98 protein-coding genes (2 of these 98 running past the window's edge) are annotated in these 114,219 nt (G+C 72.1%); 47 read left to right on the top strand and 51 right to left on the bottom strand.

Translation table 11 applies throughout. The features are described 5' to 3' along the window. Window positions 1–990 carry the 5' portion of a hypothetical protein gene (locus E2C05_RS00720; protein ID WP_133217673.1) on the bottom strand. 30 nt of this gene lie to the left of the window's left edge, so 990 of the gene's 1,020 nt are visible here — the first part of the coding sequence; its start codon is at window positions 988–990; its stop codon lies off the left edge, out of view. After that, entirely contained in the window at window positions 987–1,805 is an 819-nt protein-coding gene (locus E2C05_RS00715) for a DUF6502 family protein (RefSeq protein WP_133217672.1), read from the bottom strand. Before E2C05_RS00715 ends, E2C05_RS00720 begins: the two co-directional genes overlap by 4 nt. A gap of 240 nt (window positions 1,806–2,045) precedes the next feature. Between E2C05_RS00715 and E2C05_RS00710 the strand changes: the two genes are divergently transcribed. Continuing rightward, entirely contained in the window at window positions 2,046–4,172 is a 2,127-nt protein-coding gene (locus tag E2C05_RS00710) for a fasciclin domain-containing protein (protein ID WP_158291854.1), read from the top strand. A 50-nt stretch (window positions 4,173–4,222) separates the two neighbouring features. On the opposite strand, the gene E2C05_RS00705 is transcribed toward E2C05_RS00710, so the two are convergent. Further along, window positions 4,223–5,221 carry a Bug family tripartite tricarboxylate transporter substrate binding protein gene (locus E2C05_RS00705; protein ID WP_133217670.1) on the bottom strand — a complete coding sequence of 333 codons (999 nt, stop codon included), beginning with the start codon at window positions 5,219–5,221 and terminating at the stop codon, window positions 4,223–4,225. Window positions 5,222–5,332: 111 nt separating this feature from the next. On the opposite strand from E2C05_RS00705, the gene E2C05_RS00700 reads away from it, so the two are divergent. Continuing rightward, window positions 5,333–6,259, top strand: coding sequence for an NAD(P)-dependent oxidoreductase (locus E2C05_RS00700; protein ID WP_158291853.1), 927 nt, complete (start codon window positions 5,333–5,335; stop codon window positions 6,257–6,259). Between the two features lie 10 nt (window positions 6,260–6,269). Here E2C05_RS00700 and E2C05_RS00695 read toward each other — a convergent pair whose 3' ends face one another. From E2C05_RS00695 to E2C05_RS00625, 15 genes are read right to left on the bottom strand one after another with little or no spacing between them, the layout of a single operon-like run. Then, window positions 6,270–7,265 carry a DUF2891 domain-containing protein gene (locus tag E2C05_RS00695; protein ID WP_133217668.1) on the bottom strand — a complete coding sequence of 332 codons (996 nt, stop codon included), beginning with the start codon at window positions 7,263–7,265 and terminating at the stop codon, window positions 6,270–6,272. Between the two features lie 25 nt (window positions 7,266–7,290). Continuing rightward, a complete protein-coding gene (locus tag E2C05_RS00690; RefSeq protein ID WP_133217667.1) occupies window positions 7,291–8,139 on the bottom strand; it encodes a substrate-binding domain-containing protein in 849 nt (282 codons plus the stop codon). Beyond that, the gene (locus tag E2C05_RS00685; protein WP_133217666.1) at window positions 8,136–9,161 is read right to left on the bottom strand and encodes an amidohydrolase family protein; all 1,026 of its coding nucleotides are present in this window, start codon (window positions 9,159–9,161) and stop codon (window positions 8,136–8,138) included. Before E2C05_RS00685 ends, E2C05_RS00690 begins: the two co-directional genes overlap by 4 nt. Before the next feature lie 12 nt (window positions 9,162–9,173). After that, complete coding sequence (locus E2C05_RS00680; RefSeq protein WP_133217665.1) at window positions 9,174–10,136, bottom strand: catechol 2,3-dioxygenase; 963 nt, start codon at window positions 10,134–10,136, stop codon at window positions 9,174–9,176. A gap of 3 nt (window positions 10,137–10,139) precedes the next feature. Then, window positions 10,140–11,495 carry an LLM class flavin-dependent oxidoreductase gene (locus E2C05_RS00675; protein WP_133217664.1) on the bottom strand — a complete coding sequence of 452 codons (1,356 nt, stop codon included), beginning with the start codon at window positions 11,493–11,495 and terminating at the stop codon, window positions 10,140–10,142. Between the two features lie 20 nt (window positions 11,496–11,515). Continuing rightward, on the bottom strand, window positions 11,516–13,243 hold the full coding sequence (locus tag E2C05_RS00670) for an ABC transporter substrate-binding protein (RefSeq protein ID WP_158291852.1): 1,728 nt from the start codon (window positions 13,241–13,243) through the stop codon (window positions 11,516–11,518). A 26-nt stretch (window positions 13,244–13,269) separates the two neighbouring features. Next, window positions 13,270–14,196, bottom strand: a complete 927-nt coding sequence (locus E2C05_RS00665) for an NAD(P)/FAD-dependent oxidoreductase (RefSeq protein WP_133217662.1) — start codon at window positions 14,194–14,196, stop codon at window positions 13,270–13,272. Window positions 14,197–14,210: 14 nt separating this feature from the next. Beyond that, window positions 14,211–15,200, bottom strand: coding sequence for an ABC transporter ATP-binding protein (locus tag E2C05_RS00660; RefSeq protein ID WP_133217661.1), 990 nt, complete (start codon window positions 15,198–15,200; stop codon window positions 14,211–14,213). After that, a complete protein-coding gene (locus E2C05_RS00655) occupies window positions 15,197–16,219 on the bottom strand; it encodes an ABC transporter ATP-binding protein (RefSeq protein WP_133217660.1) in 1,023 nt (340 codons plus the stop codon). Before E2C05_RS00655 ends, E2C05_RS00660 begins: the two co-directional genes overlap by 4 nt. After that, the gene (locus tag E2C05_RS00650) at window positions 16,191–17,084 is read right to left on the bottom strand and encodes an ABC transporter permease (protein WP_158291851.1); all 894 of its coding nucleotides are present in this window, start codon (window positions 17,082–17,084) and stop codon (window positions 16,191–16,193) included. The genes E2C05_RS00655 and E2C05_RS00650 overlap by 29 nt, the downstream gene beginning before the upstream one ends. A gap of 38 nt (window positions 17,085–17,122) precedes the next feature. Next, window positions 17,123–18,103, bottom strand: a complete 981-nt coding sequence (locus E2C05_RS00645; RefSeq protein ID WP_205082664.1) for an ABC transporter permease — start codon at window positions 18,101–18,103, stop codon at window positions 17,123–17,125. After that, complete coding sequence (locus E2C05_RS00640; protein ID WP_133217657.1) at window positions 18,091–19,149, bottom strand: NAD/NADP-dependent octopine/nopaline dehydrogenase family protein; 1,059 nt, start codon at window positions 19,147–19,149, stop codon at window positions 18,091–18,093. The genes E2C05_RS00645 and E2C05_RS00640 overlap by 13 nt, the downstream gene beginning before the upstream one ends. Window positions 19,150–19,158: 9 nt before the next feature. Next, entirely contained in the window at window positions 19,159–20,307 is a 1,149-nt protein-coding gene (locus E2C05_RS00635) for an NAD(P)/FAD-dependent oxidoreductase (protein WP_133217656.1), read from the bottom strand. After that, window positions 20,307–20,930 carry a hypothetical protein gene (locus tag E2C05_RS00630; protein ID WP_133217655.1) on the bottom strand — a complete coding sequence of 208 codons (624 nt, stop codon included), beginning with the start codon at window positions 20,928–20,930 and terminating at the stop codon, window positions 20,307–20,309. Before E2C05_RS00630 ends, E2C05_RS00635 begins: the two co-directional genes overlap by 1 nt. Further along, on the bottom strand, window positions 20,927–22,267 hold the full coding sequence (locus tag E2C05_RS00625) for an LLM class flavin-dependent oxidoreductase (RefSeq protein ID WP_133217654.1): 1,341 nt from the start codon (window positions 22,265–22,267) through the stop codon (window positions 20,927–20,929). Before E2C05_RS00625 ends, E2C05_RS00630 begins: the two co-directional genes overlap by 4 nt. Window positions 22,268–22,494: 227 nt before the next feature. Here E2C05_RS00625 and E2C05_RS00620 point away from each other — a divergent pair, with 227 nt between their 5' ends. The 14 genes from E2C05_RS00620 (at window position 22,495) to E2C05_RS00555 (ending at window position 39,588) form a co-directional block, all read left to right on the top strand. Beyond that, window positions 22,495–23,478 (top strand): ABC transporter ATP-binding protein, encoded by a 984-nt coding sequence (locus E2C05_RS00620; RefSeq protein ID WP_133217653.1) that lies wholly within the window; start codon window positions 22,495–22,497, stop codon window positions 23,476–23,478. Beyond that, the gene (locus E2C05_RS00615; protein ID WP_133217652.1) at window positions 23,471–24,613 is read left to right on the top strand and encodes an NAD(P)/FAD-dependent oxidoreductase; all 1,143 of its coding nucleotides are present in this window, start codon (window positions 23,471–23,473) and stop codon (window positions 24,611–24,613) included. The genes E2C05_RS00620 and E2C05_RS00615 overlap by 8 nt, the downstream gene beginning before the upstream one ends. A 16-nt stretch (window positions 24,614–24,629) precedes the next feature. Further along, entirely contained in the window at window positions 24,630–26,171 is a 1,542-nt protein-coding gene (locus tag E2C05_RS00610) for an ABC transporter substrate-binding protein (RefSeq protein ID WP_192912399.1), read from the top strand. Beyond that, complete coding sequence (locus tag E2C05_RS00605; protein ID WP_133217650.1) at window positions 26,172–27,113, top strand: ABC transporter permease; 942 nt, start codon at window positions 26,172–26,174, stop codon at window positions 27,111–27,113. Continuing rightward, window positions 27,110–27,931: an ABC transporter permease gene (locus E2C05_RS00600; protein WP_133217649.1), complete on the top strand. Its 822-nt coding sequence runs from the start codon at window positions 27,110–27,112 to the stop codon at window positions 27,929–27,931. Before E2C05_RS00605 ends, E2C05_RS00600 begins: the two co-directional genes overlap by 4 nt. Further along, window positions 27,924–28,895, top strand: coding sequence for an ABC transporter ATP-binding protein (locus E2C05_RS00595; RefSeq protein ID WP_133217648.1), 972 nt, complete (start codon window positions 27,924–27,926; stop codon window positions 28,893–28,895). Before E2C05_RS00600 ends, E2C05_RS00595 begins: the two co-directional genes overlap by 8 nt. A gap of 66 nt (window positions 28,896–28,961) precedes the next feature. Further along, window positions 28,962–31,016, top strand: coding sequence for a hydantoinase/oxoprolinase family protein (locus E2C05_RS00590; protein ID WP_133217647.1), 2,055 nt, complete (start codon window positions 28,962–28,964; stop codon window positions 31,014–31,016). After that, window positions 31,013–32,662: a hydantoinase B/oxoprolinase family protein gene (locus E2C05_RS00585; RefSeq protein ID WP_133217646.1), complete on the top strand. Its 1,650-nt coding sequence runs from the start codon at window positions 31,013–31,015 to the stop codon at window positions 32,660–32,662. The genes E2C05_RS00590 and E2C05_RS00585 overlap by 4 nt, the downstream gene beginning before the upstream one ends. 14 nt (window positions 32,663–32,676) lie before the next feature. Then, window positions 32,677–34,191, top strand: coding sequence for an ABC transporter substrate-binding protein (locus tag E2C05_RS00580; RefSeq protein WP_133217644.1), 1,515 nt, complete (start codon window positions 32,677–32,679; stop codon window positions 34,189–34,191). Further along, window positions 34,188–35,138, top strand: coding sequence for an ABC transporter permease (locus E2C05_RS00575; RefSeq protein ID WP_133217642.1), 951 nt, complete (start codon window positions 34,188–34,190; stop codon window positions 35,136–35,138). The genes E2C05_RS00580 and E2C05_RS00575 overlap by 4 nt, the downstream gene beginning before the upstream one ends. Next, complete coding sequence (locus E2C05_RS00570) at window positions 35,135–36,955, top strand: dipeptide/oligopeptide/nickel ABC transporter permease/ATP-binding protein (RefSeq protein ID WP_133217640.1); 1,821 nt, start codon at window positions 35,135–35,137, stop codon at window positions 36,953–36,955. Before E2C05_RS00575 ends, E2C05_RS00570 begins: the two co-directional genes overlap by 4 nt. Then, window positions 36,952–37,914: an ABC transporter ATP-binding protein gene (locus E2C05_RS00565; protein ID WP_133217638.1), complete on the top strand. Its 963-nt coding sequence runs from the start codon at window positions 36,952–36,954 to the stop codon at window positions 37,912–37,914. The genes E2C05_RS00570 and E2C05_RS00565 overlap by 4 nt, the downstream gene beginning before the upstream one ends. A gap of 16 nt (window positions 37,915–37,930) precedes the next feature. Further along, on the top strand, window positions 37,931–38,206 hold the full coding sequence (locus tag E2C05_RS00560; RefSeq protein ID WP_133217636.1) for a (2Fe-2S)-binding protein: 276 nt from the start codon (window positions 37,931–37,933) through the stop codon (window positions 38,204–38,206). After that, window positions 38,203–39,588, top strand: coding sequence for an FAD/NAD(P)-dependent oxidoreductase (locus tag E2C05_RS00555; RefSeq protein ID WP_133217635.1), 1,386 nt, complete (start codon window positions 38,203–38,205; stop codon window positions 39,586–39,588). The genes E2C05_RS00560 and E2C05_RS00555 overlap by 4 nt, the downstream gene beginning before the upstream one ends. A gap of 45 nt (window positions 39,589–39,633) precedes the next feature. On the opposite strand, the gene E2C05_RS00550 is transcribed toward E2C05_RS00555, so the two are convergent. Continuing rightward, window positions 39,634–40,482, bottom strand: coding sequence for a prephenate dehydratase (locus E2C05_RS00550; RefSeq protein ID WP_133217633.1), 849 nt, complete (start codon window positions 40,480–40,482; stop codon window positions 39,634–39,636). Window positions 40,483–40,611: 129 nt separating this feature from the next. On the opposite strand from E2C05_RS00550, the gene E2C05_RS00545 reads away from it, so the two are divergent. From E2C05_RS00545 to E2C05_RS00515, 7 genes are all read left to right on the top strand, one after another. After that, window positions 40,612–41,397 (top strand): inositol monophosphatase family protein, encoded by a 786-nt coding sequence (locus E2C05_RS00545; RefSeq protein WP_133217631.1) that lies wholly within the window; start codon window positions 40,612–40,614, stop codon window positions 41,395–41,397. A 133-nt stretch (window positions 41,398–41,530) separates the two neighbouring features. Then, the gene (locus tag E2C05_RS00540; RefSeq protein ID WP_133217630.1) at window positions 41,531–43,429 is read left to right on the top strand and encodes an extracellular solute-binding protein; all 1,899 of its coding nucleotides are present in this window, start codon (window positions 41,531–41,533) and stop codon (window positions 43,427–43,429) included. A gap of 75 nt (window positions 43,430–43,504) precedes the next feature. Then, window positions 43,505–44,596 (top strand): microcin C ABC transporter permease YejB, encoded by a 1,092-nt coding sequence (locus tag E2C05_RS00535; protein ID WP_133217629.1) that lies wholly within the window; start codon window positions 43,505–43,507, stop codon window positions 44,594–44,596. A gap of 130 nt (window positions 44,597–44,726) precedes the next feature. Then, complete coding sequence (locus tag E2C05_RS00530) at window positions 44,727–45,764, top strand: ABC transporter permease (RefSeq protein ID WP_133217628.1); 1,038 nt, start codon at window positions 44,727–44,729, stop codon at window positions 45,762–45,764. Window positions 45,765–45,822: 58 nt separating this feature from the next. Then, a complete protein-coding gene (locus E2C05_RS00525; protein ID WP_133217627.1) occupies window positions 45,823–47,433 on the top strand; it encodes an ABC transporter ATP-binding protein in 1,611 nt (536 codons plus the stop codon). Beyond that, window positions 47,430–47,885, top strand: a complete 456-nt coding sequence (locus E2C05_RS00520) for a hypothetical protein (RefSeq protein ID WP_133217626.1) — start codon at window positions 47,430–47,432, stop codon at window positions 47,883–47,885. The genes E2C05_RS00525 and E2C05_RS00520 overlap by 4 nt, the downstream gene beginning before the upstream one ends. Next, window positions 47,885–48,817 carry a 2-hydroxyacid dehydrogenase gene (locus E2C05_RS00515; protein WP_133217624.1) on the top strand — a complete coding sequence of 311 codons (933 nt, stop codon included), beginning with the start codon at window positions 47,885–47,887 and terminating at the stop codon, window positions 48,815–48,817. The genes E2C05_RS00520 and E2C05_RS00515 overlap by 1 nt, the downstream gene beginning before the upstream one ends. Before the next feature lie 159 nt (window positions 48,818–48,976). Here E2C05_RS00515 and E2C05_RS00510 read toward each other — a convergent pair whose 3' ends face one another. From E2C05_RS00510 to E2C05_RS00500, 3 genes are all read right to left on the bottom strand, one after another. Continuing rightward, complete coding sequence (locus tag E2C05_RS00510; protein ID WP_133217623.1) at window positions 48,977–49,387, bottom strand: MarR family transcriptional regulator; 411 nt, start codon at window positions 49,385–49,387, stop codon at window positions 48,977–48,979. A 162-nt stretch (window positions 49,388–49,549) separates the two neighbouring features. Beyond that, complete coding sequence (locus E2C05_RS00505) at window positions 49,550–50,932, bottom strand: leucyl aminopeptidase family protein (RefSeq protein ID WP_133217622.1); 1,383 nt, start codon at window positions 50,930–50,932, stop codon at window positions 49,550–49,552. Between the two features lie 407 nt (window positions 50,933–51,339). After that, complete coding sequence (locus E2C05_RS00500; protein ID WP_133217621.1) at window positions 51,340–52,443, bottom strand: hypothetical protein; 1,104 nt, start codon at window positions 52,441–52,443, stop codon at window positions 51,340–51,342. 261 nt (window positions 52,444–52,704) lie between these two features. Between E2C05_RS00500 and E2C05_RS00495 the strand changes: the two genes are divergently transcribed. Beyond that, window positions 52,705–54,690 carry a glycosyltransferase family 2 protein gene (locus E2C05_RS00495; protein WP_133217620.1) on the top strand — a complete coding sequence of 662 codons (1,986 nt, stop codon included), beginning with the start codon at window positions 52,705–52,707 and terminating at the stop codon, window positions 54,688–54,690. Here E2C05_RS00495 and E2C05_RS00490 read toward each other — a convergent pair. The 7 genes from E2C05_RS00490 to E2C05_RS00460 all read right to left on the bottom strand — a co-directional run bounded on the left by E2C05_RS00490 (window position 54,599) and on the right by E2C05_RS00460 (window position 61,449). Further along, window positions 54,599–55,147, bottom strand: coding sequence for a D-glycero-alpha-D-manno-heptose-1,7-bisphosphate 7-phosphatase (locus E2C05_RS00490; RefSeq protein WP_133217619.1), 549 nt, complete (start codon window positions 55,145–55,147; stop codon window positions 54,599–54,601). The genes E2C05_RS00495 and E2C05_RS00490 overlap by 92 nt on opposite strands. Before the next feature lie 16 nt (window positions 55,148–55,163). Next, complete coding sequence (locus E2C05_RS00485; RefSeq protein WP_133217618.1) at window positions 55,164–55,748, bottom strand: D-sedoheptulose 7-phosphate isomerase; 585 nt, start codon at window positions 55,746–55,748, stop codon at window positions 55,164–55,166. A gap of 425 nt (window positions 55,749–56,173) precedes the next feature. Next, complete coding sequence (locus E2C05_RS00480) at window positions 56,174–56,908, bottom strand: Crp/Fnr family transcriptional regulator (RefSeq protein WP_133217616.1); 735 nt, start codon at window positions 56,906–56,908, stop codon at window positions 56,174–56,176. A 179-nt stretch (window positions 56,909–57,087) separates the two neighbouring features. Beyond that, the gene (locus E2C05_RS00475; protein WP_133217615.1) at window positions 57,088–57,462 is read right to left on the bottom strand and encodes a phage tail fiber protein; all 375 of its coding nucleotides are present in this window, start codon (window positions 57,460–57,462) and stop codon (window positions 57,088–57,090) included. Between the two features lie 141 nt (window positions 57,463–57,603). Further along, window positions 57,604–57,906, bottom strand: coding sequence for a hypothetical protein (locus E2C05_RS00470; protein ID WP_133217614.1), 303 nt, complete (start codon window positions 57,904–57,906; stop codon window positions 57,604–57,606). Window positions 57,907–57,942: 36 nt separating this feature from the next. Beyond that, window positions 57,943–60,699 (bottom strand): glycosyl hydrolase family 28-related protein, encoded by a 2,757-nt coding sequence (locus E2C05_RS00465; RefSeq protein ID WP_133217613.1) that lies wholly within the window; start codon window positions 60,697–60,699, stop codon window positions 57,943–57,945. A 96-nt stretch (window positions 60,700–60,795) separates the two neighbouring features. Beyond that, window positions 60,796–61,449, bottom strand: a complete 654-nt coding sequence (locus tag E2C05_RS00460) for a hypothetical protein (protein WP_133217611.1) — start codon at window positions 61,447–61,449, stop codon at window positions 60,796–60,798. Between the two features lie 267 nt (window positions 61,450–61,716). Between E2C05_RS00460 and E2C05_RS00455 the strand changes: the two genes are divergently transcribed. The 8 genes from E2C05_RS00455 (at window position 61,717) to E2C05_RS00420 (ending at window position 70,041) form a co-directional block, all read left to right on the top strand. Next, window positions 61,717–62,814, top strand: coding sequence for an extracellular solute-binding protein (locus E2C05_RS00455; RefSeq protein ID WP_240046498.1), 1,098 nt, complete (start codon window positions 61,717–61,719; stop codon window positions 62,812–62,814). Between the two features lie 5 nt (window positions 62,815–62,819). Beyond that, window positions 62,820–63,860: an ABC transporter ATP-binding protein gene (locus tag E2C05_RS00450; protein WP_133217608.1), complete on the top strand. Its 1,041-nt coding sequence runs from the start codon at window positions 62,820–62,822 to the stop codon at window positions 63,858–63,860. Continuing rightward, window positions 63,860–64,771, top strand: coding sequence for an ABC transporter permease (locus tag E2C05_RS00445; protein WP_133217607.1), 912 nt, complete (start codon window positions 63,860–63,862; stop codon window positions 64,769–64,771). Before E2C05_RS00450 ends, E2C05_RS00445 begins: the two co-directional genes overlap by 1 nt. Continuing rightward, window positions 64,768–65,568 carry an ABC transporter permease subunit gene (locus E2C05_RS00440; RefSeq protein ID WP_133217606.1) on the top strand — a complete coding sequence of 267 codons (801 nt, stop codon included), beginning with the start codon at window positions 64,768–64,770 and terminating at the stop codon, window positions 65,566–65,568. Before E2C05_RS00445 ends, E2C05_RS00440 begins: the two co-directional genes overlap by 4 nt. Before the next feature lie 428 nt (window positions 65,569–65,996). Next, a complete protein-coding gene (locus E2C05_RS00435; protein WP_133217605.1) occupies window positions 65,997–67,199 on the top strand; it encodes a pyridoxal phosphate-dependent aminotransferase in 1,203 nt (400 codons plus the stop codon). A 4-nt stretch (window positions 67,200–67,203) separates the two neighbouring features. Then, window positions 67,204–68,406, top strand: a complete 1,203-nt coding sequence (locus E2C05_RS00430) for a pyridoxal phosphate-dependent aminotransferase (protein WP_133217604.1) — start codon at window positions 67,204–67,206, stop codon at window positions 68,404–68,406. Window positions 68,407–68,512: 106 nt separating this feature from the next. Continuing rightward, complete coding sequence (locus tag E2C05_RS00425; RefSeq protein WP_133217603.1) at window positions 68,513–69,499, top strand: GNAT family N-acetyltransferase; 987 nt, start codon at window positions 68,513–68,515, stop codon at window positions 69,497–69,499. Between the two features lie 20 nt (window positions 69,500–69,519). Beyond that, the gene (locus E2C05_RS00420; protein WP_133217601.1) at window positions 69,520–70,041 is read left to right on the top strand and encodes a DinB family protein; all 522 of its coding nucleotides are present in this window, start codon (window positions 69,520–69,522) and stop codon (window positions 70,039–70,041) included. Between the two features lie 186 nt (window positions 70,042–70,227). Here the strand turns inward: E2C05_RS00420 and mnmA are convergent, their stop codons facing one another. The 6 genes from mnmA to E2C05_RS00390 all read right to left on the bottom strand — a co-directional run bounded on the left by mnmA (window position 70,228) and on the right by E2C05_RS00390 (window position 75,358). Continuing rightward, entirely contained in the window at window positions 70,228–71,349 is a 1,122-nt protein-coding gene (gene mnmA, locus E2C05_RS00415) for a tRNA 2-thiouridine(34) synthase MnmA (protein WP_133217600.1), read from the bottom strand. A 35-nt stretch (window positions 71,350–71,384) separates the two neighbouring features. Further along, on the bottom strand, window positions 71,385–72,116 hold the full coding sequence (tenA, locus tag E2C05_RS00410) for a thiaminase II (protein ID WP_133217599.1): 732 nt from the start codon (window positions 72,114–72,116) through the stop codon (window positions 71,385–71,387). A gap of 34 nt (window positions 72,117–72,150) precedes the next feature. Further along, entirely contained in the window at window positions 72,151–72,480 is a 330-nt protein-coding gene (locus E2C05_RS00405) for a ferredoxin family 2Fe-2S iron-sulfur cluster binding protein (protein WP_133217598.1), read from the bottom strand. 6 nt (window positions 72,481–72,486) lie between these two features. Continuing rightward, window positions 72,487–73,659 (bottom strand): cysteine desulfurase family protein, encoded by a 1,173-nt coding sequence (locus E2C05_RS00400; RefSeq protein WP_133217597.1) that lies wholly within the window; start codon window positions 73,657–73,659, stop codon window positions 72,487–72,489. 125 nt (window positions 73,660–73,784) lie between these two features. Beyond that, window positions 73,785–74,870: a cysteine desulfurase family protein gene (locus E2C05_RS00395; RefSeq protein WP_133217596.1), complete on the bottom strand. Its 1,086-nt coding sequence runs from the start codon at window positions 74,868–74,870 to the stop codon at window positions 73,785–73,787. Between the two features lie 5 nt (window positions 74,871–74,875). After that, complete coding sequence (locus E2C05_RS00390; protein ID WP_133217595.1) at window positions 74,876–75,358, bottom strand: Rrf2 family transcriptional regulator; 483 nt, start codon at window positions 75,356–75,358, stop codon at window positions 74,876–74,878. Window positions 75,359–75,830: 472 nt separating this feature from the next. Between E2C05_RS00390 and E2C05_RS00385 the strand changes: the two genes are divergently transcribed. Both E2C05_RS00385 and E2C05_RS00380 read left to right on the top strand, forming a co-directional pair. Continuing rightward, window positions 75,831–76,499 (top strand): alpha/beta hydrolase, encoded by a 669-nt coding sequence (locus tag E2C05_RS00385; RefSeq protein ID WP_133217594.1) that lies wholly within the window; start codon window positions 75,831–75,833, stop codon window positions 76,497–76,499. A 619-nt stretch (window positions 76,500–77,118) separates the two neighbouring features. Continuing rightward, window positions 77,119–78,087 (top strand): tripartite tricarboxylate transporter substrate binding protein, encoded by a 969-nt coding sequence (locus E2C05_RS00380; protein ID WP_205082662.1) that lies wholly within the window; start codon window positions 77,119–77,121, stop codon window positions 78,085–78,087. Window positions 78,088–78,424: 337 nt separating this feature from the next. Here E2C05_RS00380 and E2C05_RS00375 read toward each other — a convergent pair whose 3' ends face one another. Continuing rightward, window positions 78,425–79,402 (bottom strand): Bug family tripartite tricarboxylate transporter substrate binding protein, encoded by a 978-nt coding sequence (locus tag E2C05_RS00375; RefSeq protein ID WP_158291850.1) that lies wholly within the window; start codon window positions 79,400–79,402, stop codon window positions 78,425–78,427. A gap of 183 nt (window positions 79,403–79,585) precedes the next feature. Here E2C05_RS00375 and corA point away from each other — a divergent pair, with 183 nt between their 5' ends. Beyond that, a complete protein-coding gene (gene corA / locus E2C05_RS00370) occupies window positions 79,586–80,572 on the top strand; it encodes a magnesium/cobalt transporter CorA (RefSeq protein ID WP_133217591.1) in 987 nt (328 codons plus the stop codon). Between the two features lie 83 nt (window positions 80,573–80,655). Then, window positions 80,656–81,621 carry an acetamidase/formamidase family protein gene (locus E2C05_RS00365; RefSeq protein ID WP_133217590.1) on the top strand — a complete coding sequence of 322 codons (966 nt, stop codon included), beginning with the start codon at window positions 80,656–80,658 and terminating at the stop codon, window positions 81,619–81,621. Window positions 81,622–81,663: 42 nt separating this feature from the next. Here the strand turns inward: E2C05_RS00365 and E2C05_RS00360 are convergent, their stop codons facing one another. The 5 genes from E2C05_RS00360 to E2C05_RS00340 all read right to left on the bottom strand — a co-directional run bounded on the left by E2C05_RS00360 (window position 81,664) and on the right by E2C05_RS00340 (window position 86,607). Next, entirely contained in the window at window positions 81,664–83,187 is a 1,524-nt protein-coding gene (locus E2C05_RS00360) for a replicative DNA helicase (protein WP_133217589.1), read from the bottom strand. A 537-nt stretch (window positions 83,188–83,724) separates the two neighbouring features. Further along, on the bottom strand, window positions 83,725–84,285 hold the full coding sequence (locus tag E2C05_RS00355; protein ID WP_133217588.1) for a NifU family protein: 561 nt from the start codon (window positions 84,283–84,285) through the stop codon (window positions 83,725–83,727). Window positions 84,286–84,458: 173 nt separating this feature from the next. Further along, a complete protein-coding gene (locus tag E2C05_RS00350) occupies window positions 84,459–84,959 on the bottom strand; it encodes a universal stress protein (RefSeq protein WP_133217587.1) in 501 nt (166 codons plus the stop codon). After that, window positions 84,959–85,702 (bottom strand): TIGR02186 family protein, encoded by a 744-nt coding sequence (locus tag E2C05_RS00345; RefSeq protein ID WP_133217586.1) that lies wholly within the window; start codon window positions 85,700–85,702, stop codon window positions 84,959–84,961. The genes E2C05_RS00350 and E2C05_RS00345 overlap by 1 nt, the downstream gene beginning before the upstream one ends. After that, window positions 85,699–86,607, bottom strand: a complete 909-nt coding sequence (locus tag E2C05_RS00340; RefSeq protein ID WP_133217585.1) for a sulfite exporter TauE/SafE family protein — start codon at window positions 86,605–86,607, stop codon at window positions 85,699–85,701. The genes E2C05_RS00345 and E2C05_RS00340 overlap by 4 nt, the downstream gene beginning before the upstream one ends. Before the next feature lie 208 nt (window positions 86,608–86,815). On the opposite strand from E2C05_RS00340, the gene E2C05_RS00335 reads away from it, so the two are divergent. Further along, complete coding sequence (locus E2C05_RS00335; protein ID WP_240046497.1) at window positions 86,816–87,748, top strand: DNA-binding protein; 933 nt, start codon at window positions 86,816–86,818, stop codon at window positions 87,746–87,748. A 334-nt stretch (window positions 87,749–88,082) separates the two neighbouring features. Beyond that, window positions 88,083–88,286 (top strand): hypothetical protein, encoded by a 204-nt coding sequence (locus tag E2C05_RS00330; protein WP_240046496.1) that lies wholly within the window; start codon window positions 88,083–88,085, stop codon window positions 88,284–88,286. A gap of 194 nt (window positions 88,287–88,480) precedes the next feature. Here E2C05_RS00330 and E2C05_RS00325 read toward each other — a convergent pair whose 3' ends face one another. Next, the gene (locus tag E2C05_RS00325; protein ID WP_158291849.1) at window positions 88,481–89,404 is read right to left on the bottom strand and encodes an MlaA family lipoprotein; all 924 of its coding nucleotides are present in this window, start codon (window positions 89,402–89,404) and stop codon (window positions 88,481–88,483) included. 87 nt (window positions 89,405–89,491) lie between these two features. Here E2C05_RS00325 and hpnI point away from each other — a divergent pair, with 87 nt between their 5' ends. The 4 genes from hpnI to E2C05_RS00305 all read left to right on the top strand — a co-directional run bounded on the left by hpnI (window position 89,492) and on the right by E2C05_RS00305 (window position 94,881). Next, window positions 89,492–90,646: a bacteriohopanetetrol glucosamine biosynthesis glycosyltransferase HpnI gene (gene hpnI / locus E2C05_RS00320; protein WP_133217582.1), complete on the top strand. Its 1,155-nt coding sequence runs from the start codon at window positions 89,492–89,494 to the stop codon at window positions 90,644–90,646. Between the two features lie 122 nt (window positions 90,647–90,768). Continuing rightward, window positions 90,769–92,214 carry a hopanoid biosynthesis associated radical SAM protein HpnJ gene (hpnJ, locus tag E2C05_RS00315; RefSeq protein ID WP_133217581.1) on the top strand — a complete coding sequence of 482 codons (1,446 nt, stop codon included), beginning with the start codon at window positions 90,769–90,771 and terminating at the stop codon, window positions 92,212–92,214. A 634-nt stretch (window positions 92,215–92,848) separates the two neighbouring features. Further along, the gene (hpnK, locus tag E2C05_RS00310) at window positions 92,849–93,676 is read left to right on the top strand and encodes a hopanoid biosynthesis-associated protein HpnK (RefSeq protein WP_133217580.1); all 828 of its coding nucleotides are present in this window, start codon (window positions 92,849–92,851) and stop codon (window positions 93,674–93,676) included. A gap of 242 nt (window positions 93,677–93,918) precedes the next feature. Further along, window positions 93,919–94,881 (top strand): lysylphosphatidylglycerol synthase domain-containing protein, encoded by a 963-nt coding sequence (locus E2C05_RS00305; RefSeq protein WP_133217579.1) that lies wholly within the window; start codon window positions 93,919–93,921, stop codon window positions 94,879–94,881. A gap of 75 nt (window positions 94,882–94,956) precedes the next feature. Here E2C05_RS00305 and E2C05_RS00300 read toward each other — a convergent pair whose 3' ends face one another. Next, window positions 94,957–95,712, bottom strand: coding sequence for an SDR family oxidoreductase (locus E2C05_RS00300; RefSeq protein WP_200305223.1), 756 nt, complete (start codon window positions 95,710–95,712; stop codon window positions 94,957–94,959). 266 nt (window positions 95,713–95,978) lie between these two features. On the opposite strand from E2C05_RS00300, the gene E2C05_RS00295 reads away from it, so the two are divergent. Genes E2C05_RS00295 through E2C05_RS00285 form a run of 3 tightly spaced genes read left to right on the top strand, consistent with a single transcriptional unit; the run spans window position 95,979 to window position 101,657 of the window. Further along, window positions 95,979–97,073, top strand: a complete 1,095-nt coding sequence (locus E2C05_RS00295; protein ID WP_205082659.1) for an efflux RND transporter periplasmic adaptor subunit — start codon at window positions 95,979–95,981, stop codon at window positions 97,071–97,073. Window positions 97,074–97,080: 7 nt separating this feature from the next. Further along, window positions 97,081–100,218: an efflux RND transporter permease subunit gene (locus E2C05_RS00290; protein WP_133217577.1), complete on the top strand. Its 3,138-nt coding sequence runs from the start codon at window positions 97,081–97,083 to the stop codon at window positions 100,216–100,218. A gap of 5 nt (window positions 100,219–100,223) precedes the next feature. Then, on the top strand, window positions 100,224–101,657 hold the full coding sequence (locus tag E2C05_RS00285; protein ID WP_133217576.1) for a TolC family protein: 1,434 nt from the start codon (window positions 100,224–100,226) through the stop codon (window positions 101,655–101,657). 71 nt (window positions 101,658–101,728) lie between these two features. On the opposite strand, the gene E2C05_RS00280 is transcribed toward E2C05_RS00285, so the two are convergent. From E2C05_RS00280 to E2C05_RS00270, 3 genes are read right to left on the bottom strand one after another with little or no spacing between them, the layout of a single operon-like run. Next, on the bottom strand, window positions 101,729–102,904 hold the full coding sequence (locus tag E2C05_RS00280) for an MFS transporter (RefSeq protein WP_133217575.1): 1,176 nt from the start codon (window positions 102,902–102,904) through the stop codon (window positions 101,729–101,731). 43 nt (window positions 102,905–102,947) lie between these two features. Next, complete coding sequence (locus tag E2C05_RS00275) at window positions 102,948–103,931, bottom strand: Bug family tripartite tricarboxylate transporter substrate binding protein (protein ID WP_158291848.1); 984 nt, start codon at window positions 103,929–103,931, stop codon at window positions 102,948–102,950. Window positions 103,932–103,936: 5 nt separating this feature from the next. Continuing rightward, entirely contained in the window at window positions 103,937–104,917 is a 981-nt protein-coding gene (locus E2C05_RS00270; protein ID WP_133217573.1) for a Bug family tripartite tricarboxylate transporter substrate binding protein, read from the bottom strand. Window positions 104,918–105,046: 129 nt separating this feature from the next. Here E2C05_RS00270 and E2C05_RS00265 point away from each other — a divergent pair, with 129 nt between their 5' ends. Continuing rightward, entirely contained in the window at window positions 105,047–106,408 is a 1,362-nt protein-coding gene (locus tag E2C05_RS00265; protein ID WP_200305334.1) for an LLM class flavin-dependent oxidoreductase, read from the top strand. A 159-nt stretch (window positions 106,409–106,567) separates the two neighbouring features. On the opposite strand, the gene E2C05_RS00260 is transcribed toward E2C05_RS00265, so the two are convergent. The 5 genes from E2C05_RS00260 to E2C05_RS00240 form a co-directional block, all read right to left on the bottom strand. Beyond that, a complete protein-coding gene (locus tag E2C05_RS00260; RefSeq protein WP_133217572.1) occupies window positions 106,568–108,061 on the bottom strand; it encodes a tripartite tricarboxylate transporter permease in 1,494 nt (497 codons plus the stop codon). Window position 108,062: 1 nt separating this feature from the next. After that, window positions 108,063–108,575 (bottom strand): tripartite tricarboxylate transporter TctB family protein, encoded by a 513-nt coding sequence (locus E2C05_RS00255; protein ID WP_133217571.1) that lies wholly within the window; start codon window positions 108,573–108,575, stop codon window positions 108,063–108,065. Between the two features lie 179 nt (window positions 108,576–108,754). Next, window positions 108,755–109,720, bottom strand: coding sequence for a tripartite tricarboxylate transporter substrate-binding protein (locus tag E2C05_RS00250; protein WP_158291847.1), 966 nt, complete (start codon window positions 109,718–109,720; stop codon window positions 108,755–108,757). A gap of 34 nt (window positions 109,721–109,754) precedes the next feature. Further along, on the bottom strand, window positions 109,755–110,765 hold the full coding sequence (locus E2C05_RS00245) for a Gfo/Idh/MocA family protein (protein WP_158291846.1): 1,011 nt from the start codon (window positions 110,763–110,765) through the stop codon (window positions 109,755–109,757). A 246-nt stretch (window positions 110,766–111,011) separates the two neighbouring features. Further along, entirely contained in the window at window positions 111,012–111,917 is a 906-nt protein-coding gene (locus E2C05_RS00240; RefSeq protein WP_133217568.1) for a LysR substrate-binding domain-containing protein, read from the bottom strand. A gap of 204 nt (window positions 111,918–112,121) precedes the next feature. Here E2C05_RS00240 and katG point away from each other — a divergent pair, with 204 nt between their 5' ends. Beyond that, window positions 112,122–114,219: the 5' portion of a catalase/peroxidase HPI gene (gene katG, locus E2C05_RS00235; protein ID WP_133217567.1), read on the top strand. 104 nt of this gene lie beyond the right edge of the window; the window shows 2,098 of its 2,202 coding nt (coding positions 1–2,098); its start codon is at window positions 112,122–112,124; the stop codon falls past the right edge of the window.

Raw genomic sequence — 114,219 nt, 5'->3', positions numbered from 1 at the left:
CGCCTCGGCCGCCGGCGCCGCCAGGGCGCGGTCGCGGGCCTCGGCCGCCTCCGGCAGGTCCACCGCCTCCGCCACCCGGAAGGCGCCGCCATAGCGGCCGAGCAGCAGGCGCCGCTGACCCGGCCGCGGCGCCACCGGGCTGCCGGATTCGACCGGCAGGCCGAAGCCGGAGAGATGGTAGCCCGGCGCGCCCGGGTTCGGCGCCAGCACGCCCTCCACCGCCAGGGCGGAGACGCGGTTGGAGAAGACCGCCCGCGCCGGCACCTCCGCCGCCCAGGCGGCGAGGCCGCCGCGCCAGGGCTCGCCGCGCAGCACCACGAAGCTGCCGGGCGGCGGCGTTTCCGGCCCCGCCGCGACCACGCGCGTGCCGCCCACCCGCACCACGCCATTCGGATCGGTGCGGACCTGGCCGCGAAGCTCCGCCAAGCCACCCGGTGGCAGCAGGCGGACGGCGCTGGCCAGCAGGGTGGCGCCGTTCCAGATGCCGCTGGCCGCCACGCGCTGGCCCGGCTGCAGCGCCGCGACCGGCGTCGGCCGGCCCTCGGCGTCGCGCAGCGGCGCGTCCTCCCAGCCCTCCAGCCGGGTGCCGAGGATGCCGAACCCGCCCCCCGGCAGGGCCTCCAGCGGACCGACCAGCGGCAGGAAGGCGGCGATGCGGCGCGCCCGCAGGCCCTCGCGGCCCCGCACCGCCTCCGCCACCACGGTCTCGCCGGGCAGCGGCGGCAGCCCGGCACGGACCGGCCGCAGGGCGCCCGGCGCAAGGCCGAGCGGCACGCCGGCGACCGCCAGACGTCCGTCCGCCATCGCCAGGGTGCCGAACAGCCCGGCGGCGAAGAGGCCGGTGCCGCCGATCCCGCCTTCCTTCTCCTCCCCCTCCTTGCCGTCGCCACCGGCGATCCCGCCGGTACCGCCGATCCCGCCCTCGTCGCCGGGCAGCCGGGCGCAGCCCGCCAACAGGCCGGCGAGCAGGAGGCCGCGCCGCGACGTCATGGCGCATCCCGCCGCTTCGCCGCGGCCTCGCGCCAGAAGAAGACGCCGAAGCGGAACCGTTCGCGCGGCGCATCCGGCGGCTTCGCCGCGTCCTGCCGTTCCATCGCCAGGCCGTTCAGGTGGCGCAGCGTGGCGAGCGAGAGGGTGCGCGCCTCCGCCTCCAGCGCATCCACATCGGCCTCGGCCAAGCCGTTGTAGTAGACCGCGCGCTCGAGGTGGCGGCGGCCGCCGGGCTCCGCCAGCAGGTTGGTCACCGCGGCCGAGAGGTGGTCGCCGCAGTTGTGGCCGAGGAAGCCCAGCGCCTCCCCCCCCGCGCCTGCGGGCACATAGCCATCGGCCAGCAGCCGCACGCGATCCTCCTCGTCCAGCTCGGCGAGGCCGAGTCGCAGCAATTCGTCGAGCACGGTCCGGGGCCGCAAGTCGGTGCTGACCGAGCCGACCAGCGCATCGAAGCCCGTCTGGCCGGCGCGCGGCAGCGGCAGGGGCCGGCCGGCGGCATCGGTGGTGTCCCGCCCGGCCAGCCAGCGGCCGACCACCGTCGCCGCCAGGTTCCGCGGCGTGGGGGTGGAAATCGGGCCGCCCGAGGCCCGGATCGCCTTCACGTCCTTCCGGTGCACGCCGGTGAGCATGCTGACGCGGCTGTCCGATGGGGCCCGGCCGTCGAGCCGGAAGTCACGCTCAGCCACCTCGACCATCACTTCCTTCAAGGCGGCGACAGCCGCGGGCAGGCCGACGCCGCGGGCGATCAGCAGCCGGGCGACCGGGCGCAGCACCGCCTTCAGCGCGGCCAGCAGGGCCTCGTCCGGCGGTGTCACGGCGACACCACGGGGGTGGAGGGGCGCCGCAAACCGTCGGAAAGGCCAATGGTTGACGGATAATTTATCACACGAAAGACAATGCCGCAGCGGCTCGCGAAAGGCAAGACCCTTGATTCCGCAGGGTCTTGGCTGCGGATGGCCTGGGCCAGAAGGCGAATTCTGTCATGCGCTTTTCTCTCGCCAAAACGGATTTGTGGGATTAATTCCCACATATTGCCAACCCTTCAGGAAACGCCCATGACCCTGGCTGCCCACCCCCCCAGCCTCGACGGCCTCCTCGCCGCTTCGGGCACCGGCTTCGATGCCAATGGCAACGATTTCGACATCCTGAACCAGGCGCTCAGCGCGACCGGGCTCACCGCGGCCCTGGCCGACCCCGACGCCCACCTCACCCTGCTCGCGCCCACCGACGCCGCCTTCATCCGGCTGGCCCAGGGCTTCGGCTTCACCGGCACCGATGAAGCCGGTGCCTTCGGGGCGATCGCCACCACCCTGGCCGGCCTGGCCCCCGATGGCGACCCGCTGCCGCTGCTGGCCAATGTCCTGCGCTACCACGTGCTGGGGGAGAGCCTGAGCCGCACCGAGCTGCTGGGCCGCCAGTCCGTCCAGACCCTGCTGGAGGGCAGCACGATCAGCCCCTTCGGCAGCCGGCTGGAGGATGCCGATCCCTCCTTCGCCGACCCGGTCGTCCAGCCGGGCGGCACCGCGGCGTCCAACGGCACGCTGCTCACCCTCAACGGCGTGCTGCTGCCCGCGGACCTGCCGGGCAACGGCCCGGCGCCGGCGCCGCTGCCGACCCTGGCCGAGCGCCTCGCGGCGTCCGGCACCGGCCTCGATGCCAATGGCCGCGACTTCGACATCCTGAACCTGGCGATCTCGGCCGCCGGCCTGACCGAGGCGCTGGACCCCGCCACCGGGGCGAAGACCCTGCTGGCGCCGACCGACGCGGCCTTCATCCGGCTCGCCCAGACCCTGGGCTTCGACGGCACGGACGAGCAGGGCGCGGTGGATGCCATCCTCGGCGCGCTGGGATCGCTTGCGCCGGATGGCGACCCGCTGCCGCTGCTGCGGCAGGTGCTGAGCTACCACCTGATCGACGGCAAGTTCAGCGTCGAGCAGCTGCGCGCGGAAGGCAGCTTCGAACCCGGCGGCCTCGGCGTGCCGCTCACCATCCGCGGCAACCTGCTGCAGGACGCCGACCCGGCGCAGCCCGATGCGCGCTTCGCGCCCGGCCAGACCAATATCGAGGCGGCGGACGGCGCGCTGCAGGCCATCGACCGCGTGCTGCTGCCCATCGCGCTCGACCTTCCGCCGCCCAGCATCGCCGACGTCATCGCCGGCAGCGGCAACGGCTTCGACTTCAACCGGGAGGATTTCGACATCCTCAAGGCGGCGCTCGGGGTCGCCGGCCTGACCGCGGCGCTGGACGATCCGGAAGCCAGCCTGACGCTCTTCGCGCCGACCGACGCCGCCTTCCTCCGACTCGCCCACGACCTCGGCTATACGGGCCGGGACGAGGCCGAGGCGCTGGACACGATCGTGCAGGGCCTGGCGGCGCTGGACCCGAACGGCGACCCGCTGCCGCTGCTGACCACGGTGCTGACCTACCACGTGGCGCCTGAGGCGCTGACCGCGAAGGAGATCCGGGAGGCGCCGGAGATCACCACCCTGTCCGGCCTGACCATCGAGCCCTTCGGCAGCCGGCTCGTCGACCTCGACCCCACCCTGCCGGATGCGCAGCTGCTGCGCGGCCGGGCCGACCTGGCCGCCGGCAACGGCTTCATCCAGGCGATCGACCGCGTGCTGCTGCCGGCGAACATCCCGGAAGCGGCCGGCACCGCCGCGCCGGCGCCGACCATCAGTGGCCTGCTCGCCGCCTCCGGCACCGGCTTCGACAGCAACGGCAACGACTTCGACCTGCTGAACGCCGCCCTGCAGGCGACCGGGCTGGACACGGTGCTGGCGGACCCGGCGGCGGAGCTGACGCTGCTGGCGCCGACCGACGCCGCCTTCGGCCGGCTGGCCAAGGCGCTGGGCGACACCAGCGGGACGGAGGAAGGGGCGCTGTCCACCATCCTCGGCGCGCTCGGCACCCTCGGCGGCGGCGACCCGCTGCCGCTGCTGGGCGACATCCTCCGCTTCCACGTGATCGATGGCCGCTCTTCCCGCGAGCAGCTCTTCGCCGAGGGCAGCGCGCAGCCCCTGTTCGGGCCGGAACTGGAGTTCCGCGGCGTGCAGATCATCGATGCGGAGCCGCGGGCGACCTCCCGCTTCATCGCCGAGGGGTCGGACCAGTTCGCCGCCAACGGCGCGCTACACGCCATCACCGGCGTGCTGCTGCCGATCGACGTGCCGCTGATCTGACGGCCGCCGGGGCCGGCGGCGGGGCGGGCAAGGCCCCGCCGCCGGCCTCCCTATTCCAGCCGGATCCCGGTGGCCTGCGCCAGCTCGGCATAGCGCGCGACCTCCGCGCCGATGAAGCGGCCGAGCGCCGCCGGCGAGGAGGGCGCGACGAGCGTGCCCAGCACCCGCAGCCGCGCCGCGATCTCCGGCTGCGCCAGCACCGCATGGACCGCGGCGGCGAGCCGCTCCACGCGCTCGGCCGGCAGGCCGGGCGGGCCGGCCAGGGCGTACCAGTCCATGGCCTGGAAGCCGGGCAAGGGCACCGCCTCCGCCACCGTCGGCAGGTCCGGCCATTCCGGGGAGCGGTCCGGCCCGGTCACCGCCAGCCCGCGCAGCGACCCCGCCTGCAGCAGGGCGTGCACGGAGGGCGGCGTGGCGAAGCTGAACCCGACCTCCCCGGCCAGCAGCGCCTGCACGGAGGGACCGCCGCCCCGATACGGCACATGCACCAGGCCGAGGCCGAGCCGCCGGCCGAATTCCACGACGCCGAATTGCTGCCAGCCGCCGGGGCCCGAGGTGGAATAGCTGAGGCCGCCATGCGTCTCCCGCGCCAGGGCGATGAGCCCCGGCAGCGACCGCGCCGGGGAGGCGGCGGGCACCGCCACCACGGCGGGCAGCTGCGCGACCATGGTGATGGGCGTGATGTCCCGCACCGCGTCATAGGGCATGGCGCGACCCTGGATGGCGGCGATGCCGGCATGTGCGCTGACCAGCCAGCCGAGCGTATGGCCATCCGGCGCGGCGCGGATCATCTCCTGCGTCGCGATCATGCCGCTGGCGCCCGCCCGGTTCTCCACCAGCACGGGCTGGCCGAGCTGCTCGGACAGGGATTGCTGCATCGTGCGCGCGATGATGTCGGTGGCGCCGCCCGGGGCGAAGCCGACCAGCATGCGGATGGGGCGGCTGGGGAAGCCGCCCGCCCCCTGCGCCAGGGCCGGCGCCGAAAGGCCGGCCAGCCCAACCGCCAGGATCCCTCGCCGGCCGGTCCGGCGCGCCTCGCCTGCGGGCATCCTCGGTTCCCTTCCCTGTGCCGGCCGGTCTCCGCCGGCCGCGCCGCGGATGATCGCCAGCGCCGGGCCGCCATGGCAACAAGGGGATGTCCAAGGATGGGAAATCACCCCATGACCGACAGCATCGGCTTCATCGGCCTCGGCTCCATGGGCGGGCCCATCGTGGCCCGCCTGGCCGCCTGGGCGCGCGGCGCCGGCCGCCGCATCCTGGTGCATGACGTGCGGGCCGACGCCATGGCGCAGGCCGCGGCGGCCGGGGCGGAACCGGTCGCCAGCGGCCCGCGCGAGCTCGGGGCGCGCTGCCCGCTCGTGCTCGCCTGCCTGCCGGCGCCGGCGATCTCCGAGGCGGTGGCGCTGGGCGAGGACGGCGTCGCCGCGGCGCCCGGCGCCGCGCTGCGCAGCTATGTCGAGCTGTCCACCATCGGCGGCGAGGCGATGCGGCGGATCGCGGCGGGCCTCGCCAGCCGCGGCGTGGACCTGGTGGACAGCCCGATCAGCGGCGGCGCCATCGGGGCGCAGACCGGCGTGCTGGCGGTGATGGCGGCCGGCCCGCCGCAGGCCGTGGCCATGGCCCGCCCGGTGCTGGAGGTGGTGGGCAACCGTGTCTTCGTGCTGGGCGAGGCGCCGGGGCTTGGCCAGGCGATGAAGCTGGCCAACAACCTGCTGTCCCTGGCCGGGATGGTGCTGACGGCGGAGGCGCTGTCGCTGGGCGCCAAGGCCGGGCTGGACCCCGCCCTGATGTGCGAGGTGATCAATGCCGGCACCGGCCGCAACAGCTCGACCGATTCGAAATACCCGCGGGCGGTGCTGACCGGCCGCTTCGATGTCGGCTCCACCAACCGCATCGCGCACAAGGACATGGCGCTGGCCATGGCGGAATTCGCCGCGCAGGGCGTGCCGGCGCCGCTGACCGGCCTGGCGCGCGAGATCTGGGCGATGACCGAGGCGGCGCAGGGCCCGCAATCCGACATGACCACGGTGGCGCGGCTGTACGAGGGCTGGACCGGCGTGCCGCTGCGCGCCCGCGGCGCCGGATGAGCGACGCGCGTCAGGCGTCGAGGGCGAGGACGGCGAAGCTCGCCAGCCAGTGTTCCCCCATGTAGTCGCCGGCGACATGCGGCAGGCTGGCCGCGAGGTGGCGTGCCGCCGCATCCTCCGCCAGGGCGCGCCGCGCATCGCCGGCCGGCCAGGCCGCGGCCAGCGCGCGCCAGCACCAGGCCCGGCTGAGGTTGAGCCCGTCGAGATGCACGATGCGGCCATCGCTGCGGTCGCTGACGACGGCCGGGCGGAACAGCGTCGCCGGATCGCCGGCGCCGAGCCGCGGCAGGAAGCGGCCGAACCAGGGGCCGAACTCCGCGGCCGGCAGCAGCCGCCGCATGCACTCCGCCTGCATCAGCGCGGGGGAGAGGAAATCCTCCCCGCCCGGTTCCCAGGCCTGGCAATCCGCATCCGCGGCGTACCAGGCGCGGGCTTTCTCCCGCAGCAGGTCCAGCAGCGGCGCGTCCCGCGCCGCCGCATAGTCCGCGGCGAGCGCCAGGGCGAAGGCGGTGCAGGCATGGGTGCCGCTGCGGATCGGGTAGGTCGCCTTCGGCAGCCAGGCGCGGAACCGGTCGGCGAAGGCTTGCGCCAGCGGATCGAGCGCGGCGGCCCAGCCGGCCTCGTGCCGCCCCAGTTCCTCCGCCAGCAGTAGCAGCCAGGCCCAGCCATAGGGCCGTTCGAACCCGCCGGCCTGCGGCCGGGCGAGATAGGCGCATTCCGCCGCCACCGCCGCCGTGGTGTAGCGCGCATCGAACAGCGCCCGCACATCCGCCGCCGCCGGCATGGCGGGATGCCGCCGCAGCAGCCGCGCCAGCAGCCAATGGCCATGGACGCAGGAATGCCAATCGAAGCTGCCGAAGAAGACCGGGTGCAGCGCCCGCGGGCCGAGCAGGTCCTCCGGCCCGGCGAGCACATGGTCGAGCTTGTTCGGGTATTCGCGCGAAACATGCCCGAGGGCGATTCGCGCCAGGCGGTCGGCCATGGCCCCGGTCAGCCTGCTGCGCATCCTTCCCCCTTGCCGGTGCGACGCGTCAGGCGATGGCCGGCGGCGTCCCCGCCCAGACCGCATCGAGACCGAGAGGCCGCGGCAGCAGCCCCTGCTCCGCAGCGTAGCGGCTGGCGAGGCCGATCGCCGGTGCCAGCGCGTCGCGGCCCGGCACCGGCACGCCGGCCACCGCCAGCAGCCGCAGCAATTCCTGCAAGGCACCCGGCCTTTCCCGCGCCACGTCGCCGCGCGCCACCAGCAGGTGGTTCACCGGGACGAAGCCATGCGCCGCCTGGAACTCCGCCCCGGCCGCCGCCGGGTCGGCGAAGACGGGCCGCAGCGCCGGATCATCCGGCACCTCGCTGCCGAAGATGGCAGCGTCCAGCGCGCCGTCCCGCAGCATGGCCGCCATGTCGGCGCCGGCCGGGGCGCGCTCCGCCCAGGGCGGATCGCGGTACTCGGCGAGATGCGCGTCCTCGAAGGTCACCCAACGCATGGCCTCCGGCCGCAGCCCCAAGCGGTCCTGCAGGGTGCCGCGCAGCCACAGGCCGGTGGTCTGGCTGTAGGCGCGCACGCCGATGCGTCGTCCCGCGAGGTCCGCCGCCCCCCGCACCGCGCCACCCGCACGGCAGAGCAGCGCGGCTTCCTGGAAGCGGGAGGAGAGGACCGCCGGCAGCATCACCAGGTCTTTCCCCGCCGCCTTCGCCATCAGGAAGGTGGCGATCGCCAACTCGCTGGCCTCATAGCGCCCTTCGCGCACCATGGGGGCGAAGGCGCGGGTGATGACGGGAACCGGCGCCAGGTCCAGTCGCAGATCCGCCGCGGCGACGGCGCCGGCGAACAGCGCCTCGGTCCGCGGCGTCCGGCCGATGGCCAGGGACAGCGTCCCGGTCACTGTTCCCGTGCCTTGAGGGCGCGGTCCAGCCGCGGATAGACCCGCCGCGCATTGGTCTCGTAGACCTTCCGCCGGTCCTCCTCCGACAGGTTGGCGGTGGCGTCGATGTAGCGCCTGGTGTCGTCGTAATGATGCCCCGTCTCCGGGTCCACGCCGCGCACGGCGCCGATCATCTCGGACGCGAAGAGGATGTTGTCCACCGGGATCACCCGCGTCAGCAGGTCGATGCCCGGCTGGTGGTAGACGCAGGTGTCGAAGAAGACGTTGCGCAGCAGGTGGTCGCGCAGCAGCGGCTTCTTCATTTCCTGCGCCAAGCCGCGATAGCGTCCCCAGTGATAGGGCGCGGCGCCCCCGCCATGCGGGATGACGACGCGCAGCGTCGGGAAGTCGCGGAACAGGTCGCCCTGGATCAGCTGCATCACCGCGGTCGTGTCGGCATTGATGTAATGCGCGCCGGTGGTGTGGAAGCAGGCATTGCAGCTGGTCGAGACATGGACCATCGCCGGGATGTCGTACTCGACCAGCGCTTCGTACAGCGGATACCAGTGCCGGTCGGTCAGCGGCGGGCTGGTCCAGTGCCCGCCGGCGGGATCGGGGTTCAGGTTGATCCCGACGAAGCCGTAGTCCTCGACGCAGCGGCGCAGCTCGGGCAGGCAGGTGGCGGGGTCCACGCCCGGGCTTTGCGGCAGCATGGCGACGCCGGCGAACTGCCCGGGGAACAGGGTGGCGACGCGGTGGCACATCTCGTTGCAGATCGACGCCCAGGCGCTGCTGACGGCGAAGTCGCCGATATGGTGCGCCATGAAGCTGGCGCGTGGCGAGAAGATGGTCAGGTCGATGCCGCGTTCCCGCATGAAGCGGAGCTGGTTCGCCTCGATGCTCTCGCGGATCTCGTCGTCCGAGATGTGGAGTTCCGCCCGCGTCGGCATGGTCCCGCTGCCGATGGCGGCCACCTGGCGGTTGCGCCAGTCCTCCAGCGCCTTCGGCGCGGTGGTGTAGTGGCCATGGATGTCGATGATCATGCCCTGCCCCCGTCAGCCCCGGCCCGGCAGCGGCGGCGTGCCGCGGGTATGGAAGCTCTCGATCGTCTTCAGGCCCCAGGCCTGGCCCTTCCGCCGCTCCGCCTCGGTCCAGGTGATGGTCTTCCAGTCGGGCGCCAGGATCAGGCGGGCGCCGGCATGCGCCACCTCCACCCGGTTGCCGCCGGGCTCGAAGACATAGAGGAAGAAGGTCTGCTGCACGGCATGCTTGTGCGGCCCGGTCTCGATCGGCACCCCAGCCTCGAGGAAGGTATCGGCCGCCTGCAGGACCGCCTCCCGGCTGTCCAGGGCGAAGGTGACGTGGTGGAAGCGGCCGGCAACGCCATGCGCCTCCTTCGTGAAGGCGAAGTCGTAGCTCTTGTTGTTGGAGGTGAGCCACATGCCCGCCTCCTCGCCGCTGTCCAGCTCGATCCGCTCGCTGCATCGCAGGCCGAGGGTCCGTTCGAAGAATTCCCGGCAGCCGCGCACATCCACGGCGAGGCAGTTGAAATGATCGATGCGCCGGACATTGACGCCGCGCGCCGGGTAGCGTTCCGCCTGGTTCTTGAGGGAGGGGCGGCGGTCCGCCGGCGCCTCGTACCACTCGGTCTCCCAGTACAGCTCGAAGACATGCCCATCCGGGTCGCGGAAGCGCCAGGCGGGGCCGGGGCCGAGCTCGCCGTCATGCCGCCAGACCTCGACGCCTGCCGCGCGCAGTGCGGCCAGCCGCCGTTCCAGCGCCGGGGCGCTGCGAGTGCGCAAGGCGGCATGCCCCAGGCCGGAGGTGTCCGATGCCGTGAGCTGGAGCGAGTAGCGCTCATAGTCGTCCCAGCCGCGGAGATAGACGCTGCCGCCGCGCTCGCCGCTCACGCTCATGCCCATCACGTGGCGGAAGAACCGCAGCGATTCCTCCGGCTTCGGCGTCAGCAGCTCGACATGTCCGAGATGGGCGATGTCGAGGATCGGTTCCTCCTCCATGGCCTACTCCGCCGCCCGCTGCGCCCGGCGCGCCGCGGCATGGCGGTTCACATGCGGGGCCAGGCCGAGATTCTCCCGCAGCGTCGTGCCCTCATAGGCCGTGCGGAACAGGCCGCGGCGCTGCAATTCGGGCGTGACATGCTCGACGAAATCCTCGCAGGCCACGGGCAGGTGGGTGGGCAGGATGTTGAAGCCGTCGCAGGCCCCGACCTCGAACCATTCCTGCATGCCGTCCACGATGTCCGCTGGCGTGCCGATCAGCAGGAAGCCGCCGGCGACGATGTGGTTGTAGAGTTCGCGGATGGTCATGTTGTCGCGCCGGGCGCGGGCCAGGATGCGGTCGGCGATGCTCTTCACCCGCGGGGCGTAGTCGAGGTCCGGCATCGGACCGTCCACGTCATACCCGCTGAGGTCGCCGAAGGTGTTGTACACGCGCGCGAGGCCGACCAGCGGGTCGAGCAGCGCCTGAAGCTCATCCCACTTCGCCTGCGCCTCGGCCCGGGTGCGGCCGACCACGGTGCGAAGGCCGGGCATGATCTTCATCTGCTCCGGGTCGCGGCCGTATTTCGCCATGCGCGACTTCAGGTCGTCGTAATAGGCCTTCGCAGACTCGATGCTGTCGGTGGCGGCATAGACCACCTCGGCCGACTCCGCCGCGATCTCCCGCCCCTGGTCGGAGGCGCCGGCCTGCACCAGCACCGGCCGCCCCTGTGGCATGCCGGCGACATTCAGCGGGCCGCGCACCCGGAAATGCTTGCCGCGGTGGTCGAGGACATGCAGCCGGCTCTCGTCGAAGAAGATGCCGCCGGCCTTGTCGTAAGGAAAGGCGTCGGGCTCCCACCCGTCCCACAGGCCCTTCACCACCTCGACGAACTCGGCCGCGCGCGCGTAGCGCGTGTCGTAGTCCAGGTGCTCTTCGCGGTTGAAGTTCTGGGCCTCGGCCTCGGACCAGCTGGTGACGATGTTCCAGCCGGCGCGACCACCGCTGATGAGGTCCAGCGTCGCGAACTTCCGCGCGACGTGGTAGGGCTCGTTGTAGGTGGTGGACGCCGTCGTCACCAGGCCGATATGCCTGGTGACGGCGGCCAGTGCCGGCAACAGGGTCATCGGCTCCATCTCGACGATCTCGTAGCCCGAGCGGGCGAGCGACCCGCGCGGCTCGTCCTTCTCCCGGATCCCGATGCCGTCGGCGAAGAAGATCATGTCGAACAGGCCGCGCTCGGCGGCCTGGGCGTTGCGGACATAATGTTCGAAGCGCAAGGTGCCGTCGGCCGGCACCTGGGGGTGCCGCCAGGCGGCCGGGTGGTAGCCGAGGCCCCGCATGGACATGCCGAGCCGCATCTTCGCCTTGCGTGCCATGGCGGCGCCCCCTTCCCCGTTCAGTACTTGTACCCGGCCTTCTCCATGTATTGCCGGGCGAGGTCGAGATCATAGGCGATGGGCTTCAGCGCGTCCCGGTCATATTCCGGCGCCGAGAAGGGCATGGGCACGGTGCCCGGGCGGCCATAGCCGTCCGCGATCTCCTTCACGATCTGCTCCCGCGGCATCGCGTGGCTGATGGCCTTGCGGATATAGGCCGCGGCCTCGGCCGCACGCGACGGGTCCTGCTTGCCGAGCGGCGTGTCCACGCCGGTGCCGAAGACCGGATGCTTCAGGTTGTAGCAGATATGCTGCCACTTGAAGCTGTCGAAGGTCTGCACCCGACCCCAGGATGGATCGATGGTCTTGGCCAAGGGGCCGATGTCGTACATCGGGTCATGCGCGTCGATCGAGCCGTCCTTCAAGGCGCTGAGCACGCTGTCCGTGCCCTGGATGTTGACGATGAGGAAGGTGGTGACGTTGCCGCGATGCGGCTTCCAGTAATTGGGGTTGCGGGCGAAGCGGTAGGCCTTGCGGGACGGGTCGTAGCCCTGCGGGATCCAGGGCCCGGTGCCGATACCGCCGCGTGCCGCGACGCTGCGCCCGTCCGACGTGCGGACGGTGTAGGTGCCCAGCCAGGTGCTGGCAGTGTGGCCGCGCAGCGCTTCCGGCCTGATGTCCTTGTAGGCATGCTCCGGCATGATCGCCATGCAGCCCAGCACCCAGTCGAGGAAGAGCATGTTGTAGTCGGGCAGCGTCACCGTGATCTCATGCTTCCCGGTGACGCGGTAGGCTTCCTCCCCGCCCAGCACGCTGCGCAGCCCGGCCTGCAGCGCAGAGCCATAGGCGCGGTTCAGGATCACGTCCCAGGTGAACTTGACATCCGCCGCGGTGAACTCCTCCCCGCTGTGCCACTTCACGCCCTGCCGCAGCGTGATGACCCAGGTCTTCCCGTCGGCGGAGACGGTGTGGCCGGTGGCAAGGCCAGGGACGAGCTTCTTCGTGGCCCAGTCCTCGTACTCGTAGAGCGTGTCGTAGGCCGGGCCGAAGATGTTCGATTCGTGGTAGCCCGTGGTGTACATGGGAATGAGGCTGGACGGCGGCGCCCAGGATGCGAAGGCGGCCGTGGCGTTGTTCCCCGCGCCCTCGATCGTCCAGCGTTCCGGCCGCGGGAAGAAGACCGGATTGAAGGTGGTGGCGTCGAAGCCCTTCAGCTTCGGGTTCACGGCGATGACATCCTCCGGGTAGAAAAGGATGGTCATCGGCTCCGTCTCGATCCAGCGGCGCTGGAAGTCCTTGTAGGCCTGCAGCCGCTTCGCATCGTCCAGGGTGTTGCTGACCACATCCAGCGCCGCATCGAATTGCGGGTCGTTGACATAGTAGAAATTCTGCCCGCCTGGCGGCATGAGCCGGCTGTGGAACAGCGTGTTCGGCGTCGGCTTGATGGCGTTGTAGTAGTAGCGTTCCAGGTAGCAGTCCCAGCCGCCCTCGACATGCGGCTTGCCGTCGCCGCGGCTGCGACGCGGGGAGATGACGCTGAAGGGCACGAAGCTGCTGGTGACGTCGATGCCGATGCGCGTCATCTGCTGCGCCGCGAGCGTGCCCCAGATCATCCGCGACGGCTGGTTGTTCGGGATCATCATGTAGAGCTTGAAGAAGGGCGCCGCCGCGCGGGCGGGACCGGCCGCGGCGGTGACGGCGGCGGCGGCCGCGGCCTGGATGGCGGCCCGGCGGGTGACCTGGGTCATGCTCTCCCTCCTCTCTCTCATGGTGGTCAGTTGAAGAAGCGCGCGGGCCGGAAGGGCTCCAGCGCCGCGCTGATGCGATCCAAGGCCACCTCCTCCGCCACCAGGCGGCCGAGGATGGCGGAGAGCGTGACGCCGCTATGGGTCACGGCAAGGTAGTAGCCCTCCATCCGCGGCATGGGCCCGACGGCGGAAAGCCCGTCCTTCGGCATGGGCCGCGCGCCGATGCGCACCGCCTCCGCCTCCACACCGCGCAGCGCCAGGAACAGCCGCGCCGCGCCCGCCATCATGTCCCGTACCGGCTGCATGCGTGGGTCGGGATCCTCGGCGATGGCGTCCGCCCAGCGCCCTGCGCAGTTCACCACGCGGTCGGCCGGGATGCGCGTGCCGTCGGCCAGGCGCACGCCGCCAACCCGGCCGCCGGACGCCTCGATGGCCAGGACCCGGGCATCTTCCCGCAGGACCGCGCCCAGCGCGCGCGCGGCACGCAGCATGGCGCCGGCGCAGGGCACCGGGTCCAGCCAGCCTTCGTCCGGAAACCAGGCGACAGGCGCGTCACCGATGGCGGCGGGGTCGAGGTCCGGCTCCCGCGCCAGCGCCGCCTCGCGCGTGATCCACTCCACCGCATAGCCGCGCGCCAGCAGCCGGGCGATATTGCCTGCCTGCGCCGCACGCTTCTCCGGCGCGACCCATTCCAGGCTGCCGCTGGGGTGGAACCAGGCGGGGCGGCCGAAGGCTTCCCAGGTCTCGCGGTGCGCCACCATGCTGGCGATCCGCAGCGCATGATAAGCCTCGGGCACATGGCCGCTGGCGGAATTCAGCCAGGCGAAGCTGACGGAGGAGGTGCCGCCGCCGATCCGCCCCGCGTCGAGCACCGTCACCTCGGCGCCGGCCTGCGCCAGCCGGAAGGCGATGGACGCTCCCACCACACCGGCCCCGATGACGACGACCCGCATGGCGCGCTCCCTCCTCAGGCAGGGTTGTGACAGGCGAGGCGATGTCCGAACTCATCCTCCTCAAGCCGCGGTTCCACCTCCCGGCAGACGGTCCGGGCGGCGGGGCAGCGCGGATGGAAGGGGCAGCCGGCGGGGCGGCGCAGCGCGCTCGGCACCTCCCCCTGCAGGGCGATGCGCGGCTGCGTCGAATCGGGGTCCGGCACCGGGATGGCCGAGAGCAGGGCGCGCGTGTAGTGGTGCCGCGGCCGGGCGAAGATCGCGTCCACCTCCGCCATCTCCACCAGCTTGCCGAGATACATCACCGCGACATGGCTGCTGACGAAGCGCACCGAGGCAAGGTCGTGCGAGATGTAGAGATAGCCGAGCCCCAGCCGCTGCTGCAGCGACACGAGCAGGTTGAGGATCTGGGCCCGGACGGAGATGTCGAGCGAGGAGACCGGCTCGTCCAGGATCAGCAGCCTCGGTTCCACCGCCAGGGCGCGCGCGATGCCCACGCGCTGACGCTGGCCGCCGCTGAACTCATGCGGGTAGCGCCAGGCATGCTGCGGCTCCAGCCCCACCAGCCCCAGCAACTCGGCGATGCGCGCCTCCCACTGGTCCCGCCGCCCTGGCCAGTGGATTCGCAGCGGTTCGCGCAGCGTCTCGCCGATGGTCCAGCGCGGGTTCAGCGCCAGGGTCGGGTCCTGGAAGACGTATTGCAGCCGGCTGCGGATGCGCAGCACGTCGGGCCGCGCGCCGGCGGCGAAGACGGGCAGGATGTCCTCGCCCTCGAACCGCACCGTCCCGCCGGTGGGCTGCACCAGGTGCAAGATGCTGCGGGCCGTGGTGGTCTTGCCGCAGCCGCTCTCCCCGACCAGCCCCAGCGTCTCCCCCACCCGCAGGTGGAAGGAGACGTCGTCCACGGCACGGATGGTGCCGCCGCTGCGACGGAACAGGCCGCGCGACCCGACGGAGTAGTGCTTGGAAAGCTTCTCCACCTGCAGCAGCGGGCCGGCGGTGCTCATGCCGCCATCCCCTGGCTCCCGCGGCGGAGGCAGGCGACCATGTGGTCCGGCCCGACCGCGACCTGCACCGGCAGCACGCGGCGGCACTCCGCGGTGGCTTCGGGGCAGCGTGCCGCGAAGCGGCAACCCGCCGGGGGGTTCAGCAGGCCGGGCGGGCGGCCGGCGATGGCAGGCAGCAATTGCCGGCCGCCGCTGCGATAGCTGCGATCCAGCCGCGGCATGCTGTCCAGCAGCGCGCGGGTATAGGGATGCTGCGGGCTGTGGAAGATCGTGCGGGCGCTGCCGCTCTCGCAGACGCGGCCCGCATACATGACGGTGATGCGGTCGGCCATGCGCGCGACCACGCCCATGTCATGCGTGACCAGCACCATGGACATGCCCAGGCGTGCGCGTAGTTCCGCCAGAAGGTCGAGGATCTGCGCCTGGATCGTGACGTCCAGCGCCGTGGTCGGCTCGTCCGCCAGCACCAGCGACGGGTCGCAGAGCAGGGCGCGGGCGATGCCGACGCGCTGGCGCATGCCGCCGGACAGTTCATGCGGATATTGCCGCAGCCGCGCGGCCGGGTCGGTCAGCCCAACCAGGCGCAGCAATTCGGCAATGCGTTCCGGCGCCTCCCGCTTCGTCGCCATCCCGTGCCAGACCAGGATCTCGGACAGTTGCGCGCCGACGGACAGGATGGGGTTCAGCGAGGTCGCCGGGTTCTGGAAGATCATGGAAATGCGCCGACCGCGGACACGCGTCATGGCCGTCTCGGGCAGCGCCAGCAGATCCTCACCCTCGAACAGGACCCGCCCAGCCTCGATCCGCGCCGGCGGCGGCACCAGGCGCAGCAGGGCAAGCGAGGAGATGGTCTTGCCGCTGCCGCTTTCCCCCACGATGCCCAGCGTCTCGCCGCGCCCGACCTCGAAATCCACCCCGTCCACCGCCCGCACCACGCCGTCCCGCGTGTGGAAATGCACCACCAGCCCTTCGGCGCGGAGCAGCGGCGGGCTACTGGCGGAGACGGGGATTGAAGGCATCGGTCAGGCCATCCGCCAGCAGGTTGAAGCCGAGCACGGTGAGGAAGATTGCAACGCCGGGCGCAAGCGAGCCCCAGGGCGCGACCTTCAGCGCCTCGTAGTTGAAGTACAGCATCTGCCCCCAGGAGATCGCCTTGGGGTCGCCGAAGCCGAGGAAGCTGACCATCGCCTCCGCCAGCACCGCCCCGCCGATGCCGAGCGCGACCAGCACGATGAGGGAGGGCAGCGCATTGGGCAGGATGTGCCGCAGCAGGATGTCCCGCTTCGTCGCGCCGATGCAGATCGCCGCTTCGACGAATTCCGCCTGCTTCAGGCGCAGGAATTCCGCCCGCGCCATGCGGGCGATGGGAGGCCAGCCGAACAGGCCCAGCAGGGCAATGATGGTCAGCAGGTTCAGGTGCGGCACCTTCTCCAGCGGGGTGCCGACCACGATGATGCCGAACAGCCGCACCACCGCCAGGATCACCACGAAGACCGGGATCACCAGGAAGAACTCGGCGAAGCGCATCAGCACCTCGTCCAGCAGCCCCCCGACATAGCCGGCGATGCCGCCGATGACGATGCCGACGAGGGAGGCGATGGCCATGGCGCCGAGGCCGACCGCCAGCGCCGTGGGCGCGCCGTAGAGCACGCGGCTGAGCACGTCATAGCCCATGCGGTCGGTGCCCAGCGGGTGCAGCCAGCTTGGCGCGGCGCGGGCGCCGCCGCGCAGCATGGCGGACTGGTCCCCGGGATCATGCGGCGCGAGGAACGGGCAGGCCAGCGCGACCAGTACCACCAGCAGCACGAGGCCCAGGCCCACCATGCCGCCGCGGTTGCGCCGGAAGCGGTACCAGCCCTGCCGCCAGATGCCGGGCGGCTTCACGGGGGGCGCCGGGAGCGGCGCGGGAATGGCGGCATCCATCAGCCGAGCCGGATCCGCGGGTCGATCAGGACGTAGGCGATGTCGGTCAGCAGCGTCGCGGCCACCAGCATCACCGTGATGACCATGGTCGTGCCCATGATCAGCGGGTAGTCCAGTTGCTGGATGGCCATGATGTAGAGCGCGCCGAGACCCGGCCAAGTGAACACCGTCTCGGTCACCGGCGCGGTGCCGAGCATGAGGCCGAACAGGATGCCGAGATAGGTCAGCACCGGGATGAAGGCATTGCGTAGCGCATGGCCCAGTACCACGCGGCGTTCCGGCAGGCCGGCGGCGCGGGCGGCCGTGATGTAGTCCTGCCGCAGCGTGTCCACCAGCGAGGCGCGCAGCAGCAGGGTCAGCGTCGCCGTGTTGAAGAAGGCCAGCATGGAGACCGGCAGCACCATGTGCCAGAGGCCGTCGATGATCTCGCTGTCCATCAGCATGCTGCGGGTGGAATACGCGCCGTAGGAAGGCAGGATGCCGAGCCAGTAGGCGAAGACCAGGATCAGCAGGATGCCGACGAAGAAGCCCGGCAGGGAATGGCCCAGCATGGCGGCGGAAATCACCCCGAAATCCACCCGGCTGTATTGCCGCGTCGCCGCCAGGACGGACGCGCCGACCGAGGCCAGGAGCGCGATAAGGATCCCGGGCACCTGGATCTTCAGAGTCTCCAGCCCGAAGGTCACCAGCATCCCGCCGACCGGCTGGTTGTAGATGATGCTGGTGCCGAAATCGCCCTGGAGCATGGCGCCCGCCCAGGTCAGGTAGCGGTCGGTCACGCTGCCATCCAGCCCGTAGTAGCGGCTGATCTCGGCGACGATCTCGTCCGTCATGCCCGGGCGCTCGGCCAGCAGGATCTCGATCGGGTTGCCGATGGCGTTGATCAGCGCGAAAAGGATGAGGCTGACGCCCACGACCAGGCAGGCGCAGAAGAACAGCCGCCGCAGGATGTAGCGCAGCGTGCCCATCAGGCGGCGCACCAGCCGTCGCGGCACAGCGCCTGCAGTCGCGGCAGGGACAGGTCGTCGAAACCGATGCCGGGCAGCAGGTCGTTCGCCGCCGCCAGGTCGCGGCCATACAGCGCCGAGAGCAGCGCGATCCCCGCCTCATGCAGCGGGGCAGGCCGGCCCACCAGGCGGCCGAGTCGTGCAGTCGGCATCAGGCCGAAGGGCACGTCCTCCAGCACGTAGCGCGTGTCGAGCGTCGCCGGCGCCTGCGGGTTGTCGCCGCGCGCGGCCATGGCGCGCGCCATCTCGCCCAAAGGTGCCTCCGGCACATGGAAGGAGAGGGCGAAATGCTGCCGCAGCGTGCGGACCCCCAGCCCGAGCGCTCCGGCGATGGCCAGGCGTTCCGCGTCGAGCGCTTCCAGCAGGCGCCCGACCGCATCGGTGATATTGTCGTTCTGCCGCCAGTCCTCGCTGCGCTCCATGCGCGTGAGGTTGCACAACGCGATGCCCATGTGGTTCTGCGGGTTCACGTTGGACAGCGCGATGGCCAGCAGCCCGTCCCGCAGCCGGAACCGGTCGCCGCAGAGCGCGCGGCAGAGGGCAAGGCCGGCCTCGGCCTGCGCCACCGGCAGCGTTGCCAGGTCCACCTGCGCGCGGATGCTGCCGATGCGCACCGCGCCCGGCCCGGTGCGGCGCCCCGTCACCACGGTGGTGCCCAAGGCGATGATCGGCAGCATCACGCCCCGCGCCGCAAGCAGCCGCGCCAGGTAGAGCGCGCCGAAGGAGAGATGGCCGCTGAGGATCACCGCCTGCCCGGCGCCCAGATGCGGCGCGACGGCGTCCAGCACGGCGCGGTGGTGGTTCGCCGGCAGCGCCAGCACCACCGCCTCGGCCTGCGTCACCGCGGCCGCCGGGCCGGGCGCTACCTCCAGCGGCACATGGCCGGTCAGCGCGCCCGCGACCTCGAGAACCGCAGGTGCGCCGGAGCGAGACCAGACCACGGGGCGGTGGCCATTCTCCGCTAGGAAGGCCGCCATGCCCAGGCCGATCGCGCCGCCGCCCAGCACCGCCACGCGCATCGCCGCCCCCTACCCGGCCGGTTGCAGCAGCGCGCCGCCCGGCGCCGCAGCCGTGGCGAAGCGGTCCGGCGCGAAGGCGGCGATCGGCCAGTTGGTCGCGCCGTCCAGCGCAAGCTGCGCGACGATGCCGCCCATGATCGGGCCCAGTTCGAAGCCATGGCCGCAGAAGCCGAAGGCATGCACCAGGCCAGGCTGCGTGCGGGAGAGGCCGATGACCGGAATCTCGTCCGGCAAAACGCCCTCGATCCCCGCCCAGGCATGGACCAGGCGGGCCTCGCGCAGGATGGGAAAGACATCCAGCGCGGTCCGGGCGGAGAAGGCCAGCCGTTCCACATCCAGCTGCACCCGCCCGCTGTCGAGATCGGCGACGCCCTTGTGCCCGCCGCCAATCATCACATGGCCGGTCGGCGCCTGCTTGAAGGACATCGGTCGTCCCGTCAGCCCCACCACCGGCGTGACGAATGCCGGCAGGGCGGAGGTGTAGATCATCATGAAGGCGTTGAAGCCGAGCGGAATCTCCTCCCCTACGCTGCGCGCCAGCCGCGCGCCCCAGGCGCCAGCGGTGTTCACCAGCACCGGCGCGCGATGCGTGCTGCCATCGGCGCAGCGCACCTCCCACAGCGCGTCGCGGCGGTCCAGCCCCAGCACAGCAGCGCCCTCGCGGATCTCGGCGCCCGCGGCTTCGGCGGCGCGGCGGAAGGCCTGCGCGGTCTGGTAGGGCCGGGCGAAGCCGTTGTCGCGCGCCACCAGGCCGCCCACCGCATGATCCGCCACCGCCGGCAGCAGGCGGCGCAACCCGGCGCGGTCCACCACCTCCTCATGCGTCCAGCCGGCGGCGCGCATGGCGGTGGCGCGGGCTTCCAGCTCCGCCAGTTCCGCGGCGCTCTCCGCCACCTTCACATGGCCGGTGGCGTGGAAGTCGCAGTCGTCGCCGACCAAGTCCCCGATGCGGTGCCAGAGCGCCAAGGATTCCACCGCCAGCGGCACCTCCGCCATGTGGCGGCCCAGCGTCCGCACACCGCCCGCGGAGTAGGAGGAGGCATGCGCCGCCACCCGGTCCTTCTCCAGCACCAGCACACGCTTGCCGCGGCGGGCGATGTGCAGCGCGGCCGACAGCCCGTGCAGCCCACCGCCGACGACGATGACCTCCGGGGTCATCACAGGCGCTCCGCATCCGGCTGCGCGCCGCGCGGCGTCAGCACGGCGGGCGCCAGCGCCGCCAGCGCGGCGAAGCCGGCATTGCGCGCGGGCGCGACCACGCTGGTCAGGCGGCCGCCGCGCAGCCCGGCCTGGGCCAGCGCCGCCGCGCTGCGTTCCGTGCCGGGCGGCGATTCCAGCAATTGCGCAACGGCCAGCGGGTCCAGCCGCGCCACCTCCGGCAGCGGGCGCGGCGGCGGGGTTGCGATCGCGCCCTCCGGCGGCAGCCCTGCCAAGACGCGGGCGGCAATGGCGCCCTGGCGCGCCGCCTCCTCTGCCGTGGTCGCGCCCAGCACCACGCCCGCGGCGAAGATGCCGGCCTGGGAGGTCTCGCCCGAGGGCCCGACCACCGGACGCCCGTCGGCGAAGGCGCAGTCCAGCGCCAGCAAAAGCAGGGGTTCGTCGGCCGCCAGCAGCAGCCGCGCGAAGGGCACGGCGCGGATGCCCGCGGCATCCTCCACCCAGACCAGACCCGGCTCCGCATGCCAGGCGGTGGCGTCGGGCCGCGCGATCACCACCGCCTGCGGCAGCACCGAAGCCGCCGCGCGCCCGGCCGGGCCGGTGCCGATGATGACGATGCTCATGCGCCGCGCGCCGTGGTGTGGCGGTTGGGCGGCATCGGCACGCCCAGGTTCTCCCGCAAGGTCGCGCCTTCGTACTCGGTACGGAACATGCCGCGGCGGCGCAGTTCCGGCATCACCAGCTCGACGAACTCGTCGAGGCCGAGCGGCAGCACGGGCGGGCAGATATTGAATCCGTCCGCCGCGCCGGCCTCCACCCAGGCTTCCATGTCGTCCACGATCTGCTCGGGCGTGCCGACCAGAATACGCCCGCCGAAGCCCGCGGCGATGGTGGTGTAGAGCTGGCGGATGGTCAGGTTGTCCTTGCGCGCCAGCGCCAGCAGGTTCTTGGCGATGCTCTTCACCGGCCCACCCGGCGGGTCCGGCACCGGGCCATCCAGGTCATGGCCGCGCAGGTCGCCCAACTGGCCATAGAGGTAGGACAGCCCGATCTCCGGCGCGACCAGCGCATTCAGCAGGTCGTACTTCTCCCGCGCCTCGGCTTCCGTCCGACCGATGAACAGCGTGATGCCGGGCATGATCTTCATGTGGTCCCAGTCCCGGCCATGCTTCGCCAGGCGGGACTTGAGGTTCTGGTAGTAGTCGCGGGCGCTGTCGACGTCGTGGGAGGCGGAATAGACCACCTCCGCGCTTCGGGCGGCGATCTCCAGCCCCTGCTCCGAGGCGCCGGCCTGCACCAGGATCGGCCGCCCCTGCGGCGTGCGCTTCACGGACAGCGGGCCACGGACCTTGAAATGCGTCCCCTTGTGGTTCAGCACATGCAGCCTGTCGGGATTGAAGAAGAGGCCGCTCTCCTTGTCATGGAGCATGGCGTCCGCTTCCCAGGAATCCCACAGGCCCTTCACCACCTCCACGAACTCGGCGGCGCGGTCGTAGCGCGTCTCGTAGTCCAGGTGCTCGTCGCGGTTGAAGTTCCAGGCCTCGGCCTGCGACCAGCTGGTCACGATGTTCCAGCCGGCGCGGCCGCCGCTGATATGGTCCAGCGAGGCCCATTTCCGCGCGATGTGGAAGGGCTCGTTGTAGGTGGTCGATGCCGTGGAGACGAGACCGATGCGCGAGGTCATCGGCGCCAGCGCCGAGAGCAGGGTCAGCGGCTCCAGCTCCGCGGTCTGGTGGCTGCGGCACAGCGCGCCCGGCGGCTCGTCCTTGGTGCGGATGCCGATGCCGTCGGCCAGGAACACCATGTCGAATTTCGCCGCCTCGGCGGCCTGCGCGATGTACAGGAAATGCCGGTAGTTGGACGCGGCGCCGGGATCGGCCAGCGGATGGCGCCAGGCCGCGGCATGGTAGCCGAGGTAGCGCATGGAAAGGCCAAGCCTGATCTGCCTGCGGGCGGCCATGCACGGGTCCCTGCCAGCGGGGCGGCCGGATCCCCGGCGCGCCGTCCCGCACACCGCACCATGATCGCGCGCCGCCTGCAAGGCGCCTCCGCCCGTTGACCGCGCCCGCGGGGGCATCCGGCCGCCGCATTTTTCGGCAGCCGGGGCTGCGGCATGCCCCGCATCGCCTCGCCGAGCCGTCCCACCGCCTTGCCTGTGCCCGAGGGCTTGGGCAGGCTGCACCCGACATGATCCCGCCGGCCCTGGACATCATCGGGCTTCGCACGGAGTTCCGCGTCGGCGGCGCCTGGCACCCGGCCGTGCGCGACGTCTCGCTGCGCCTGCAGCCGGATGAGGTGCTGGCGCTGGTGGGTGAGAGCGGCTGCGGGAAGAGCGTGACCGCGCTGTCCGTCATGGGCCTGGTGCGGCCGCCGGCCGGCCGCGTGGCTGCCGGCCGCATCCTGCTGGACGGGCAGGATCTGGCGGCGCTGCCGGAGCGCGACCTGGAACGCCTGCGCGGCGATCGCCTGGCCATGATCTTTCAGGAACCGATGACCAGCCTGAACCCGCTGATGACCGTGGGCGACCAGGTCGCGGAGGCGCTGCGCATCCATCGCGGCCTGTCGCGTCGCGCCGCTCTGGACCGCACGCGGGCGCTGTTCGAGGAGGTGAAGATCCCCTCCGCCGCGCAGCGGCTGCGGGACCATCCGCATCAGTTCAGCGGCGGGATGCGCCAGCGGGTGATGATCGCCATGGCGCTGGCCTGTGACCCGGCGGTGCTCCTGGCGGACGAGCCGACGACGGCGCTGGACGTCACCATCCAGGCGCAGGTGCTGGGACTGCTGGCCGATCTTCGGGCGCGGCATGGCATGGCGGTGCTCTTCATCACCCACAACCTGGGCGTGGTGGCGCAGATCGCCGACCGCGTGGCGGTGATGTATGCCGGGGAAATCGTGGAGCAGGGGCCCGTCGCGGAGATCTTCGCCCGGCCGCTGCACCCCTACACGCGGGCGCTGCTGGCGGCGCTGCCGCGGCTCGACACGCCGGACCAGGCGCTGGCCGCCATCCCCGGGCGGGTGCCGCCGCTGGATGCCATGCCGCCGGGTTGCCGCTTCGCCCCCCGCTGTCCCCTGACGCGCCAGGGCTGCGAGGGGGAGCAGAGCCTCACCGAAGCGGCGCCGGATCATGCGGCGCGCTGCCATGTCGTGACCGGGGGCTTCGCCCATGCATGACGCCGATGTCCTGATCATCGGCGGCGGCGGCGCCGGCTGTTCCGCCGCGCTGCATCTGGCGAAGCGCGGCGCGCGGGTGGTGGTGCTGGAGCGTGGCTTGGTCGGGGGGCAGGCCTCGGGCGTCAACCATGGCGGCGTGCGGCAGCAGGGACGGCATCCGGCCGAACTGCCGCTCGCGCGCCGGTCCCGTGCCATCTGGGCGCGGATGAAGGAGTTGATCGGGACCGATGCCGAGTTCGATCCCTCCGGCCACCTGAAGCTGGCGCGCAGCGAGGCTGAGGAGGCCGACCTGCTGCGCTGGAACGCCATGGCCGCCGAGCATGGCCTGGCGCCGCGTATGCTGGGCCGCAACGCCATCCGCGCCCAGCACCCCTATTTCGGCGAGCAGGTGATCGCCGGCAGCCTGCTGGAGGAGGATGGCTCGGCCAATCCTCGCCTGCTGGTGCCGGCCCTGGCCCGCACCGCCCGGGCGGCCGGCGCCACGCTGCTGGAACAGCATGCGGTGACCGACCTGGCGCATGACGGCGCGCGGTTCCGCATCACCGCGAACGGCACGGAATTCCGCGCGCCCGTCCTGCTGAACTGCGCCGGCTTCTGGGGCGCCGACGTGGCGAAGGCCTTCGGCGAAACCGTGCCGATCGAGCCGCTGCATCCCAACATGCTGGTGACGGAGCCGCTGCAATTCTTCTGCCCGCTGAACATCGGCGTGGTCGGCGGCGATGTCTATCTGCGGCAGATTGCCCGCGGCAATGTCATCCTGGGCGGCGGCCGGGGGGAAGGCGATGCCAGCCTGCCGATGTCCCGCCCCCGGCCGGAATCGGCGCTGACGGCCATGAACCGCGCGATCCGCCTGATTCCCCGGCTGGAAGGCGCGCTGATCATCCGCAGCTGGACGGGCATCGACGGGCTGACCCCGGACGTCATCCCGGTGCTGGGCCCCAGCCGCACCACGCCCGGCCTGATCCACGCCTTCGGCTTCTCCGGCCACGGCTTCATGCTCGGGCCGGCGGTGGGGGAAGTGCTGTCGGAATTGGTGCTGGATGGCCGGACGGATGTCCCGCTGGCGCCCTTCGATATCGGCCGCTTCGCGCGGCCCGACGGTGTGGGCGAGGATCTCTGGAAGTCACGCTTGTAGCCGGGGGAGAAGGGCGATGGCGGGTTGGCGGGCGGCGCTGCTGGGCGCGGCATGGTTGGTCGGGCTGGCCTGGGACGCGACGGCGCAGCCGGTGCTGCGCGTCGGCATGGCGGCGCAGGACGTGGGACGGCTGGACCCGCATTTCGCCACCTCCACCATCGACCGCGTCGTGGTCGGCTGGATGTTCAACGGGCTGGTGCGCTTCGCCCCCGGGTCTGCCGACCCCGCGACCATCGAGCCCGACCTGGCAGAGCGCTGGGACAGCAGCGCGGACGGCAAGACCTGGACATTCCACCTGCGCCGCGGCGTGCGCTTCCACGGCAATTACGGGGAGCTGACCGCCGAGGACGTGGCGTTCAGCCTGAAGAAGGCCGGCACCGCTGCCAGCTCCGCCTTCTCCGCCGATTTCCGTTCCATCGGCAGCGTTGAGGCGGTGGATCCCTACACCGTCCGCATTGTGTTGCGGGAGAATGTGCCCAGCCTGCTCGGCATCCTCACCAACTATTCCGGCGGCTACATCGTCTCGAAGCGCGCGGCGGAGGAGCGCGGCGACGGCTTCACCCGTGCGCCCATCGGCACAGGCCCCTTCGCGCTGGACCGCGTCACGCCGAGCCAGAGTGCCGAGCTGGTCGCGCACGCCGAATACTTCCGGGAGGCGCCGCAGATCGGCCGGATCAGCTACCGCTTCATCCCCTCCGACGCGTCGCGCGACCTGGCCTTCCAGAACCGGGAGCTGGACCTGAATTACGGCCGGTCCGACCAGACCTGGGTGAACCGGATGCGGCAGCAGCCGGGCGTGACGGTGGACATCTTCGAACCGGCCGAGCTGGCAATCCTGAACCTCAACATCACCCAGCCCCCCTTCAACGACCTCCGCGTGCGGCAGGCGCTGGCCCATGCGGTGAACCGGGCGGAGCTGGTCCGCTGGCGCGGCACGGATGTGAGCCGCGAGGGACAGAGCCTGGTGCCGCGCGGCTATCTCGGCTTCATCGAGGCGGGGGTGCTGCCGCACGACCCGGTCCGGGCGCGGGCGTTGCTGGCGGAAGCGGGGCATGGCAGCGGCCTGACCGTGAAGGTCATCCATACCCAGCTGCCAGAGATGCTGAACATGATGCAGGTGGTGCAGCAGCAGCTGCGCCGCGCCGGCATCACGCTGGACCTGCAGGTGGTGGAGCATGCCACCTTCCACCAGCAGATCCGCCAGGATCTTTCGCCGCTGGTCTACTACTCGGCGGCGCGCTTTCCGGTGGCCGACATCTACCTGACGCAGTTCTGGCATGGCCGTTCCATCGTGAAGACGCCGACGGCGGTGACCAATTTCTCGCATTGCAGCCAGGCGGATGCGCAGATCGACGCGGCACGGGTGAGCACTGACCGGGAGGAGCAGTTGAAGCTGTGGGGTGAGGCGCAGCGCATCCTGGTGCAGCAGGTCTGCGGCGTGCCGCTGGTGGAGACGCTGCTGGTCTTCGCCCGGCGCGATGCGCTCGACTACGGTTATCCGCTGCGCGGCTCGATGAGCCTGGGCCCGCCGATCACCGAGCGGACACGGCTGCGCTGAATGCTGTTCTTCCTGGCCCGCCGCCTGCTGGCGGCCGTGCCGACCCTGCTGGCGGTGCTGACGCTGGTTTTCGTCATCGTCCGCATCGTCCCGGGCGACCCGGCTCTGGTCATCCTGGGCGATCAGGCGACGCCGGATGCGGCGGCGGCGCTGCGCGCCAAGCTGGGCACGGATCGGCCGCTCTGGGACCAGTATGCCGGCTTCATGGGCCGCGCCCTGACCGGCGACATCGGCACCTCCATGGTCACCGGCCGGCCGATCGCCGCGGAGATCGCCGCGGTGCTGCCGCATACGCTGGACCTGACGCTGGCGGCGATGGTGTTCGGCATCCTGCTCGGCCTGCCCGCCGGCATCTGGGCGGCGCTGCACCGCAACCGCGCGATCGATGTCGCCGCAAGGCTGCTCTCGCTGCTCGGCCTGTCCTTTCCCGTCTTCGTCTCCGGCATCTTCCTGCTGCTGGCTTTTGCGCTGCACTGGCGCATCTTCCCGGTGATCGGCAGTGCCGACCTGGCGGATCCCCTCGACCGGCTGCACAAGCTGCTGCTGCCGGCCATGACCCTCGGCCTGGTCATGGCGGCCTACATCACGCGCGTCACGCGCAGCGCCATGCTGCAGAGCCTGGGGGAGGATTTCATCCGCACAGCGCGCGCCAAGGGCGTGCCGCACCGGCGGATCGTCTGGGTGCATGGGCTGCGGAATGCATCCCTGCCGATCGTCACCGTCGTCGGCCTCTATGTCGGCATCCTGCTCGGCAACTCGGTCCTGACCGAGATCGTCTTCAACCGCCCGGGCCTCGGCAAGCTCATCGTCGGGGCGCTGAACCAGCGCGACTACACCATGCTGCAGGGTCTGATGGTGATCTACTGCGTCCTGATCGTGGCGGTGAACACGGCGACGGACCTGCTCTATGGCGTGCTGGACCCGCGGGTGCGGGCGGCATGAGGGCGGATGGCGCCGCGTCGCTCACCTGGATCGGCGGCCTGCTGTGCCTCGCGGTCCTGCTTGCCGCCCTGCTTGCCCCCTGGATCGCGCCCTTCGACCCGGCGGAGCAGAGCATCCTCGACCGGCTGCAGCCGCCCGGCGGCGACCACTGGCTGGGCACCGACCAGTTCGGGCGGGACATCCTCTCCCGCCTGCTCTGGGGCGCGCGCATCTCGTTGACGGTCTCGCTCGGCGCCATCGGGCTGGCGATGGTGGTGGGCGGCACCATCGGCCTCGTCTCCGGCTATATCGGCGGGCGGCTGGACCTGTTCACTATGCAGGTGATGGACGTGCTGCTGTCCTTCCCCTCGCTCATCCTCGGCCTGATCGTGGTGGCGCTGCTCGGGCCGGACTTGGTCAACCTGGTCATCGCCATCGCGCTGACCGCGATCGCGCCCTTCGCCCGCATCGCCCGCGCGCCGACGCTGTCCCTGAAGGAACGCGCCTTCGTCGAGGCAGGGCGCGCTCTGGGGTACTCGCATGCCCGCATCCTGTTCGGCCACATCCTGCCGAACATCCTGCCGGAGGTGCTGGTGATGGCCACGCTCTGGCTGGCGACGGCCGTGCGGGTGGAGGCCTCGCTGGCCTTCGTCGGCCTGGGCCCCAAGCCGCCCACGCCGACCTGGGGCGGCATGACCCGCGACGGGTTCGAGACCATCCTCGATGCGCCCTGGCTGGCGGTCTTCCCCGGCCTCGCCATCCTGTTGCTGGTGCTCGGCCTCAACATGGTCGGTGACGGGCTGCGCGACGCCACCGACCCGAAGCTGCGGCATGAGTGAGCCGCTGCTGGAGGTCGAGGGCCTCCGCAAGCATTTCGTGACCACGAAGGGGCTGCTGCGCCGCCGGCGCGTCACGGTGCGGGCGGTGGAGGATGTGTCCTTCGCCATCGGCGCCGGCGAGGCCTTCGGCCTGGTGGGCGAGAGCGGCTGCGGCAAGTCCACCGCCGCCCGCGCCCTGCTGCGGCTGATCGAGCCCGATGCCGGGGGCGTGCGTTGGCGCGGTGAAGATGTGCTGGCCGCGCGCGGTGCACGCCTGAAGGCATTGCGCCGGCGCATGCAGATCATCTTCCAGGACCCCTATTCTGCCCTGGACCCGCGGCAGCGCATCGGGGCGGCGCTGACGGAACCCATGCGCGTCCACGCCATTGCCAGCGGCGCGGAGGCACGCCGCCGCGCCGCCGCCCTGCTTGACGAGGTGGGCCTGCCACCCGCCGTGCTGGACCGCTATCCGCATGAGTTCAGCGGCGGCCAGCGCCAGCGCATCGGCATCGCCCGCGCCCTGACGCTGGAGCCCGAGCTGATCGTGGCGGATGAGCCGGTCTCGGCCCTCGATGTCTCGGTCCAGGCGCAGGTTCTGCTGCTGCTGCGGGAGTTGCGCCGGCGGCGCGGCCTCGCCTTCCTCTTCGTCTCGCACGATCTGTCGGTGGTGCGCTGGTTCTGCGACCGTGTCGCCGTCATGTATCTCGGCCGCATCGTGGAGGAAGGGCCCGCGGCACGCGTGCTGGCGCAGCCGCTGCACCCCTATGCGCAGATGCTGCGGGATGCGTCCCCTGTTCCGGATCCGGCCCGGCGGGGCACGCTGCCGCGCATCCGGGGAGAGATCCCTTCCGCCGCCGCGCCGCCGCCCGGCTGTCCCTTTCATCCCCGGTGCCCGCAGGCGATCGCCCGCTGCACGGGCAGCCTGCCGCGCTGGACGGCACTGCCCGCCGGCCAGGGGGGCGTCGCCTGTCACCTGCACGGCTGAAGCCGGTTGCGCCACCAGTGTGTGCATGGAACACTTTTGCGGCTGCGGTGCAGGAGATGGCGGCGGATGGCCTGGCGCGTGGGCGTGGATTCCGGCGGCACCTTCACCGATGTCTGCCTGTTCGAGGACACGACCGGCCGCGTCGAGGTCTGGAAGGTGTCCTCAACGCCCGACGACCCGTCCCGCGCCATCGCCCAGGGCGTGGAGGAAGGCCTGGGCCGGCTCGGCCGCCTGCCCTCGGACGTCGCCTATTTCGGCCACGGCACGACGGTCGCCACCAATGCGCTGATCCAGCACCGCGGCGTGCGCACGGGGCTGATCACGACCGACGGCTTCCGCGACCTGCTGGAGATCGGAAGGCAGAAGCGACCCGACCTCTATGACCTGCAGGTGGAGAAGCCGGAGATCCTCGTCTCCCGCGATCTGCGGCTGGAAGTGCCGGAACGCGTGCGGCATGACGGCAGCATCGAGACGGCACTCGACGAGCAGGCGGTGCGGGAGGCGGCGCGCGCCCTGAAGGCAGCCGGCGTGCAGGCGGTGGCGGTATGCTTCCTCTATGCCTTCGTCCGGCCGGAGCATGAGGCGACGGCGCGCCGCATCCTGACGGAGGAGTTCCCCGAGGCCTTCCTGACCACCAGCCACGAGATCGCGCCGGAATTCCGCGAATACGAACGGCTCTCGACCGCCGTCGTGAACAGCTATCTCGGCCCGGTGATGCAGGGCTATATCCGCCGACTGGCGGAACGGCTGGCGCAGCTTGGCGTGGCGGCGACGCCGCATCTCACGCAGTCCAATGGCGGCGTGATCGGGTTCGAGGCGGCGGCGTCCATGCCGGTGCGCATGGTGCTGTCGGGGCCCTCCACCGGCGTGGTCGGCGCGCAGGCGATCGGGCGCCTCGCCGGCTTCCCCGACCTGGTCACCTTCGACATGGGCGGCACCAGCACCGATGTGGCGCTGCTGCAGGATGGCGAGCCGCGGCTGGCGGGCGAGGCCGTCGTGCATGGCTACCCCATCAAGGCGCCGATGCTGGACATCCATACGGTGGGCGCCGGCGGCGGCTCCATCGCCTATGTGGACAGCGGCGGGCTGCTGAAGGTTGGGCCGCGCAGCGCCGGCGCCGCGCCCGGGCCGGTCTGCTACGCCAAGGGCAACCAGGAGCCGACCGTCACCGACGCCAATGTCGTGCTCGGCAATCTGCATCCCACGCATCTGCTGGGCGGCCGCATGCCGATCCGACGGGACCTCGCCCTGGCCGCCATCGAGGGGCTGGCGCAGCGCCTCGGCATGGAAACCATGGCGACGGCACAGGGCATCCTGTCCGTCGTCACCGCCAACATGGCGAAGGCCATCCGCGTCATCAGCGTGCAGCGCGGCCATGATCCGCGCGACTACACGCTCATGGCCTTCGGCGGCGCCGGCCCGCTGCATGCGGCGCGGCTGGCCAAGGAACTCGACATGCCGCGCGTGCTGGTCCCGCGCAGCCCGGGCATCCTCTGCGCCATGGGATTGCTGCTGACCGATCTGCGGGCGGATTTCGCCAGCACGCGGCTGACCGCCCTGGGGGAGGCGGCGATCGCGCCCATGCAGGCGGCCTTCGCGGCGCTGCAGGACCAGGCGGCACGCTGGTTCGAGGCGGAGGGCATTGCCGCCGGGGCGCGCCGGGTCAACCGCACCGCCGACATGCGCTATGCCGGCCAGAACTACGAATTGCCGATTGCCGTGCCGGAGGGGCCCGTCACGCCTTCCACGCTGGCGGCAATGGGCGAGGCCTTCGCCGCCGCGCATCGCCGCGCCTATGGCTTCGTGGCGGAGGAGGAGCCGGTGCAGCTCGTCACCTTCCGGATCGAGGCGATCGGCCAGGTGCGGAAGGCGGAGTTCCGGCCGAAGCCGCTCGCCGGCCCGGACCCCGCCGCGGCGCTGGAGGGCAAGCGCGATGTCTGGCTGCCGGAGGCCGGCGGCTGGGTGAGCGTGCCGGTCTATGCGCGGGACCGGCTGCTGCCCGGCAACCGCATCCCCGGCCCCGCGATCGCCGAGCAGATGGACAGCACCACCGTGGTGCTGCCGGGCATGGCGGCGCGCGTGGACCCCTATGACAACCTGATCCTGGAGGCCGCCGCGTGAGCGCTGCCCTGGACCTCTCCCGCCCGCAGGTGGACCCGATCACGGTCGAGGTGATCGGCTCCGCCCTCTCCTCCATCGCCGAGGAGATGGGGGAGGCGCTCGTCCGCGCCTCCTACTCCACCAACATCAAGGAGCGGCGGGACTGCTCAACCGCGCTGTTCGACCTTCAGGGCCGCACGCTTTGCCAGGCGGAGCACATCCCGATCCATCTCGGCAGCTTCATCGGCATCGTCGAGCACATCCTGAAGCGCCATCCCATGTCCGGCATGCGGCCGGGCGACGTGTTCTGCGGCAACGATGCCTATGAGGGCGGCGGCACCCATCTGCCCGACATCGTGCTGGCCGAGCCGATCTTCGTCGGGGAGAGGATGATCGGCTGGGCGGTGAACCTCGCGCACCACTCCGACTTCGCCGATCGCGGCCATGCGCATATCTTCCAGGAAGGCCTGCGCATCCCGCCCATCCGGCTCTACCGCGCCGGCGAGTTGCAGACCGATGTGCAGGAGCTGATCCTGCTGAACTGCCAGGTGCCGCGCGAGCGCCTCTCGGACCTCCGTGCCCAGATGGCGGCCAACCGGCTGGGCGTGCAGCGGATGCAGGCGCTCTGCGCGAAATACGGCACCGACACCGTGCTGGCGGCCGGCGAGGCGCTGCTGGACTATGCCGAGCGGAAGATGCGCGCCGGCATCGCCGCCATCCCGGACGGCACCTACCGCTTCGCGGACCGCCACGACAGCCCGGAGATCGAGGGCGAGTTGCCGCTCTCGGTCGAGATCACGGTGCAAGGCGATGCCATGCGCCTGCATTTCGACGGCCCGCCGCAGGTCCGCGCCGGGATCAACATGGTGATGACGGCGCTGCTGGCGACCGTCTACTACGCGGTGAAGACCGTGGTGGACCCGACGCTGCTGCCCAATGCCGGCCTGGCACGGCCGCTGACCGTGACGGCGACCGAGGGCAGCGTGGTGAACTGCACGCATCCGGCGGCGGTCAATGCGCGGCTGTCCACCTGCCAGCGCGTGGTGGATTTGATCCATGGAGCGCTGGCCCAGGCGGTGCCGGACCGCGTGACGGCCGCGCATAACGGCGCCTGCGTGGTCGCCAGCTTCGTCGGCCGGCAGCCGGGCAGCGGCGAGCCCTGGGTGTATCTGGAAACCATCGGCGGCGGCTTCGGCGCGCGCGCGACGAAGGATGGCCTCGACGGCGTGCATGTCCACACCACCAACACCTCCAACCTGCCGGTGGAGGCGCTGGAGATCGAGTATCCGCTGACCCTCATGCGCTACGAGCTGGTGGATGGCTCCGGCGGCGCCGGCACCCGGCGCGGCGGCATGGGGCTGCGGCGTGTCTACCGGGCGGAAGCGGATTGCCGCCTCCGCCTGGATGGCTCGCGGCTGAAATCGGCGCCCTGGGGCCTGCAGGGCGGCTTGCCCGGCGGGATGGGCCGCTTCGTCTTCGGCCCCGGCGTCGCGCCCTTCGCGCTGGGCAATGGCGACCTGAAGGCCGGGCAATGGGTGGAGATCGTCACGCCCGGCGCCGGCGGCTTTGGCCCGCCCGCCGGTCGCGCGAAGGATGCCGTGGCGCGCGACATCGCCGAAGGCCGCATGACCGCCGAGGACGCAGCCCGCCTCTACGGCGAGACCTGAGGAGGATTCCGCCCATGCGCGCGACCCGCCGCAGCCTGATCGCCGGCCTGCCCTTCCTGACGCTGGCGGATGCGCGGGCGCAGCGCGCGCCGGGACAATTCCGCTTCGGCCTCTCGGCCTTCCCGCCCAGCGTGCAGGCCTGGGCCAATACCGGCACCGCCGCGGCGACGGTGAAGCTGCTGATCCATCGCGGCCTGCTGTCCTACGACACCGCCGGCAAGTTGCGCGGCGAATTGGCGGAGGCCTGGTCGAACGAGGGTGCCGCGACATGGGTCTTCCGCCTGCGGCCGAACGCGGTGTTCCAGAACGGCGATCCCGTCACCGCGGCCGATATCCGCTGGAACCTCGAGCAGATGGCGGCGGAACGCTCCACCGCCTTCTACCGGAACGAGATGCAGGGGATCGAGCGGATCGAGACGCCCGACGAGCGCACGGTGCGGATCACGATGAAAACGCCGGTGGCGACCTTGCCCTACTGGATGGCCAGCTACCACATGGGCATGGTCTCCCGCCGCTCCACCCCGCAGCAGCAGATCGGTGCGGGGCCCTTCATCCTGCGCGGGCAGGAACGCGGCACCTTCATGGATCTCGCAGCCTTCGACCGGTACTACAAGCCGGGCCTGCCGCGGCTGAAGGACATCCGCATCATCGCCTATGCCGACGAGACGCTGCGGGTTGCGGCGCTGCAGGCCGGCGATGTCGACCTCATCGAATACGTCCCATGGCAGTCCATGGCGGGGATCGAGGCGGATTCGCGCCTGACGCTGGACGCGGTCTTCGGTCCCTTCATGTATCTGGTCTTCAACGCCACGCGCGGGCCGCTGGCGGATGCGCGGGTGCGGCGCGCCATCGCCCACGCCATTCGGCGCGACGACATCGTGAAGGCCGCCTTCTTCGGTCGCGGCGCCCCCCTCGAAGGTCTGCCGATCGCGCCGCAATCGGAGTTCTTCGACGCCGAACTGGCGCGCGGCTGGCATTTCGACCCCGCACTGGCGCGTCGCCTGCTGGCTGAGGCAGGCGTCGCCGGCGGCTTCACCACCTCCATCCTCGCCACCGCGCAATACGGCATGCACAAGGACACCGCCGAGGTGGTGCAGCAGAGCCTCGCCGCCATCGGCATCCAGGCGGAGTTGCGCCTGCCGGACTGGGCGACGCGGGTGAACCTCGGCAACCGGGGCCAGTACGAGATCGCGGTGCAGGGCACCGCCACCGACAACAACGACCCCGACGGCATCTCCAACCTGGTGGATGGCTCGCTCTCGCCCAGCTACGTCCGCAGCCTCGGGCTGCGCGTGCCGGCGCTGGAGGAGGCGATGGCCGCGGCGCGGGCCGAGTTCGACCCGGCGAGGCGCAAGGTGCTGTACCGCGACGCGCAGCGGATCGCCCTGCAGGAGGTGCCGATCTGCGGCCTCGCCTGGCGCAGCCAGGGCTATGCCATGCCGAAGACGGTGACGGGCTTCAGGAACATGCCCGGCGCGCTCTCCTTCTTCTCGGGCATCACGCTCGAGGAGACGGCGATCGCCGGATGATCTGGGCGGCGCAGCGCCTCGCGGTCAGCCTGCTGCTGGTCTGGTGCGTCGCCAGCATCGTCTTCCTCGCCATCCATCTCGTCCCGGGTGATCCGGCGGAGTTGCTGCTGTCCTCCGGCGGGGTGGCGCCCGACCCGGCGGCGGTGGCGGAGCTGCGGGAGAGGCTGGGCCTCGACCGCCCGCTGCTCGACCAGTATGTCGCCTTCCTCGCGGGCCTGCCGCGCGGCGATCTCGGCGCCTCCCTGGTGGACGACTACCCCGTGCTGGACGAGATCCTGCTGCGCCTGCCCCGCACGCTGGAACTGATCGGCGCCGGCGCGCTGCTGGCGGTGCTGATCGGCATCCCTGCCGGCACCCGCGCCGCGCTGCATCGCGGCGGGGCCTTCGACCGCTTTGCCTCGGCGCTCGCGGCGCTGCTGCTGGCGGTGCCGGTCTTCGTCGTCGGGACGCTGCTGGTGCTGGTCTTCGCGCAAATGCTGCGGTGGATGCCGGCGGGCGGCTATGTCCCGCTGGCGCAGGACCCCGGGCGGCACCTGCTGCTGCTGTCCCTGCCCGCGCTCGCCATCGGCAAGGGGCTGGTGGCGGTGGTGTTCCGCATGACGCGCACGGCGGTGCTGGACATGCTGGCGCGCGACCATGTCCGCACCGCCCGCGCCAAGGGCCTCCCGCCCGGCCGCATCCTGCGCCGCCATGTGGTGCGCAACGCGCTGACGCCGGTGCTGACCGTGCTGGCGTTGCAGATGGGCTCGCTGCTCGGCGGCACGGTGCTCGTGGAATACGTGTTCAACTGGCCGGGCCTCTCCACGCCCTTGCTGCGGGCGGTGGAGGCGCGCGACTACCCCATGGTGGTCGGCATCGTGCTGGTCATCTCGGCGCTGTTCGTGCTGCTGAACCTGGTGATGGACCTGATCTATGCGCTGCTCGATCCACGGGTGCGCAGGGCATGAGGCGGCTCTGGCTGCCGGGCGGGCTTGTCCTGCTGGTGGTGCTGGTCGCGCTGGCGGCGCCGCTGCTCGGCCTGCCCGACCCGATCCGGCAGGATGTCGCGCGGCGACTGGCGGGGCCGATGCCGGGGAGCCCGCTGGGACGGGACGAATTCGGCCGCGACGTCCTCTCGCGCCTCGTCTGGGGCGCACGGGCCAGCCTGACCGTCGCCTTCGCCTCGGCGGCCATCGCCTGCGTGGTCGGCACGCTGCTGGGGCTGCTCGGCGGCTGGTTCCGCGGCCTTGGCGAGTTCTTCGCCGTGCGGAGCATGGATGTGCTGCTCTGCTTCCCGCCGGTGCTGCTGGCGCTGCTGGTGGTGACGCTGCTCGGGCCCGGCTCCGGCACGCTCATCCTGGTGCTCGCCGCGCTCTACCTGCCGGGCTTCGTGCGCGTGACCTGGGCCGAGGTGCTGTCGGCCCGCAGCCATGACTATGTGGAAGCGGTGCGGGCGCTGGGCGCCCCCACCCACCGCATCCTGCTGCGCACCGTGCTGCCGAACATCGCCGGGCCGGTGCTGGTGCAGCTTTCGCTGGCGGTGGCCTCGGCGGTGGTGCTGGAAAGCGGGCTGTCCTTCCTCGGCCTCGGCGTGGTGCCGCCGGAACCTTCCTGGGGGCTGATGATCCGCGGCGCGCGCGGCACCATGGCGCAGGCGCCGCTGTTGCTGCTCTGGCCCTGCCTCGCGCTGTCGCTGACCATCCTGGCGATGAACCTGCTCTGCGATGCGCTGCGCGATGCGGCGGACCCGCGCACGGCGCCCGCCGCACCGCCGCGCTGGGTGGACCGGCTGCTGCCCGGCCTGCTGCCACCGCCACGGGCCGATGCCGTGCTTTCGATGCAGGGCCTCACCATCGAGATCGTCACGCCGCGCGGCACCATCCGGCCGGTGGAGGATGTCTCGCTGTCCGTCCGCGCCGGGGAGACCCTGGCGGTGGTGGGGGAAAGCGGGTCCGGCAAGTCGCTCACGGCACTCGCCGCCATGGGGCTGCTGCCGCCGGCGGCGCGGCCGGTGGCGGGCGCCGCCTGGTTCCAGGGGCGCGACCTGCTGCGACTGGAGGAGGCGGAGCATCGCCGGCTGCGCGGCAGCGCCATCGCCATGGTCTTCCAGGACCCGATGAGCAGCCTGAACCCGGTGCACCGCATCGGCGACCAGGTGGCGGAGGCGATCCGCGCGCATCAGCCCCTCTCCGCCCGGGCGGCCAGGGCGCGCGCCGTCGACCTGCTGCGCCGCACCGGCATCGCCGACCCGGACCGCCGGGCGCGCGCCTTCCCGCATGAACTCTCCGGCGGCATGCGCCAGCGGGTGATGATCGCCATGGCCATCGCCAACCGCCCCGCCCTGCTGATCGCCGACGAACCGACCACGGCGCTGGACGTGACGGTGCAGGCGCAGATCCTGGACCTGCTCGCCGGCCTGCAGCGGGAGACCGGCATGGCGCTGGTCTTCATCACCCACAATCTCGGCGTGGTGGCGGAGATCGCCGATCGCGTCACGGTCCTCTATGCCGGCCAGGTGGTGGAGGAGGGGACGGTCGCCGAGGTCTTCGGGGCGCCGCTGCATCCCTATACCGCCGCGCTGCTGGCGGCCGTGCCGGAAGGCGACGGCATGGCGGCCGGCATCCCCGGCACCGTGCCGCCACCGCAGGACCTGCCGCCGGGCTGCCGCTTCGCGCCGCGCTGCCCGCATGCCGCGCCCGCCTGCGACGCGCCGCAGTTGCTGGCGGAACGCGCTGGCCGTGCCGTGCGCTGCACCCGCGCGGATGAACTGGCGCTGGCCGCATGACCGCGCTCGTGCAGGCCCAAGGGCTCGCGAGGAGCTTCGGTGGCGGCTGGCTGCACCGCCCGCCGGTTCAGGCGCTGCGCGGCGTGGACCTGACCGTGGCGCGTGGCGAGGCGCTGGGCGTGGTGGGCGAGTCCGGATCGGGCAAGAGCACGCTCGGGCGGCTGCTGCTCGGGCTGCTGCCGCCCTCCGCCGGCACGGTGCGCTTCGACGGGCAGGATGTCGGCGCGGCCTCGCGCGCGGAATGGCGGCGGCTGCGGCAACGCATGCAGATCGTCTTCCAGGACCCCTTCGGCAGCCTCGATCCGCGCCGGCGCGTCGGGCCGCAGATCTTGGATGGCATCGCCATCCATGGCCTGATGCCGCCGGCCGAGCGGGGCGACAGGCTGGCGGCGCTGCTGGCCCAGGTCGGGCTGGACCCGGCGCATGCCGTCCGCTTTCCGCATGAATTCTCTGGCGGCCAGCGGCAGCGCATCGGCATTGCCCGGGCGCTCGCCACCGGCCCGGAATTCCTGGTGGCGGATGAGCCGGTCAGCGCCCTCGACGTCTCGATCCAGGCGCAGGTCATGGCCCTTCTGGCCGATCTGCGGCGGCAGCTCGGCCTCGCCCTGCTGTTCATCAGCCATGACCTGCCGGTGGTGCGGCAGCTCTGCGACCGGGTGGTGGTGCTGTATCTGGGCCGGGTGATGGAGGAAGGCCCGGCCGAAGCGGTGTTCCGCGCGCCGGCGCATCCCTACACCCGGGCGCTGCTGTCGGCCACGCCGCGGCTGGACCCGCGCCGGCGCCTGCCGCGCATCCCGCTGCCGGGGGAGCCGCCCAGCCCCGCCAACCCGCCCTCCGGCTGCGTCTTCCGCACGCGCTGCCCACAGGCAGCGGCGGATTGTGCGGCGGCGGTGCCGGCGCTGCAGCCCGTCGGTGCGGCGCATCGCGTCGCCTGCCTGCGTGCCGCGGAGGCCGCATGATGCGAAAGGAAGGACCGTGAGGCTGCACCGCCTGCTGGACCAGGACCGGCCGGAGATCCGCTTCCGCCTGGATGGGGCGGAGATGACGGCGCGCCAGGGCGACACGCTGCTGACCGCCATCCTCGCCGCCGGCGGCGGCTGGCTGCGGCGCAGCGAGTTCGGCGACGGCAACCGCGCCGGCTTCTGCCTCATGGGCGCCTGCCAGGACTGCTGGGTGACTGTGGAAGGCCTGGGCCGCCGCCGCGCCTGCGGCACGCTGCTGGCGCCCGGCATGGAGGTGCGGCGCGGATGAAGGTCGTGGTGGTCGGCGCCGGCCCGGCCGGCGTGCGGGCGGTGGAGCAGCTGGTGCGCTCCGGGTTGTCGCCCACCTGGCTGGACGAAGCGGCGGATGGCGGCGGCCGCATCTACCAGCGCCCGCCCGCCGGCTTCCGCCGCGACGCCCGCGCGCTGTACGGGTTCGAGGCGACTCGCGCCGCGGCGCTGCATGCGACATTCGATGCCCTGGCGCCCCGCACGGATTGGCGGCCGGGAACGCTGGCCTGGCACATCCGGCCGCAGGCACGGCGGCTCTACGCCATGCAGGACGGGGCGCAGCAGGAAATCGGCTACGACGCGCTGCTGCTCTGCACCGGCGCGATGGACCGCGTCATCCCGCTGCCGGGCTGGACGCGGCCGGGGGCGGCGACCTTGGGCGCGGCGCAGATCGCGCTGAAGGCGCAGGGCTGCGCCATCGGCCGGCGCGTCGCCTTCCTCGGCACCGGGCCGCTGCTCTGGCTGGCGGCCTACCAGTATGCCAGGGCGGGGGTGGAGGTTGCGGCGGTGCTGGACACCACGCGCTTCGCCGGCAAGCTCGCCGCCGCGCCGGGCCTGTGGCATGCGCCCGCCACGCTGGCCACGGGGCTGTACTACACCGCGTGGCTGCGCGCCCGCCGGCTGCCGGTCACGGAAGGGATCGTGCCGCTGGCGATCGAGGGCGATGCGGATGGCGTGACCGGGCTGCGCTGGCGTGACTCGGCCGGGCGGGATCGGGCCACGCAATGCGACGCGGTGGCGATGGGCTGGGGCCTGAAGCCGGAAGCGCAGCTGGCCGACCTGGCCGGGCTGCCCTTCGACTTCGACGCGCTGCAGCACAACTGGGTGCCGCGGCGCGACGCGGCGGGGCGCGCGCCGGTGCCGGGGATCTACCTGGCGGGCGACGGCGCCGGGATCGCCGGGGCCGAAGTGGCGGAAATCGCCGGCGCCCGGGCCGCGCTGGCGCTGCTGGAGGATGCCGGGCAGGGCGTGGATGCGGCGCTGGTCACGCATCTCGACCGGGCGCTGCGGCGGCAGGCCCGCTTCCGCGCCGCGCTGGACCGCGCCTTCCCCTTCCCCTCCGCCCTCGCCGCCGGGCTGGCGGACGACACCATCCTTTGCCGCTGCGAGGCGATCACCGCCGGCGAGTTGCGCGCGGCCGCGGCGGAGGAAAGCGCCCTGGTGCCGGCGCCGGAGGTGAACCGCGCCAAGGCCTATAGCCGCGTCGGCATGGGCCGCTGCCAGGGTCGCGTCTGCGGCCCGGCGGGGGCGGAGGTGCTGGCCGCCGCCCTGGGGTGCACGGTGGCGGAGGTCGGCCGGCTGCGCGGCCAGCCACCGGTGAAGCCCATCCCCATCACGGCGATGGAGAGGGTCGCGGGATAGCGGCGGTGACGGCAGGGAAAGCCCGTCCGCGCGCCGCGCCCCAGCCTACCGCCCGGCGTGGTCCAGCCGGTGGCGATGCGCGCGGTAGGTGCCCAGCACCTTCAGCTCGCGCGAGAAATAGGCCAGCTCCTCCAGCGCCCGCTGCACCGGCGGGTGGTGCGGGTGGCCATCCACATCGGCCAGGAACTGGGTGGCGGTGAACTCGCCATCCAGCATGTAGCTTTCCAGCTTGGTCATGTTCACGCCGTTGGTGGCGAAGCCGCCCAGCGCCTTGTAGAGCGCGGCCGGGATGTTGCGGACGCGGAAGACGAAAGTGGTCACGCAATCCGGCGTCGCGGCCGGCGGCCAAGCCGGGTCCAGGGCGCAGACATAGAAGCGCGTGGTGTTGTGCGCCGCATCCTCGACGTTGCGGCGGAGGATCTCAAGCCCATAGGTCTCGGCCGCCAGGGCGCTGGCGATGGCGGCGTCCTCCACCCCGCCCCGCTCGGCGATCAGCGCCGCGGCACCGGCGGTGTCGGCCTCGATCACCGCCGCAAGGCCGAGTTCCTTCAGGATGTTCCGCACCTGGCCGAGCGCGACCGGATGGCTATGGGCGCGGCGGAGGGTGGCCAGGGTGGCGCCCTTGGGCGCCAGCAGGCAGTGCTCCACCCGCTCGAAATGCTCGCCGACGACCGAAAGGCCGCTTTCCGGCAGCAGGCGATGGATGTCGGGCACCCGGCCGGCCAGGGAGTTCTCGCAGGGCAGCATGGCGAGGCGCGCCTGGCCGGCGCGGACGGCGTCCATCGCCGCCTCGAAGCTAGGGCAGGGCAGGGTCCGCCAGCCCGGATAGGCGGCACGGCAGGCCAGGTCGGAATAGGCCCCGGGCAGGCCCTGGAAGGCGATCATATCGGTCATGCGGCCCGCCATGGACAGGATGGTCGGCGGCTTCTAAGCGGCCTCACCCGGCGGTGCAAAGGGGCGCCGCCCGCACGCCCGGGGCTGCCCGCACCGGGGCAGGGCGGGCGGAGCAGCGAGGCAGCGGGCATGAGCAGCATCGACCAGGCCTTCATCCAGGCGGCGGAGGACGCGGCCGAGGCCGCCGGGCGGGTGATCCGGCCGCTCTTCCGCTCCGCCCTGCTGGTGGAGGCGAAGGGCGATGCCAGCCCGGTGACCGAAGCCGACCGCAACGCCGAACTGGCCATCCGCGCCCTAGTGCGGGAACGCTTCCCGGACCACGGGATCTGGGGCGAGGAATTCGGGCCGGAGCGGGCGGAGGCCGAATGGCTCTGGGTGCTCGACCCGATCGACGGTACCCGCGCCTTCGTCACCGGACGGCCGCTGTTCGGCACGCTGATCAGCCTGCTGCATCGCGGCCGGCCGGTGCTGGGCCTGATCGACCAGCCCGGCATCGGGGAACGCTGGATCGGCGTGGCGGGGGAGAAGACGCGCTTCCGCTCCCCGCTCGGCGGCGCGCCGGGCTGCCGGCCCTGCGCCCGGCTGGCCGAAGCCGAGCTGTCCTGCACCAGCCCCGACATGTTCGAGCCGGCGGACCGCCCGGGCTTCGAGCGGCTGCGCGGCGCGGCGCGGCGCGTGACCTGGGGCGGCGACTGCTACGCCTATGGGCTGCTGGCCCTCGGGCTGGTGGATGTGGTGGCGGAATGCACCATGAAGCCCTGGGACTGGGCAGCGCTGGTGCCGGTGGTGGAGGGCGCCGGCGGCCGGATGACGGGCTGGGCGGGCGAGCCCCTGACGCTGGAGAGCGATGGACGGGTCCTGGCGGTGGGCGACCCGGCTCTGCTGGGAGAGGCGGTGGGCCTGCTGCAGGGCTGAGGCGCCGGGGGCGTCGCCCCCCCCCCCGCGGACCCCCGCCGCGCCGCCCGACAGCGGCGGCGGACCGGCGGGCGAGCGATCCGCCCCCGCCGGCGGTTGCCGCGACGGGGCCGAACCCCCATCCTTCCCCGCCATGAACCGCCGCGCCCTCATCGCCAGCACCGCGTCCCTGGGCTTCGCCCTTCCCGCCCTGCTGCCGGCACGCCAGGCCGGGGCGGCAACCGCCGCCGGCCAGCCCGGGCCGGACGGCACCATCCGCACCCATGCGCTGTCCCTGCTGGGGGAGCCGGCGCTGCCGGCGGATTTCCAGCACTGGCCCTGGGTGAACCCGAATGCCCCGAAGGGCGGCGAGATCGCGCTGACCGCGCTGGGCAGCTTCGACAGCTTCAACCAGTACATCCTGCGCGGCACGCCGGCGGTCGGCATGGGCAATCTCTACGACACGCTGCTGAAGGAAAGCGCGGACGAGGCCAGCACGGAATACTGCCACCTGGCCGGGATGATCGAGGTGCCGCCCGACCGCCTGGGCGTGACCTTCGAGATCCGGCCCGAGGCGAAGTGGCATGACGGCCGGCCGGTCTCGGCCGAGGACGTGGTCTGGACCTTCAACACGCTGCGCAGCAGCGGCCGCCCCTTCTACCGTGCCTATTGGGGCGATGTGGCGAGCGTGACGGCGGAAGGCGCCCGCCGCGTGGTCTTCCGCTTCAAGACGAACGAGAACCGCGAACTCGCCCTCATCCTCGGCCAGATGCCGGTGCTGCCGAAGCATTTCTGGGAAACGCGGGACTTCACCCGGCCGATGCTCGACATCCCGCTGGGGTCCGGCCCCTACCGGATCGAGCGATTCGAGGCCGGGCGCAGCCTGGTCTATCGCCGGGTGGATGGATATTGGGCGCGCGACCTGCCGACGGCGAAGGGCACGGCCAATTTCGACACCATGCGCTACGAGTATTTCCGCGACAACACGGTGGCGCTGGAAGCATTCAAGGCCGGGCAGATCGACTTCCGCACGGAGAACGTGGCGAAGGACTGGGCCACCGCCTACGACTTCCCCGCCGTCCGCCGCGGCCTGGTGAAGCGCGACGAGATCCGCCACGAGTTGCCGACCGGGATGCAGGGCTTCGCCATGAACCTGCGCCGGCCGCTGTTCCAGGATGCGCGGGTGCGCCGCGCGCTGATCGAGGTCTTCGACTTCGAATGGATGAACGCCAACCTGTTCTACGGCAGCTACGCGCGCACCACCTCCTACTTCTCCAACTCGGAACTGGCGTCGGGCGGCGTGCCGCAGGGGCGGGAGCTGGAGATCCTGCAGAAGTACCGCGGCAAGGTGCCGGACCGGCTGTTCGCCGAGGAATACAAGCTGCCGGTCACCGACGGCAGCGGCAACAACCGCGAAGGGCTGCGCCGCGGGCTGGACCTGCTGCGCCAGGCCGGCTGGACGGTCCGCGACCGCAAGCTGGTGAATGCGAAGGGCGAGGGCTTCGCCTTCGAGATCCTGCTGAACGGCCCGAGCTTCGAGCGCATAGCCCTGCCCTATGTGCAGACGCTGCAGCGCCTGGGGATGGAGCCGCGGGTGCGCACGGTGGACCCGGCGCAGTACCAGGTGCGGCTGGACGCCTTCGACTACGACGTGACGGTGGATGTCATCGGCCAGAGCCTGTCGCCCGGCAACGAGCAACGCGACTACTTCACCTGCGCCAAGGCGCAGGAGCAGGGCAGCCAGAACATCGCCGGCATCTGCGACCCGGTGGTGGACGAGCTGGTCGAGATGGTGATCGCCGCGCCGGACCGGGAGGAGCTGGTGGCCCGCACCCGGGCGTTGGACCGCGTGCTTCTTTGGAACGACTACCTGATCCCCAACTGGCACAGCCGCACCTTCCGGGTGGCCTACTGGGACAAGCTGGGCCGGCCGGCCCGCAACCCGAAATACGCCCTGGCGCTCGACAGCTGGTGGGTGGTGCCGGACCGCGTCGGCGCCGTGGAACAGGCGAAGCGCGAGGCGCAGCAGCCGGCGCAGCCCACCAGGCCATGATCCCTGCCTGCCCGCAGGCGGGCCCTGGCCTGGTGATCGTCGGGCGACCGATCGACCACATCGGGCGCCGGTAGCGTGGGCGCCTATCTCCTCCGTCGCCTGGCGCTGGTGGTGCCGACGCTGCTCGGCATCATCCTCATCAATTTCGCCGTGGTGCAATTCGCCCCCGGCGGCCCGGTGGAGCAGATGCTGGCCGAGCTGAAGGGCGAGGGCGGCAGCACGCTCGGGCGCCTCTCGGGCGAGCAGGGCGAGACAAGGGCGCCGCAGAACACCGGCGGCGAAGGCAGCCGCTACCGCGGCGCCCGCGGCCTGGACCCCGCCGTGGTGGCCGAGATCGAGCGCGCCTTCGGCTTCGACAAGCCCTGGTACACCCGCCTGGGGGAGATGCTGGCCGGCTATGCCCGCTTCGACCTCGGCCGCAGCCTCTTCCGCGACAAGCCGGTGGTGGAGCTGATCGTCGAGAAGATGCCGGTCTCCATCTCCCTCGGCCTCTGGTCCACGCTGATCATCTACCTCGTCTCCATCCCGCTCGGCATCCGCAAGGCGGTGCGGGACGGCTCGCGCTTCGACCTCTGGACCAGCGCCGTGGTGCTGGTGGGCTATGCCATTCCCGGCTTCCTCTTCGCCGTCATGCTGGTGGTGGTCTTCGCCGGCGGCAGCTTCCTGCAGTGGTTCCCGTTGCGCGGCCTGCTCTCCCCCGGGATGGAAGCGGCCCCCTTCTGGGACCGGGCGCTGGACTATGCCTGGCACATGGTGCTGCCCACCATCGCGCTGGTCATCGGCGGCTTCGCCACCCTGACCATGCTGACCAAGAACTCCTTCCTCGACGAGATCCACAAGCAGTACACGGTGACCGCGCGGGCCAAGGGCGCGACCGAGACGCGCGTGCTGTATGGCCATGTGTTCCGCAACGCCATGCTGCTGATCATCGCCGGCTTCCCCAGCGCCTTCATCGGCATCCTGTTCACCGGGGCGCTGCTGGTGGAGATCATCTTCTCGCTCGACGGGCTCGGCCTGCTGGGCTTCGAATCGGCGATCCGGCGCGACTACCCCGTGATGTTCGGCACGCTCTACATCTTCACCCTGCTCGGCCTGGTCATGCAGATCGTCGGCGACTTTACCTACACGCTGGTCGACCCGCGGATCGACTTCGAGGCGCGGCGGTGAGGGTGAGGGGTCGCGGGTTGCCGCAGAAAGGGCTCCGCCCTCCCTGCACCCTCCCTCCCGGAGGCCGGGCGGCCCCCCGGACCCCGGCGGGGGGTGCAGGGGGACAGCGTCCCCCTGCAGGCCACCCCCGATGACCCTCTCCCCCCTCACCCGCCGCCGCCTGGCGAATTTCCGCGCCAATCGCCGCGGGTACTGGTCGCTGTGGATCTTCCTGGCGCTGTTCCTCGTGACGCTCTTCGCCGAGTTCATCGCCAATGACCGCCCCCTGGTCGCGCAGGTGAACGGCCGCTGGTACGTGCCGGTATTGGTGGACTATGCCGAGAGCGACATCCTCGAGGACGGCCTGCCGACCGAGGCCGACTGGCACGACCCGGCCCTGGTGGAGGAGGTGGCGCAGAAGGGCTGGATCCTCTGGCCCCCCATTCCCTATGCCTACAACACGGTGGTGAAGGGGCTGGACCGGCCGGCACCCTCCCCGCCCTCGGCCCGCAACTGGCTGGGCACCGACGACCAGGCGCGCGACGTGCTGGCGCGGGTGATCTACGGCTTCCGCATCTCCGTCCTGTTCGGCTTCACGCTCACCCTCCTCTCATCCGCCATCGGCATCGCCGCCGGCGCGGTGCAGGGCTTCTATGGCGGGCTGACCGACCTGCTCTTCCAGCGCTTCATCGAGATCTGGTCGGGCATGCCGCAATTGTTCCTGCTGATCATCCTGGCCAGCATCATCGAACCGGGGTTCTGGACCCTGCTGGGCTTCCTGCTGCTGTTCTCCTGGATGGGGCTGATCGGCGTGGTGCGGGCGGAATTCCTGCGCGGGCGGAATCTCGACTACGTCCGCGCCGCGCGGGCGCTCGGCGTCTCCGACACGCGCCTCATGGCGCGGCACATCCTGCCGAACGCCATGGTGGCGACGCTGACCTTCCTGCCCTTCATCCTGTCGGGCTCGGTCACCGTCCTCGCCTCCCTCGACTTCCTCGGCTTCGGCCTGCCGCCGGGCTCGCCCTCGCTCGGCGAGTTGCTGTCGCAGGGCAAGAACAACCTGCAGGCGCCCTGGCTTGCCTTCACCGGCTTCGTCGTCCTGGGCGGCGTGCTGACGCTGCTGATCTTCGTCGGCGAGGCGGTGCGCGATGCCTTCGACCCGCGCAAGCTGCCGGGGGGCGGGCGATGAGCCGCCCGGCTGCCGAACCGCGCCGGGCCCCGGCCGCGCCGGCCAGCGGGGGTCGCGCATGACCGCCCCGTTGCTAGAGGTCGAGGACCTTTCCGTCGCCTTCGGCGGCCGCCGCGTCGTCCAGGGCGTCGGCTTCCGCGTCATGCCGGGGGAGACGGTGGCGCTGGTGGGGGAGAGCGGGTCGGGCAAGAGCGTCACCGCCCTGTCCTGCCTGCGGCTGCTGCCAGGGGCCGGGCACAACCCGGCAGGCCGGATCCGGCTGGACGGGGTGGAGGTGCTGGACGCCACCGACGCCGAGTTGCGCCGGCTGCGCGGCGGCGTGGCGGGCATGGTGTTCCAGGAGCCCATGACCTCGCTGAACCCGCTGCACACCATCATCCGGCAGGTGGGGGAGGCATTGACGCTGCATCGCCCCATGCCCGCCGGCGCGCTGCGGGACCGCGTGCTGCACCTGCTGCACCGCGCCGGGCTGCCGAATGCCGAGGCGCGGCTCAACGCCTATCCGCACCAGTTGTCGGGCGGGCAGCGCCAGCGGGTGATGATCGCCGCGGCGCTGGCCAACGACCCGAAGCTGCTGATCGCCGACGAACCGACCACCGCGCTCGACGTCACCATCCAGGCGCAGATCCTCGACCTGCTGGGCGACCTGAAGCGCCGGCTCTCCATGGCCATGCTGCTGATCACGCATGACCTGCAGATCGTCCGCCGCCATGCCGACCGGGTGGTGGTGATGAAGGATGGCGCGGCGGTGGAGCAGGGCGCGACCGCCGCCGTCTTCGCCGACCCGAAGCACCCCTACACCCGCATGCTGCTGGCGACCGAGCCGCGCGGCCGCCCCGCCCCGGTCCCCGCCGGCGCGGCGCAGGTCATCCAGGCCGAACGGGTCAAGGTCCACTTCCCCATCCGCCGCGGCGTCCTGCGCCGCACGGTGGGCCATGTGAAGGCGGTGGACGGCGTCAGCCTGACCCTGCGGGAAGGCGAGACGGTTGGCCTCGTCGGCGAATCCGGCAGCGGCAAGACCACGCTCGGCCTCGCCCTGCTGCGGCTCGAATCCAGCCAGGGGCAGGTCCTGTTCGAGGGGCGGGACATCCAGCCGCTGTCGCGCGCCGCGCTGCGGCCGCTGCGCCGGCGCATGCAGATCGTCTTCCAGGACCCCTATGGCTCGCTCTCGCCCCGCCTTTCCGCCGGGGAGATCGTCGGCGAGGGGCTTGAGGTGCATGAGCCCGGCCTGACGCGGGCGCAGCGCGATCAGGCGGTGGCGGACGCCCTGGCCGAGGTCGGGCTCGACCCCGCCATGGCCGAGCGCTACCCGCACGAGTTCAGCGGCGGCCAGCGCCAGCGCATCGCCATCGCCCGCGCCCTGGTCCTGAAGCCGCGGCTGGTGGTGCTGGACGAGCCGACCAGCGCGCTCGACGTCTCGGTGCAGGCCCAGGTGGTGGAATTGCTGCGCGGCCTGCAGGCGAAGCATCGCCTGGCCTACCTGTTCATCAGCCACGACCTGCGGGTGGTGCGGGCGCTGGCCCACCGCATCATCGTGCTGAAGGACGGCCAGGTGGTGGAGGAAGGCGAGGCGGAGGCGCTGACAGCCGCCCCGCAACAACCCTATACCCGTGCCCTCATGGCTGCGGCGTTTGACCTCCGCGCCGATGCGGGGGCGCAGGCGACGTGACCGAACTCGAGAGGCTGAGGGAGCTGCTGGACCGCGACCAGGTCAAGCTCGGCGTCCATATCCGCAAGATGAACAGCCCCGGCACGCCCGTGTACCGCGCCATGGAGAATGTGCTGCCGGCCGGCGCCATCCTCGTCGGATCCTTCGGGGCGACGGCGCTGGTGCATTTCTATCTCGGCGCCGCCATCCTCGCGGTGGGCTGCTGGTGGTGGCTGGCGAAGCACCTGCCCCGGGTGAAGGACGGTGTCTTCGACCGCACCGCGGCGCTGGTCCTGTCCTCTGAGCCGCAATTCGACTTCTGGTGGTCGCGCGGCGTGCTCAGCCTCTATGCCAAGCTGCCGGATGGCGAGGAGCGCGCCGCGACCCGCCGCAATGACTGGCGCGCCTGGGTGCGCGACCTTCCGCTGACGCTGGAGACGCTTCCGGCCGGCCACATGATGCAGGAGCAGTGATGGCGATCCTCCTCTCGACCAAGGCCGGCACGATGGCGGACTGGCGCGATGCGCTGCTGGAGGTCGAGCCGGGCCTCGACATCCGCCTCTTTCCCGATGCCGGCGATCCCGCGGCGATCGAGGCCGCGGTCTGCTGGACCCAGCACGACATGGCGGAGCTGCGGCGCTACCCGAACCTGAAGCTGCTGGTGTCCATGGGGGCCGGGGTGGACCACCTGCTGCGCCCGCCCGGGCCGCCGCCGGGCGTGCCGGTGGCGCGGCTGGTGGACCGGCGCCTGACCACCGGCATGACCGAATGGGTCCTGCTGAACGTCCTGCGCTTCCACCGGCAGGACCCGGAGTACCGCGCCCAGCAGGCCGCCCGCATCTGGGACGAATTGCCGGCGCCGGAGACGGAAGGCCGGCGCATCGGCATCCTGGGCCTCGGCGAACTCGGGACCGCGTCGGCCCGCGCGCTGCTCGGGCTCGGCTTTCCCGTCATGGGCTGGTCGCGCCGCCCGAAATCCATCGGGGGCGTGCAGGGCTTCCACGGGCCGGACGGCCTGGATGCGATGCTGGCGCGGACCGATATCCTGGTCTGCCTGCTGCCGCTGACGCCGGACACCCGCGGGGTGCTGAACGCCCGCACGCTCGCCCTGCTGCCGCGCGGCGCCTTCCTGGTCAACGGCGCCCGGGGTGGGCATGTGGCGCAGCCGGACCTGCTGGCGGCGCTGGAGTCCGGGCAGGTCGCCGGCGCGGCGCTCGACGTGTTCGAGCCGGAGCCGCTGCCGCAGGACCATCCCTTCTGGGGACATCCGAAGGTGTTCCTGACGCCGCATGCGGCCAGCATCACCATCCCGCGCAGCGCGGCACCGCAGGTGGTGGAGAATATCCGCCGTGTCCGTGACGGACGGCCGCTGATCAACTTGGTGGATTTCGCCGCCGGCTACTGACCGGGCCGGGACATCGCGGCGCGGGCCAGCATCTTCCGCGACCGTCTTCGTCAGGCACTTCTGTCGGCCAAGCCGCCGCGCCGTGGCGCGCAGGACCGGCCGACAGGCCGGGCACGCGCAGGCACGCCCGCCCGCGCCGCGGGCGGGGCTGCGTCGCGCTCAGCCGGCCCGGCGGGTTTCCCGCGCCGGGTCGTTGCCCGCTGTCTCGCCGGTGGCCGGCATGTCGCGCAGATGCGTCTCCGCCTCCGACATGATCTGCCGCATGTCACGCAGGAAGGCCGTGCCCTTCAGCGTGCGCTGCACGATGACGCTGCGGCGATCCATCGGGTCCACCTTGCGGCGGGCCAGATCCAGTTCCCCCAGGCGATCCAGCGCCCGGGTGATCGCCGGCTTCGACACGTTCAGCTCCGCCGCCAAGCCCCGCACCGTGTGGGGCCCATCCGTCAGGTACACCGTCAGGAACACGCCAAGCTGGCGCGCCGACAGGTCCGGCCCGTCGCGCCGTACCAGCGCGACCACCGTGTCGCGCAGGATGCCGACCAACTGGTCGGGGTTGCTCTGTACCGCCATGGCTTCAATCCCCTCGCCCGCTCGGGGCTTCCGTTCTTGCTGGTGCGGGACCCTTACCCCCGCCCGGCACAATCAGTGTCGCAGGCACTACAGGCGGGACCATCAATCCCGCACTAGTGAGAGCCGCGCGCGCCGAAAAGTTTCCCCGGCATCTCATTATCGTTACCGGCCCGGCCCCGGTCTGCCACCGAACATATTCTCGATGGCGCCGAAGATGGCGCGCATGCCCTGCGCCTCACCGCCCTCAGGACGCCCGGGCCGGGAACCATCGTTCCAGGCGTAAACATCCATGTGAGCCCAAGCGGTACCTGTGGGTACAAACCGGCGCAAGAACAAACCGCCTATGATCGCACCTGCCATGGTTCGAGTTGACACATTGTTTATATCGGCAACCGCACTATCGAGCCAGGCATCGTATCCGGCGTGTAACGGCAGCCGCCAGACCGGATCATGGCCTTGTTCGCCGGCCTCCAGCAGCGTTGCCGCCAGTGAATCCTGCGGCGTGAACAGGGCCGGCAGGTCCGGCCCCAGCGCCGTCCGCGCCGCCCCCGTCAGGGTCGCCGCGTCCAGGATCAGCGCCGGGTCGTGTTCCGCGGCGAAGGCCAGGAGATCGGCCAGGACCAGCCTGCCTTCGGCATCGGTGTTCCCCACCTCCACCGTCAGACCGGCGCGCGTCCGCAGCACGTCGCCGGGCCGGAAGGCGTTGCCGGCGACCGCATTCTCCACCGCGCCGACCAGCAGCAGCAGGCGCACGGGCAGGCCGGCCCGCATCACCATCTCCGCCACGCCCAGCAGGATGGCGGCGCCGCCCATGTCCTTCTTCATGCGCAGCATGCCGCTGGCCGGCTTCAGGTCCAGCCCGCCGGAATCGAAGCAGACACCCTTGCCGCAGAGCGCGACCAGCGGCGCCCCCGGCGCACCCCATTCCAACATGGCGACGCGCGGCGCCCGAATGCTGGCCTGCCCCACCGCGGCCAGCGCCGGGAAGCCTTCCTGCAAGGCGACGCCGTCGAGGATGCGGCAGCGGGCGCCATGCATGGTGGCCAGGTCCTGCACCGCCTGCGCCAGCTCGGCCGGGCCCAGGTGGTTGGCTGGGGCATTGATGAGGTCCCGAACCCGCCAGGCCGCTTCCGCGGCCTGCAGGGCACGGCCGGCGCCCGCGGGCGGCCGCAGCTGCGCCGGCGCCCGGCCCGGCGCCTTGAAGCGGCTGTAGCGATAGGCGCCCAGGCACCAGCCCAGCGCTGCCTCCGGCCCCGGCGCGGGATCCGCCAGGTGCCAGGCGCTGCCCGACGGCAGCGCCTGCGACAGCCCCCCGAAGGCCCAGGGCGTCACCTCGCCCTCCCCCAGGCCGAGCACCGCGCCGGCGATGCCGGTGCCGCCGGGCAGCAGCCGCAGGTCCTGGGCCCGGGCGGCGAAGCCGGAGGCGTCGAGGAACCCGGCCGCTTCCGGTGCCAGCCGCGCCCGCAGCGCGGCCAGGTCGGCCGGCGCAACGCAGTGCAGTGGCAAGGTGGCCGCATCCGGCGCGGCAAGGCAGTCGAGCGTCATGCGGCTTCCTGGCGTGGCGCGCCCGACCCATCCGGACCCATGGCCGGCAGTCGATCGCGGACCCGCAATACTTCCGGAATTTTCATGCAGTCTGCCACGAGTCTTGTCCAGCCATGTCGCGGTCGAGCGGGACCAGCGCGGCCTGCGCGTTCCGGTGAGCGGCCGCGGCCGCCCGACGCCAGGGCGCGCATGGCGGGCTCGTGCCGACGGGCGCACGCCCCTCCCGCGCCCCGCCCCGATGCCGGGCGCTCGGTGGCTCGGCGCCGTCCGCCGCTCCCGCCACGGGCCCTGTCGTTCTGTGCGGCGCGGCTGCCGGTTTCCGGCCTCCTCGGCGGTCCCGCGATCGGCCCCGATGTCCTGCGCTGAGCAGCGTCACGCCGCCGGTCGGTCGCGCCCCGCCGCATCCGCTACAGGGTGGCGAGATGCGCCTCGATCACCGGCACCGGGCACGGGGCGTCGGGCGGCACCAGGTCGCGCCAGCCAGCGATGCCCGGCAGCCGGCCGGGATTGCGGCGGATCAGCTCGGTCTTCAAGAAGGGGAAGCCCAGCCGGCGCCGCTGCGCCAGCCAGAAATGATGCGTCGGGTTCAGCGGCTGGGTCAGCAGCAGCGCCTCCCGCGCCGCCGGCGACAGCGCCTCGAGCCCCGCCAGCGCCGGGTGCATCGCGGCCAGCGCCGCCCGCTCCGCCGGGTCGGCCAGCGTCGCCTCGACCAGCCGGCGATAGCCGAACAGCGCCGCGACGCGGTGGCCCCGGTCCCGCATCCAGCGGGCCAGCCGCAGCTCCCCGCGGTTCACCACCAGCCATTTGGAATGGCTCATCCGCATGCCGAGCAGAAACTCCTGCAGATCCGCCACGGCCGCGGCGCCGCGGGCCAGCAGGAAGTAGCTCTGCAGATGCGGCCCGCCCTGGATGCTCTCGGTCAGGCCGAACAGCCCTGCCCCGCCGGCCCGCAGCGCCGCCAGGACCGGGCCGAAGGGGAGGATGGGTCCGAGCACGCTGTCATTCGCCAGCAGCCATTCGGTGGCGCCGGGCCAGCGCCGCCGCGCCTCCCCCGCCAGATCCTGCCAGGCGCCGAAGTCGCGGGCGAAGTTCCGCCGCTGCACCACCAGGGCGCAGTGCCGCCGCGCCGCCTGCCAGTCCGGCTCCGGCACCGTCGGCGCCATGGTGACGAAGACCACAGCGAAGCCGGCCTCGGCCAAGGCCTCAAGCTGGCGGCGAACCATCTCCGACACCTGACCGCTGCCGGAGTAGTGGACATAGAGGGCGACGGCGGCGGCGCCCGGCCGCGGATCCGCGCCCTCCGCCAGCCGGATCAGCGGCGGAGCGCCACGGCGCTGGCGCAGCGCGTCGCGCGGCAGGGCGCCGGCCACCTCCAGCAGCACCTGTCCCACCCGCCAGGCCAGGCGGCGCCAGGTGCCGGCGGTGCTGTAGCCATGCAGGGCGCGGCGGACCCCGGGGCGCTCGGAAGTCAGCTCGGTCAGGCGGTAGGGTTCGGGGGACGGCGCGGTCATGCGGGACCGCACGGGCTGGTCATTCAGGCACCCTGCATGGGGAAGGGCCGGCCCGGGCGGCGGCCCTGTACCGGTGCGGCCGGCGCTTAGCATGGCGGGGTCCGCCGCGACACCCGCCCCCGGGGATCGCCGGGTCCCTGCAACAGCGCGTGATCCCTCCGAAATGAAATCCTTTTCCATCAACGGTTTGGCCGACAGGACACCGCGCGGTGAACCGGCCGTGACCCCACGGAACCCGCCCGCTGCCGCAGGAAGTCGCGGATGGTGTCTCCCCGCCCCCTGCTCAGGCGCGCCTGGCGCGGCCTGTGGTCCGCGCTGCCGGCCGAATGGCTCCCCCTCCGCCTCCGCCTCGGTGGCCTCGGCCGCCGCCTGCTCGGCTCGCCCGCGACCGGCGGCGCCGATCCCGACGACCCGCGCGCCTATGCCGCCTGGGTCGCCCGCTGCGACACGCTGACCGACGCCGACCGGGCGGCGATCGCCCGGCATATCCGCGCCATGCCGCGCCGGCCGCTGATCTCCGTGGTCATGCCGGCCCATGACACGCCGGAACCGCTGCTGCGCGCCGCCATCGCCTCGGTGCGGGCGCAGCTCTGGCCGCGCTGGGAGCTGTGCGTGGCCGACGACGCCTCTCCCGGACCGCAGGTCGCCCGGGTCCTGGCCGAAGCCGCCGCCGCCGACCCCCGCATCCGCTGGGTGCGGCGGGAGAGCAACGGCCACATCGCCGCCGCCACCAACAGCGCTCTGGCGCTGGCCCGCGGCGACTATGTCGCCCTGATGGACCATGACGACCTGCTGCCGGAGCATGCCCTGTACCGGGTGGCGGCGGAGATCGAGGCGCATCCGGACTGCGCCCTGATCTATTCCGACGAGGACAAGCTGGATGCCGCCGGCCGTCGCTTCGGCCCCTATTTCAAGCCGGATTTCGACCCCGACCTGCTGCTGGGACAGAACCTGGTCAGCCATCTCGGCGTCTTTCGCCGCGACCTGATCGCGGCGATCGGCGGCCTGCGGGAGGGGCTGGAGGGCAGCCAGGACCACGACCTGGCGCTGCGCGCCGCCGCGGCCGCCGGCCCCCGCCGCATCCGGCACATCCCGGCCATTCTCTATCACTGGCGCCAGGCAGGCGGACGGCGGAGCTTCTCCGAGGCGCAGCTGGCCCGATGCGTCGCCGCCGGGCGGCGGGCCACGGCGGATGCCCTGGCGGCACAAGGCGTCGCCGCGCGGCTGGAGCCGGCGCCGCTGGCCCCTGCCTGGACACGGGTGGTGCGGCCGCTGCCGGACCCGGCGCCGCTCGTCTCCGTCATCGTGCCGACGCGCGACCGGGCGGCGCTGCTGGCCGCCTGCGCCGAGGGGGTGCTGCAGCGCACCGACTATCCGGCGCTGGAATTCCTGGTGGTCGACAACGGCAGCGAGGAGCCGGAGACCCTGGCGCTGTTCGACCGCCTGCGGCAGGACGCGCGCGTCCGCATCATCGCCGCGCCCGGGCCCTTCAACTATTCCGCCCTGAACAACCAGGCGGCGGCCGAGGCGCGGGGCGAGATCCTGCTGCTGCTCAACAACGACGTCGAGGTGATCGAGCCGGGCTGGCTGCGGGAGATGGCCAGCCAGGCGATGCGGCCGGGGGTGGGGGCGGTCGGCGCGCGCCTTCTCTATGCCGATGGCAGGCTGCAGCATGGCGGCGTGGTGCTGGGCGCCGGCGGCGTCGCCAACCACTACCGGCTGCTGGCCGAGCGCGAGGATGCCGGCCATGCCGGCTCCCTCGCCCTGGTGCGGGAAGTCGCGGCCGTCACCGGCGCCTGCCTGGCGCTGCGCGCGGCGGTGTACCAGGAGGTAGGCGGGCTCGATGCGGCGCATCTCGCCGTCGCCTTCAACGATGTCGATCTCTGCCTGCGCATCCGGCAGGCCGGCTACCGGATCCTCTGGACCCCCTTCGCCGAGCTCTACCATCTGGAAAGCGCGTCCCGCGGGTCGGATTTGCGGCCGGACCAGGCGCGGCGCTTCGCCGCCGAGATCGCCACCATGGAACGGCGCTGGGGCGCGGCGCTGACGCGCGACCCCTTCTACAATCCAAATTTCAGCCTGGAGGATGCGCAGGGCCGCCTGGCCGAAACGCCGCGCATGCCACCACCCTGGGCGCCCTGGCTGGAGAGTCCGATCAGCGTCGCCCGGCCAGCCAGGCCGCCGCGGCGCGGACCGATGGCAGCACCAGCGTCCCCGGCGGCAGCGGTCCCTTCGCCGCGGCGCTGACCAGCAGGTTGGTGCCGACCCCGGCACGGTGCCCCGCCTCCACATCGCGCGGCGAATCGCCGATGAGGAGGGAGCCGGCGAGGTCCAGGCCGAGCGCGGCGGCGGCATCGTGGATCATGCCCGGCCCGGGCTTGCGCCGGTCGCTCTCGCGCCGGTAGCGGCCGATGCCCTCGGTCGGGTGGTCCGGGCAGAATTCGATGCGGGCGAGCGGCGTGCCGCGGGCGGCGAATTCCGCCGCCATCCACGCCATCAGCATGTGGAACTCGGCTTCCGTGTAGAGGCCGCGGCCGATGCCGGACTGGTTGGTGACGACGACGAGCCGCAGGTCCTGCCGCGTGGCCGCGGCGGCGAGGTCGAAGATGCCGGGCACCCAGGCCACGTCCTCCCGCCGATGGACGTAGCCGCGGTCCTCGTTGACGATGCCGTCGCGGTCGAGGAAGAGGGCGGCGGGAGCCATGGCGGGCGCGCCGGGGTCAGGCGGAAGGCGGGAACATCCGCCGCTCGACCATGGCGCAGATGATGTGGCCCGCCACCTCATGCGCCTCCTGGATCCGCGGCGTGGCGTCGGAGGGCGCGCGCAGCAGGATGTCGCAGAGCGCCGGCATCTCCCCGCCGCCGGCGCCGGTGAAGCCGACCGTGGCCAGCCCCTTCGCCCGCGCCGCCCGGAGCGCCGCCAGCACATTGTCGGAGCGGCCGGAGGTCGACAGGGCGAAGAGCACGTCGCCGGGCGCGCCCAGCGCCTCCACCTGCCGGGCGAAGACCCGGTCGTAGCCGTAGTCGTTGCCGATGCCGGTCAGGATGGAGCTGTCGGTGGTCAGGGCGATCGCCGCCAGGCCCGGCCGGTCGTAATGGAAGCGGGAGACGAGTTCGGCCGCCCAGTGCTGCGCATCGGCGGCGCTGCCGCCATTGCCGCAGAGCAGCAGCTTGCGGCCGGCCGACAGGGCTTCGACGCAGAGGTCCACGATGCCGCCGATCGCGGCAAGCGCCGCCGCGTCCTCGGCCAGTCGCCGCAGCGTGGCGGCGGCGTCCAGCACGGCCTCGCGGATCGCCTCGGACATGGGCAGCCTATCGGTTGACGGCCCCCTTTAGCGCCTCGCGCGCGGCAGGGGAACGCGAAGCCGGGAGGGACGGGGCGCGGCGCGGCAATGGGTGGTCGGCGCCTGGCGGCGGTTCGCGGCCGAGGGGGACTGTCGCACCGGCCTGGCCGGCCAGCGGCCCGAGGCGATGGCGGCGGCTTGCGGCCCGCCGGCCCCGGTCGTCGGACGGCGGCTGCGGGAGCCCGAGCGTGCGGCAGGGCATGCGGCAGCGTGCCCGGGATGCCGCGGAAGGCGACGAGGCCCGAGCCAGGGGCCCTGGTTCCCCCCTGCGGGCAATCCCGATGGTTATCCCGGATGATGACTCCTGGCGCCGGGCCGCGACCGGCAGCGGCGGCGCGGCCGCCGGCAGGATGGCGCGGGACAGCCTGCGGGCCGGGATCCCGGCCTCAGGACAGGCCTTCGGCCAGGTCGGAGACGGCGCGAAGGTTCACCATCTCGACCCGGTGGTGCACCGGCTCCCGGATCCAGCCGCGCTTGCGGAAGGCGGTCAGGCTGCGGCTCACCGTCTCCAGCGTCAGGCCGAGGAAATCGGCGATGTCCGCCCGGGTCATCGGCATCTCGAGCACCGTGCAGGGCTTGCCGCGGCGCCGGCTCGCCTCCACCAGGGAGAGCAGGAAGGCGGCCACCCGCGCTTCGGCCGAGCGGCGGCCGACGGTGACCAGCTGTTCCTGCGTCGCCGTCAGTTCCTGCACGCAGAGATCGAGCATCCGCCGCTCCAGCACCGGGTAGCGGCGCAGCAGCGCGTCGAGCTGCCCGCGTTCGAGCCGGCAGATCCGGCTGTCGGTCAGCAGCTCGGCATCGAAGGGGTAGGTCGGGAGGGTGGTATAGCCGATCACGTCGCCGGCGAAGCGGAAGCCGACCACCTGCTGCTTGCCGTCGGGCAGCAGCCGGGTGAGCTTCGCGAAACCCTCGACCAGCGTGAAGATCCGGCCGGCGGGATCGCCTTCCCGGAAGACCATGCTGTGGGCGGTGAGGCTGGTCTGCTGCGATTCGCTCGACACCTCGTCCAGCGCGGCCGAATCCAGCGGCTGGCACAGCCCGGCGATGCGGCTGCCGCAGCGGTCGCAGACGGGCACCGTGGCAAGAGCTTCGGGCGAGCGGACGGCGTCGAACGGGTTCAAGGCGGTCTCCCGTGCTTGCCGGAGAGGCTAGCCGAGTGGCGAGGCCGGATACAAGACGCGGTATGGGGTCGCGGGTGACCCGCAACCCGCGCGATAGGCGCATGGCAGGACGGTGTCCAGCCCCAAGGCGGCGCGGCCATTCGCCTGGCCGCGCCGCCTGCCCTGCGGGCCGGGAGGGGTCAGGTGGGCGTGACGACCAGGGCGGCCGCGTTGATCGTCACCGTGCCGGCGCCGGTCACCGCCGCCGGCGCGGCCAGCGCCGCCCAGGTGAGCGGGTTGCCGCCACTGGCGGCGTCGAACAACCCGGCATGGGTCAGCGTGCCCGCGGCGGCGGTGAAGGTGAAGCGAACCGCATCGGTATTCTGCTGCGTGCCGGTGCCGGTGAAGGTGACGCGCTGGCGGGCATAGCCGTTGCCCGCCGGCTCGCCGGTCAGGCCGGTGGGGTCGCTGCCGCCGGTGCCGAGGCCGAGGAAGACCTGGCTGGGCAGGGCGGGCGACCGGGCGCAGAGGGCACGGCCGAGCAGGTTCTTGGCATAGTCGGTCAGGTCGGGCATGCGGCTATCCTCGGAACGATGGGGATGGGGCTGGCCGATGGCCGCGCCGACGCACCCGGGGACCGGGCGCGGAACCGGCGCGGGCGGCAGGCGGCAGGACCGGGCGAAGGGGCCGGCCTCGGGGGGCGTGGGGCGCCGGCGTCAGGCGTCGGTCGCGTCCGCGAACCAGACGGTGCCGTCCTCGGCCGGCAGGGTCCGCGCCGCGGCATAGAGCGTGGCGGTGCCGACCTGATGCAGGCCGAGCAGGCCGAGCGCCTCCGCGGTCGCGCGGTAGGTGATGCCGGGCAGCGGCAGCTTCCCGGCGTCCCGCGCCGCGCGGTCGGGGTAGCCATGCAGGCGGAACTCGGCGAGGCCGGCCTGGTGGTCCAGCAGGCAATGGGTCAGCCGCCAGTAGCTGGCGACAAGGCCGGTGTTGCGGATCTCGATCGGCTTGAGCAGGGCCATTGGGGGTCTCCGTGGCGATGGGGCGGACGGGCCGGATCAGGCGCGGCGGGCGATGCCGATGGGCGAGCCGGGGCTGGTGGCCGCGCGGGTCAGGTCGGTGGCGGCGATGGTCGCGGGCAGGGTCACCGCGCCGCCGCTCCAGGTCAGCGCGGCGGTGCGCGCCAGCCGCGCGAAGCCGCCATTCGTGGTGAGCACGCTGGCATTCGGCGCCCCGGCGGTTTCGTCCTGCGCGATGAAGGTCTGGAATCCGCCGCCATTCGCCGCGGCCGCGCTCCAGGTCGTCACCGTCGGCGTGGCATCGAAGGTGCTGGCGATCCAGAGCAGCGTCGGCTGGGTCAGGACGATGCTGGTGCCCGGCGTGCCGACGATGACGGCCGCCGTGTTGGTCAGCACCACGCCGGTCTCGCTGCCGGCGACCAGCGCGAATTGCTGGTTCGTCGCATCCCAGCGATAGGCGCCGAGCTTGCAGTTCCCCGCCACGCCGGTGGAGACCCGCAGGCCGAGGCGGTCGAGCGTCATCGCCTCCCACACCGGCAGGGGCGAGAGATAGAGCGTGTTCGCGGCAACCGCCGCGGTGGCGATGGCGCTGACCGGCGGGACCAGCCATTTCCCGCTCTGCACCACCGGTGCCGGCAACGTGCCGGCGCCGCCCGTGCCGTAGCCCTGGCCGCGCACCCAGGCGGTGGTGGCGATGGCGGTGCTGGTGTCGGCCAGCGCCACCGTGGGCGCGGTGGGCGTGCCGGTGAAGGCGGGGGAGGCAAGCGGCGCGGCCCCCGCGACATCCGCGACCGCGAGCGTCACCGTGCCGGTCCGCCCGGCCACCGATTGCACCGGCGCCGCCGCCGCCGCCGCCGTGGCGAAGCCGCCGACATCCGTCGTGGTCAGCGTCACCGTGCCGGTCCGCCCAGCCACAGATTGGACCGGCGCCGCCGCCGCCGCCGCCGTGGCGAAGCCGCCGACATCCGCCGTGGTCAGCGTCACCGTGCCGGTGCGGCCGGCCACAGATTGGACCGGCGCCGCCGCCGACGCCGCCGTGGCGAAGCCGCCGACATCCGTCGTGCTCAGCGTCACGTCGCCGGTGCGGCCGGCCACGCTGGAGACCGCGCCCCCGCCGCCGCCCAGGCCCTGCAGCCGCACCCAGGCAGTGGTGGCGACCGCGGTGGAGTTGTCCGCCGTCGCCGGCGTGGCGGTCCGCAGCAGGCCGCTGCCCTTGCCGGTCACTGTCAGGTCGATGTTGGTGTCGAGCCCCTGGGCCTGCAGCGTCACCGCGCTGCCGGTGCCGGCGCCGCTGACCAGCAGGCGGTTGGCGGCGGCGGCGGGCGTCGCGACTTCCAGCGCATGGCTGCCGGGCGCGGCGCCCAGCGTCACCGCGCCGGCCGAGGTGGCGCGCAGCACCTCCGCCCCGCCGGCCGCGGCCGCCAGGGCGCCGGTGGCGGGCTGGAACAGGCCGCTGTTGGTGGCGCCGACCGACAGGCCCGGCCGGGCCGCGACACCCGCCGGCGCGCCGAGCGCCAGGATGGCGTTGCCGCCCGCGTTCACCACCGGCGCGTTGTTCGACTGCTCGAGCAATGGCGGGCTGCCGAGATAGACCGCGTTCGGCGCCTGCGCGCCGCTGTTGCCCAGCAGCAGCGCCGGGGAGGCGTTGTTGTTGACGTTGAAGCGCACGCAGCGCAGCGCGAAGATGTCGAGCCGGTTGTTGAAGCCGTTCACCCGGATGGGCGAATTCTCGACCGAGTCGATGCGCAGGTTGGCGATCTGCACCCGGGTGTTGGAGGCGTTGATGTAGACGCCGATGCCGCCGGCGATCGGCCCGATGTTGTCAAGCGTGTCGCCGTGATGCGTCAGGTTGGCGACCTGGCCATCGGTGCCGTTCGCCTCGATCAGCAGGCCGTACAGCGTGAAGTCGGTATAGGCCTGGCCGATGTAGAATTTCTGGGTGAACCCGGCCGCCGAGGAGGCGAAGCGGAACATGCTGCGGTAGCCGAGGGCGAAGGCCTGGTCGATGAAGACGCCGTCGCAGCGGCGGAAGATCATCGTGTCGCCATTCGCCTGCTGCCAGCGGATGACGTTGATGTTGCTGGTCCAGAAGGTCCAGAAATGCACGTTGTGCAGGCGCGGGACGTCGTAGCACTCGTCGATCTCGACGCCGACGGTGAAGACTTGGCCGCGCAGCCGGCGGATATCCACCCGGCCGGAGTTGCGGGCGTAGATGCCGCGGTTGACGGCGCAGAGATAGACATTGTCGAAGTCGACGCCGCCGAAGCAGTCCTCCACCCGGAAGACGTAGTCGTAGTTGGTGGGTGCCCAGCCCGGGACCTGCGACGCGGTGTGGGACTGCTGCACCGCGATGTCGGCGACCGCCGAACCGCGCGCGAGCACGCCGGTGAAGGTGAAGGGCGTGAAGCCGGTGGTGGTGATGCGCAGCCAGGTGCCCTGGCCGGGCGCCGGACCCTCGGTGAAGCCCTGGCCCTGGAAGCGGATGGTGACGCCGTTCACCACGATGGGGCTGGCGATGCGGTACACCCGCGGGCCGAACTGCAGCGTGCCGCCGCCCTTCAGCTTCAGGTCGTTCACCGCCGCCTGGATGGCGGGGCCGTCATCGGTGGTGCCGTCGCCGACGGCGCCATAGTCGCGCACATGCGCGGCGCGGTCGGCCAGCACGGCGCCGCGCAGCTGCGCCACGGTGGCGCGGCGGGTTTCGAGGGATGTGCCGTTGGACTGCACCAGGGGTGCGAGGTCGGCATCGCCGGGCGTGCCGGCGGCGGGCAACTCGCTGATCCTTACGTCGGGCATCGGGCTCCGGTCCGGATGGGCGCGCGCGCGGCCGGCCGGCGGGGCCGGCCGGGCGCGGGCGGATGGCGGGAAGGGGGGCGGGGACGCGGGCGGCGGTCAGAAGCTCAGGCGGTCACCGGCCTCGGTCACCAGCGTGTCGCCGGTCTCCAGCAGGATCAGGCCTTGGCCGGGCGCGACGCTGAAGCTGCGGGTGCTGGCGGAGATGGAGGGGTCGGAGGCGTCCTCGACCCGGATCCGGTAGCCGCTGCCCACCGGCGGCACCGGGAAGCTGGCGGCGGCGGTGCCGCCGGTGACGGCCACGGTCTGCGCCGGCGGGATGACGCTGCCGGTGGCGTCGCGCAGGCTGAACACCACCTGGGCGACCGGGCCGGTGACCGTGGCGGAGACGGGGATGCTGCCGCCCACCAGGAAGCCCGCCGCCAGCGGCGCCAGCACCAGGGTGCGGACGATGGCCGACGCCGCCTGGCTGGCGCGCAGCCCGAAGGCGACGCTGCGCAGCAGGCTGACCGGGGTGACCGCGCCATCCAGCGTCACGCCGGTGCCGAGCACGGCATTGCTGCGCAGCGGCACCAGCGCCATGGCGTCGGCCGCCTGCAGGATCATCAGGTCGCCGGGCTTCAGGCTGGCGGCCACCGGCGCGAAATAGCCGGCGGCGCTGGCGGTCGCCCGCGTGTCGGTGGTGCGGTAGTGCCAGAGCGAGAAGTAGCCGGTCTGGATCAGGGCATTCAGGTTGGCCGGGCTGAAGGGCACGGGGGTCTCTCCGTCTCGGCGGCGGCCGGTCGCGACGATGCGCCGCGCGGCGCGGGGGCGCGGCACGGGAACACCGAAGGGGGCGGGCGCGGATGGTGCGGGGGGAGCCTCGGGCGCAATGCGGCCGTCGGCAGCCCGGTCCTAGCCCATCCTGCGCCCGCAGTCAAGGAAAATGATCCTAGTTCAGGCCCGACGCTCCGGGCGGCTCACGCCGGCGCGGGAAATGGTCTAGCCTCCCCCGCTTCGACCATGGGGGACGGGGTGTCGATGCGCCGAGGGGTCCTGTTCGCGTGCCTGCTGCTGCCCGCCGTGCTGCTGGCGCGCCTTGCCACCGCGCAGCCGGTGCTGAACGTCTACAACTGGACCGACTATATCGACCCCTATGTCGTCCAGCGCTTCCAGCAGCAGACCGGCATCCGGGTGCGCTACGACGTCTACGACAGCCTGGAGACGCTGGAAGGAAAACTGTCCGCGGGCCGGTCCGGCTACGACCTCATCGTCCCGACCAGCGAGCCGACCTTTGCCCGCCTGGTGAAGGCGGGTGCCCTCAGGCCGCTGGACCTCGCCAGGATCCCGAACTGGAAGAACCTCGACCCGCGGCTGATGGCGCGGGTGGCGCAGGTGGACCCCGGCAACCGCCACGGCGCGATCTACCTGTGGGGCACGGTCGGGCTCGGCGTCCGGCTGGACCGGGTGCGGGCGCTCTGGCCCGACGCGCCGCTCGATGGCCTCGACCTGCTGCTGAAGCCGGAGAATGCGCAGCGCCTGGCGCGCTGCGGCCTGGCGGTGATGGACAGCGCGACCGATGTGCTGCCTTCCGTGCTGAAATGGCTGGGCCGCGACCCCGACAGCGCCGACCCCACCGATGCCCGTGCCGCCGAGCAGGCGCTGCTGGCGATCCGGCCGCATCTGCGCGCCATCCCCGGGTCCGGCGCCCTGCTGGACATGCTGGCGACCGGCGAGGTCTGCGCCGCGCTGACCTATAGCGGCGACGTCATCCAGGCGGCGGCGCGGGCGCGGGAGGCGGGGCGGGGCGTCGAGATCGGCTATGTCGCGCCGAAGACCGGCGCGCATCTCTGGTTCGACATGCTGGCGGTGCCGGCGGATGCGCCGAACCCCGAGGCCGCCATGGCCTTCATCGACTTCCTGCTGCAGCCGGACAGCATGGCCGCCATCACCAGCCAGGTGCGCTACCCCAATGCCGTGCCGGCCAGCCGGCCGCTGGTGGCGCAGGCGGTGCGCGACGACGCGAATGTCTATCCGCCGGAGGAGGCACTGTCCCGCGCCTTCGTCCCGGCGACGCTGCCGCAAGCGGCGGAGCGGCTGCGAACGCGGCTCTGGAGCCGCTTCAAGGCCGGCCGCTGAGCGCCTTGGCCACGCCCTTGCTGCGCCTGGCGGGCGTGACCAAGCGCTTCGGCGGCGTGCCGGCCCTGGATGCGCTGGACCTGACCGTGGCGCCGGGCGAATTCCTGGCGCTGCTGGGCGGCAGCGGGTCGGGCAAGTCCACCCTGCTGCGGATCGTCGCGGGCTTCGAGAGCGCCGATGCGGGCCAGGTGCTGCTGCAGGGGCGCGACATCGGCGCGCTGCCGCCGCATCGACGGCCGGTGAGCATGGTGTTCCAGAGCTATGCCCTGTTCCCGCATCTGAGCGTCTTCGACAACGTCGCCTATGGGCTGCGCCGGGACGGCGTGCCGAAGGCCGAGATCGCGCGCCGCGTGGCCGAGGCGCTGGCGCTGGTCGGGCTGGAAGGGCTGGCGGCGCGGAGGCCGGCGCAGCTTTCGGGCGGGCAAAGGCAGCGCGTGGCGCTGGTGCGCAGCCTGGTGAAGCGCCCGCCCCTGCTGCTGCTGGACGAACCGCTGGGCGCGCTGGATGCGGGCCTGCGCGAGCGCACGGGGTTCGAGCTGCGCGCGCTTCAGCGCGCCACCGGCGCCGGCTTCGTCATGGTGACCCATGACCAGGCAGAGGCGCTCGCGCTGGCCGACCGGGTGGCGGTGCTGGAGACGGGGCGGCTGGCGCAGGTGGGGCCGCCGCGCGAGTTGTATGAGCGGCCGGCGACCCGCAGCGTGGCGGCGTTCCTCGGCGCGGCCAACATCCTGGAAGGACGGGTGCGCGCCGATGGCGCGGTGGAATGCGGGGCCGGCTGCCTGCTGCGCCCCGCGCATGTGGCGCCCGCCTTCGCCCTGCGGCCGGAGCGCATCCGGCTGGTGGCGGGTGATCCGCCGGCGGAGAACGGCATCGCGGCGCGGGTCCGGGACCTTGCCTTCCGCGGCGATGGCTGGATGGCGGTGGTGGCGCTCCCGAACGGTGGCGAATGGCGTGTGACGCTGCCCGCCGACGCCGCGCCGCCGGCGCCGGGCGACCCTGTTGCGCTGGCCTGGGCGCCCGAGGCGCTGGCGCCGCTTTCCGCCTGATGCGCCGCGCCCTGGTCCTGCTGCCGCCCTTCCTCTGGCTGCTGCTGCTGGTGGCGGCGCCGGTGGTGATTCTGCTCGGCATCGCGGTGAGCGAGGGCGCGCCCGGCGTGCCGCCCTTCACGCCGGCGATCTCCCTGCAGGATGGCTGGCGGGGGACCGCGCAGAACCTGCTGACCCTGGCGCAGGATGGCTATTATGCCGCAGCCCTGCTGCGATCGGTGCTGGTGGCGGGGGTGACGGCCACGCTCTGCCTGCTGCTGGCCTATCCCATGGCACTCGGCATCGCGGCCGCGGGGGAGCGATGGCGGGTGCTGCTGCTGGCGCTGGTGCTGCTGCCCTTCTGCACCGGCTTCCTGCCGCGCTTGGGCGCCTGGATCGGTCTGCTGCGCGATGGCGGCTGGGTGAATGGCGTGCTGATCGCGCTGGGCGTGACCACGGAACCGCTGCCGCTGCTCTACAGCGATGGTGCCATGTATCTCGGCATGGTGCATGCGTATCTGCCCTTCGCCGTGCTGCCGCTGGCGGCGACGCTGCTGCGGCGCGATATGAGCGTGGAGGAAGCGGCGGCGGATCTGGGGGCCAGCCCGTGGGTGGTGTTCCGCAGCGTGACCCTGCCGCTATCCCTGCCCGGTGCGGCCGCGGCTTTCCTGCTGGTGTTCATCCCGGCCGCGGGGGAGTTCGTGATCCCCGAGTTGCTGGGCCCGCCGGAGGCGCTGCTGGTGGGCCGTGCGCTGTGGGGCGAGTTCTTCCAGAACCGCGACTGGCCCCTGGCCGCCGCCCTGGCCGTGGCGCTGCTGGCGCTGCTCATTGTGCCGATCCGCGTTTTCCAGGGCCTGGACGAAGGGGGGTCTCGAAGGGGGGCTTCGCCCCCTGCGCGGGGGCCGGGGGAGCGCCCCGGGATGTCGAAGTGAGACGGGTCGGCCTGGTTCTGGGGTTGGGATTCCTGTGGCTCCCCATCCTGCTGCTGATCGGCTACGCCTTCAGCGCCGACCGCATTCCCTTCCAGTGGGGCGGCTTCTCCCTGCGCTGGTTCGCCGCGCTGGCGGCCAATGCGCGGATGCTGGATGCCGCCTGGCTGTCGCTGCGGATCGCCGCCGGCGCGGCGACGCTGGCCGTGCTGCTGGGCGGGATGACCGGTTGGGTGCTGGCACGCCATGGTCCCTTCCGCGGCCGCGCCCTGTTCGGCCTGCTGGCCGGCGCGCCGCTGGTGCTGCCGGAGGTCGTGACGGGCCTGTCCCTGCTGCTGCTCTTCGTCGTGCTGCAGGGCGCGGCGGAGGCGGCGCTGGGCTGGTCGCCGGACCGGGGCGCGCTCACCATCCTGCTGGCGCATGCGACGGTGGGGCTGGCCTATGTCGCGGTCGTGGTGCAGGCGCGGCTGGCGGGGATGGATGCCGCGCTGGAGGAAGCGGCGGCCGATCTCGGCGCGCCGCCCTTCACCGTCTTCCGCACCGTGACCCTGCCGCTGATGGCACCGGCGCTGGGTGCGGGATGGCTGCTGGCCTTCACCCTGTCGCTCGACGACGTGGTGGTGGCGAGCTTCGTCTCCGGCCCGGCCGGCACCACGCTGCCGATGCTGGTCTTCTCGCAGCTTCGCATCGGGCTGACGCCCGAGATCAATGCCCTGGCGACGATGCTGCTGGCGGTGACGGCACTGGCCCTGCTGGGGGCCGGGCTGCTGCTGCGGGGGCGGAACACGCCGCGATCCTGACTGCGGGACCGGCCCGGGCTGCGGCACGGGCATCCTGGCATGGCTCCCGTGCTCCTTGGCCGGGCGCAGCCGCCGGCCACCAGGCCGATCATCGGCCCCGAGCCAGGCTCCGACGGATTGGGTGGCGATGCCCTCCACGACCCTGCTGTCGCCGGGGATGCGCCTGGCCTGGTCCGTCCAGGCGGTGTGGCACGGCCCGCAGATCGCGCAATCCGATCGGACGGACAGCGGTGGATCGCTGGCCGTGCCGCGGGACGGCGCCGGCCGGGCCGGCGATCGCCATCCGAGCTCCGCTTGGCACGCAGCGCTGCCATGCGGCCGCGGATGCAAAAGCAGGCCTTAGGCCACGCGGGATGGATCGCGGCCGGGTTGAACCGCCTGGGCCGGGGGGCTAGGGTCCCGGCCTTTCGCAGCCCGCGCAGGCCCCCATGAAGCTGATCGCCGATCGCCTCGACCGCATTTCCCCGTCCCTGACCATCGCCATGACCAGCAAGGCGCGGGCGCTGAAGGCGGCGGGGAAGGACGTCATCGGCCTGGCCGCGGGCGAACCGGACTTCGACACCCCGCAGAACGTGAAGGATGCGGCCATCGCCGCCATCCAGCGCGGCGAGACGAAATACACCGACGTCGCCGGCACTGCGGCGCTGCGGCAGGCGGTGGCCAGCCGACTGAAGGCCGACCACGGCGTGGAGTTCAAGCCGGAGGAGATCCTGGTCGCCACCGGCGGCAAGCAGGTGATCTTCGACGCGCTGCTCGCCACCGTGCAGCAGGGCGACGAGGTCATCATCCCCTCCCCCTGCTGGGTCAGCTATCCGGACATCGTCGAGCTAGCCGAGGGCAAGCCGGTGATCGTCCGCGGCGACGAGAATATGGGCTTCAAGCTGCGGCCGGAACAGCTGGCGGCGGCGATCACGCCGCAGACCAAGTGGTTCCTGCTGAACAACCCGTCGAATCCGACCGGCGCGGCCTACAGCGCCGTGGAGTTGAAGGCGCTGACGGACGTGCTGATGAAGCACCCGCATGTCTGGGTCTTCACCGACGACATCTACAACAAGCTCGCCTATGACGGCTTCCGCCCGGCGACAGTGCTGGAGGTGGAGCCGCGGCTGCGCGACCGCACGGTCACGATGAACGGCTGTTCCAAGGCCTATGCGATGACCGGCTGGCGCATCGGCTATGCCGCGGCGCCGGTCTCGCTGATCAAGCAGATGGACAAGCTGCAGAGCCAGTCCACCAGCAACACCAGCAGCATCAGCCAGGCCGCGGCGGTCGAGGCGCTGACGGGGCCGCAGGGCTTCATCGAGGAGATGAAGGTCGCCTACAAGCGTCGCCGCGACATGGTGGTGGAGATGCTGAACGCCGCGCCCGGCCTGCGCTGCCACAAGCCGGAAGGCGCCTTCTACGTCTTCCCGTCCATGCAGGGCTGCATCGGCAAGACCACCAAGGGCGGCCGCAAGATCGAGACGGACGAGGATTTCTGCCTCGCCCTGCTCGAGGAGGAAGGGGTGGCCTGCGTGCATGGCGCGGCCTTCCTCTACCCCGGCTATTTCCGCATCAGCTACGCCACCAGCGACGACGCGCTGCGGGATGCCTGCACCCGCATCCAGCGCTTCTGCCAGGGCCTGCGGTAAGGCGATGCCGGAGCTTGCCGGGCGCCTCGCCGATGTGAGGGTCTCGCCTTCCGCCGCCATGACGGCGAAGGCGCGGGAGATGCGCGCGCGGGGCATCGACGTCATCAGCCTCTCGAATGGCGAACCCGACTTCGCCACGCCGCCCCACGCGATCGAGGCCGCGCATCAGGCTGCGCTGCGCGGCGACACCAAATACCCGCCGCAGGGCGGCACGCCTGCGCTGAAGGCGGCCATCGCGCGCAAGTTCAAGCGCGACAACGGGCTGGACTACGGGCCGGACGAGATCATCGTCGGCAATGGCGGCAAGCAGGTCATCTTCAACGCCTTCATGGCGACGCTCGATCCGGGCGACGAGGTGGTCATCCCCTCCCCCTTCTGGGTCAGCTACGCCGACATGGCGAAGGTGGCGGGCGGCGTGCCCGTCACCGTCTCCTGCCCGCAGAACAACGGCTTCAAGCCGCGGCCGGAGGACCTGGAAGCCGCCATCACCCCGCGCACCAAATGGGTGATGCTGAACTTCCCGGGCAACCCGACCGGCGCGGTGCCGACGGCGCAGGAACTGGCCGCGCTCGGGGAGGTGCTGCTGCGCCACCCGAACCTCTGGGTGCTGTCGGACGACATGTACGAGCACCTGCTCTATGACGGGCATCGGTTCAGTACCGTCGCGCAGGTCACGCCCGGGCTGAAGGACCGCACGCTGACGGTCAACGGCTGTTCCAAGACCTATGCCATGACCGGCTGGCGCATCGGCTTCGGCGGCGGGCCGGCGAAGCTGATCAAGGGCATGTTCAACATGCAGGGCCAGGCGACGGCCGGCGTCTCCACCATCAGCCAGGCCGCCGCCACGGCGGCGCTGGACGGGCCGCAGGATCTGGTGGAGGAGCGGCGCGCCGCCTACCAGCAGCGCCGCGACATGGTGGTGGAGATGCTGAATGCCGCCCCCGGCATCACCTGCCACAAGCCGGAAGGCGCCTTCTATGTCTTCCCTTCGGTCGCCGGGCTGCTTGGCCGCACCAGCAAGGGCGGCCGCCGGCTGGACACCGATACCGACGTGGTGGCGGCGCTGCTTGAGGAGAAGCACGTCGCCTGCGTGCAGGGCGCGGCCTATGGCATGTCGCCGCATATGCGCATCTCCTACGCGACCGACGCGGCCAGCCTGACCGAGGCCTGCGGCCGCATCCAGGAGTTCTGCCGGGAGCTGACCTGATGCCGTGCCGCAGGCGCCGGCGCACGCGCCGCGAGCTTGGCCTCCGCCGCACCGCCGGCATCGTGCGGACGCAGGCTCAGGCGCGATTGGCGGCTGGTCCCTGGGCATGATCCGCCCCGGCCGGGATGCCGATGCGGCGGGTTTCATCGCCCTGATCGGCGATTGCTGGGCGGAATACCCGAACTGCGTGCTCGACGTGGATGGAGAAGTGCCGGAGCTGCGGGCCCTGGCCACCTATTTCGCCGGACAGGGCGGCATGCTCTGGGCGGCGGAGCATGACGGCAAGGTGGTCGGCATGGTCGGCACCCGGCCGATGCACAGCGACCGGGCCTGGGAAATCTGCCGCATGTATGTCGCGGCGGACCAGCGCGGCAGCGGGCTCGCCGCCCGGCTGCTTGAGACGGCCGAGGCCGAGGCGCGCGCCCAGGGCGCCGCCCGCCTCGTGCTGTGGACCGATACGCGCTTCGACCGCGCGCATGGCTTCTACGAGAAGCGAGGCTATGTCCGGCAGGGCGCCATCCGCATCCTCGACGACCTCTCGAAGTCGCTGGAATTCCGCTACGCCAAGCCGGCGATCGGCCTGGTGGTGGAAGCGCTGGACGCTGCCGCGGCTGCCAGCGCGGAACGGCGCCTGGCGGAGATCCTGGCCGCCTGCGTCGCCGCCGGCCCCGGCCTGTCCTTCCGCCATCCGCTGCCGCCGGACCGGGCGCGCGCCGCCTGGCGGCGGGCCGCGGCCGATGTCGCCGCCGGTCGGCGGCTGCTGCTGGCGGCCTGGCTGGAGGGGGCGCTGGTCGGCACCGTGCAACTGCTGCTGGACATGCCGGAGAACCAGGCGCACCGCGCCGAGGTGGCGATGCTGCTGGTGGACCCGGCGACGCGGCGGCAGGGGATCGGCCGGGCATTGCTGCAGCGGGTCGAACAGGCCGCACAGCGTCTCGGCCGCCGGCTGCTGGTGCTGGATTCGCTGGCGGATGGTGCGGCCGACCGGCTTTGCCACGCCAGCGGCTGGACCGCGGCAGGCGCCGTCCCCGGCTTTGCGCTGGATGCCGAGGGAGCGGAGCATGCCGCGATCCGCTTCTGGAAACGCGTGTAGCCGCGCGGCGGGAGGGTGCGATGATCTCGCCCGACTGGTGTCGCCTGATGGCGGCATACAATGCCGAGATGAACCGCCGGCTCTATGCCGCTGCAGCGGAGCTGACCGACGCGGCACGCCGGCAGGATCGCGGCGGCTGGTTCGGCTCCATCCACGGGACGCTGTGCCACCTGCTCTGGGGCGACCGGCAATGGATGGGCCGCTTCGCCGGCTGGGACCCGCCACCACCGGGCATCGCCAACAGTCCGCGGCTGATCGAGGATTTTTCCGAGTTGCGCGCCGCCCGCGCCGAGGCGGATGCGCGCATCGAGGCCTGGGCGGCGACGCTCACGCCGGACTGGCTGACAGGCGACCTCACCTGGTTCAGCGGCGCCTCGCAGAAGGAGATGCGGGAGCGGCGCTGGATCCTGGTGACGCATCTGTTCAACCACCAGACCCATCATCGCGGGCAGGCGCATGACATGATCACCCAGGCCGGCGTGCGGCCCGCGGAGACCGACCTGCCCTGGATCGTGGACCGCGCCGCACTCGGCATCGGCTGACGCGCCAGGGCCGATCGCGGAGCGGCGTGAATGCCGCGCTACACTCATGCCGGTCAGCAAAAATGCCGACCGGCATGATCATCCCGTCTGGCGCCGGGCCGCCACAGCAACCCTGCGCGCGATGCCGGTGAGCGGACATCAGGACGTCTGTTCACCGGCATCAATGGGCGACAGCGCCTTGCGTGTTCAGGTCGACACGCAAGCCGCGGTCGTGGTCCAGGCCGCCTCGGCCCCTGCCGCACGGCGGATGAAGCCGCCGCCCAGCACCCGGTCGCCGTCATAGAGCACGCAGGCCTGGCCGGGCGCGGCAATGGCCGGTTCCTCCGGCCTTACCCGCAGCAGGCCGGCCGTCGGGTCCCAGTCCGCGGTGGCAGCACGCGGCTCCTCCCGCGCGCGCAGCTTCACCTGGCAGCGCAATGGCCCCGCCGGCGGCGGGACCAGCCAGTTCACCTCGGCAACCATCACCACCGGCTGCGGCAGCGCGGTGCGCGGGCCGACGATCACGCGGCGGCTGCGCGCCTCGACCCCCGCGACATAGAGCGGTTCCTCGCCATCCCGTGACGCCGGGCCGAGGCCGCGCCCCTGCCCGACGGTGTAGCGGGCGATGCCCTGGTGGCGGCCCAGCACGCGGCCGTCGAGATGCACGATCTCCCCGGGCTCCACCGCATCCGGCCGATGCTTCGCCACCACCTCGTGGTAGCGGCCCTGCGGGACGAAGCAGATGTCCTGGCTGTCCGGCTTCTCCGCCACCCGCAGGCCCAGCCGCGCGGCGACTGCGCGCACCGAAGCCTTGTCGGGGTAGCCGCCCAGGGGAAACCGGCAAAAATCCAGCTGCGCCCGCGTAGTGGCGAACAGGAAGTAGCTCTGGTCCCGCTGCGGGTCGGCGGCGCGGTGCAGCTCGGCGCCCCGCGGGCCGTCAACGCGACGAACGTAATGGCCGGTGGCCATCGCGTCGGCGCCCAGGTCGCGCGCCAGGTCGACCAGGTCGTGGAACTTCACCGTCTGGTTGCAGCGCACGCAGGGAATCGGCGTCTCGCCCCGGGCATAGGCATCGGCGAAGTCCTGCACCACGGCCGCGGAAAAGCGGCTTTCCTTGTCGAGGACGTAGTGCGGGATATCCAGCCGGTCGGCGACGCGGCGCGCGTCATGGATGTCCTGCCCGGCGCAGCAGGCACCCTTGCGGCTGGTCGCGGCGCCGTGGTCGTAGAGCTGCAGGGTCGCGCCGATGACCTCGTGCCCCTGTTCCTTCAGCAGGCCGGCGACGACGCTGCTGTCCACCCCGCCGGACATGGCGACAAGGATCCTCATGGTTGCACCAGGCGGGCGACGACCGGGATGCGCACCTAGCGCCGCGCCGTTTCGTAGGAGGCCATGTGGCCTTCCGCGGCATCCAGGCCCTGCTGCCAGAAGCGGGCCTCCAGCCGCGCCGCCTCGGCAAAGGTGGACCCAAGGATGGCGAAGCGGGCCTGGCCGCCATGGCTCTCGCCCAACGCGTCGATGCGCGCGGCGGCCGCCTTCGCGATGGCCTGGTAGCCAGGGTCGGCATAGGTGTCGATCCAGGACTGGTAGGGGTTGCCCTCCGTCCGGCGGTTCGGGTCGGCCAGGATGCGCAGCGCCACCTCGCCATAGCCGACCGTGCAGGGGGCAAGCGCCACTTCCAGGTCCAGGATGTCACCGGCCAGCCCGCGATCGATCACGTAGCGGGTGTAGCTGACCGTCTCCGCGCTCTCGGGCGTGGCCCGCACCTCGGCCTCCGCGATGCCCCAGCCCTCGCAGTACCGGAGATGCATGGTGGTCTCGGCCAGGATGGCGCGGATCGCCTCCGCCTTGTCGCGCATCGCCTCGACGCTCTCGGCCTTGAAGACCGCCAGCGCCTTGGCCCGGGCGAAATGGATCAGGAAGAGGTAGTCCTGGATCAGGTAGCGGCGGAAGGCCGGCAGCGGCAGGGTGCCGTCCGACAGGCCCCGGACGAAGGGGTGCCAGGTATAGGCCGCCCAGTCGGCGGCGCAGGCGGACCGTAGGGAGCGGAACAGCCCGCCCTCGGCGCCGAATTCGGTCTCCCAGGCCTGTGCCATGCTGTCCCTTCTGCGCGCGGGCGGCGCGCCCTGCTCAGCCGCCGGCGTTGCGGGTGCCGGCGGGCAGCTTCACCACCAGGCCGTCCAGCGCCTCGGTCATGATGATCTGGCAGCCCAGGCGGCTGGTCTCCTGGAGGTCGAAGGCGAGGTCGAGCATGTCCTCCTCGTCCTCGGTCGGCGAGGCGAGCTTGCCGAACCAGCCCTGGTCCACGATGACGTGGCAGGTGGAGCAGGCGAGCGAGCCCTCGCAGGCGCCTTCCACATCCACCCCATGCTTGTGCGCGATCTCGAGGACGGAGAGGCCGAGCGGCGCGTCCACCTCCCGCCGGCTGCCGTCGCGCTCGATGAAGGTCATCCTGGGCATTCTGTCTCAGCGCTCCGCCGCAACCACCGCGCGCCAGGCCTCGGCCAGCAATGCCGCGCCCCGCTCCGCCTCCGCCGGCGAGGTAAAGCGGCCGATCCCAATCCGCAAGGTCGCCCGGGCCTCGGCATCCGGGATTCCGAGGGCACGGAGCACGTAGGACGGCTCGACCTCGGCCGAGGAGCAGGCAGACCCGGTGGACACGCAGACGCCCGGCGCGGCACGCATCAGCGCCTGGGCGTCCACGCCCCCGGGAAAGGTCAGGTTGAGATTGCCGGTGACGCGCTGGTCGCGATGGCCGTTCACCCGCAGGCCGGGGACGTCCCGTTCCAGCACCGAGAGGAACAGGTCGCGCTGGCCGGCGATGCGGCCGGAATCCAGCAGCCCCTCGGTCGCCGCGATCCGCGCCGCCTCCCCGAAGCCGACCACCAGCGGCGCCGGCAGCGTGCCGGAGCGGAAGCCCCTCTCCTGCCCGCCGCCGGAGAACAGCGGCGCCAGGCGCACCCGCGGCCGGCGCCGGACATAGAGGGCGCCGATGCCCTTCGGGCCGTAGAGCTTGTGGCCGGAGAGGGAGAGGAGGTCGGCGCGGATCTCCTCCACGTCGAGAGGGATGCGGCCGGCGGCCTGGGCGGCATCGGTATGGAACAGCGCGCCCGCCTCCTTCGCCAGGGCGCCGATGGCGGCGAGGTCCTGGATCACCCCGATCTCGTTGTTCACCGCCATGACGGAGAGGAGGAGGGTGCGGTCATCGAGTGCCGCGCGCAGGGCATCGGGTTCGAACATGCCGTCGGGGCGGACGGGGAGGATGACCGGCTCGAACCCCTCGGCGGCGAGGTCGCGGACGCTTTCCAGGACGCATTTGTGCTCGGTGGCCAGCGTGACGATGCGGCGGCGGTCGGTGCCCTGCTGCGCCGCGAAGCGGGCGGCCCCCTTGATGGCGAGGTTGTTCGCCTCGGTGGCGCCGGAAGTGAGGACGATCTCCCGCGCCTCGGCGCCGATCAGGCTGGCGATCTCGGCGCGGGCGGCCTCGACGGCCTCCTCGGCGTCCCGACCCATCGGGTGTTCCACGCTGTGGGGGTTGGCGAAATTGTCCTCCCACCAGGGGCGCATGGCGGCCAGCACGCGCGGGTCCACCGGGGTGGTGGCGTGGTTGTCCAGGTAGATGGGGCGGTTCGGGCGCATGGGGGGAAGATGGGGCAGCGCCCTCGAGCCGGGGAGTGGCCGGATCGTCATGGCGGCGATGCGCCAGACTCCCAGAAGAAGGCGGCTGGAGGGTTCGGGGGAGGAGTTCTCTCTTCCCCCCGATGCTACGCGGCGCGCTTGCGCAGCCTGTCGCGCATGTCGCGCCACGCCGCCAGGAACCGCTCCGCCGCGTCGTCCGGCGCGTCCCAGGGTAGCGAGACGCGGATGCCGCAGCCGGCCAGCTCCCCGAACCCCATTGCCGCCAGCACCGGGCTTTGCGCCACCTTGCCCGAGGAACACGCCGCCCCCGCCGAGACCCGCACCCCTGCCAGGTCCAGCGCGATCACCTGGGTTTCCGCCGGCAGGCCTGGCAGGATGATGTTCGTGGTGTTCGGCAGCCGCGGCGCGCCGGCGCCGGCGATGACCGCCTCGGGCGCCAGGGCGCGCACCCCTGACTCGATCCGGTCGCGGAGAGCGGCCAGGCGCGCCGCCTCCTCGGGTTCCGGCCAGGCGGCAGCGAGGCCGGCGATGGCGGGCAGCGGTTCGGTGCCGCCGCGACGGCCGCGTTCCTGCCCGCCGCCGGCGATCAGCGCCGGCAGGTCGAGGCCCGGGCGCAGCAGGAGCGCGCCGGCGCCGGGCGGGCCGCCCAGCTTGTGGCCGGAGATGGCGAGCGAATCGAACGCCGTCGGCAGCGGCACTCGTCCGGCGGCCTGCACCGCATCCACATGCAGCAGCGCGCCATGGGCGCGACACAGCGAAGCCGCGGCGTCCAGCGGGTGCAGCACGCCGGTCTCGTTGTTCGCCGCCATCAGGCAGACCAGGGCCGGCCCGCCAGCGGCCAGCAGGCGGTCCAGCGCCGCCAGGTCGGCGGTGCCATCCGGCAGCACCGGGATCGTCTCGGCCCCCGGGGCGGCAGCCAGCACCGCGGGGTGCTCGGTGGCGCCCACCAGCAGGCGCCGCCCGCGGCCGAGGCCGACGATGGCCAGCGCATCCGCCTCCGTCCCCCCGCTGGTGAAGACCAGGTCGCGGGCGCGGCCGCCGAGGCGGGCGGCCGCTGCCTCCCGCGCCTCTTCCAGCCGGCGCCGCGCGGCCCGACCCTCGGCATGGACCGAGGACGGGTTGCCGCCGGCCGCGAGGGCCCCCAGCACGGCCTCCCGCGCCGCCGGGCGCAGGGGCTCGGTCGCATTGGCGTCCAGATAGAGCGTGGGCATGGGCGCTACTGCGCGGCTTCCGGCAAGGCGCGCTCGTGTGGGGTGGCGGCACGGCCGGCGATGCGGCCGGTGACGATGTCCTCCAGCGTCACATGCGCCAGGAACAGCCGGATCTGCTCGCCCAGTTCGGACCACAGGTCATGCGTCAGGCAACGTTCCCCGGCCAGGCAGCCGGGCGAGCCCTGCTCGCAGCGGGTGGCACGGATCGGCTCGTCCACCGCGTCCACGATCTCGGCCACCGCGATGGCCTGAGCCGGGCGGGCCAGGCGGTAGCCGCCGCCGGGACCGCGGGCGGAAGCGACAAGCCCCGCGCGGCGGAGATGACCAAAAAGCTGCTCCAGATAGGCAAGCGACAGCATCTGCGCCTGGGCCAGTTCGGCCAGGCTGACTGGCCGACCGGCGCGCGGATCGACCGCGCAGCCCTGCTGGCGTGCGGCCAGCTCCACCATCGCCATGACGGCATATCGTCCGCGGGTGGAAAGACGCATGCGTGAAATCCCTAGGCGCCAGAAAGCCGTATACCGGCATACGGGCCGGGAGCGGAAAACATGGGCACCATGCCTTGATTCCGTTATGAAACTCACCTTCGGGTCTCTATAGTCCCGCCCGCCCAGGGGTCCGGGAGACTGCCCCTGGGAGCCTGGACGACACCGGGACCGAGCCCCTGTCGTGGGCGTCCGACAAGCGGGCGCCTTGGATAGGAACGCTAGGTTACCCGACCCCCCCAGTCAACGATTGGGGGGGTCGCGGTCCCGGTTCGGCCAGGGTGGTTGGTGCGCCCGGGCTCCTCTCGGCATCGTGTGCCAAATCCGATTGGTGCCGAGGGGAGCCTGGGCGTTGTCAATCAGGTCTTCCCCACCAACGCGCCTCGCGCGCCTGGCCTGTCGGCGGGTAGGCTCCATGCTTGCCTCCGGCGGACCCGACGTGCCAGGGCACAACCGGAATTGGACCCAAGGGACGATGCCTGAGGTCATGTTCGCCGGCCCGGACGGCCGGCTCGAAGGCCGCTATCACCACTCGAAGCAGCCGAACGCACCGGTAGCCCTGCTGCTGCACCCCCACCCGCTGCATGGCGGGACCATGAACAACCGGGTGATCCACGCCCTGTACCAACGCTTCCAGGGGTTGGGATTTTCCACGCTTCGATTCAACTTCCGCGGAGTCGGCCGCAGCCAGGGCCGCTACGATGGCGGGATCGGAGAGATCTCGGATGCCGCCGCGGCGCTGGACTTCCTGCAGGCGGTGAACCCGAATGCCCACAGCCTCTGGGTCGCCGGCTACTCCTTCGGCGCCTATGTCGGCATGCAGCTGCTGATGCGGCGGCCGGAGATGGGCGGCTTCGTGTCCATCAGCGCGCCGGCCAGCCACTATGATTTCGGCTTCCTCGCGCCATGCCCCTGCAACGGCCTGATCCTGCATGGGGAGGGCGATGAGCTCGTGCCCGAAAGCTCGGTCCGGAAGCTGGTGGACAAGCTGAACACCCAGAAGGGCATCAACATCGACTACCGGACCATGCCGGGCGCCGGCCATGTCTTCACGCCCGAGGAGACGGAGAAGGTGGTCGACGCCACCGAGGACCATGTGATGACCCGGCTGAACCGCAGCCGCATGGCCCTGGCCGCCGACTGACCAACCTGGCCGCTGACGGGGCACCCCGTCAGCGGCGCCTGCCTCGCGCTCCCGCGGCATGACAATTTTGGCCCATCAATCTTAGGTTTTGTATCGTCGGGCCGTGCTGCCACAGGGGATGGGGCGCTTGCGCTGATCCGGCTTGGCCAGAGCACCTGGCATGCGGGACCGCGTTCTGGCCTGCTCATTGGGCCGGTCGCAAGGCGGGATGCGTTCCCGGGCGAACGCCACCTTGGCGTTGCGCGACCCGAAGATCCGCAACCCGCCGAACGTCCATCCATCTGGACGCGGTCCATGCATCCGTGCGGATGCGCAAGCTGCGTCGGGTCGTTCGGCCTCGGGCGCATTCACGCTGCGCGGCGTGCACGCCGCCCGCCAAGGCCTGAACTCCATATCGCACGCTGCGACATGGTCCGGCCCGCATGCCGGAGCGAAGCGTCGCAACCGGCGATCCAGGCGCCGCGCCGTCCGGCTCCGCCCAAGCGGTTGCCAGCCGCCGCCGGCCATGATCCGATCCCGCTCCGAACCGGGACCTGGCACCGCAGGGGCAGCCCTGCCGTACTCCGCCCGGGCAAGGACACATCGGCGCGGCAAGCGCCGGGATATCGGGAGGACCATGATGCATCGCCGCGCCCTGCTGGCCGGGCTGGCCGCCGCGCCGCTCGCCCGCCCTGCCCTCGCCCAGGGGGCAGGGGCCGCCTTCCCGGACCGGCCGCTGACCATGGTGCTGGCCTTCCCTGCCGGCGGCGGGACCGATGCCGCGGCGCGGCCGCTGGCGAAGATCATGGAGAAGTATCTCGGCCAGCCCATCGCGGTGGTGAACCGCCCGGGGGCGAGCGGGGAGATCGGCTTCAGCGAACTCGCCCGTGCCCGGCCGGACGGCTACACCATCGGCTTCCTCAACACGCCCACCATCGTGACCATCCCGATCGAGCGGCCGCAGGCCCGCTTCCGGCTGGACGATTTCGCGCCTGTGCTGAACATCGTCGACGATCCGGGCGCCATCTGGGTGCTGCCCGACAGCCCGATCCGCAGCGTTGCCGACCTGGTGGCGGAGGCCAAGCGGCGCCCCGGCCAGATCAGCTACGGCACCTCCGGCATCGGGTCGGACGACCACTTGGCGGTGCTGGCGCTGGAGCGGGTGACCGGAACCAAGTTCCTGCACATCCCCTTCGCCGGCGGCGCCCCGGTCCGCACCGCGACCCTGTCGAAGCAGATCGAGCTGGCGGTGACCAACATGGGGGAGGCGATCGGAGACTACCGCCAGGGCCTGTTCCGGCCGATCGGCCAGATGGGAACCGCGCGCTGGCCGGTGATGCCGGATGTGCCGACCTTCCGGGAGCAGGGCTTCGACGTGGTCGAAGGCTCCATGCGCGGCCTGGCGGCGCCGGCCGGGCTGCCGAAGCCGGTGCTGGAGCGGATCGCCGAGGCCGCGCGCAAGGCGGTGGCCGATCCGGAATGGCAGGCGGTGGCAACGCAGCTTGCCCTGCCGCTGCGGCTGCTGGGCCCGGACGAGTACCGGGCCGAGCTGGTGGCGATGAAGGCGCATTACGAGAAGCTCTGGGCGGCGCATCCCTGGCGGGACTGACACCCGCCCGCCCTGTCGCCACGCTGCGGGCCGCGCATCCGCCGCGGCGACCAGCCCCTACGTCACATCGCCGAAAATCGCTGCCCTGTGCCGTCGAACCGGTGGGCTGGGCATTTCGGGTGACCGCAGCATCGCCCGGCACCGTCAGCGGGGTCGGCGCATGGTCGGACGGGGCTCGTCGGATCGGCGCCGTGGTCCGCGCAGCGGCGGGGCGGTGCCTCGGTGGCGGCGTCCCGGGCGGTGTCCCCGCAGGGGCGATGGCGCCGGCCCGGCATGGGCGACTTGGCAGCCGCGCGCCGGACCAGCGTGGCCCGGACGCGGCGGGTGGGCAGGCCGCTCAGTCGTTGCGGATGCCCATGGCCTTCACCATTCCACCGACCGTGTCGATCTGCTCGCCGACGAAGCGGACGAAATCCGCCTGGGTCATGAAGCCCGGCACGATGCCGACCTGCGCCAGGCGATCCTGCATCGCCTGGGTCCGCAGCGCCGCCTGCACCTCGGCATGCAGCCGCTCGACGATCGGGGCCGGCAGCCCGGCGGGGGCTGACAGGCCCAGCCAGTTCTGCGCCAGCAGGTTGGGCAGCCCGGCTTCCGCCGCCGTCGGCACATCCGGCACGCTCGGCGACCGCGCCGGCGCGGTGATGGCATGGGCACGCAGCCGGCCGGCCCGGATGTTCTCGACATTCTCCGGGAGCGTGTCGAAGGACAGCAGGATGGACCCGCCCAGGAGGTCGGCCTGCATCGGCTGGCTGCCCCGATAGGGCGCGTGGTTCAGCGGGATGCCGGTCTGCTGCGCGAACATGGTGCCGACCACATGCCCGACCGATCCGGCGCCGGAGGTGCCGAAGCTGACCGGCTGCGGTTGCGCCCGCATCCAGGCCATCAGCCCCTTCAGGTCCTGCGCCGGGACGGCGAGGTTGGTGACGACGACCATGTAGGTCGCGCCGATATAAGAGACATGGGTGAAGGAGGCCTGCGGGTCGTAGCCGGGCTTCGAATACAGCGGCGGGGAGGTGACGATGGGCGCGGTGTTGGACAGCAGCAGCGTGTAGCCATCGGCCGGTTGCTGCGCGACATGCGCCGCCGCCAGCGTGCCGCCGGCACCCGGCCGGTTGTCCACGACGACCCGCTGGCCGAGCTTCGGCGTCAGCGCCTCCGCCAGCACCCGCGCGACGATGTCGGAGGAGCCGCCGGGCGGGAATACCACGACGATGCGGACCGGCCGGGCAGGCCAGGGATCGGCCGCCAGGGCGCCCGCTGCCTGCCCGAGGAGAAGGCAGAGCGCTGCCGCGAAAAGCTGCATCAGGCGTTGCATGGCGGGTCCCTCCTTGCCGGGCCGGGGGCAATCGGGATGGGGGCAGCAAGCCGTGGGCCAGGGTGCCCGCGCCGGTCCCAAGGCCCCGGATCGATGCCTCCGCGGGGACACGCCGCAGGGCATTTCCGCCCTCCGGCGATTCGCTCTAGAAGCCCGGGGCCCGTGCGGCCGGGAGATCGCCAGATGCTGACCAGCTACACCGTCGAGAACGGCCATCTCCTCGTGCGCGAAGGCCCCCATGAGGTGGAGGCGCTGCGCCGCGCCGTCTGGATCGACCTGCTGACGCCAACCCCGGCGGAGGAACGGGCGGTGCAGGAGGCGCTCCGGCTCGAGATCCCGACGCGGGAGGAGATGCAGGAGATCGAAAGCTCGTCGCGCCTCTACAAGGAAGACGACGTGCTGTTCCTGACCGCGCCCTTCCTCTACGGCGTGGAGGGTGGGGAGATGGGTTCCACCGCCATCACCTTCGTGCTGGCCAATTCGACGCTGGTCACGGTGCGCTACGCCACGCCCAAGGCCTTCGCGGTGTTCAGCGCCCGCTGCCAGCGCACCCCGGTGATGCTGCTGGGCACGCCGGACGGCGTGATGCTGCACATCTTCGAACAGATCGTGGACCGCCTGGCCGACATCCTGGAGCGTATCGCGTCCGACATGGACCGCGCCAGCCAGGCCGCCTTCCGCACCGCCCGCGCCAAGGTCAAGGCCAGCGCGAAGGATGCCGACCTGAAGGACGCGCTGATCACCCTGGGCCAGGTGGGGGAGGTGACGACGCGCGCGACCGAGACGCTGCTCGGCCTGTCGCGCATCCTCACCTTCCTGACGGCGGAGAAGGCGGTGGCCGTGCGGAAGGAGAACCAGGCCCTGATCAAGTCCCTGGTGCGGGACGTGCGCAGCCTGGTCGAGCATGCGAATTTCCTGAACGGAAAGGCGAATTTCCTGCTCGACGCCGTACTGGGCATCATCAATGTCGAGCAGAACGCGATCATCAAGACCTTCACCGTGGCCAGCGTCGCGCTGATGCCGCCGACGCTGATCGCCAGCATCTACGGCATGAATTTCGAGCTGATGCCGGAGCTGAAATGGAGCTTCGGCTACCCGATGGCGGTGGTGATGATGGTGGTCTCGGCGGTGCTGCCGATCCTCTACTTCAAGCGGAAGGGCTGGCTGTAGCCCGGGCCGGGCCGCTGCCCCCTTGCCACCCTGGCCCCGGCCTTGCATCCATGCGCGGCCATTCCGATCCCGGGGGAGACCGCATGCCCGCCACGCACCGTATCGAGCCGAGCATCCCGAATGTCCGCTGGGGGGCCTTCGACGCCGCCTTCGCCCCGGTGGCGGAGGTCGATCCGGGCGACCTCGTCATCCTCGAATGCGTCTCGGGCGCGAAGGACGTGATGCCGCCCCCCGGCAGCGGCCTGGCGGTGCCGGAAAGGCTGGCGGCGATCCATGGCGGCGGCGTCCCCCGCCTCGGCCCGCACATTCTCACCGGCCCGGTGGCGGTGAAGGGCGCCGAGCCGGGCGACTGCCTGCGCGTCGAGATCGAGAAGATCGAGCTCGGCGCCGACTGGGGCTTCTGCGCCTTCCGCCCGCTGGTCGGCACCCTGCCGGAGGATTTCCCCTACCACCGCGTGCTGCATATCCCGGTCGACCGCCAGGCGATGACCTGCAAGGTGCCGGTCGGCCCTGGCATCACCCTGCCGCTCTCGCCCTTCTTCGGCGTCATGGGCGTGGCGCCGCCGCCGGAATGGGGGACGATCTCGACGAAGGAGCCGCGGGCGCATGGCGGCAATCTCGACAACAAGGAGTGCGGCGAAGGCGCCACGCTGTTCCTGCCGGTCTTCGTGCCGGGCGCCAATTTCTCGGCCGGCGACGGCCATGGCGTGCAGGGCGATGGCGAGGTCTGCATCAACGCGTTGGAGATGTGCCTGACCGGGCATTTCCGCCTGGGGCTGGAGAAGGGCGGGGGCGGCAAGGACCCCGTCCTGAAGTATCCCCGCGCCGAGACGAAGACCCACTACATCTCCATGGGGATGCATGAGGACCTGGACGTCGCCATGAAAACGGCGCTGCGGGAGATGATCGCCTTCATCGTCTCCCGCGCCAACCTCTCGGCCGCTGATGCCTACCAGCTCTGCAGCCTCTGCGTGGATTTCCACGTGACGCAGACGGTGAACGGAGAGAAGGGCGTGCACGGAATGCTGCGCAAGGGCCTGCTGTTCTGATGGCTGGCAAGCCGCGCCGGGGACACCCCGGCGCGGCACGGCTCAATGCCCCTCGGCCCCGCCATGCACCTGGTCGAGGTCGCCGAAGCGGGTGAACTCGCTCTCGAAGAACAGCTTGATCGTGCCGGTCGGGCCGTGCCGCTGCTTGGCGATGATCAGCTCGGCCTTGTTGTGGGCGGATTCCATGTCCGCCTGCCACTTGGTCAGCGCTTCCTCGTACTTGGCGGCGTTGTCGTAGGTCAGCTCCTTCGGGGCGCGCTGCGCCAGGTAGTATTCGTCGCGGTAGACGAACATCACCATGTCGGCGTCCTGCTCGATAGAGCCCGACTCGCGCAGGTCCGACAGCTGCGGCCGCTTGTCCTCCCGGCTTTCGACCTGGCGGGAAAGCTGGGAGAGGGCGATGACCGGCACCGACAATTCCTTGGCGATCGCCTTCAGCCCCTGGGTGATCATGGAGATCTCCAGCACCCGGCTTTCCGGCCGCGTCCCGGCCGCCGGCCGCATGAGCTGCAGGTAGTCCACCACCACCAGTTCCAGCCCCCGCGTGCGCTTCAGGCGGCGGCAGCGTGTCCGCAGCGCGGAGATGGTGATGGCCGGCGTGTCGTCGATCACCAGCGGCAGGCCGGACAGCTCCCGGCTCACCTCGACGAAGCGGTCGAAGTCGCGCTGGCTGATGTCGCCGCGGCGGATGCGGTCGCCGGAAATGCGCGCCGTCTCGGACAGCAGCCGGGTCGCCAGCTGGTCGGCGCTCATCTCCAGCGAGAAAACGGCGACCGTGCCGCGCGGCTGCACGCCCTCGCCCTTCGCCTGCGCCTCCCGCACCAGGGCCTGGGCGGCGCCGAAGGCGATCTTGGTGGCCAGCGCGGTCTTTCCCATCGCCGGACGGCCCGCGATGATCAGCAGGTCGGACCCGTGCAGGCCGCCGGTCTTGGCATCGACGTCGCGCAGGCCGGTGGGCAGGCCGCTGACGCCACCGGGCGTGGAGAAGGCGCGCTCGGCCATCAGCACGGCGTCGGTCAGCGCGCGCTCGAAGGTCACGAAGCCGCCCTCGGTCCCGCCATCCTTGGCCAGGTCGAATAGCCGCTGCTCCGCCGCCTCCAGCTGTTCCTTGGCGGTGAGCTCCGCCTCGGCCCCGAAGGCGCGGTTCACCACCTCCTCGCCCACATCCACGAGCTGGCGGCGCAGCCAGCAATCATGCACGTTGCGGGCGTATTCGCCGGCGTTGATGATGCCGACCATGGCGGAGAGCAGCTGCGCTAAGTAGGCCGGGCCGCCGACTTCGTCGAGCAGGCCGGAATGCTCGAACTCCGGACGCAGCGTGACGACATCGGCCAGCTGCCCGGCTTCGATCCGGCGCTGGATGGCGTGGAAGATCCGGCCATGGATCGGATCGGCGAAATGCTCAGGCGCCAGGAATTCCGAGACGCGCTCATAAGCCTTGTTGTTGGCCAGCAGCGCCCCCAGCAGCGCCTGTTCGGCCTGCAGGTTCGAGGGCGGGACGCGCTGCGAGAGGCCGAGGAGCCCCCCGGCGCCCGCGAAGGGCGGCGGCTGGTCGATGGTATTCATCCGGCGATCCTAGCGCGGATCAGTGCCTGGGGATTACGGGGATGACTGTGGATAGTGGGGACGGTCCGGCCAGGGACGGCAGACGTGATGCCGCAGGCACGGCGGGAGCGGCGCGGGCCACGAGGGTGCGGTCGGGGAGAATTATGTGGAAAGCAAAGTGATGCTCGCCGCTGCGCCGGGACCATGGCGCCGCGTCGCGCACCGGACGCCATGATGTGTCGGCGCCATGGGATGGCAGCGGCGCATGCCGTGCGTCCGGCCCGGCCGATTGCGTGACGCGGACTTCGTGCGGCCCTGCGCCGGATGCCGTCGCAGGGCGCGGCAGCGAGGGTCGATATCCCCCGCCAAGCACGGCTGCGGCAACGGACGGGCTACCCCGTCCTGCCCGCCGCATCTGCTCACCCACCGGCCCGGCGCGGGATCGGAACGACCCGGCTCGCCGCCGGGAACGTGCCGCCGGATCCGCTGACCGGTAGGGCGCGCATCTATTGCCCGACCGATGGCGACCGGTGTGGCGGGGGCCTCCCGCCCGGCAGATCAGGCCTCGACCTGCTCCACTGCCACCACTTCCGGCACGTAGTGGCGCAGCATGTTCTCGACGCCATGCTTGAGCGTGGCGCGGGAGGAGGGGCAGCCGGAGCAGGCGCCCTGCAGGTGCAGCCGCACCACGCCGTCGCGGAAGCCGCGGAAGACGATGTCGCCGCCATCGCCGGCCACCGCCGGGCGGACGCGGGTGTCGAGCAATTCCTTGATCTGCTCGACCACCTCGGCATCGGCGGGATCGAAATCGCCTTCGCCATCCTCGCCCTCGCCCTCCAGCACCGGCAGGCCGGAGACGAAATGGTCCATGATGGCGCCCAGCACCTGGGCCCGCAGGGACGCCCAGCCATTGGCGCCATCCTCCGTCACGGTGACGAAGTCGGCGCCGAGGAAGACGCGGGCGACGCCGGGCAGGGCGAAGATGCGGGCGGCCAGCGGGCTGCGGGCGGCAGCTTCGGCAGAGGCGAAGTCGGCGGTGCCGCGGTCGCCCATCACGTCCCGGCCGGGCAGGAACTTCAGCGTGGCGGGGTTGGGAGTGCCTTCGGTCTCGATGAACATGGCGCGGTCCTGGCGTTGGGCGTCCGGACGCAGCGTCCCGGCCCGCCGGAGTATCCGTACCAAAATGGTCGGTTATGGCCCCAGCCGCAAGCCGCGCGGGGTGCAGCCCTGCCGCGCGGCCGGCAAGGGCGGCGGCGCCCCGCGCCGGGTCCTCGGGCGCGGGAAGGCCCGCCTCAGGTCACCCGTTCCAGTTCCTTGTCGTCCAGACCGCCGGGCACGATCGTCATCGGCACCCGCACCCGGCTGGCATAGCGGCCGGTCAGCGCCGTGATCAGCGGCCCGGGGCCGCTGCCGGTGGCGGCCGAGGCAAGGACCAGGATGGAAATCCGCGGATCCGCCTCCAGCAGCGCCAGCAACTCGTCGCGCGGCTCGCCCTCGCGGATCTCGACGATCGGCAGGCTGCCGGTGATCTCCTGCACCTGGGCGCCGAGGCCGGAGAGCAGCTTCTCCGCCTCCTCACGCTTCTCCTCGGCCATCATGGCGCCGACGCCGGCCCATTCGGTCATCGGCGCCGGCTCGATCACCCGCAGCAGCAGAACCCGCCCGCCGCCGTTGCGGGCGCGCAGGCAGGCATAGCGCAGGGCGATCTCGCGCTCCGCGCTGTCGTCCACCACCACCAGGAAGACGCGGTCCCGCTTGGCGGTCGCCGCCTTCTCCGCCGCGGTCTCGGCCATCAACCCCTCCGGAACAAGATGCTGCCCAGCCAGCCTGCAAGCGCCGCCACCAGGACGCAGGCCACACCGTAAAGGAGCGGCTGGCCGCGCGCGACGGTTGCGACGCGATCGGCCGTGCCGACCCGCTCCACCCGGAATTCCAGCGCCTGCCGCGCCACGATCCGGCGGGAGCGGACCAGCAGCACCTCCACCTGGTATTCCCCTGTCGGCACCGCCGCCGGCAGTGGCAGCCGGACGAAGAACAGCCGCGCCCCCTCGATCTGGACCGGCTCCGCATCCTCGAGCCAGAGGCCCGAGCGCCGTTCCAGGTCCAGCAGCGCCGCCCGGAAGGCCGGGTTGCGGGCGCCCGTGCTGGTCAGCGGCAGTGCATCGAGGCCGAGCGCGTTCTTCTGCCGCTCCTCCTCCGGCAGGATCTGCCAGGCCGGGCGGGTACCGGCGATGACGTAGTAGCCCGGCACCTCCGGGAAGCGGGCGGCAGGGCCGTTCACCCAGACCACCCCGGCCACCGCCACCTTGCGGCGCACCACGATGGGCCGGGTCGGGCCACGGGCGACCACCAGCACCTCGTCCCCGCCGGGGCCGATCGGCTGCTCCGTGCTGCCGAACACCACCAGGGACGCGCCGGTGAAGCCCGTGGTCACCTCGATGTCGTTGCGCGACAGGGCAGCGACCAGCGGCAGGTCCTGCGCCATGGCACGGACCGGCAGCAGCAGCACCAGCAGCAGGAGACAGCGCCGGATCACAGCGCCGGGCCGGAGGAGAACAGGCTCTCCGGCGGCCGGAGCAGGCCCCAGAGCAGGCTGAGCGCGACACCGAGGACGAGCAGGCCGAGCAGCGCCCGGGTCTCCTCACCCCGCAATTTGGTCCCCATCGAGGCGCCGAACTGCGCCCCGGCGACGCCGCCAACCAGCAGCAGCAGGGTCAGCAGCACATCCACGGTGCCGAGCTGCAGGGCCGCCAGCAGGGTCACGTTGGCGGCGACGAAGACCACCTGGAACAGGGAGGTGCCGATCACCACCGAGGTCGGCATGCCGAGCAGGTAGATCATCGCCGGCACCAGCATGAAGCCACCGCCCACGCCCATCACGGCCGAGAGCAGGCCGATCCCCGCGCCGATCAGGAAGGGCGGGACGACGGAGATGTAGAGCCGCGACTTCCGGAACCGCATCTTCAGCGGCAGGCCATGCGCCCAGTAATGCTCGTGCAGCTTGCGCCGGGTGGCGCTGCGGCGGCGGAGGATCGCCTTCACGCTCTCCATCACCATCAGCCCGCCGACGGTGCCGAGGACGACGACGTAGAAGAGCGAGACGGCGAGGTCCACCTGGCCTGCCCGGCGCAGCAGGGCGAAGAGCTGGACGCCGAGCACCGAGCCGACGATGCCGCCGGCCAGCAGCACGCTGCCCATCTTGGCGTCCACATTGCCCCGCCGCCATTGGGCGATGAGGCCGGAGACGGAGGCGCCGAGGGTCTGGTTGGCGCCGGAGGCAACCGCGACCGGCGACGGGATACCGATGAGGATGAGCAGCGGCGTGAGCAGGAAGCCGCCGCCGACGCCGAACAGGCCGGACAGCCAGCCGACGCCGAAGCCGATGCCCATCAGCACGAAGGCATCCACCGACATCTCGGCGATCGGCAGATAGACCTGCATCGGGGGGCGTCCAGACCGGCAACAAGCGGGGCGGGATGCGCGGTTTGGACCCCTGCCATGGCGGTAGCAAGGCAGAATCGACCCGCCCCGGGCATCGCGGCCTGGACGTGTCGTCACGGCCATGCGGCACGCGATGGATGCCGCCACACCGAACCCCGCGCCCGATTCGGCGTTGCAGCGGCCGCAACCGGAACCGGGACCCAGTCAGATGTCTTCCTCGACCAGCAGCGGCAGCGCGACCTACGCGCGAGCCTATGGCGACGCGGCCACCCCCGTGCCTTCCCGCATCTCCTGGGGTGCGGTCTTCGCCGGCGGCGTCGTCGCCGTTGCCACCGGGACGATGCTGAACGTCCTCGGCCTGGCCATCGGTGCCACCGCCGTGGACGCGACTGCGGCGCAGACCCCCGGCGCTTCCACCTTCGGCATCGGCGCCGGCATCTGGCTGCTGGTCGCCAATACCCTGGGCCTGCTGGCCGGCGGCTACGTCGCCGCCCGACTGTCCGGCAGCGGCGACTCGACCGACAGCGCGCTGCACGGCCTGTCCGTCTGGGCGATCGGCTTCCTGCTGTCGGCCGTGCTGCTCGGCAATATCGTGGCCGGCACCGCCAACACCGCCTTCCAGGGTGCCTCCTCGATCATCGGCGGCGTGGTGCAGGGCGCCGGCAGCGCGGCGGGCGGCGCCGCCTCGGCCGCCTCCGGCCCGCTGGCCCAGGCGGCACAGCAGGTCAACCCGCAGCAGCTGGTAGAACGGGCCCAGAACGCGCTGCGCAGCGCCGGCGGTGACCCGGCGCAGATGAACAGCGACCAGCGGAATGCCGAGATCGTCCAGATCCTGACGCGTCGCGTGACCGACGGGAACCTGCCGCAGGACGCGCGGGACCGGCTGAACCGTCTGGTCGGGGCGGAATACGGCATCGCGCCGGAGGAGGCGCAGCGCCGGGTGCAGCAGGTGGAGCAGCAGGCGCAGCAGGCCGCCCAGGTGGCCGAGCAGCGGGCCCGTGAGGCCGCCGACGCGGCGGCGACCGGCGGCGCGGTGGCGGCGTACTGGATCTTTGCCGCCATGCTGCTGGGCGCGGTGGCCGCGGTGCTGGGCGCGCGCTTCGGCACGCGGCACGGGCCGGCGGCGCGGGCCTACGCCTGACCTTGCGGGAGGGTGGTTTCGCGGCCCCGGCATCCGCCCGGACCGCTTGGCCGCCCTCCAGCCTTTCCGATCACTCGGAAGCGAGCGACGCCGCCGGCATGGCATCCGTGCCGGTGGCGTCGACCGTCCCGGCGATCAAGCCGGGACGGTCGGTAGGCGCCGGACCCTGCCTCTGCAGCCGCCATCGGCCGGGTCACCCTGTCCCCCTCCTGCCTCCCTGTCCTGGGCCGAACCGGCCAGCCCGTCGGGCGTTGACGTCCCGCAACAGAACAGGGGTTCCCGCATGCGCGTCCTGATCGCCAGCCTAGCCCTCAGCCTGCTCGCGGCACCGGCCATGGCCAAGGAAGGCGGCTGCCTCAAATACGGCGCGGCCGGCGCGGTGGCCGGGCACATGGTCGGGAGCGGCCATGGCGTGGCCGGCGCGGCGGCTGGCTGTGCCCTCGGCGTGCATGAGCGCCACAAGGCCGAAAAGCGCGACGCGGCCCAGCAGCAGGCGCCGGCCAACCAGCCGCAACAGGCCCAGCCGGCAGGCCGCTGACGCCAGGGCGGGGTGTGCCGTCCTTCGAGGGCGCATCCCGGCCCGGGCCCAAGGTCACGACAGGCGTATCCGTCCTCCATGGCGCGCGCGGCGTCCGCCAGCCTGTTCCGCCGGAGCCCTGCGCGGGTTTCGGCGCGACGGTTCTCTCCCCCTCTCCGGACTGCCGATGCGCCCGCGGCCGAGCCGCGGCCGGATCAGCGGGACGCCAGCCGCGTCGGTGACGCCCGGTGAACCGGCTTCTTCGCCTTGTGCGCCGCCAGGCGGCGCGGCGGGGCCGCAGCGTGGCGGCGGACCTGCGGCCGCTGCGCGATCGGGGCCGGCGCCTCGACCCGCGGGGCCGCCTCCCCCGGGTCATCGAGCACATCCGGCTCGGCGGCCGGTGACCGGCCGATCTGCGCATCCCGATATTGCCGCCACAGGCTGCGCAGCCGGGCATAGGGGTCGAGCGAACCGGTCCGCAATTCGTCGAGCGTCTCGATATTCCGCTCTCGCTCGTCCAGCCCCAGCGCAGCGCCGCGGCCGATATTGGCGACGAAGGGCACCGGATAATTCACCGGGTTAAGGAAGCCGTTGACGATGGTGCCGGTCAGTTCCCGCGGGTTGGACGGACCCACCACGGGCAGCATCAGGTAGGGCCCGTCGCCGACACCCCAGAGCGCCAGGGTCTGGCCGAAATCCGCCACCTGCCGCGGCGGGCCGCCAATCGGCTCCAGGTCGAACAGGCCCCCCACGCCCAGGGTCGTATTGATGACGAAGCGCATGAGCGAGGTGCCGGCCTCGACCGGCTTGCCCTGCAGCAGGCGGTTGGCGAAGACCGCTGGCTCGTTCAGGTTCTCCAGCACGTTGCGGATCCGCGCCCGCGGCCAGGGCCCCAGCACCTCCCGGTAGCCCTGCGCCAGCGGCTTGAACAACGCATCGTCGAGCCGGAAATTGAAGTCGAGGACGCGGCGGTTGGTCGCCTCGTAGGGATCGGATGGGTCGGTGGGGGCGCCGGTGACGAGGATGGGCGGCGCATCGCTGGCGGGCATGCCCGCCTGGGCCACCTGCCGCGCCGGCGGCGGTTCCGCCGCACAGGCGGCGAGCAGGGCGGCGAGGCCGAGTATGGCGGGACGGGACATGCGCATGCAGGGGAATACCGGACGGGAGCCTGGGTACCCTAGCCCAGGGCCGCACGCGCCGGCGATGCAGGAAGTTGCGCCCCCCCCATGCTGACCCTGCTCCACACGATCCTGGGCGCCGCTGCCGCTATCGCCGCGCTGGCCGGGGCGGCGGCGGCCCTGCTCGCGGCCCGGGCGGTCGCGCGGCTGGCCGCCGATCCCCCGGCCGGATCGCCGGCGCTGCCTGCCAGCCTCCTCAAGCCGCTGCATGGCAATGCCCCGGGCCTGCGGCAGGCGCTCGACTCGACGCTGGCGCAGGACCATGCGGCGCCCTTCGAGGTGCTGTTCGCCGTGCGCGACCCGGCTGACCCGGCGGCGGCCGTGGCCGCGGCGGCCATGGCGGCGGCACCCGGCGTGCCGGCGCGGTTGCTGTCCGACCCGCGGCTGCATGGGCCGAACCGCAAGGTGTCGCAGCTCATGAACCTGGAAGGGGCGGCGCGGCACCCCGTCCTGGTGGTGGCGGATTCCGACATGCTGGTGCCGCCGCACTGGCTGACCGCAGTGACGGCCCCGCTGGCGGATCCCGCGGTGGGGCTGGTCACCTGCCTCTACCGCGGAGAGCCGGGGGATGCCGGGCTCTGGTCCCGCCTCGCCGCGCTCTGGGTGGACTGGCAGTTCCTGCCGAACGCCGCCTGGGGGGAGGCGATGGGCCGCGCCCATGGCTGCTACGGCGCCACCATGGCCCTGCGGGCGGACACCCTGGCTCGGCTGGGTGGCTTCGCCGCCTTGTCCGACCTGCTGGCGGATGACCATGCCTTGGGGGCGGCGGTGCGGCGGCTGGGCCTGCGGGTGGTGCTGGCGCCGGTGCTGCCCGGGCATGTTCAGGCGGAGGAGAGCCTCGCTTCCATGCTGAGGCATGAGCTGCGCTGGGCGCGGACTCTCCGCCTGCTGGACCTGCCGGGCTATGTCGGCATGGGCATCACCTTCCCGCTGGCCTGGGCGACGCTGGCGGTGCTGCTGTCCTGGTCCGCCCCCTGGGGCTGGGCGGCGCTGGCGGTCGCCGCGATGGCTCGACTGGCCCTGGCGCTGACGGTGGACCGGGCGTTGCGCCGCCGCCGCAGTATCGGACGGCTCGTGCTGCTGCCGCTGCGCGACGCCGTCTCATTCGCTATATGGGCGGCGGGGCTGGCTCGCGGCACGGTGACGTGGCAGGGCCGGCGCTACCGAATGCGCCGGGACGGCAGCATGGTCGAGGCCGGGTGACCGCACCTGGCGGGCAGGGTTGCGCCGGGCGCGGCCCGGGGCCCTCAACGGCGGCGCTGCCCGGCGGTATGGTACGGCGTGGACCCTCGCCGGGTCCGCTTAGGGGGCTATAGCCAGTGACGATGCGGACCCTGTTCCTCCAGGCGCCTTCCTTCGACGGGTTCGATGGCGGTGCCGGCTCCCGCTACCAGGCGCGGCGGGAGATCAAGAGCTTCTGGTTCCCGACCTGGCTGGCCCAGCCGGCCGCGCTGGTCGAGGGATCGAAGCTGGTGGACGCGCCGCCGCACAAGCAGACCCTGGCCGATGTCCTGCCCATGGCGAAGCAGCACGACTTGGTGGTGCTGCACACCTCGACGCCCAGCTTCGCCTCCGACGTGAAGGTGGCCGAGGCGTTGAAGGCCGCGAACCCGTCGCTCAAGGTCGGCATGATCGGCGCCAAGGTGGCGGTGCAGGCCGAGGAATCGCTGCGCGACGCGCCGGTGGTCGATTTCGTCGCCCGCAACGAGTTCGACTTCACCATCAAGGATGTCGCGGACGGGATGGACTGGTCCGCCATCAAGGGCCTGTCCTACCGCAACGGCGCGGGCGTGCTGGTCCACAATGCCGAGCGTCCCGTCCTCGAGGACATGGACGCGCTGCCCTTCGTGTCGCCGGTCTACCGCCGCGACCTGGACTACCAGAAGTATTTCATCGGCTACCTGAAGCACCCCTATGTCTCGATCTACACTGGCCGGGGCTGCAAGAGCCGCTGCACCTTCTGCCTCTGGCCGCAGACGGTGGGCGGGCACCGCTACCGCACGCGCAGCGTCGAGAACGTCATCGAGGAAATCCGTTACATCCGGGACAACTTCCCCGGGCTGAAGGAAATCTTCTTCGACGACGACACCTTCACCGACAACCTGCCGCGCGCCGAGGCGATCGCGCGGGAGATGGGCAAGCTGGGCGTCATGTGGTCCTGCAACGCCAAGGCCAATGTCCCGCGCGAGACGCTGAAGGTGCTGAAGGATGGCGGCCTCCGGCTGCTGCTGGTCGGCTACGAGAGCGGCAACCAGCAGATCCTGCACAACATCAAGAAGGGCATGCGGATCGACGTCGCCAAAAAGTTCAGCAAGGACTGCCGCGAGCTCGGCATCATGATCCACGGCACCTTCATCCTCGGCCTGCCGGGCGAGACGAAGGAGACGATCGAGGAGACCATCCGCTTCGCGATCGAGACCAACCCGCACACGCTGCAGGTCTCCCTGGCGGCGCCCTATCCCGGCACCTTCCTGTTCGACCAGGCGGCGCGGGAGGGCTGGCTGGACACGGCGAATACCGAATACGTGGACGCGCATGGCGTGCAGATCGCGCCGCTGGCCTATCCACACCTGTCGCACACGGAAATCTTCGACAGCGTCGAGACCTTCTACCGGCGCTTCTACTTCCGCGCGCCGAAGATCGCGGCGATCTGCGGCGAGATGATCCGCGACCGGCAGATGCTGGTCCGCCGCCTGCGGGAGGGCGTGGAGTTCTTCCACTTCCTGCGCGAGCGGAGCACGGCAAGCGCGCAGCAGAAGGCCGCCGCCTGATCCCAGCGGCGCGTGCGCCCGGCCTCCGCGCCGACCGGGGCGGCAGCACGGCAGCCCACCCCCTCGCGGATGCGTCCGTCGCGGGGGACAGGCGGAGCCCACCCGGCGCAGGGATGACGGCAACGGCGCGACTTCCGATCCGGAGCGGCCGCGACGGGTATCGCTGCGCCGGAGGCTGGCGCCGATGATGGCCTTCGCCCGCCCCATCCCGGCGTCCGGAGGAGCCGGTCGCGGGGCGGGGTGAACGCCGCTCAACGCCTATTCGCGTTCCGCTCGGGCGGCCAAAGCGATGCCGCTTTCGACGCAGATCGCTGCGGCCGGCCTGCCATGTCCCTCTGCGGCTGCGCTTGCCGCAGGATCACCGGGCGGTCCTGCCCGGCCGGCGCCTGGACGGCCATGTCGGTTGAAGAGACAGCATGTCGCGGGCAACCATGAAGGCCGCCCGCCATGGCGCGGATGCGCGGTCGGTTCCGCGCCTGGCCCGGGGGGGGGTTTACGGGTCGACCACGGGCCCATGCCGGGCGTCCGGTTGCGCCCGCTGGCCACATGCAGCAAATCCGGCCTGGGTCCCCGATTCGCCAAGCCCTTTGGGCGGAACGGCGCGGCCGGCGGCATCGGGAAAGGGGCCGGGATGATGCCGGGACGCGGGGTGGCAGCGATCCTCAATGCCGACGACCTCGGCCTCTCGCCCGAGGTCAACATGGCCATCGAGCAGGCGCACCGGGACGGCGTGCTCACCGCCGCCAGCCTGATGGTCGGCGAACCTGCGGCGGCTGAAGGCGTGGCGGTGGCCCGGCGCAACCCGGGCCTCGCAGTCGGGCTGCACCTGACGCTGACCGACGGCGCCCCGACCCTGCCGCCGGAGCGCATTCCGGCCCTGTTGCAGCCCAATGGCCGTTTCCGGGACGACATGGCGGGGCTGGGCCTCGTCCTCGCCGCCTCCCGCGCCGCCCGCGCGCAGTTGCGGGCGGAAATCGCCGCGCAGTTCGCCGCCTTCCGCGCCACCCGCCTGGCTTGCGATCACCTGAATGCCCACAAGCACTACCACCTGCATCCGGTGATCGCCGCCATCGCCTTCGCCGAGGCAGCGCGCCATGGCGTGCGCTGCGTCCGCATCCCGTGGGAGCCGCCATCCCTGGTCCCCGGCGCCGGGCGGGCCTTGTGGCCGCTGACGGCCTGGCTGCGGCGCCTCGCGGCACGGCACGGCCTGCTTGCGCCGGACCGGGTGGTGGGGCTGCGGTGGTCCGGCGCCTTCACCGCCGAACGCCTCGCGGAGGTGCTGCCGCGCCTGCCGCCGGGGGTGACGGAGATCTATCTCCACCCGGCAACCGCGGGCGGCTTTCCCGGCGCCGCGCCGGGCTACCGCTATGCCGAGGAACTGGCGGCCCTGACCGACCCGCGGGTCCGCGCCGCGGCGGCGGGGCTGGCGCGCGGCGGCTATGCCGCGATGCTGGGCGCCTGAAGCGGCTTTCGCATCCGCCCGGATGCGCTGCGCCCGGTGGCGGGGCGAGTTGAAGGCCATGCATCGTCCATCCAGTGCCTCATTGGGGGGAGCCGCGCCGGTTCAGCGCCCGCTTCAGGGCGCCACCCGCCGCAACCGCCCCGCTCGAAGGCAGGATGACGCTGCGGGCGCCGGTGCTGCTGGCCGGCCGGGCGTGCCGCTGCTATCGCCCGCGGCATGACCCGTGCCCTCCCCGCCCGCCGATGAGCCGGCTCGGCCCGCTGCTCGCCCTGGGTGGCCTTCTGCTGGCGGTGTTGCTCCTGGCGCAGCAGGATTTCTCCGAGGTCGGCGCCCTGCTGGCCGCCGCCGGCATCGGTCTGGTGCTGGCGGCGCTGGCGCATATCCCGTCCATGGCGCTGAACGGGCATGCCTGGCGGCTGCTGCTGCCGCGGGCGCGGCGGCCGGGCCTGGGCGCGATGACGACGAATGTCTGGATCCGCGAGTCCGTGAATGGGCTGCTGCCGGTGGCCCGGGTGGGCGGCGAGATCGCGTCCTACCGGCTGCTGCGCGGCGAGGGCGTGGCGGTGGCCCCGGCGGCGGCCAGCCTGATGGTGGACATGGCGATCTCCATCCTCAGCCAGTTGCTTTTCGCGCTGCTGGGGCTGGCGCTCCTGGCCTGGGCCGGGGCGGGCATCGGCTGGGGCGGCATCGCGCTGGCGATGCTGTGCGGCCTGGCCCTAGCCGGCGGCTTCGTGCTGGCGCAGCGGGCGGACCTGCTGTCGCGCCTCGCCCGCGTGCTGAACGCGGTCGCGGCCGGGCGCTTCCCGGCGGTGCAGGCGCACTCCGCCCGGATCGACCGGATGACGCGCCGGCTGTGGCGGGTCCGCGGTGCCATCCTGGGCTGCTTCCTGTGGCAACTGGCGGGATGGATGGCCGGTGCGCTGGAGATCTGGGTGGCGCTGTGGTTCCTCGGCCACCCGGTGGGGTTGGCGGAGGCCCTGGCGATCGAGGCGCTGATCCAGGCCGTGTCCTCCGCGGCCTTCCTCGTTCCGGGTGCCCTCGGGCTGCAGGAAGCGGGCTTCCTCGGCCTCGGGATGCTGCTGGGCCTGCCGGCCGAGGTCGCGGCGGCGCTGGCCATCGCCCGCCGCATCCGCGACCTCGTGATCTTCCTGCCGGGCCTCCTCGCCTGGGTCTGGGCGGAAAGACGGATGGTGCAGGAAGCCTGACCCGGACCGGTCCAGGCCGGGATCCCGCTTGGCGGATGGGGTCCGGGGAAGGCAGGGCCTACCCCCCCCTGGGGTTCAATCGCGGTGCACCCGCAGCGGCCCGAAGCTCTGCACCACCGGCATGACCTGCAGCGTGTTCACGTTCACCCGGGCCGGTCGTGTGGCCACCCAGTGCACCGTGTCGGCGATGTCCTCCGGCGTCAGCGGGTCGGTCCCGGCATAGACGCCGGCGGCCTTCGCATCGTCGCCCTTGAAGCGCACGCTCGAGAACTCGGTGCCGCCGACCAGCCCCGGCTCGATATCGGTGACGCGCACCTTGGTGCCGAACAGGTCGGCACGGAGATTCAGGCTGAACTGCCGGACGAAGGCCTTGGTGCCGCCATACACATTGCCGCCGGGATAAGGCCATTCGCCGGCGGTCGAGCCGATGTTCACCACATGCCCCCGGTCGCGCGCCACCATGCCGGGCAGCACGGCGCGGGTGACGTAGAGCAGCCCCTTGATGTTGGTGTCCACCATGGCGTCCCAGTCATCGAGGTCCGCGGCCTGCGCCGGCTCCAGCCCGCGGGCGAGGCCGGCATTGTTCACCAGCAGGTCCACGGCGGCGAAGGCCGGCGGCAGGCCGGCGATCGCCGCGGCCACCGCGGCCCGGTCCGTGATGTCGAGGGCCAGCGGATGCACCTGCGCCTCGCCAAGCTCGGCGACCAGCGCGGCCAGGCGATCGGCCCGACGGCCGATGGCGACGATGCCAGCCCCGTCGGCCGCGAAGCGGCGGGCGATGGCAAGGCCGAAGCCGGCGGTGGCGCCGGTGACGAGCACGATCTTCTTCACAATTCTCTCCGCTGCGTGATCGGGACCGGGAAACCCGGAGGGGTTGAAACAGCTTAACTGCCGTCCATTTTCAGTGCGTCGGCCGGCGTTGCAGACCGCGAGCGCATTGCGGCGTGCCCTGTCAAGAGGGACCTATTGAGCCGACGCGCGCTGCTTCGCATGGCGCGCATGTCCGGACGCTGAGCCGTGCGTCTCCCATGTCGCCAACACCTGGGGGTCCAGCTGTGTTTTCCGGAAACTCCGCGCGGATGCGTCTGCGTGGCGTCTTGCTTGCCACCGTTCTCCTGCTGCCCACGGCAGCGCCGGCCGCCGATCCGCCGGTCAACGACATCCTGATCCGTCTCGATGACCGGCGCGCGCGGGCCGCCGGCATCGACGTGGCGCGCGTGCAGGCGGAGGCCGGGACGGCGCAAACCATGCTGCCCGGCACGGTGATGGTGCCGCCGCAGCAGCTGCGCGTCGTCGCCGCGCCGGCTGCCGGCCTGCTGGAAGCGGTGCTGGTCGCGCCGAACGAGCCGGTGAAGGCCGGCCAGCCGATTGCCCGGCTCCGCAGCACCGACCTGCTGGAGGCGCAGCGCACCTATCTGCAGGCATTGTCGGCCGAGCAGCTGGCGCAGCAGAAGCTGACGCGCGACGAACAGCTCTTCCGAGAGCGCATCATCGCCGAGCGGCGGCTGCTGACCGCCCGCGCCGATCACGATTTTGCCCGGACCACGCTGCAGGAACGGGAGCAGTACCTTTCCCTGCTCGGCATGGCGGATTCGGACATCCGCGCCCTGCGCGACAGCCGGCGGATGGCCGCGGCGCTGACCGTGGTGGCGCCGGAGGACGGCGTCGTCCTGGAACTGCGCGCGAGCGCGGGCGAACGCGTCGCCGCCTCGGCCCCGCTCTTCGCCATCGCCCGGCTCAAGCCGCTCTGGGTCAACCTGCAGGTGCCGCTGGCGCAGGCGATGGCCGTCGAGCCCGGCACGCGGATGAGCGTGCCCGGCACCCCGGCGCAGGGGGAGGTGGTCCGGCTGGGCCGCAGCGTGGACCCGGCGACGCAGTCGGTTGCCGCGACAGTGCAGGTGGAGGACGGCGCCGAGTCGCTGCGCCCGGGCCAGGTGGTGAACGCGTCCGTCGCGCTGCGGCCCAATGGCACGCCGCAATGGCGCGTGCCGGCCGGGGCGGTGGTGCGGCATGCCGGGCGGTCCTGGGTCTTCGTCAAGACGGCGGAAGGCTTCCGGGCCAAGCCGGTGACGGTGATCGCGGAGACGCCGAATGCGACGTCCATCCGCGCCGGCCTGGCACCCGACGACTCGGTGGCGACGCGGGGCATCCTGACGCTGCTGGCGGAACTGACCGAAGTCTACGGGGGCTGACAGCAGCATGCTTTCCCGCCTCGTCGGCCTGGCGCTGCGCCAGCGCTTGCTTGCCGTCCTGCTCACCCTGGGCCTGATCGCCTGGGGAGTGGACGCCTACCGCAAGCTGCCCATCGATGCCTTCCCCGACGTCTCCCCGACGCAGGTCCTGGTCGCCATGCAGGCACCCGGCCTGCCGCCGGAGGAGCTGGAGGCGCAGGTGACCAACCCGATCGAGATCGCGATGCGCGGCATCCCGAACCTCGTCGGCATCCGCTCCATCACCCGCTACGCCGTCGCCCTGCTCACCTTCGAGTTCGCGCCGGGCACGGATGTGTACTGGGCGCGCACCCAGGTGGACCAGCGGCTGGACGACCTCGAATCGCAGCTGCCGGACGGCATCTCGGGCGGTCTCGCGCCCGTGGTCACCCCGCTCGGCGAGATGCTGATGTTCACGCTGGAAGGCGGGTCCATCTCGCCGATGGCGCGGCGCACCATCCTCGACTGGGTGATCCGGCCGCAGTTGCGCGGGCTTCCCGGGATCGCCGACGTGAACACCCTGGGCGGCTTCGTCCGCACCTATGAGGTCGCGCCGGACCCGGCGGCGATGGCCGCGCGCGGCATCACCACGGACATGCTGGCGAACGCGCTCAGCGAGAACAACCGCAACGACGGCGCCGGCCGCGTGCGGGACGGGGAGGAGGCACTGCTGGTCCGCGCCGAGGGGCGCATCCGCACCATGGACGACATCCGCCAGATCGTCGTCATGGCGCATCCGACGGGCATCGTCCGCGTCTCCGACGTCGCCGATGTCCGCACCGGCGCGCTGGCGCGGAACGGCGTCGTGACCCGGAACGGCGAAGGCGAGGCGGTCTGGGGCATCGTGCTTGGCCTGCGCGGGGCCAATGCCAAGACGGTGGTGAACAACGCCAAGGCCAAGCTCGCGGAAATCCAGAAGACCCTGCCCGAAGGCGTGAAGATCGAGATCTTCTACGACCGGAACGACCTGATCGAGAAGGCGGTCTGGACCGTCCAGAAGGTGCTGCTCGAGGCGATCGCCCTGGTCGTCGTCCTGCTGATCCTCTTCCTCGGGAATCTGCGGGCGGCGCTGGTCGTCTCGCTCGCCCTCCCCCTTGCCGTCCTGGCGACCTTCGGGATCATGCGGCTGGCGGGCATCTCGGCCAACATCATGTCGCTGGGCGGCCTCGCCATCGCCATCGGCCTGCTGGTGGACTGCGCCGTCGTCGTGGTGGAGAACACCGCCCACCGCCTGGGCACCGCCCACGGCAAGTCCGACTACCGCGCGCGGATGCGGATGACGCTGGAAGCGGTGCGGGAAGTGGCCGTGCCGCTGATCGCCGGCGTTGTCATCATCATCACCGTCTTCCTGCCGCTGCTGTCGCTGCAGGGACTGGAAGGGCGGCTCTTCGCCCCGGTGGCGCTGACCATCACCTTCGCCCTGTGCTCCGCCCTGCTCATCTCCCTCACCATCGTCCCCGCCATGGCGGCGACGCTGCTGAAGGTGGGCGGGCATGAGCGCGAGCCCTGGCTGGTCCGCATGCTGCACAAGGGCTACGATCCCTTCCTCGATTGGGCGATGCGCAACCCCCTGAAGATCGGCGCGGTCGCGGTGGCGGGCCTGCTGCTGGCCGGCTTCCTGTTCACCCGAATCGGCTCGACCTTCATGCCGGTGATGGACGAAGGGACGCCGGTGATCACCATCCGCAAACACCCGACCATCGGGGTGGAAGCGGCGGCGGCCACCGACATCTCCATCCAGCAGCAGATCATGGCGGCAGTGCCGGAAGTGCGTGGCGTCATGGGCCGCGCCGGTGCCGACGAGCTCGGCATCGATCCGGTCGGGCTGAACGACAGCGACCACTTCCTTGACATCGCGCCGCGGAAGGAATGGCGCGAGAAGCACCGCAGCTTCGTCATCGACGAGGTGCGCCGGGTGCTGGACCAGATCCCGGGCATCACCTACGCGATCAACCAGCCGATCGACATGCGGGTGCAGGAGATGATCATCGGCGCCCGCGGCGACGTGGTCATCAAGGTCTTCGGCTGGAACATCGAGCAGCTGAACGACCTGGCCGTGAAGATCGAGACGGTGGTGCATGGCATCCACGGATCCTCGGATGTCTTCGCGCTGCGCAACGAGGGCATGAAGTACCTGAAGGTGGAGATCGATCGCTTCGCGGTCGGCCGGCTCGGCCTCAATGTCCGGGACGTACAGCAGGCGCTGCGCGTCTGGGTCGATGGCCGCGACATGGGCATCGTGCTGGAGCAGGAGCGGCGCATCCCGCTGATGCTGCGGGGCGAGGGCAGCCTGCGCCGGTCCGCCGCCGACCTGTCGCGCGTCATGCTGGCGCTGCCCGGCGGCCGCACCGTCGCCCTGTCCCAGGTGGCGAAGATCTCGGAGGAGGAGGGGCCGATCCAGGTGATCCGCGAGGGCACCCAGCGCTACGCCACCGTGCTGGCCAATGTCCGCGGCCGCGACCTGGTCGGCTTCGTGGCCGAGGCACAGGCGGCGGTGCAGCAGCAGGTCCAGGTGCCGGACGGGTACCGGCTGGAATGGGGCGGCCAGTTCGAGAACCAGCAGCGCGCCTCCGCCCGGCTGGCCATCGTCGTGCCCATCGCGCTGGCCCTGATCTTCCTGCTGCTCTACTTCACCTTCAACTCGGTGCGGGAGGCGGCGCTGGTCTTCTGCAACGTGCCCTTCGCGGCCATCGGCGGTGTCATCGCGCTGTATCTCTCGGGCGAGTTCCTCTCGGTCCCCGCCTCGGTGGGCTTCATCGCGCTGGTCGGTATCGCCGTCCTGAACGGCGTCGTCCTCGTCTCCTACATCAATCGGCTGATCGCCGAGCAGGGGATGACGCTGCATGACGCGGTGCGGGAAGGGGCGAAGCGGCGGATGACGCCCGTCACCCTCACGGCCTTCATCGCCGCCTTCGGCCTGGTGCCCTTCCTGTTCGCCGAGGGGCCGGGCGCGGAAATCCAGCGGCCGCTCGCCATCGTCGTCATCGGCGGCCTGGTGACGGCGACCGTGCTGACGCTGGTGCTGCTGCCCATCCTGTACGACCGCTTCGCGCTCGGCCGGGCGGAGGCGGAGGAGCCGGCGGCCGCGCGCCGCGCCCCGGGCCCGCGACCGGCCGCGGCGGAGTGACGGCGATGCGCAGGTCCTTGCTCGCCGCGGCCGGTGCCGCGGCGCTTCTCGGCGCGGCCGCCGGCGACGCGGAGGCGCAACAGACTCCCCTCTCCCGCCCGCCCCTGGCGATCCCGCCCGACGTGAACCCGCAGGGCCCGGCGCTGCGGGCGCCGCAGCCGACGCCGCGCCGCGCCGCCCCGCCGCAGGAGGATGCGACGCCGCCGGCGCGCACCACCCGGCGCCTGCCGCCACCGCAGGTCGCCGCGCCGCCGCTGGAATCGGCTGGCCTGGCGCGCGACCTCGATGCGGCGCTGTCGATCGATGCGGCGGCACGCGCCATCCTGGGGCAGCGGGATGCGGTACGGTCGCGGGATGCCCTGGTCCGCTCCCCCATCCCCGGCTCGGCCGCCATCGGCAGCTCCTTCCGCTCCGACACGCGCGGGCCGCGGCTGGCGAATGAATGGGACGTGGAACTGGGCGCGCCGGTCTGGCTGCCCGGGCAGCGCGGCGCGCTGGCCGGCACGGTCAGTGCGGGCGTGGAGGAACAGGAACGCCGCCTGGCGCTGCGCCGCCTGGAACTCGCTGGCCTGCTGCGCGACGCCTACTGGGCGGTCGGCGCGGCCGAGAGCGAGCTGCGGGTGGCCAGCGACCGCCTAGCGACGGCGCGCGACATCGGCCGCGACGTGCAGCGCCGGGTGGAGCTGGGCGACATCGCCGCGACCGAAGCGCTGCTGACGCGAAACGAGGAGCTGGCGGCGACGCTGGACCAGGCGCGCGCCGAGGCCGCCGTCGCCGCCGCACGCGCCGCCTATCGCACGCTGACCGGCGGCAGCGATGCCGCGTTGCGGTCGGCGGGCGGCAGCATCGGCGTGGCCGGGGCAAGGCCGGAACCGGTCGCCTCCCCCACTGCCGTGCCGGCCGATGGCGGCGCGCATCCGGCCATCCGCGCGGCGGAGGCGGCGCTTGCCGCCGCCGAGTCCCGCGCCCGGCTGGTGCGCGCCACGCCGATCGACAATCCGGAAGTCGGGCTCTTCACGCGCGGCCAGGGCGGCCCGGTGACGGAGAACGGGACCTCGCTCGGGCTGCGCGTGCGCATCCCGCTGCCGAGTGAGGCGCGCAACGCACCCCGGCGCGCCGATGCGGAGGCCGAGCGGACCCGCGCGGAAGGCGAGCTGATCCAGGCCCGCCGCGTGGTTCAGGGAGAGGTGGAGCTGGCCCGCCTCGCCCTTGGCGCCGCGGCACGGGCCAGGAACTTGGCGGCGCAGCGGCGGCAGGTGGCGGAACAGCAGCTCGCCGCCGCCCGCACCGCCTTCCGCAGCGGCGAGATCGGCGCTTTCGACCTGTTCCGCGTGCGGCAGCTGCAGATCGAGGCCGCGGCCGTGGAAGCGCGGACGGAGGTGGATGCCGGGCGGGCACGCAGCCGGCTGAACCAGGCGCTGGGGCTGGTGCCGAACTGACGCCCTGGGGGGACGCCGTCCCCCCGGGCTTCGCCTGCGCCAGGGGCCGAAAGGCCCCTGGAGGCCGCAGGCTAGGCTGCGCGGGTCGGCAGCAGCCGCGCCATCGCCAGGCAGCCGAGCGCGGGGCCCATGGCCAGTGCGGCGAAGGCCGCGCCCCAGCCGAAGCGTTCCGCCAGCAGAGGCAGGAGGTGGATGGCCGGCAGCGTCAGGGCGAAGCCCAGGCAGGTCTGCACCGTCAGCATGGTGCCAGCGAGGCCCGGCGGCGCGTGCTCCGCCACGCTGGCCGAGAACTGGGCGGAATCCGCCACCACCGCGGCGCCCCAGACCAGGCAGAGCAGCACCGTCAGCCAGGGCGCGGCGCCGAAGGCCGGGCCGGCCAGAAGGCAGCAGGCGCCGCTGATCGCCATGGCCCAGATGGTCAGCCTTGCCTTCCCGATGCGGTCGGCGATCAGCCCGCCTGCGACGCAACCCAGCGCGCCTGCCGCCATCACCGCGAAGGTGGCGACGGCGGGATTGCCCGCCGCGCCGGCCACCGCGAAGCTTGCCGCCAGATAGGCGCCGATCCAGGCCCACATGGCATACAGCTCCCACATATGGCCCAGATAGCCGAGCGTCGCCAGCCGCGTGCCGCGGGTGCGGAACAGCAGCAGGGCGAGGCCCGGCCGGAAGGGCGGCGCTGGCGCATGCGCGGGCCCGAGCCGCGTGCCGAGGATGAGCGCCGCCGCCAGCAGCGCCGCGCCGGAGGCGGTGCCGACCGTCGTCCGCCAGCCCAGCCCACCGACGGCGTTCACCAGGTGCGGCGAAGCGGAGCCGAGCGTGAGTCCGCCCACCAGCAACCCGACCACCAGCCCGGCATCCGCCTTCGTCGCCCAGCCGGCCGCCAGCTTCATCCCCACGGGATAGATGCAGGCCAGCGCCAGCCCCGTCACGCCGCGCAGCAGGATCACCCCGGGGTGACCGACCGGCAGCAGCAGGATCAGCGCATTGGCCAACGCGCCGAGCAGCGCCGCCGCAGCGATCAGCCGCCGCGGGTCCAGCCGGTCCGGCAGAGCGAGCAGCGCGCTGCCCAGCGTGCCCAGCACGAAGCCCAGTTGCACCCCGCCGGTAAGCCAGGCGAGGAAGCCAGGCTGGAGCGCCTCGTCCCGCGCCATGGCCGGCCCGGCGGCGGTACCGGAGAACCAGAGAGCGAGTGCCAGCACCTGGGCCAACACGATCAGGGCGAGATTGGCGGCTTTCGCTGGCGGCATCGGGCGGCCCTACCCGGTCCTGCCCGGGCTGTCACATGCGGCTTCAATCGACCGTGGCGCCGGACGCGGCGACCACCGGCGCCCAGCGCGCCACCTCCGCCCGCATGAAGGCGTTGTAGGCGGCGGTGCCCAGCGGCCAGGGCTCGGCGCCGATCTCGGCCAGGCGGGCGTGGATGCCCGGGTCGCGCAGCGCCTCGAGGAACACCGCCTCCAGCCTCGCCACCACCGGCGGCGGCATCGCCGCCGGCGCCGCGATGCCGTACCAGGACGCCACGTCGAAGCCCGTCACCCCCTGCTCCGCCAGGGTCGGCAGGTCCGGCATGGCGGCCGCCCGCTTCGCCGTGCTGACGCCGATGGCACGCAGCGCGCCGGAGACGACATGCGGGCGGGAGACCGGCGCGTTGTCGATGTTGAACAGCACCTCCCCGTTCAGCACGGCCAGCATGCTCGGCGCGGTGCCGCGATAGGGCACATGCGTCACCTCCACGCCCATGATCTGGCCGAAGAGCAGGCCCGAGAGGTGGGAGGAGGTGCCGGAGCCGGCCGAGCTGAAGGTCGCCGCCCGCGGATTGGCGCGGATATGCGCGACAAGCTCCGCAACGCTGCGCACTGGCAGGGCGCCGCGCGTGATCAGCACATTCGGCATGGCGCAGAGCCGCACCACGCCCGGCATGTCCCGCAGCGGGTCGTAGCTGCGGTTGCGGTGCAGGCTGGGCCCGATGCCATGGCCGGCGATATGGTTCACCAGCAGGCTGTGGCCGTCCTGCGGTCGGATCACGCTCTCGGCGGCGATCTGCCCGCCCGCCCCGGGCCGCGGGTCGACATAGAGCGGCTGGCCGAGGCGCTCGCGCAGCCGCGCCTCGAAGATCCGGACCAGGATGTCGGAGACGCCGCCGACCTGGGCGCTGACCACGAAGCGCAGCGGCCGGTCTGGCCAGCCCTCCTGCGCCCGCGCCGGTCCGACGAGCAGGGCGGGGGCGGCGAGAAGGGTGCGGCGGCGCGTGCCGCCCGCTCCACCACGGCGCATCCGGCTCAATCCACCGTGGCGCCGGAGGCGCGGACGACGGGCGCCCATTTGGCCGCCTCGGCCCGCATGTAGCCGTCGTAGTCCGTGGGGCCGAGCGGCGCCGGGTCCGCCCCGAACTCCCGGTACCGTTGCGCCAGCGCCGGGTCCTGCAGCGCCGCCACCAGTTCCGCCCCCATCCGCTCGACGATCGGGCGCGGCGTCGCCGAAGGCGCGACGATCCCGTACCAGGAGGCGACGTCGAAATCCGGGATGCCGCTTTCCTGCAGGCTCGGCAGTTCCGGCATGGTGCCGGCGCGCGCGGCGGTGCTGACCGCCAGCGCCCGCAACATGCCGGCCAGCACCTGCTGCCGGCTGGCCGGGGCGTTGTCGATGGCGAACAGGACTTCCCCGTTCATCACCGCCGCCATGCTGGGCGCGGTGCCACGATAGGGCACATGCGTTGTCTCGATGCCGATGCGCAGGCCGAGCAGCACGCCCGAGAGGTGGGAGGAGGTGCCGGTGCCGGCCGAGGCGAAGGTGGCGCGCGTGGGGTTGGCGCGGCAGAAGGCGACGAAATCGGCCACCGTCTTCAACGGGCTGTCGCCCTTGACGATCAGCACGTTGGGCATGGCGGCCAGGCGTGCCACCCCCGGCAGGTCGCGCAACGGGTCGAAGGACAGCCGCCGGTAAAGGGTTGGGCCGATGCCGTGGGAAGCGATGTGGTTGATATAGAAATTGTAGCCGTCGCCCGGCGCACGGGCGACCAGTTCCGCCCCGACCATCCCGCCGGCGCCCGGCCGGGGATCGAGCACGATGGGCTGGCCCAGCCGTTCCCGCAGGCGGTTCTCCAGGATCCGCATGAGGATGTCGGAAACGCCGCCGGCCGAGCCGCCGATGACGAAGCGCATCGGCTTCTCCGGCCAGGTGCCAACCGCGCCCCCTTGGGCCCGCGCCACCAGGGGGGTGGCCAGCAGGGCATACAGCGCCGCGCGTCGGCGGATCGGCATGGCGTCTCTCTCCCGCGGCGGCCTCTGCGGGCCGGGTGGGGGGATGCTAGCACCGGTGGCGGCCGCGGCCAGCGTTGACCTGCGCCGGGGGCGGCGGGACACTTCGTGGCGAAGGGTAGGGAAACATCCATGGCTCAGATGCACCTGGTCGGCTTCCTGCAGGCGCAGAACTGCACCACCCTCGCCAGTTCCTGGCGGCACAAGGACAGCCGGACGGATTTCCTCACCGCCGACTACTTCCAGGAGATCGCCCGCATCCTGGAGGCCGGGAAATTCGACCTCGGCTTCTTCGACGACCGGCTGTCCATGCCGGACCGCTACGGGTCCGACCACCACCACACGATCGAGCACGGGATCCGCTGCGTGAAGCTGGACCCGATCGTGACCCTGACCATGATGGGGGCGGTGACCTCCCGGCTCGGCCTCGGCTCCACCGCCTCCACCACCTATTTCGAGCCCTTCGACGTCGCCCGCTGCTTCCAGACGCTCGACCTGATGAGCGGCGGGCGGGCCGCATGGAACGTCGTGACGTCGCTGAACGACGGCGAGGCCGCGAATATGGGCCATGCCGAGATGATGGAGCACGACCGGCGCTACGACCGCGCCGACGAGCATGTCGAGGTGGTGCTGCGCCACTGGGATTCCTGGGAGGACGACGCGCTGATCGTGGACAAGGAGTCGGGCCGCTTCGGCGACGGCGACAAGGTCCACCGCATCGACTTCAAGGGCCGCTTCCTGCAGTCCCGCGGGCCCTTCACCGTGCCGCGCAGCCCGCAGGGCCGCCCCGTGCTGATCCAGGCCGGCAGCAGCGGCCGCGGCAAGCGCTTCTCCGCCCGCTGGGCGGAGATGGTCTTCGTTTCCTACCACGACGTCGCGTCCGGCAAGCAGGACTATGAGGAGTTCAAGCGCATGGTCGCCGCCGCCGGCCGCGACCCGGACAGCGTGAAGGTGGCGACGCTGTGCTACCCCATTTGCGCCGCCACCAGGGCGGAGGCGGAGGACAAGGCAGCGCTGATCGCCAGCCTGCCGCTCGAGATCGATGCGCTGTCGCTGCTGTCGGAAGCCCTGAATTTCGACTTCGCCAGCAAGGGCATGGATGAGCCCTTCACCGATGCCGAGATGGCCAGCATCCAGGGCCTGCAGGCGATCCGCGACCGGGTGGTGAAGGCGACCGGCAAGAAGAACCCGACGGTGCGGGACTTCATGGTGGGCAGCGGCCGCGGCAAGCCGCCGATGAACATGGTGGGCGGGCCGAAGGAGATTGCCGACAAGCTGGAGGAATGGTTCACCGCCAAGGCCTGCGACGGCTTCGTCATCGGCGCCTGCGTGGTCCCCGGCAGCTATGCCGATTTCGTCACGCATGTCGTGCCGGAGCTGCAGCGGCGCGGGCTGTTCCGCAAGGACTACACCGGCCCGACCCTGCGCGACCATCTGGGCCTGCCCCGCGCCAGGCTGGGCGACTGGCGGGTGCCGGCGATGGCGGCGGAATAGCGACCAAGGGTCGCGGTCCGCGTGCGACGGCCTGGCTTCCGTGCCGATGCGGCGCGGAGGCCAGGCCGGATCAGAAGCCCATCAACCGGAACCCGAGCGCGCGGGTCATGGTTGCCGACCGGCAGCGCAGCGGCCCAGGCGACGAGTATCCGCCCGCCCTCACCCCCGCCGTGCCCAGGCCGCATACAGCCGCGGCCCGGCCAGCGCCGCCAGCGCCAGCAGCAGGATCGCCAGGCTGCCAGGCCGCGTGACGAAGACCGTCCAATCCCCCTGGCTGATGGTCAGCGCCTGGCGCATCGCCTGTTCCGCCATCGGCCCCAGGATCATGCCGATCACCACCGGCGCGGTCGGGAAGTCGAAGCGCCGCATCAGCATGCCCACCAGACCGATGCCATAGAGCAGGACAAGGTCGGTCACGCTGTTGCTGATGCCATAGGTGCCGATGGTCGCGAAGACCAGGATGCCGGCATAGAGCTGCGGCTGCGGGACGGTCAGGATGCGCGCCCACAAGCCCACCAGCGGCAGGTTCAGCACCACCAGCATCAGGTTCGCCACATAGAGGCTGGCGATCAGCGTCCAGACCAGGTCCGCCTGCTGCTCGAACAGCAGCGGCCCGGGATTGATGCCGTAGCTCTGGAAGGCGCTCAGCATGATGGCGGCCGTCGCGCTGGTGGGCAGGCCGAGGGTCAGCATCGGCACCAGGATCCCGGCCGCGGCGGCGTTGTTCGCGGCCTCCGGCCCCGCCACGCCCTCGATCGCGCCGGTCGTGCCGAACTCCTTCTGCGCTTCCGGTGAGGCCAGCTTCCGCTCGGCATAGTAGCTGAGCATGGTCGGCATCTCGGTCCCGCCCGCTGGCATGACGCCGAAGGGGAAGCCGAGCAGGGATCCGCGGAACCAGGGCCCGACGCTTCGCCGCAGATCGGCGCGGGACAGCATGAGGCGGCCGACCTGCCGCACTTCCTGCCGTCCTTCGACATGCCGCCAGGCGAGGTGCAGCGTCTCCCCCACCGCGAAGAGCGCGACGGCGACCAGCACCACATTCACCCCGTCCAGCAATTCCGGGATGCCGAAGGTCAGGCGCGGCTGGCCGGTCTGCAGGTCGATCCCGACCAGCCCGAGCACGAGGCCGAGGAACAGGCTGGTCAGCCCCCGCAAGGCGGAGCCGCCGAGCACCGCCGATACGGTGACGAAGCACAGCACCATCAGCGCGCAATACTCGGCCGGGCCGAGCATGAGAGCGACATCCACCACCACCGGGCCCAGGAAGCTGATGCCCAGCGTCCCGATGGTGCCGGCGACGAAGCTGCCGATGGCGGCCGTCGCCAGGGCCGGGCCGGCGCGGCCGCTGCGCGCCATCTTCGCGCCTTCCAGCGCGGTGATGATGGACCCGCTCTCGCCCGGCGTGTTCAGCAGGATGGAGGTGGTGGAGCCGCCATACATCGCGCCGTAGAAGACGCCGCAGAACAGGATGAAGGCGCCGGTCGCCGGCACCTGGAAGGTGATCGGCAGCAGCAGCGCGATGGTCAGCGCCGGCCCGATGCCCGGCAATACGCCGACCGCGGTGCCGAGGAAGCAGCCCAGCAGCGCCCAGCCCAGATTCGTCAGGGTCAGCGCATGCGAGAAGCCCAGGGAGAGGCCGGCGATCGCGTCCATCTCAGGCTGGCTCCTGACCCAGGGCGAGCAGCACCGCTTCCTCCAGCAGGCCGGCGCCGATATTCACCCCGAGCAGCTCGACGAAGCCGAACCACACGGCCAGGCACAGCACCAGCGCCAGGCCGGCATCGCGCAGGGTGCGGCGGGACCCGAAGGCGGCCGCCACCAGCACGAATTGCCCCGCGGCGGCGAGCGAGAAGCCGAGCGGCACGATCAGCACCAGGTTCACCAGCAACCCGGCCAGGAGCAGCAGGAAGGCGCGCAGGTTGCGGGGTGGCGCCTCCCGCACCTCCTCCAGCGTCCAGGACCAGCCGCCGCGCAGCCCGCTGAGCGTCAGCCCGGCGCCGAGCGCAAGCAGCCCGGCGCCGACCGCATAGGGCACCGCCTTCGGCCCGACCTGGGCATAGATCGGCGAGTCCGGGATGGCGGTCGCCTGCCAGAGAACCACCGCGCCCAGCAACAGGACGCAAAGGCCGACGGCCAGGTCGGGGCCTGAGAGGCGGGAGGGCGGCATGCGCGCGGGATGTCCTTTTCCGCCCGGCGCCGTCGTCCCCGGCAGCCGGGCCGGGCCGCGCTGCCGCCCATCCCCGGTACCGCGTGCCCGCCAGGGCGACAAGCCGACCGGCCGCCGCCTGCGCGGGCCGGACTCGCCGATCGGCGCTCCGCAGGCCAAGGCGCGCCGGGCCACGGCCGCTACGGCACCGGCTTCGTCCCGACCCGCCTGGCGATGTCCTGCGCGATGCGGGCCTGCGCCGCGACGAAATCGGCGAAGCGGCCGGGTGGCATGGCCACGCCTTCCAGCCCCTGCGCGTCGAATTGCCGCCGCACCTCCGGATCCTCCACCGCCTGCGCTACCGCGGCGTGGATCTGCTGCACCATACCGAGCGGCGCGCCGGCGGGCAGCCATAGGCCGAACCAGTTCACCACCTCGAAGCCCGGCAGCCCCTGTTCCGCCATGGTCGGCACCGCCGGCAGCCCGCGCCAGCGACGCGCGCCGGTCAGCGCCAGGGCGCGCAGCCTCCCCTCCTGCACATGCTGCACGGCGATTTGCGTGCCGACGAAGAACAGGTCCACGCGCCCCGCCAGCAGATCCGTCATCCCCTCCGCGACGCCGCGATAGGGAACGGAGAGGAGATCCGTGCCGGTCATCGCCTGCAGCAATTCGGCCGGGATATGGCTGGCCGTGCCGTTGCCGGCATTCACATAGGTCAGCTGCCCCGGCCGCTGCCGTGCCAGCGCCAGCAGCCCGGCCAGGTCCTGCGCCGGCAGGGCGGGATGCACCACCAGCGCCTGGCCGAAATTCTGCGCAGCCAGCGTCACATGCGCGAAGTCCCGCACCGGGTCGTAGCCGGCATTGTCGTTGAAGGGCGGGATGTTGACATGGGAAGCGGTGGTGAACAGCCATGTGTAGCCATCCGCCGGAAGCCGCGCGACATAGGCAGTGCCGACCAGCCCGCCGCCGCCGGCACGGTTTTCGGTGAGGATGGGCTGGCCGAGCAGCGACTGCAGCCGCGGCGCGATGACCCGCAGGATCAGGTCCGGCGGCCCGCCGGGCGGGGAGGGCACGACGACGCGTATCGGCCGCGTCGGCCAGCCCGCCCCCTGCGCCTGCGCCGTCCCGCCCAGCGCGGCGAGGCCGAGCAGCCCGCGTCGCCTCATGCCGCGCGGCACCCCGGCCAGGACTTGCGCCATGTCATGCGACCGGCACCGGCGCGCCGCTGCGGATGGACGCCCTGATGGCGTCCAGCAGCGCGACATTGTGCACCGCATCGCCCTCCGGCGTCACCAGCGGGCGGCGGGCCAGCGCGGCCTGCGCGAAATGCTCGAGCTCGGCGCGCTCGGTCCGCGCCGCCGAATAGGTGATGACCTCGGGCGGCGCCTTCCGCGCGATGTCGGCGCGGTCCAGGCGGCAGAGCTTCAGGCTCCAGGTATGCAGGTGCTCGACATCGCCGACCTCGGCCCAGCCCTCGCTGCCGAAGACCTGCAGCCGCCAGGTCTCCGCCGTGGCGATGACGGTGCCGAGATAGCCGGTGGCGCCGCCGCGGAAGCGGAACAGCATGGAGGTGGTGTCGTCCATGCCATAGTCCTGCACCAGCCGGAAGCTTTGCGCCGTCACCTGCGCGATCGGGCCCGCCAGGTACAGCATCGCATCCACCACATGCACGCCGCGCCCGGTCATGCCGCCGGCCGGCCCTTCCTCCCGGTCATGCCGCCAATGGCCGGGCGGGAAGCGGTAGGCGCTGGCGCCGCAAAAATTCCCCTCCATGTGCAGCACGCGCCCGAGCGTGCCGTCCTCGATCAGCCTCCGGATCTCCCGCAGCGCCGGCTGGAAGCGCCAGTTGTAGCCGACGCCGAGGGTAACGCCTGCCTCGGCGCAGGCCTGCGCGGCGGCGCGGGCCGCGGCGGCGTCCACGCCCAGCGGCTTCTCGCTGAACACAGGCTTGCCGGCGCGGGCGGCGGCGATGATCTGGCCGGTATGCTGGGTGTGCGGCGTCGCCAGCACCACCGCATCCACCTCGGGGTCGGCCAGCGCCGCCTCGTAGCTTTCCAGCATCCGCAGCCCATGCGCCGCGGCGAAGTCGCGCGCCTTCGCCGGCGTGCGGGTGGCGGCGGCGGTGAAGCGGATATGCGGGCTGTCGGGGCCGAGGTGGCGGACCAGATTCTGGCCCCAGGCCCCCAGCCCGATGATGGCGGCGCGGATCATGCCGGCATGGTTCCCCTGCAAGGGCCCGGGCCTGCGCCGGGCCGGTTGAGTGTGCGCGCAGCGGGGCCGGCACGGAAGCCGGGCGGCACGGCGCACGGATGGCACCGGCGAGGCAGGCCCAGGCGCTGCCGTCCATCGCCGGCGGCGAAGCGCGGCCCGCAGGCATCGCATCCGGCCCGGCGGCCGGGAGGCGGCGTCCCGGGCCTCATGCCGGGCGGCGAATACCGGTATGGGCGCAGGCTGGCGTCAGATGGTCCCGGCCGTCGCCCCGGCGGCGAAGCCACGCAGTCGCGCCGCGATCACCTCTCCCACCGCATCGACCGCCGACCGACGCGGGTAGCGCGCCCGCCAGGCGATGCGCACCGTCCGCCCGGCCTGCGCCGCCAGCGGCCGCAGCACGATGCCCACATCCTGCGCCGCCCCGGCCGCCAGCCCCGGGATCATGGTAGTGCCATACCCCGCCGCCACCATGTTCAGCAGCGTCGACAGGCTGGCGGCCCGCAGCGCGCCGCCGAGCGCACCGCCGCGGCCGCAGGCGGCCAGCGCCTGGTCGCGGAGGCAATGTCCCTCGGCCAGCACCAGCATGTCCTCGGCCAGGTCCTCCTCCGCCACCACGGCTCGCGCAGCCAGCGGATGCTCGGGTGGCAGGGCGGCCAGGAAGGGCTCGTCGAACAGCACCTCGCTGGCCAGGTCCGGCCCGTCCACCGCGGTCGCCAGCAGCGCGGCGTCCAGTTCATGCGCCCGCAGCCGATCCAACAGGGCGGTGGTCTGGTCCTCCCAGGGTTCCACCTCCAGCGCCGGCAGCGCATCCTTCAGCGCGGCGAAGACCAGCGGCAGCAGGTAGGGTGCCAGCGTCGGGATGATGCCCAGGCGGAAGCGCCCGGCCAGCGGGTCCCGAAGGTTGGCCGCCACCGCCAGAATCGAATCCGCCTCCGCCACCGCCATCCGGACATGGCCCAGCAGCCTCTCGCAGGCGGCGGTCGGCGCCACCGCCTTGCTCGTGCGCTCGAACAGCGCCACGCCGAGCAACTCCTCCAGCTTGCGGACCTGGACGGAGAGTGTGGGCTGGCTGACGCCGCAGGCTTCCGCGGCACGCCCGAAATGGCCATGCTCGGCCACCGCCAGCAGGTATCGAAGGTCGCGGAGGTTCATCGGGTCAGTCGTGCTGCCGTTATAGGGAATGCCTATCGCCGCGATTGAAGGGCGGGGCTTCCTTCGATTGTCGTGATGGCGGTAGCGTTGGGCAAGACCAAGCATCCGGGGGAGGATGGGCGGGGCCCATGGCCCGTCCGGCTTTCGTCCTGCCTTCTTCCCGCGGGCCCGGTCGAGCAACCGAACCAAGACAGGAGAGCGACCATGGACGGAAGCAGCGCCGGCAAGTGCCCGGTGATCCACGGCCCGCCCAAGCACACCAGCTTCGGCGGCCGGTCCATTCGCGACTGGTGGCCGAACCAGCTCAACCTGCGGATCCTGCACCAGCATTCCGCCAAGTCGAACCCGATGGGCCCCGGCTTCCGCTACGCCGAGGAGTTCAAGAAGCTCGACATCGAGGCGCTGAAGCAGGACATCTTCGCGCTGATGAAGACCTCGCAGGACTGGTGGCCGGCCGATTACGGCCATTACGGTCCCTTCTTCATCCGCATGGCCTGGCACGCCGCCGGCACCTACCGCACCGGGGATGGCCGCGGCGGCGCCTCGAACGGCGCGCACCGCTTCGCGCCCGAGAATTCCTGGCCGGACAACGGCAACCTCGACAAGGCGCGCCGCCTGCTCTGGCCGATCAAGCAGAAATACGGCAACCGCATCTCCTGGGCCGACCTGTTCATCCTCACCGGCAACTGCGCGATCGAATCCATGGGGCTCAAGCCCTTCGGCTTCGGCGGCGGCCGCGAGGACATCTGGGAGCCGGAGGAGGACATCTACTGGGGCAACGAGGACACCTGGCTGGGCGACAAGCGCTACAGCGGTGACCGGCAGCTCGAGAACCCGCTGGCCGCGGTGCAGATGGGCCTGATCTACGTGAACCCGGAAGGCCCGAACGGCAATCCGGACCCGCTCGCCTCGGGCCGCGACATCCGCGAGACCTTCGCCCGCATGGCGATGAACGACGAGGAGACCGTCGCCCTCGTCGCTGGCGGCCATACCTTCGGCAAGGCGCATGGCGCCGGCCCCGCCGACCATGTGGGCCGGGAGCCCGAGGGCGCGCCGATCGAGGCGATGGGCCTTGGCTGGCTCAGCAGCTGGAAGTCCGGCAAGGGCGGCGACGCCATCACCTCCGGCATCGAGGGCGCCTGGAAGCCCAAGCCCACGACCTGGGACATGGGCTATTTCGACATGCTGCTGGGCTATGAGTGGGAGCTGCACAAGTCCCCCGCCGGCGCCCACCAGTGGCACCCGAAGGACAAGGCCGCCTGGACCCTGGTCGAGGACGCGCATGACCCGTCCAAGCGCCACCCGCCGATGATGACCACGGCGGACATGGCGATGAAGATGGACCCCGAGTACCGCAAGATCTCGGAGCGCTTCCACAAGAACCCGGACCAGTTCGCCGACGCCTTCGCCCGCGCCTGGTTCAAGCTGACCCATCGCGACATGGGCCCGAAGGTGCGCTATCTCGGCCCGCTCGTCCCGGCCGAGGACCTGATCTGGCAGGACCCGGTACCGCCGGTGACGCATGCGCTGATCGATGGGGGCGACATCCTGGCGCTGAAGGCGAAGATCCTCGCCTCCGGCCTCAGCGTCTCGCAACTCGTCACCACCGCCTGGGCCTCCGCCTCCACCTTCCGCGGGTCGGACCGGCGCGGCGGTGCCAATGGCGCGCGCATCCGCTTGGCCCCGCAGAAGGACTGGGAGGTGAACCAGCCGGCCCAGCTGACGGCGGTGCTGGCGCAGCTGGAGGAGATCCAGAAGGCGTTCAACGCCAGCGCGACCGGCGGCAAGCAGGTCTCCCTCGCCGACCTGATCGTGTTGGGCGGCTGCGCGGCGATCGAGGCCGCTGCGAAGGAGGCCGGCATCGGCATCACCGTGCCCTTCACGCCCGGACGCACCGACGCGACGGCTGAGCAGACGGATGCCGCCAGCTTCGCGGTGCTGGAGCCGCAGGCGGATGGCTTTCGCAACTACCTGAAGGGCGAATACACTGTCTCCCCGGAGGAGATGCTGGTGGACCGCGCCCAGCTCCTCACGCTGACGGCGCCGGAGATGACGGTGCTGGTCGGCGGCCTGCGCGTGCTGGGCGCCAACCATGGCGGCGCCAAGCACGGCGTGCTCACCACCCGGCCCGGCGCGCTGACGACCGACTTCTTCGTCAACCTGCTGGACATGGGCACGGCCTGGAGTCCGTCCAACGACCAGGGCGGGGTCTATGAAGGCTGCGACCGCGCCAGCGGTGCGGTGAAGTGGACCGGCACGCGGGTGGACTTGGTGTTCGGCTCCAACTCGGTGCTGCGCGCGG

This window comes from Paracraurococcus ruber (genome assembly GCF_004353985.1).
Lineage (GTDB): Bacteria > Pseudomonadota > Alphaproteobacteria > Acetobacterales > Acetobacteraceae > Paracraurococcus > Paracraurococcus ruber.
This window is presented reverse-complemented; position numbering and strand designations above follow the sequence as displayed.

Coding starts and splice junctions, on each gene's coding strand:
- E2C05_RS00620 (WP_133217653.1), top strand. CDS start 22,495: ATGATCCCGCCGGCCCTGGACATCATCGGGCTTCGCACGGAGTTCCGC.
- E2C05_RS00685 (WP_133217666.1), bottom strand. CDS start 9,161: ATGATCATCGACATCCATGGCCACTACACCACCGCGCCGAAGGCGCTG.
- E2C05_RS00380 (WP_205082662.1), top strand. CDS start 77,119: ATGCATCGCCGCGCCCTGCTGGCCGGGCTGGCCGCCGCGCCGCTCGCC.
- E2C05_RS00485 (WP_133217618.1), bottom strand. CDS start 55,748: ATGTCCGAGGCGATCCGCGAGGCCGTGCTGGACGCCGCCGCCACGCTG.
- E2C05_RS00655 (WP_133217660.1), bottom strand. CDS start 16,219: ATGCCTTCAATCCCCGTCTCCGCCAGTAGCCCGCCGCTGCTCCGCGCC.
- E2C05_RS00695 (WP_133217668.1), bottom strand. CDS start 7,265: ATGCGCAGCAGGCTGACCGGGGCCATGGCCGACCGCCTGGCGCGAATC.
- hpnJ (WP_133217581.1), top strand. CDS start 90,769: ATGCGGACCCTGTTCCTCCAGGCGCCTTCCTTCGACGGGTTCGATGGC.
- E2C05_RS00675 (WP_133217664.1), bottom strand. CDS start 11,495: ATGGCACGCAAGGCGAAGATGCGGCTCGGCATGTCCATGCGGGGCCTC.
- E2C05_RS00325 (WP_158291849.1), bottom strand. CDS start 89,404: ATGTCCCGTCCCGCCATACTCGGCCTCGCCGCCCTGCTCGCCGCCTGT.
- E2C05_RS00280 (WP_133217575.1), bottom strand. CDS start 102,904: ATGCCGCCAGCGAAAGCCGCCAATCTCGCCCTGATCGTGTTGGCCCAG.
- E2C05_RS00615 (WP_133217652.1), top strand. CDS start 23,471: ATGCATGACGCCGATGTCCTGATCATCGGCGGCGGCGGCGCCGGCTGT.
- E2C05_RS00355 (WP_133217588.1), bottom strand. CDS start 84,285: ATGTTCATCGAGACCGAAGGCACTCCCAACCCCGCCACGCTGAAGTTC.
- E2C05_RS00525 (WP_133217627.1), top strand. CDS start 45,823: ATGACCGCCCCGTTGCTAGAGGTCGAGGACCTTTCCGTCGCCTTCGGC.
- E2C05_RS00575 (WP_133217642.1), top strand. CDS start 34,188: ATGATCTGGGCGGCGCAGCGCCTCGCGGTCAGCCTGCTGCTGGTCTGG.
- E2C05_RS00665 (WP_133217662.1), bottom strand. CDS start 14,196: ATGCGGGTCGTCGTCATCGGGGCCGGTGTGGTGGGAGCGTCCATCGCC.
- E2C05_RS00290 (WP_133217577.1), top strand. CDS start 97,081: ATGCTTTCCCGCCTCGTCGGCCTGGCGCTGCGCCAGCGCTTGCTTGCC.
- E2C05_RS00435 (WP_133217605.1), top strand. CDS start 65,997: ATGAAGCTGATCGCCGATCGCCTCGACCGCATTTCCCCGTCCCTGACC.
- E2C05_RS00680 (WP_133217665.1), bottom strand. CDS start 10,136: ATGGAGGAGGAACCGATCCTCGACATCGCCCATCTCGGACATGTCGAG.
- E2C05_RS00395 (WP_133217596.1), bottom strand. CDS start 74,870: ATGCCCACGCTCTATCTGGACGCCAATGCGACCGAGCCCCTGCGCCCG.
- E2C05_RS00670 (WP_158291852.1), bottom strand. CDS start 13,243: ATGACCCAGGTCACCCGCCGGGCCGCCATCCAGGCCGCGGCCGCCGCC.
- E2C05_RS00625 (WP_133217654.1), bottom strand. CDS start 22,267: ATGGCCGCCCGCAGGCAGATCAGGCTTGGCCTTTCCATGCGCTACCTC.
- E2C05_RS00600 (WP_133217649.1), top strand. CDS start 27,110: ATGAGGGCGGATGGCGCCGCGTCGCTCACCTGGATCGGCGGCCTGCTG.
- E2C05_RS00640 (WP_133217657.1), bottom strand. CDS start 19,149: ATGCGCGTGGCGGTGCTGGGCGGCGGCGCGATCGGCCTGGGCATGGCG.
- E2C05_RS00505 (WP_133217622.1), bottom strand. CDS start 50,932: ATGACGCTCGACTGCCTTGCCGCGCCGGATGCGGCCACCTTGCCACTG.
- E2C05_RS00595 (WP_133217648.1), top strand. CDS start 27,924: ATGAGTGAGCCGCTGCTGGAGGTCGAGGGCCTCCGCAAGCATTTCGTG.
- E2C05_RS00420 (WP_133217601.1), top strand. CDS start 69,520: ATGATCTCGCCCGACTGGTGTCGCCTGATGGCGGCATACAATGCCGAG.
- E2C05_RS00475 (WP_133217615.1), bottom strand. CDS start 57,462: ATGCCCGACCTGACCGACTATGCCAAGAACCTGCTCGGCCGTGCCCTC.
- E2C05_RS00500 (WP_133217621.1), bottom strand. CDS start 52,443: ATGACCGCGCCGTCCCCCGAACCCTACCGCCTGACCGAGCTGACTTCC.
- E2C05_RS00610 (WP_192912399.1), top strand. CDS start 24,630: ATGGCGGGTTGGCGGGCGGCGCTGCTGGGCGCGGCATGGTTGGTCGGG.
- E2C05_RS00400 (WP_133217597.1), bottom strand. CDS start 73,659: ATGCGCCCGAACCGCCCCATCTACCTGGACAACCACGCCACCACCCCG.
- E2C05_RS00350 (WP_133217587.1), bottom strand. CDS start 84,959: ATGGCCGAGACCGCGGCGGAGAAGGCGGCGACCGCCAAGCGGGACCGC.
- E2C05_RS00240 (WP_133217568.1), bottom strand. CDS start 111,917: ATGAACCTCCGCGACCTTCGATACCTGCTGGCGGTGGCCGAGCATGGC.
- E2C05_RS00515 (WP_133217624.1), top strand. CDS start 47,885: ATGGCGATCCTCCTCTCGACCAAGGCCGGCACGATGGCGGACTGGCGC.
- E2C05_RS00305 (WP_133217579.1), top strand. CDS start 93,919: ATGAGCCGGCTCGGCCCGCTGCTCGCCCTGGGTGGCCTTCTGCTGGCG.
- E2C05_RS00385 (WP_133217594.1), top strand. CDS start 75,831: ATGCCTGAGGTCATGTTCGCCGGCCCGGACGGCCGGCTCGAAGGCCGC.
- E2C05_RS00375 (WP_158291850.1), bottom strand. CDS start 79,402: ATGCAACGCCTGATGCAGCTTTTCGCGGCAGCGCTCTGCCTTCTCCTC.
- E2C05_RS00365 (WP_133217590.1), top strand. CDS start 80,656: ATGCCCGCCACGCACCGTATCGAGCCGAGCATCCCGAATGTCCGCTGG.
- E2C05_RS00540 (WP_133217630.1), top strand. CDS start 41,531: ATGAACCGCCGCGCCCTCATCGCCAGCACCGCGTCCCTGGGCTTCGCC.
- tenA (WP_133217599.1), bottom strand. CDS start 72,116: ATGGCACAGGCCTGGGAGACCGAATTCGGCGCCGAGGGCGGGCTGTTC.
- corA (WP_133217591.1), top strand. CDS start 79,586: ATGCTGACCAGCTACACCGTCGAGAACGGCCATCTCCTCGTGCGCGAA.
- E2C05_RS00340 (WP_133217585.1), bottom strand. CDS start 86,607: ATGCAGGTCTATCTGCCGATCGCCGAGATGTCGGTGGATGCCTTCGTG.
- E2C05_RS00590 (WP_133217647.1), top strand. CDS start 28,962: ATGGCCTGGCGCGTGGGCGTGGATTCCGGCGGCACCTTCACCGATGTC.
- E2C05_RS00510 (WP_133217623.1), bottom strand. CDS start 49,387: ATGGCGGTACAGAGCAACCCCGACCAGTTGGTCGGCATCCTGCGCGAC.
- E2C05_RS00405 (WP_133217598.1), bottom strand. CDS start 72,480: ATGCCCAGGATGACCTTCATCGAGCGCGACGGCAGCCGGCGGGAGGTG.
- E2C05_RS00660 (WP_133217661.1), bottom strand. CDS start 15,200: ATGAGCACCGCCGGCCCGCTGCTGCAGGTGGAGAAGCTTTCCAAGCAC.
- E2C05_RS00630 (WP_133217655.1), bottom strand. CDS start 20,930: ATGAGCATCGTCATCATCGGCACCGGCCCGGCCGGGCGCGCGGCGGCT.
- E2C05_RS00605 (WP_133217650.1), top strand. CDS start 26,172: ATGCTGTTCTTCCTGGCCCGCCGCCTGCTGGCGGCCGTGCCGACCCTG.
- E2C05_RS00490 (WP_133217619.1), bottom strand. CDS start 55,147: ATGGCTCCCGCCGCCCTCTTCCTCGACCGCGACGGCATCGTCAACGAG.
- E2C05_RS00710 (WP_158291854.1), top strand. CDS start 2,046: ATGACCCTGGCTGCCCACCCCCCCAGCCTCGACGGCCTCCTCGCCGCT.
- hpnI (WP_133217582.1), top strand. CDS start 89,492: ATGCTGACCCTGCTCCACACGATCCTGGGCGCCGCTGCCGCTATCGCC.
- E2C05_RS00285 (WP_133217576.1), top strand. CDS start 100,224: ATGCGCAGGTCCTTGCTCGCCGCGGCCGGTGCCGCGGCGCTTCTCGGC.
- E2C05_RS00330 (WP_240046496.1), top strand. CDS start 88,083: ATGGCCAAGGAAGGCGGCTGCCTCAAATACGGCGCGGCCGGCGCGGTG.
- hpnK (WP_133217580.1), top strand. CDS start 92,849: ATGCCGGGACGCGGGGTGGCAGCGATCCTCAATGCCGACGACCTCGGC.
- E2C05_RS00390 (WP_133217595.1), bottom strand. CDS start 75,358: ATGCGTCTTTCCACCCGCGGACGATATGCCGTCATGGCGATGGTGGAG.
- E2C05_RS00455 (WP_240046498.1), top strand. CDS start 61,717: ATGCGCCGAGGGGTCCTGTTCGCGTGCCTGCTGCTGCCCGCCGTGCTG.
- E2C05_RS00635 (WP_133217656.1), bottom strand. CDS start 20,307: ATGACCCCGGAGGTCATCGTCGTCGGCGGTGGGCTGCACGGGCTGTCG.
- E2C05_RS00275 (WP_158291848.1), bottom strand. CDS start 103,931: ATGCGCCGTGGTGGAGCGGGCGGCACGCGCCGCCGCACCCTTCTCGCC.
- E2C05_RS00545 (WP_133217631.1), top strand. CDS start 40,612: ATGAGCAGCATCGACCAGGCCTTCATCCAGGCGGCGGAGGACGCGGCC.
- E2C05_RS00250 (WP_158291847.1), bottom strand. CDS start 109,720: ATGAGGCGACGCGGGCTGCTCGGCCTCGCCGCGCTGGGCGGGACGGCG.
- E2C05_RS00465 (WP_133217613.1), bottom strand. CDS start 60,699: ATGCCCGACGTAAGGATCAGCGAGTTGCCCGCCGCCGGCACGCCCGGC.
- E2C05_RS00245 (WP_158291846.1), bottom strand. CDS start 110,765: ATGATCCGCGCCGCCATCATCGGGCTGGGGGCCTGGGGCCAGAATCTG.
- E2C05_RS00360 (WP_133217589.1), bottom strand. CDS start 83,187: ATGAATACCATCGACCAGCCGCCGCCCTTCGCGGGCGCCGGGGGGCTC.
- E2C05_RS00530 (WP_133217628.1), top strand. CDS start 44,727: ATGACCCTCTCCCCCCTCACCCGCCGCCGCCTGGCGAATTTCCGCGCC.
- E2C05_RS00430 (WP_133217604.1), top strand. CDS start 67,204: ATGCCGGAGCTTGCCGGGCGCCTCGCCGATGTGAGGGTCTCGCCTTCC.
- E2C05_RS00335 (WP_240046497.1), top strand. CDS start 86,816: ATGTCTTCCTCGACCAGCAGCGGCAGCGCGACCTACGCGCGAGCCTAT.
- E2C05_RS00555 (WP_133217635.1), top strand. CDS start 38,203: ATGAAGGTCGTGGTGGTCGGCGCCGGCCCGGCCGGCGTGCGGGCGGTG.
- E2C05_RS00470 (WP_133217614.1), bottom strand. CDS start 57,906: ATGGCCCTGCTCAAGCCGATCGAGATCCGCAACACCGGCCTTGTCGCC.
- E2C05_RS00425 (WP_133217603.1), top strand. CDS start 68,513: ATGATCCGCCCCGGCCGGGATGCCGATGCGGCGGGTTTCATCGCCCTG.
- E2C05_RS00565 (WP_133217638.1), top strand. CDS start 36,952: ATGACCGCGCTCGTGCAGGCCCAAGGGCTCGCGAGGAGCTTCGGTGGC.
- E2C05_RS00255 (WP_133217571.1), bottom strand. CDS start 108,575: ATGCCGCCCTCCCGCCTCTCAGGCCCCGACCTGGCCGTCGGCCTTTGC.
- E2C05_RS00705 (WP_133217670.1), bottom strand. CDS start 5,221: ATGCCCGCAGGCGAGGCGCGCCGGACCGGCCGGCGAGGGATCCTGGCG.
- E2C05_RS00445 (WP_133217607.1), top strand. CDS start 63,860: ATGCGCCGCGCCCTGGTCCTGCTGCCGCCCTTCCTCTGGCTGCTGCTG.
- E2C05_RS00700 (WP_158291853.1), top strand. CDS start 5,333: ATGACCGACAGCATCGGCTTCATCGGCCTCGGCTCCATGGGCGGGCCC.
- E2C05_RS00550 (WP_133217633.1), bottom strand. CDS start 40,482: ATGACCGATATGATCGCCTTCCAGGGCCTGCCCGGGGCCTATTCCGAC.
- E2C05_RS00570 (WP_133217640.1), top strand. CDS start 35,135: ATGAGGCGGCTCTGGCTGCCGGGCGGGCTTGTCCTGCTGGTGGTGCTG.
- E2C05_RS00495 (WP_133217620.1), top strand. CDS start 52,705: ATGGTGTCTCCCCGCCCCCTGCTCAGGCGCGCCTGGCGCGGCCTGTGG.
- E2C05_RS00265 (WP_200305334.1), top strand. CDS start 105,047: ATGGCTCAGATGCACCTGGTCGGCTTCCTGCAGGCGCAGAACTGCACC.
- E2C05_RS00580 (WP_133217644.1), top strand. CDS start 32,677: ATGCGCGCGACCCGCCGCAGCCTGATCGCCGGCCTGCCCTTCCTGACG.
- E2C05_RS00270 (WP_133217573.1), bottom strand. CDS start 104,917: ATGCCGATCCGCCGACGCGCGGCGCTGTATGCCCTGCTGGCCACCCCC.
- mnmA (WP_133217600.1), bottom strand. CDS start 71,349: ATGAGGATCCTTGTCGCCATGTCCGGCGGGGTGGACAGCAGCGTCGTC.
- E2C05_RS00260 (WP_133217572.1), bottom strand. CDS start 108,061: ATGGACGCGATCGCCGGCCTCTCCCTGGGCTTCTCGCATGCGCTGACC.